We start from the raw sequence: 92,970 nt of genomic DNA on the forward strand, positions 1-92,970 counted from the left end.
TTGCGCGCCCCAGCGGGAGCAAGCTCCCTCGCCACGGGAATTGGGCGCGGCGCGGGTTAAGGGAATGCCTCGAATCAGTGTCAGTCTCAAGAGCAAATCGGTTGATCGACCGGAATGCTTTTGTGGCGAGGGAGCTTGCTCCCGCTGGGTCGCGAAGCGGCCCCCTTCGATTTCAGATATCAACCCAGGCGTCTGCTTCGCAGCCGAGCGGGAACAAGCTCCCTCGCCACCAAGGGCAAAGTCGTCTGGAGGTGAACCGTTTTAGCCGGCTGTCCCAAGGCCCAGGTCAACGAGCCCCATAACGGTATCTGGCAATAAAAAAAGCTCCCTTTTCGGGCGAATTCCGGTATAGTGCGCGCCGGCCTTTAGCCGGGCCGCGTCAAGGTAGCGCAATTCCCCGAAGTCAGCTTCGGTTGCATGTCCGCACAACGGATGCTTCCACGACGTTCTTTTTCATTCATTCGTTTTCGCAAATCCCCGCCGACAAAGCAGCCAGGGCGACTCTTGAGTCTCAACACGGCATGCGCAGCTTTGGAGCATGGGTCTTTGCGGATGCACTTAGAGGCAGACCCATGACCCAGGAAACCGGCGGCTTCGCCGCTTTTAATCTCAACCCGAACATTCTTGCTGCCGTCACTGCGACCGGCTACGAAGAACCTTCGGCGATTCAGCAGCAATCGATCCCGATCATCATGGCCGGTCACGACATGATTGGCCAGGCGCAAACCGGTACGGGTAAAACCGCTGCGTTCGCCCTGCCGATCCTGCATCGCATCGATCCTGCCAAGCGCGAACCGCAAGCCCTGATCCTGGCGCCAACTCGTGAGTTGGCGCTGCAAGTAGCAACCGCTTTCGAAACCTATTCCAAGCAGATGCCTGGCGTTACTGTTGTGGCCGTTTATGGCGGTGCCCCGATGGGCCCACAACTGAAAGCCATCCGTAATGGCGCGCAGATCGTTGTCGCCACTCCGGGTCGTCTGTGCGATCACCTGCGTCGTGACGAAAAAGTCCTGGCCACCGTGAACCACCTGGTTCTCGACGAAGCCGACGAAATGCTCAAGCTGGGTTTCATGGATGACCTGGAAGTCATCTTCAAGGCCCTGCCAGCGACCCGCCAGACTGTATTGTTCTCGGCCACCCTGCCGCAATCGATCCGTGCCATTGCCGAGCGCCACCTGCGCGATCCGCAACATGTGAAGATCCAGACCAAGACCCAGACCGTCACCGCGATCGAACAGGCTCACCTGCTGGTTCACGCCGACCAGAAGACTTCCGCCGTTCTCAGCTTGCTGGAAGTGGAAGACTTCGACGCCCTGATCATGTTCGTGCGTACCAAGCAAGCGACCCTGGACCTGGCCAGCGCCCTGGAAGCCAAAGGCTACAAAGCCGCAGCGCTGAACGGTGACATTGCCCAGAACCAGCGTGAGCGCGTGATCGACTCCCTCAAGGATGGCCGCCTGGACATCGTTGTGGCGACCGACGTTGCTGCCCGTGGCCTGGACGTTCCGCGCATCACCCACGTATTCAACGTGGACATGCCGTACGATCCGGAATCCTACGTTCACCGTATCGGCCGTACTGGCCGTGCTGGTCGCGAAGGCCGTGCGCTGCTGCTGGTCACCCCGCGTGAGCGTCGCATGCTGCAAGTGATCGAGCGTGTAACTGGCCAGAAGGTAGCTGAAGTTCGCCTGCCGGACGCCCAGGCCGTTCTCGATGCCCGCATCAAGAAACTGACCAACAGCCTGTCGCCACTGGTGGCTGACGCCGAATCGACCCACGGTGATCTGCTCGATCGCCTGACCGCCGACATCGGTTGCAGCCCGCGCGCCCTGGCCGCTGCACTGCTGCGCAAGGCCACCAATGGCCAAGCGCTGAACCTGGCTGCGATCGAGAAGGAGCGTCCCCTGGTGCCGAACAACGCACCGCGTGGCGATCGTCCTGAGCGCACCGGTGATCGTCCGGACCGTGGTGATCGCGAGCGTCGTGCTCCGATTCCGCTGGCCGAAGGCCGTGCCCGCTGCCGTACCGCGTTGGGTGCCCGTGACGGCATCGCCGCCAAGAACCTGCTGGGTGCCATCCTCAACGAAGGCGGCCTGGCTCGCGAAGCGATCGGTCGCATCCAGGTGCGTGACAGCTTCAGCCTGGTGGAACTGCCGGAAGATGGTCTGGAGAAGTTGCTGACCAAGCTCAAAGACACTCGTGTGGCTGGCAAGCAGCTCAAGCTGCGTCGCTATCGCGAAGATTGATCGGCTCTTGGGCTGATTGATCGAGCATGAAAAATCCCCGACTGGTTCGGGGATTTTTTATGCCTGTCGTTTGGTGTGCCGTCAGGGGGAGGCCAATCAGTCAATCGAACCGATAGATGTCCATCCCCAGCGCCCCCATCGTGAACCCCGCATGGACAATGCTGAACTTGCCCCCCGCCCCTCGGGCAAAATACAGCGGCAGCAAGTGCTCATCGCTGGGGTGGCTGCGCACGGCGTTCGGCGCCTGGCGACGGTAATCATGCAGCGCGGCCTCGTCGTCGGCCGCCAGCTTCTCAACCATCCAGTCGCAAAAGGCCTTGGCCCAGGGCTCAATGTTGTCGGGGCCGGCGTTCCAGTCCAGGTCGCGCAGGTTATGGGTGATACTGCCGGAACCGATCAGCAAGATGCCTTGCTGACGCAGGCTCGCCAGGGCCTGGCCGACCTGTGTCTGCAACATTGGTCCCTGGCGGCTGGGCAGGGAAACCTGCACCACCGGGATGTCGGCTTCTGGGTACATCAAAGACAATGGCACCCAGACGCCATGGTCGGACGGCCGTTGAGGGTCGAGGCGTGCCGGCAGGTTCGCGGTGTTGAGCACGGCTGCGACTTGCGTCGCCAGTTGAGGATCGCCAGGCGCGGGGTACTGCACCTCATACAAGGCTGGTGGAAACCCGCCGAAGTCGTGCCAGGTGCGCGGCTGCGGATTGGCGCTGACCAGCAATTCGTTGCTTTCCCAGTGGGCGGACACAATGACGATGGCCTTGGGCTTGGGCAATTGAGCGGCCAGGCGAGCCAATGCCGGACCGCTGTCGCCGGGCTCTAGGGCGAGCATCGGTGAGCCATGGGAGATAAACAGGCTGGGCAGCATGAAGGGGCTCCTGAGCGTTAAGATGTGATCATCTTCCGTCAGGTCAATGATCTAAATCTAATATAAGTTTTAGCCCGTTTTTATCGAATTTCTTGGAGTGAATCATGGAGCCCGAGTTTTGGCACAAGCGCTGGTCATCGAACCAGATTGGTTTTCACTTACCGGAGGTGAACCCGTACCTGCAACGGTTCTGGCCGCAACTGGGCCTGGCCCAGGGCAGTCGGGTGCTGGTGCCATTGTGTGGCAAAAGCCTGGATCTGCTGTGGTTTGCCCATCAGGGGTACTCGGTGCTGGGCGTGGAGTTATCGGAAAAAGCCGCCAATGATTTTTTTCTTGAACATCGGCTTGAGCCGAGCGTGAGTGAAGAGGGTGTGTTCAAGGTCTTCCGTGCCGGGGGCATCGAAATCCGCTGTGGTGATTTCTTTGCCTTGAGTGCTGCAGATGTGGCCGATTGCACGGCGTTGTACGACCGCGCTGCGTTGATTGCCTTGCCAGTGGCGATGCGAGAGCGGTATGCGGCGTATTTGCAGAAAATCATGCCGGCGTGCGTGGGATTGTTGATTGCGCTGGATTACAACCAGGATGAAATGCCTGGCCCGCCTTTCTCCGTGGGCAATGATGAGGTGCTGAGATTGCTGGGTAATGCCTGGCGACTGGAGGTCTTGCAGGAGCAGGATGTGCTGGGGGAGAGCTGGAAGTTCTTGCAGGCTGGGGTGAAGCGGCTGGATGAGCGGGTGTATCGGATTTCCAATCGTTGACGGATGAATCTATGGCGAGGGAGCCCCCTGCTCTTGTGGCGAGGGAGCTTGCTCCCGCTGGGCTGCGCAGCAGCCCCCTCTCAAGCTCACTCAATTAACCTGATCCACCGTGTCGCCGGGTTCTAGGGGCGCTTCGCGCCCGAGCGGGAGCAAGCTCCCTCGCCACAGATTCCCCGGCTGTCAGCCGCGACGACGCAGTGCGTCGATACGCTCTTCCAGCGGCGGGTGGCTCATGAACATGCGAGCCAGGCCCTGCTTGATGCCACCGTTGATGCCAAAGGCATTCAGGGTGTCGGGCATGTGCACCGGCAAGCCTTGCTCGGCGCGCAGGCGCTGCAGGGCGCCGATCATGGCGCTGGTGCCGGCCAGGCGTGCACCGGCGTCGTCGGCGCGGAACTCGCGTTTGCGCGAGAACCACATGACGATGGCGCTGGCGAGGATGCCCAGTACCAGCTCGGCGAAGATGGTTGCCACGTAGTAGGCGATACCCTGGCCTTCTTCGTTCTTGAAAATCACCTTGTCGACGAAATTGCCGATGATGCGGGCAAAGAACATCACGAAGGTGTTCACCACGCCCTGGATTAGCGCCAGGGTCACCATGTCGCCGTTGGCGACGTGGCCGATCTCGTGGGCCAGCACGGCCTTGACTTCATCCGGGGAAAACCGCTCGAGCAAACCCTGGCTGACGGCGACCAGTGCGTCGTTCTTGTTCCAGCCGGTGGCGAAGGCGTTGGCCTCGTAGGCTGGGAAAATCCCGACTTCCGGCATCTTGATGCCGGCTTCGCGGGACAGCTGCTCGACGGTTTGCAGCAGCCATTGTTCGTGACGCGTGCGCGGCTGGCTGATGATCTGGGTGCTGGTGCTCATCTTCGCCATCCACTTGGAGATGAACAGCGAGAACAGGGAACCGGCGAAACCGAACACCGCACAGAAAATCAGCAGCTGATTGAGGTTGAGATCAACCCCGTTGGCCGCCATGAACCCGTTGAAGCCGAAGAGGCTCAGGGTGATGCTGGCAATCAGCACGACCGCCAGGTTAGTGGCCAAGAACAGCAGGATGCGCATCATGGTTGTGAAAATCTCCTCGTGCTAAAGATGTAGCGTTATGCGGGGTATATAAGGTGCCGCCGCAGGCTATTCAACTCGCCGACTATTTCAAACTGTGTCCTACACGCGTCCTAAATGTTTGAAAGACTTTTCTGAAAGTGACCAGGGAAAAGAAATGCGCTGCCTGCCCCCCGTGAACGTTGAGCCCAGATGCATGTTGACCGTCCAATCCCCAGTGTAGAAGGCCCGACGGAGTCGGCGGAACGGATATGTTGCTGAATCAAACAGCGTGCGAGGTGAGGACGCCTCGCACGCTGCCTGGCTTACTGACGGTAGGACTTGAGGAAGTTGCCGATCCGGCCAATGGCCTGGTCGAGGTCATCGACCCGTGGCAGGGTCACGACGCGGAAGTGATCCGGCCACGGCCAGTTGAACGCCGTGCCCTGGACCACCAGCAGCTTCTCGGACAGCAGCAGGTCGAGGACGAATTTTTCATCGTTGTGGATCGGGCAGACCTTCGGGTCGATCCGCGGGAAGGCATACAGCGCGCCCATCGGCTTGACACAACTGACGCCGGGAATGTCGTTGAGCAGTTCCCAGGTTCGATTGCGCTGTTCCAGCAGCCGGCCCTGGGGCAGGACCAGGTCGTTGATGCTCTGGTAGCCGCCCAGCGCCGTCTGGATCGCATGCTGGCTCGGCACGTTGGCACACAGGCGCATGTTGGCCAGCATGTCGATGCCTTCGATGTAGCTCTGGGCGTGATGCTTGGGACCGGAAATAACAACCCAGCCTGATCGGAAACCCGCTACCCGATAGGATTTGGACAGGCCGTTGAAGGTCAGGCACAGCAGGTCCGGTGCCAGGGATGCCGTGCAGATGTGCACGGCGTCGTCGTAGAGGATCTTGTCGTAGATCTCGTCGGAAAACACCACCAGGTTGTGTTGGCGGGCCAGTTCCAGCATGCCCAGCAGCACTTCCCTGGAATACACCGCGCCGGTCGGATTGTTCGGGTTGATGATCACCAGTGCCTTGGTATTGGGCGTGATCTTGGCCTTGATGTCCGCCAGGTCGGGAAACCAGTTGGCCTGTTCGTCGCACAGGTAATGCACCGGATTGCCACCGGACAGGCTCACGGCAGCGGTCCACAGCGGATAGTCCGGCGCCGGCACCAGCACTTCGTCGCCATTGTTGAGCAGGGCCTGCATGGACATCACGATCAGCTCGGACACGCCGTTACCCAGGTAGATGTCCTCGATGCCGACACCTTCGACCTGCTTCTGCTGGTAGTACTGCATCACGGCCTTGCGGGCGCTGAACAGGCCCTTGGAGTCGCTGTAGCCCTGGGCGGTCGGCAGGTTGCGGATGACGTCCTGGAGGATTTCATCGGGCGCTTCGAAACCAAAAGGGGCCGGGTTACCGATGTTCAGCTTGAGGATGCGATGGCCTTCCTCTTCCAGGCGTTTGGCGTGCTTGAGCACCGGGCCGCGAATGTCGTAGCAGACGTTGGCGAGCTTGTTCGATTTGCTGACCTGCATGGCGATGTGTTCCCGAAAATGAACGATCCAGGCGGCGTATGAACCACCGTACTGGGAATCCTGCGTCTGTGCCCAGGCCTGACGCGGTATAGGCGTCACAATCCGTTTGAATGCGCATGACGTGACTGCCAGACTGGCGTCTGACGAGGCGCAATCATACGTGCCGCCCGATCTGCGGAAAAGCGTCGGATCGGGCTTTTTCAATTGCCGAGGTAGGACGATGGAAAAGTTGGAAAAAACCCTTGAAGAATGGCACTCCATGCTCGACCCGGAGCAGTACAACGTCTGTCGGCTGAAGGGCACCGAACGGCCATTCTCCGGTAAGTACAACGCCACCAAGACCGAGGGCGTGTACCACTGCATCTGCTGCAACGAGCCGTTGTTCGATTCGCAGACCAAATTCGATTCGGGCTGTGGCTGGCCAAGTTTCTACGCGCCGATCGAAGGCAGCGCGGTGGTGGAGGTGCGGGACGTCAGCCACGGCATGATTCGCACCGAGGTGGTCTGCGCCAAATGCGATGCCCACCTGGGCCACGTCTTCCCCGACGGCCCGCCGCCCACGGGTTTGCGGTACTGCATCAACTCGGTGTGCCTGGATCTCGTACCCCGTTAGGGATTGCTCACAATCCCCTGTGGCGAGGGAGCTTGCTCCCGCTGGGCGGCGCAGCCGCCCCAATAGGGGATGACGCGGTCTTGCAGGAAAATCGCACCAGCCGGGTTTACGACGGCTGCGCCGCCGAGCGGGAGCAAGCTCCCTCGCCACAAGAGCCTGTGGGCTCCACAGACCATGGGTTCGGATAATTAAATTGCACACAATTGAATCGCTCGCTATCTTCACCACCTGTCCTATTCGTTTTGGAGCCTTGCCATGAGCGACAATCTGCTGAGCATCCCGTGCACCACCATCAAGGGGGAGCAAAAGACCCTCGCCGATTTCGCCGGCAAGGCTGTGCTGGTGGTCAACACGGCCAGCCAGTGCGGGTTCACTCCGCAATACAAGGGGCTTGAGGCGTTGTGGCAGACCTACAAGGACCAGGGCCTGGTGGTGTTGGGCTTTCCCTGCAATCAGTTTGGCAAGCAGGAGCCGGGCGACGAGGGGGCAATTACCGAATTCTGCGAGTTGAACTTCGGTGTGAGTTTTCCGCTGTTCAAGAAAATCGAGGTCAACGGCGCCAACGCCCATCCCCTGTTCGTCCAGCTTAAACAGCGGGCGCCCGGGGTGCTGGGGTCCAAAGGCATCAAGTGGAATTTCACCAAGTTCCTGATCGGCAGGGACGGCCAAGTGGTCAAGCGTTTTGCCCCGACCACCAAGCCCCAGGACCTGACCAGTGAGATCGAAGCGCTGCTCAAATGAATGACCTGTCAGTCGATTCCCTGAAGCTCGACAGCCAGTTGTGCTTCAAGCTGTACGCTGCTTCGCGTGCAGTGATCCGTGGCTACAAGCCAATGCTCGATCAACTCGGCCTGACCTATCCGCAATACCTGGCGATGCTGGTGCTCTGGGAATGGCAGGACACGGCCCCGGCACAGCCGACGGTCAAGGCGCTGGGTGAGCGTTTGCTACTGGATTCCGGGACGCTGACGCCGCTGCTCAAGCGCCTGGAGCAGCTGGACCTGGTCCAGCGCCAGCGTTCGGCCCGGGACGAGCGGGAGGTGCACTTGAGCCTGACGATTGCCGGACGAGCCTTGCGTGAACAGGTCGGCCCGCTCAAGGCCCGCCTGTTGTGCGACAGCGGTATCGACCTGGACCGCCTCGCAACATTGCGAGACGGTCTCGATCACCTGTTGGGCCAGATCAAAGCGCTGACGTAGTCGGCACCCACTGGTCCAGCACTGCCGCCAGTTCTTCGCGGCGGAACGGCTTGGACAGGTAATCGTTCATGCCGGCCGCACGGCAGCGCTCACGTTCCTCGGGCATTGCGTTGGCCGTCAGGGCGACAATCGGCAGGTCCGACCAGCGCCCGCTTTGGCGGATCTGTCGACTGGCTTCGTAGCCATCCATTACCGGCATGTTGCAGTCCATCAACACCAGGTCGAACACCCGCTGTTCCAGTTGACTCAGGGCTTCGGCGCCGTGGGCTGCGACGGTGACTTCGCAGCCCAGTTTTACCAACATCCCCTTGGCCACCAGTTGGTTGACCGGGTTGTCCTCCACCAGCAGCACCCGTCCACGCCTGGACGGCGCCAGGGTTTCGATCTGTGCGTCATCAATGACGGTCGCCTCGCTTTGCATGGCGCGCCGCAGAATCTGGTACAGCGCAAGGCGCGCCAGCGGCCGAGCCTGTTGTATCAGCGGGGCGAGGGCGGCGGCTTCTTCGCTGGGCATGAAGCTGCCATAGGCGGTCACCAGCAGGATCGGTGCGTCAAAGGTTGGCCGCAGGTTGAACAGGCATTCCGGGCAGTCGGTGATCAGCATGTCAGGCTTGAGCCCCAGCAACCCGTCGTCGATGGAGCGCTGCACATAATCCAGGCCCCACCCCGGCAACAGCATGCCCAGCAACTCGGCCAGGCCGCTGCTGCTGGCGGTGATGGCGACGACGTTGCCGCGCAACGGTTCGACCGGCGTTGCCGGGAGATGGCAAGGCAGGGGCAGGTCGGCACAGAACTGACTGCCGAAGCCAGCTTCGGAACTGATGGTCAACCGGCCCTGCATGGCTTCACAGAGGTTGTAGGTCAGTGCCAGGCCCAGCCCGGTGCCACCGAACTGGCGGGTAATCCCGGCGCCGGCCTGGGTGAACGGTTGCAGGATTCTCGCCTGGGCTTCCTGGGGGATACCGATGCCCGTGTCGCAGACCTCGATGCGCACGCCGCCTTCGTAATGACTCAACTTCACGTCGACCCGGCCGAAGCGCGTGAATTTCAGGGCATTGGACAGCAGGTTGCTGACGATCTGACGCACCCGGGTCGGATCGCCGAGTACCTGCGCCGGGAACTGCGGTTTGATCAGGCAGGCCAGTTCGACACTCGGGGCCGCGTTCTGAGAAAGCAGGTTGGCGGTATCCTCCACCAGGGAGCCGAGGTCGAACGGGATGCGTTCGAGTTCCAGTTGACCGGCGTCGAATTTCGACAGGTCGAGGATATCGTTGAGCAGTTCGACCAATACCTTGCCCGAGTCATGGGCAATCGATAGCTGTTGCTGTTGTTCGGCCGTCAGGGGGCCGTCCAGGGACAGGGCGATCATTCCCAGCAGGCCGTTGAGCGGTGTGCGGATCTCGTGGCTCATGTTGGCGAGGAACGCAGAGCGGGCCTCGGCCATGTCCAGGGCCGTGCGCCGGGCCACTTCCAGTTCCTCGTTGGACTGGCTGAGGCGGGCGTTGCTGGCCTTGAGTTCGGCGGTGCGTGCCGAGACGATGTTCTCCAATTGCGCGAGGTATTCGGTGAGGCGATTTTCGGCCGTGCGCCGCTGCTGGATTTCGGTGGAGATATTTTCGAACTGCTGGTTGGCGACGGAAACCAGTACGCCGATTTCATCGGACTGGTGGCCGGCAGGGCATTCCAGGTGATTCTGTTCGTTGCTGCTCGGGTCGCGGCTGCTCAGTTCGCGGATGACCCGCACCAGGGGCTTGGTCAGCATCACGTAGAACAGTGCCAGCAGCAGGCCAGTCAGGATCAGGCTGCGGGCGAAGCCGTTGAGCAGGGTGACCTCGGCACGGCGCAGGAAACGACTGCCGAACGCATAGGTGTCGACGTCCAGTCGCAGCATGCCCAGGGATTCGTTGGGCAAGTGATCCAGGTAGAGCCGATCCTCGAACTGACGCTGGGCGCCGAACAGAAAGTCGCTGATGAACCGGTAGCTGCTTTGCAGCTCGGGCCGCTTGACGCTGGCGAGCACGGTATTGTTGTTGTCGATCAGCTCGGCCCCAATGATGGCCGGTGAGCGCAACAGGCCCATGGACAGCTCCTGGGCGAGCTCGGCGTCGATGTTGTAGGCGATGCGCGAGGCCGGGTTGTGGCTGATTTCCAGCAGCGAGAGGATTTCACGGTTGATCGACGCGTCTTCGCTGGCATAATCGATGCCGATCTGCATCAGACTGAGCAAGGTGCCCAACACGAAGCCCACCAGGACGGTCAGGCGGGCCTGCTTGTAGGAAAGCCGTTGGGTGAATCTGATGTCCATTGAGTGATGAACCACTTACGTTTCCCTTCGCCGGTCAAGCATAGCTGATCATCTCTGAGTACCGGTGCAGCCGGTGTGTATTGTGTGAAGTAGACCCGCCATTGGATACGACGTTTCGTAGCTCGAGCGCCATCATTACTGTGAACCTGTCCGAGGAGAAGACGTGGACTCGCGATTGAATGCTTTTCTTGAGCGTGCCGATGCCGTGCTGGCCCGGATCGAGCCTTTGCTGCCGGCGCCCCGGCCCACCATCGATTGGACCCAGACCCTGGCCGCCCGCTGGCAGCGTGACGGCCGTAGCGGCTACCTGCTGCCGCTGCAGGTCAGCCTCGACATGCGCCTGTCGGACCTGATCGGCGTGGACCGCCAGGTCGAACAACTGGGCCGCAACACCCGGCAGTTCATCGATGGCATGCCTGCCAACCATGCCTTGCTCTGGGGCTCGCGTGGCACCGGCAAGTCGTCCCTGGTACGCGCCCTGTTGGCTGAACATGCCCCGCATGGCCTGCGCTTGATCGAGATCGAACGCGATCACCTGGCCGATCTGCCTCGGGTGGTGGAGCAGGTTGCGAAACTGCCCCAGCGCTTCGTGTTGTTCTGCGATGACTTGTCGTTCGAGTCCGGTGAAGGCGATTACCGCGTGCTCAAGAGCGTGTTGGATGGTTCCCTGGAGCAGGCGCCGGACAACGTGTTGCTGTATGCCACTTCCAACCGTCGTCACCTGGTGCCGGAGAAGGAAAGCGACAACGAGAACTGGAAACGGGTCGACGGCGAACTTCATCCCAGCGAAGCGGTAGAGGACAAGATCGCCTTGTCCGACCGCTTTGGCCTGTGGCTGTCGTTTTATCCGTTTACCCAGGAGCATTTCCTTAACGTGGTGGAGCACTGGATCGGCGAATTGGCAGCCAAGGCCGGGCTGGCCTGGCAGCGCGACGAAGCGCTGGATGTACTGGCGGTGCGCTGGGCAACCGGTCGCGGCAATCGCAACGGACGTTGCGCCTATCAGTTTGCCCGCTATTGGGTAGGCCTGAAATTGTTGGAGCACAAGGCATGATCGATTTGAAGGGCACCGGAGTCGGCCTTGACGGCTACGCGTTGTTATCGGCACAGCTGGAATCCTTGCTGGCCGATGAGCGTGACTTCATCGCCAACGCCGCGCAGTTCTCGGCTTTCCTGTCCAGTCAGCTGGACGACCTGAACTGGGCCGGTTTTTACCTCAATCGCAACGAAGAGCTGGTCCTGGGACCGTTCCAGGGCCAGATCGCCTGCGTGCGGATCCCCTTTGGCCGCGGCGTGTGCGGTACGGCGGCGGCGACCCGGCAGACCCAGCGCGTCGAAGACGTCCATGCCTTCGCCGGGCACATCGCCTGCGACAGCGCGTCGAACAGCGAACTGGTGGTGCCGCTGGTCAAGGACGGGCGCCTGATCGGCGTGCTCGACCTGGACAGTCCGAAACTGGCGCGTTTTACCGAGCATGATCAAGCCGGCATCGAGCAGTTGGCCGCGATATTCCTGCGCCTGACGGATTGCTGATCATACCTTCAACCCTGCCTTGACCAGCAGGCCGTGGGGATCGATTTCGTCGATCTGGTGCGGGTCGAGGAACTGGTTGGCGTAGCTCAGGTAGATCTTTTCATCGATGAACAACCCGAACAGCTCGGGATCGATATGGGCGTCACGGCACATGGTGGCCATGATGCCCAGGGCCTCGCTCAGTTTCTTCGCTTTCTTGTAGGGGCGGTCGGCTGCCGTCAGCGCTTCGAAAATGTCGGCAATGGCCATCATGCGCGCCGGCAGGCTCATCTCTTCGCGTTTGAGACGCTTGGGATAACCGCTGCCATCCATCTTCTCGTGATGACCGCCAGCGATCTCCGCCACGTTGTCCAAGTGGCTGGGAAAGGGTAACTGGCTGAGCATCAGGATCGTCTGCACCATGTGATGGTTAATGACGTAGCGCTCCTCGCGGGTTAGCGTGCCTCGCGTGATGCTCAGGTTGTAGAGCTCGCCGCGGTTGTATTTCCAGGCCGGTACGTCGAGCTGGAAGCCCCACGGATTTTCCGCCGGGATCAGTTCGGCTTGGTGGTGTTCGAGCAGGTGCTCGGGCTTGTCTGCCAACAGTGGCTCAGTGACCGGTAGTGTCGGCTTGGGCGCGCGGGCCTGGCGCCGGTTTTCTTCCCAGGAAACCCCCAGGCGATCATCGAGGGTCCGGGTCCACGGGCGTTGCGCGATGTGTCGCAGGCGCTGCAGATCGGCTTCGGCCATGGCTTCGGAGCCCAGGTTGCAGCGGGCGACGAAAGCAAAGTCGTCATCCAGTGCCGTCAATGTCGCGTCGCGCTGTTGCGCCAGGGATGACGGCTCGCCGCCGCTTGCCACGGCCTGCCAATAATCGACCCAGGCGTCGCGCTTGAGCACCTCGAAGCGGGTGCGTATCTCGTGGATCCGGTCGTTCAGGGTTTCCAGCTTGGTGGCCTTGTCGACCACATATTCGGGGGTGGTGACCTTGCCGCAATCGTGCAGCCAGGCGGCGATGTGCAGGGCTTCCCATTCGTCCTCGGTGGGCCGATAGGTTTCGAATGCCGGTACCTGGCTGGCAGCAGCCGCCTGGGCGAGCATCAGGGTCAGGACCGGCACCCGCTGGCAATGGCCGCCCGTGTAGGGACTCTTGGCATCGATCGCGCCGGCCAGCAATTGGATGAAGGCGTCCAGCAACTGCTTTTGCCTGGCTTGCAGGCGCTGACCCTCGATGCTCACGGCGGCGGCACCGGACACGGCCTGCAGGAAGGCGATGCGGTCGGGCTGCAGTTTTTCCAGGTCGGCTTCGGTGCCGCTGTCGGTGATCAGCAGTACCAGGACGCCGACGGTTTCCTGGTGCCGATTGCGAAGGCGAATACCGATCAGATGGACGCGCGGCGAGTCCAGCTCCCGCAGGACGCTCTGCAGATCGGCCGCCTGTTCGAAGCCCAGGGAGGCCACGAGGTTGTCCGAGGTGGCCAATTGCTGGAGCCATTGCGGGCTGTCGCCAGCCTGGAGCTCATGACTGCGTAACTTGAAGGCCTCGAGATCCCTGGGTGTTCCATTGATGACCAGCCCATACGGCTTGACCCGGTTCTCGTCGTTCTCGCGCAAGTAGATCAGGCCTGCCTGGGCCTGGCCGATTTTTACGGTTTCAAACAACACCCGTTCCAGCAACGGGGCGAAGCGGGTTTCGGCGCGCAGGCTGGCGGTGATTTCAAAGAAACTCGCCAGGGTCTCTTTCATGCGCGCCATCGACACGCTCAACTGATCGACTTCCAGCACCGGGGAGCGACGGGACACGGGGTAGTTGAAGTCAAAGCTGCGAATGGCATCGGCCTCCTGCACCAGTTCGCGCAAAGGCTTGACCAGGATCCTGGACGTCAGCCAACCCAGGGGCAGGCACAGCAGCAGCGTGGCGAGGGTGATGAGTGCGCCTTGCCAGCGCATGCGATAGGCATTGTCCAGCAGCTCATCTTCAGGGACCAGCAGCGCCAGTTCCAGGCCCTGGGGCCCGCCTTCCTGCATGTGGCTGCGAGAAACGATCCACTGGCGTCCGTCCGCTTCCAGGCGCGTGGCATCGGTGTTGTCGTCGAGCGCAGCGGCGATGGCCGGGCTGAGGTCTCGGGCCTTGATCAGGCGTGCCGACTGGGCATCGGCGAGCAGCCGGCTGTTGTCGGGATAACCCACTGCGTTGCCCTTGGGATCGAGCAGGACGACTTCGGTGCCGGTGGTCACCTTGTGTTTGGCCAGGGTCTGGGACAGGGCCGCCAGGGTCAGGTCGGCGCCGATGACAGCCTGCTCGCCACTGCGCAGGGCGAGGGTGGTGCCGACGTTATGGGTGGAGAAAAAAACGTAGGGCTCGGTGGTGATCTGCTCGGTGTTGCCGACGGCGCTGCGAAACCAGCCGCGGCTGCGGGGGTCGTAGGTTTCGTCGACAATGTCCCGGCGCCCGATGAGCGTCAGCGTCTCGTCGTAGAACAGCGACTGTGAGTGAACCGGGCCTTGCTCGGTTGCCCGCTCGACGGTCCAGACTTGGTAGACCGCCTCGGCCGGTGCCTGCAGGGCGACTTTCAGGACCGCGGTGCGCAATGGCCGGACCATCATGAAGTTGCCCTGATGATCGCCCAGGTACAACGATGCCAGGTTCGGGTTGTCCCGCAGTGCCTGGCTGAAGGGCACGAGCAGGGCCAGGCGTTGCGCCATCTGGGGAGTGCGCGTCGCCGGGTAGTCGGCCAACAGCCTCAACAGGTGGCGGATGGGTTCGTAGGTGTCGTACAGATCCAGGCGCACATCCTGTTCAATACGGTTGAACAGTTTCTCACTGCTGGACAGGATGATTTGCGTGGTTTGCCGGTAATTGAAAATCCCCAGCACCACCCCGGTCAGCAACAGAAGCAGGGTAAACATCACGCTGATGTGAACGTGCAGGGGGAACCGGCGTTTTTCCGGACGCGGTGCGCTGGGCATTGCAGTCACTCCAAGTGTCAGGGGGCGTTCTCGATGGTGTTCCCGCGTGCAGGGAAACCGATCGAGAACCCCCAGGTACGCACTGCTGAGCGAATAGCATAGTAAACGCTGGATTATTTTGCCTTGGCGATCTCCGTTTCGAGGGCCCGCTCCAGTTCGCTCATGGCTCGGTCGAGGGCGTCGATGCAATCGCTGATTCGCCTGGGCGCTTGCGCCTGGTGACAAGCGTGTTCCAGCGCCTCGCACCGCTGGATCAGTGAGGTCGCCTGGACGATGCGGGCGACGCCTTTTATCTTGTGCGCTATTTCGGCCAGTGCTGACCGGTTTGCGCTGTGGGCGACGCCGAGCAACTCCTGGCGGTCCGAGCGGCTGCTGCTGAGCAATTCGGCCAGCAGCCGCCGGTTGGACGACGGGTCGCCGCCGGTCAACGCCTGCAGGCTTTGTATGCTGAAAACTGCCGGGCAACTGACGGGTTTGACTGCCTTGATCCATTGGCTCAAGGCGCTCAGGCTGATTGGCTTGAACAGGCAGTCGTCCATCCCTGCGTCCTGGCAGCGTTGTTTTTCCTCCGGTTGGGCATTGGCAGTGAACCCCAGTAGGGTGCAGGGCGGTCGTTGCTGCTCGGATTCATCGCGACGAATCGACCGGGCCAGTTCGTAGCCGCTCATGATCGGCATGTTGCAATCGGCGATGACCAGATCGAAGTGGTTCTTTTGCCAGACCTCAAGCCCGTGGGCACCATCATGGGCGACCTGGTAGTGATGGCCCAGGTATTCCAATTGCTGCGACATCAGCAGGCGGTTGGCGGGATGATCGTCCACGATCAGGACGTTCAGGGGGGCTTGGGCCGTTTCGATGACCGGTTCAGGTGGGGGGCGAACCGGCGCCGTCGCCAGGACAGTCAACTGCAGGCAGACCTGGACCTGGGTGCCGGTGCCGGGTTGGCTGTTCATGTGCAGGCTGCCGCCCATCATCCGGCACAGGTTACGACTGATCACCAGCCCCAACCCCGCACCGTTGCGGGCCATCCGGCTGGTGTTATCGACCTGGGCAAACGGCTCGAACAAACGTTGCAGGTCCGCCGGAGCAATACCGATGCCGCTGTCGTTGACCTCCAGGTGCATTTGCAGGACGTCGTCCCGGTCGGTTGGAGACAGCCGGACCTTGATCACTACCTGGCCCTGCTCGGTAAATTTGAGGGCATTGCTGATCAGGTTCGACAGCACCTGTTTGAACCGCAACGGGTCCATCAACACGTCAGGGCTGCCCTTGGCGGCGTCGAACTGCAGGGACAACGCCAGGTTTTTCTGCCGGGCCACGCCCTCGAATACCCGAATGACCGATTGCAGCAAGGCCCTGAGATTGACGCGTTCGGGGGCCAGGCTCAGATGACCGGATTCGATACGGGCGATGTCCAGAATATCGCCTATCAGTTCGAGCATGCCGGAGGCCGATTCGTACGCGACTTCGATGGTCGAACGGTCCACACGGCCCTTGTCGGCCTGTTTCAGGGCCAGCTCAAGCATGCCGATCACCGCGTTCATGGGGGTGCGGATTTCATGGCTCATGGTTGCCAGGAAGGTGCTTTTGGCGCGGTTCGCGTCATCGGCCCGTTGCTTGGACGCGCGCAGTTCCTCGAACAGCTGGCGCCGCTCACTGATGTCGATCCAGCCGCCGATGATGCCTTGCACTTCGGCGGCGGAGTTTCGGTAGGGGAGGATCCAGTGATAGATCGTCAGTTGCCTGTCCCCGATGTGCAGGGGCCGGTCGACGATCAGGGCGGTGCCTTCGGCCATGACGCGTTGGTAGTCCGCCTGGTACTCCTGCGCTTCGAAGGCGTTGCTCATGGATCCTGGCATCAGGCTCTTGCCGATGACGTCCTCGCGTTTGACGTCGAACGTTTGCAGGTAGCTGTCGTTGCAGCTTTGCAGGATGCCGTTGCGATCCCTCACGTAGATGGGATGGGGGGTGCCGTTGAGCAGTGAATGCATGAATTCGAGTTGATCATTGAGGGCCAGTTCCGCCCGTTGGCGTTGCCTGATCTGGCGCTGCATGTAGGCGTTCCACGCCAGGGAAAACAGCAACAACAGGCCAACGCCCACGACGACCTGGAGGAACAGGCGGTTGTAGGCGCGCCAGGTGTGTTCCGAGGGCGAGACGTAACCGCGCCAGCGGTTGTTGATGACGCCCAGTTCGTCAGGGTCGATGCTGGTCAGGGCCTTGTCGAGGATGGCGTTCAACTCTGTGGCGTTTTTTGCCGTGGCCAGCGCGAACATGGCCTGTTGGGTGCCCACCGTGCTGCTGATTTGCAACCTGTCGCGCCACGCATAGGAGGAGATGAAGTAGTTGGCCATCACCTGCGAGTTCACGCTGCCGTCGACCTGGCCATGGGCAAGCATTTCCACGGCGCGCAAGGGGCCGTCCGTTTCGATGATTTGAAGGTTCGGGTACTGGCTGCGTAGCCATCCGATGACCGGATTGCCTTTGGCGATTGCCAGGCTGGCGTGGCCTAACTGATCGAGTGTCGTGGGCGTGTCGGACTGTTTGCGGGTCAGCAGGACGAACGAGCTATCGACGTAGGGGCGGCTGAACTTCAACTGGAGTTGTCGTTCACTGCTGGGCAAAAGTGCGGCGATCATGTCGGCTTGATCGTTGAGGACCGCAGCAATCATTTCGCTGTCGTTCTGGCGGCGCTGGATGTCCAGGCGCAGGCCGGTGCGCAGCCGGATCAGTTCCAGCAGGTCGGCACTGATGCCGCGAAAGTCCCCATCCGCATCGAAGAAGGTGAAAGGCGCGGAGGTTTCGTTCACCACCACCCGGACCACCGGATGCCCCGCCAGCCAGCGTTGCTCACGGTCGGTCAGTTGTATCCTGTGGTCCGTGAGATACAGGTCGCTGCCTGCACTCCAGCGCTTGGAGATGGCGGCTTGCTCGGCAATGGAAACCTGGCTCAGCGTAGCGTTGATGACTTCCAGCAAGCGGGTGTCGCTACGCCGTACGGCGAAACCGAACCCATGGGATTCGTGTTTGCCGAAGCTGGCCATGCGGATATTGCTCAAGTAGCCCTTGTTGATCATGTAGTGGGTGGAAAGGGTATCGCCGAGAAATACATCGGCCTGACCGAAGGCGACGGCATTGATGGCGTTCTGGTAGGACGGGTAGGTGGTAATGAGTGCCTTGGGGTAGAGTTTTTCAATTTCCCGTAGCGGCAGGTAGTGATAAACCATGCTCAGCCGCAACCCCTCGAGATCGTCAGTCAGGGATCGGCTTTCATTCGTTCGGGTGACGAGAACGGGTTGGTCCACTGCGTACGGCGTCGACAGCACAATGTCGGGGTTGCGCGCCTCGAAACCGTTGGCGGTGCCAAGCATATCGATTTGCCCGTCCTTGAGTGCGGCCATGGCCGCCTCGCGGGAATCGAAGCGCAGGACTGTTATGGGCAGGTCGATGGCCTTGGCGATGATGTCGGCGTAATCAGCCGTCAGGCCTTCGTAGTCGCGTCCGCTGGTGGAAAGATCGAAGGGCGGGTAATCCGGGGCGGAAGTTCCCAGGACCAGCGCTTGCCGATCCTGTAGCCAGGCGCGGTGAACATCATCCAGCTTGACCTCGGTATGGGCCATGGACGAGCGGCCCAGCAGGGTATATTGCTCGGGCGCATTCGCTGCCGCCGTGAGCATTCCTGTATAAAACGCTGCGCTGATCAGCAGGAGACATTCGGTTATGCGTCTGAGCATCCTGTTTTTCTCACACCAGCGCGTTGCGCTTCGCCATTTCAATCAGATCGACCAACGACTTGACCTTGAGCTTCTGCATCAGCCGTTTCTTATAAGTACTGACGGTCTTATTGCTTAGAAACATTCCTTTGGCTATTTCCTTGTTGGTACGACCCTGGGCAAATAGTTGCAGCACCATCAGTTCCCGATCATTGACACTTTTGAAAAGGTCCAGCTCGATACTGCGTGGGTCATCCGGGCGTACCGGATTCAGCGCCTGACTGGGAAAGTAGTTATAGCCGGACAATACTGCTTTGATTGCGCTGACAAGTTCGCTGAGGTCTTCCTGTTTACAAACGTAACCAGAGGCGCCGGACTGCATGCATCGAATGCCGAAGAGCGTCGGCGACTGGGCCGTGAGCACCAGCGTCTTGAGCGGAGTGGTCATGGCGTTGAAGCGCGAGAGGATTTCCAGCCCGTCGAGTTTGGGAATGCTGATGTCCAGGATAACCAAGTCTGGCATGCATTCGCGCACCATTTGCATCGCATCGACGCCGTTGTCAGTTTCTCCCACGACCTTATAGCCCTCATGCTCCAGAAGCATGCGAACAGCGAGGCGGATGACCGGATGGTCGTCGACAATGAAAACGGAGTTCATGAATAAATTACCCTGCGAACTTGAATAAAGCGCGCACCTTAGCCCACTTACAACCAGGGCCGTACGAAGAGACGGGCATGCAACTTCAATTTCAGAAGTTTCCTACAAAAAAAGAGGCAAGATATTACGATGTAATCGGTTTTTTAGTAGGTGGATGGCAAAAAGAGATGGGAGGAGTTGGCAGTGTGTGAAGGGATATTTCTTTGATTGTGTTGGTTGTGCAAACAAAGGAAGCGTTTTTAATCGAGGTGTGTAAGCCATACATTATTTATCTACTTCAAACTCCCTGTGGCACAGCGCTACAGAATTCACATTCACCGCCAATCCCCTGTGGGAGCGAGCAAGCTCGCTCCCACATTTTTTCGAGGTGCTGCAAAGGGTGCCTTTTATTGGCGTGTGCGGCCGGTCATTTCCTGGGCCATTTCGCTGGCGTAGCTGTCGGTCATGCCGGCAATGAAGTCGATCATTCGCAGGAACGCGCCATGCAAAGGGCCGTTGGGATCCGGCGCGTTGTTCCCCAGCAGGTCGAGAATGCGGCGATTCTTGAACGAAGGCGTGCGGCCCCCATGCTGTTCAAGGGCCGCTCCGCAAAATCCGTTGAGCAGGATTTCCAGCGTGGTGTAGGCGCCGATTTCATGCAGGGTCTTGCGCTTGTCCTGGAAAATTTTCCGGCGCGCCATGTCCTTGGCATTCAACACGCAGCGTTTTGCCGGGCCGTGCATATGCTCCACGAGATCTCCTGGCAATGTGCCGGCAAGCAAGGCTTCCTGCTGTTCGACAAAAGCCCGGGCGGCGGCGTTGGTCAGGTGTTCGATGGCCTTGCCTCGCAGGATCGCCAGTTTGCGTCGCCGCGAGTCCAGCGGCCCCAGCTGCCGGTAAGTGTCCGGAAGATCATCGCCCACCAGGTCCAGGAGCAGCGATTCCACCTGGGGGTATTCCAGGAGATCCATCTCCACGCCGTCCTCCAGGTCGATCAGCGCGTAGCAGATGTCATCGGCGGCTTCCATCAGGTACACCAAGGGATGCCGTGCCCAGCGTTGATCCTCGATCTGTGGCAAACCGAGTTTGTGGGCAATCTGCTCCAACAGTGGCAGTTCGCTCTGGTAGCAACCGAACTTGTGCTTCTTGTAGCCCAGCGAGTCCGCGTGGCGGGCAGTCCAGGGGTATTTCAAATAGGTGCCGAGGGTGGCATAGGTCAGCCGCGTTCCGCCGTCGAACTGATGGTATTCAAGTTGGGTGAGGACGCGGAATCCCTGGGCGTTACCTTCGAAGTTGAGGAAGTCGTTGCGCTCGGCTTCGCTCATTGCATCGAGCCAACCACGGCCGGCAGCCTGCTGGAACCAATAGCGGATAGCATCCTCGCCGGAGTGACCGAACGGCGGGTTGCCAATGTCGTGGGCCAGGCAGGCCGATTGCACTACCATGCCCAGGTCGCTTGGCTCGCACCAGTCAGGCAGGGCATTGCGGATGGTTTCCCCCACGCGCATGCCCAGGGAACGCCCGACGCAGCTGACTTCCAGAGAATGGGTCAGGCGCGTATGGATGTGGTCGTTGCTGGAGACCGGATGCACTTGCGTCTTGCGTCCGAGGCGGCGGAAGGCGCCGGAAAAGATGATGCGGTCGTGGTCCTTGTGGAAAGGACTGCGGCCCAGTTCTTGCGGACTGTGCAGCGGTTTTCCGAGGCGTTCGCGAGTCAGCAGGGTGTGCCAATCCAAGGCTGGGTGCTCCGTTTGATGGTGTCGTTGTCCTAGCTTCCCGGTTCGTGGGCTGCCCTGCAAGGCTTATAGGCCTGCACAGACTGGATACACAACCCTGTGTGGCGAGGGAGCTTGCTCCCGCTGGACTGCGAAGCAGGCCCATTTTTGTGAGTGCTTCGCACTCAAGCGGGAGCAAGCTCCCTCGCCACTGGGGCCTCAGGGTTTGCGCATATCTTTGGCCAGCTTGATCAACGGAAGCAATGTCGTTGCCAGGCGGATCAGGCCAGTCAAGCCACCGCCACCACCATTGCGGGTTCGTTTGCCGGTGATGAAACCGAGCAGGGACACCGCCGCCACCCCCCACAGTGGCGCGTGCTTGATGCCGAAGCCTTCGTGCCAGCTTTGCGTCAAGCCGCGTGCCCGGTGCAAGGGCTGCAGCAACTGGCGTGTTTCCTGGCGGATTTCCTGGCGGTGCATTTCCATGCGCAGACGCACCAGCGCCTTGCGCATTTCCTGTCGTGTCCGGGCTTGAGGAACATCAGGCAGGCTCATGGCAACAGGCGCTCCCGGTCATTGGCCAGTTCTTCGAGGGTGGCGTGGAAAGGAGAGGACTCGTCGTAGATCGCCGCCTTGAGCCGAAGCCCGCAGAACAGCGCCGCCAGCAGATAAAACAGGCACAGGCCGATAATGCCGGCCAGACGATAGGTGTCCCATACCAGGATCAGTACCAGCGCCGAAAGCCCGACCAACAGCAGCAGGCCGAACACCAACGCAAGGCCGGCGAACAGCAGGAGACTGACAGTGCGTGCCTTCTGTTCCTGCAGCTCCATGCCGAACAATTCGACGTGGCTATGCAGCAAGCCAAGGAACGCCGCGCCCAGGCGGCGTGCTGTAGTTTTTGTGCCCGCTTCGGACGAGCCGGATTCGTCGATACCCATCATCAGCGCCGTGTCGCCAGCAGACCAATCAGAAAGCCAACGCCTGCCGCAATGCCTACGGATTGCCAAGGGTTGGCCTGTACATATTCCTCGGTGGCGGCCACCGCAGCCTGGCCGCGTTCGCGCATGGAATCTTCCGTCAGCTTGAGCGTTTCGCGGGCGCGCAGGAGGGTTTCGTGAATCTGGCTGCGCAGTGCATCGGCTTGATCGCCGGCCAGCGTCGCGGTGTGATCGAGCAAGCGTTCCGTGTCGCTGACCAGCGTCTGGAAATCTTCCATCAGGGTTTCTTGAGCAGTCTTTGCCTGGGGTCTGGTCATCGGTGAATCTCCGTAAGTGACGTCTGAAACGTTCGAGTATGAGCCTTGCTGGAAGGTTCAGTACAAGTGACTGGTACAACTTTTGCTCAGGTTTTTGCCATGTACTGGTGCATCAGCCTGCGCCAGTGCGCTGAAGCTGGGCGAAAGCCCGAAAAACCTTAACCCAAATAATCAAAACCCGCGAAGCACCTCCAAGCGGGATTTCGTTTTGACCGTTCTTGCGCACCAAAGCGGTTCGTCGGCCTGCGTACGGCCAATGAGTCGTTTCAACTTGGTGCGCTCGCAAGGCTGGCGAACCGGTTTGGTGCTTTTTTCAACTTTTTCAGGTCTGCCCATACCATGGAAAATATGCAAAACGCCGTGGACGGTCTGGTCCACAGCTCCAACACGCTGTTCATCCTGCTCGGCGCGGTCATGGTCCTGGCCATGCATGCCGGCTTTGCGTTTCTTGAAGTGGGAACGGTCCGGCAAAAGAACCAGGTCAATGCGCTGTCGAAAATCCTCAGCGATTTCGCGGTCTCGACCCTGGCCTATTTCTTTATAGGCTATTGGATTGCCTACGGTGTGACCTTCCTGCAACCGGCGGCGGTGCTCAGCGCCGATCATGGCTATAGCCTGGTGAAGTTCTTCTTCCTGCTGACCTTTGCCGCTGCGATCCCGGCCATCATTTCCGGTGGTATTGCCGAACGTGCCCGGTTCGCACCGCAGTTGTGCGCCACGGTGCTGATCGTGGCGTTTGTCTATCCGTTTTTCGAGGGCATGATCTGGAACGGCAATTTTGGCCTGCAGGCCTGGCTGCAAGCCCGGTTCGGCGCCAGTTTCCATGACTTCGCCGGCTCCGTGGTGGTGCATGCCATGGGCGGCTGGCTGGCGTTGGCTGCCGTGCTCTTGCTCGGCCCGCGTAATGGCCGCTACCGGGACGGTCGCCTGGTGGCGTTTGCGCCTTCGAGCATTCCATTCCTGGCCTTGGGTTCGTGGATCCTGATTGTCGGCTGGTTCGGTTTCAACGTGATGAGTGCCCAGACCTTGCCCGGGGTGAGCGGGCTGGTGGCGGTCAATTCGTTGATGGCCATGGTGGGCGGTACCGTGGCGGCATTGATAGTCGGACGCAATGACCCGGGCTTCCTGCACAACGGCCCGCTGGCCGGTCTGGTGGCGGTCTGTGCCGGTTCCGACCTGATGCACCCGGTCGGTGCGCTGGTCACGGGGGCCATTGCCGGTGCCTTGTTTGTCTGGTGCTTCACCGCGGCCCAGGGCAAGTGGAAGATCGACGATGTGCTCGGCGTCTGGCCGCTGCATGGGCTGTGCGGTGTCTGGGGCGGCATTGCTTGTGGCGTCTTTGGCCAGAGCGCCCTGGGCGGCCTGGGTGGGGTCAGCCTGGTCAGCCAATTGATCGGCACGGCGCTGGGCGTTGTCGTCGCCCTGGCCGGCGGGTTTGCGGTCTATGGCATGATCCGGGTCGTGTTGGGGCTGCGCCTGACCCAGGAAGAAGAGTATTACGGCGCCGACCTGTCGATTCACAAGATCGGCGCGGTCAGCCAGGACTGAGCGTCGCGAGCGTCGCACTATGGCTCCTTGTCCTGGTTGCCGGGATAAAAGCCATGGAGCAGGCGGTAGCGGTCATGACGAACCTGGTCCACATGATGCCGGACCTGCTGCTCGGGCAGGCCGAGCATGATCAAGGCGTGGGAGGCCAGCATCAGGCTCGACTCCAGCAGTTCCGGGACCACTTCGCTGGCCCCGGCAGCCTGCAACTCGGCCAGTTGGCTGTCGTCACGGGTGCGCACCAGGATCGGTACCTGGTGATTGACCTGGCGGGCCGCCTTGAGCACGGTGATGGCAATGTCGGTCTTGTCCACCGCGATCACCAGCAGTCTGGCGCGGCTCAAGCCAACGGCCGCAAGCAGGTCACCTCGTCGCGAATCCCCGTAATGCACGCAGTTTTCCCCGACGGTGGCTTCCTGGATAATCACCGGGTCGTCATCCAGGGCGACGAACGCCTGGCCTTCGCGACGCAGGAACCGCCCGATGGATTGACCGACGCGCCCGTAGCCGCAAATGACCACATGGCCCGACAAGCCGGCGTTGAGTGCGCTGATCTGGTCCAGTTGCGCCTCTTCGTTGGGTTTGCGATGCAGGCGCGCGGCGATGCGTGGCGCCGCACGCAGTAACAGGGGAGTCAGTAGCATCGAGCAGAAGGTCGCGGCCAGCAGCAGGCCGCTGATGTCGGCGGGCATGAGGCGGTTCTGCTGCATGAGGGCCATCAGGGCGAAGCAGAATTCACCGCCCTGGGCCAGCGCCAGGCCACTGCGCCAGGCGGTTTCAACGTCGCTGCCGCGCCATTTCACCAAGATGGCGACCACACAGCCCTTGATGAGCATCAGGCCGATGGTCAATCCCAGGATCAACAAGCCGTCGTCGAGGAACAACTGCAGGTCGATCAGCATGCCGATGCTGACGAAGAACAGCCCCAGCAGGATATCTCGGAACGGACGTATGTCGGCTTCGATCTGGTGCCGGTAGTGGCTCTCCCCCAGCAGCATGCCCGCCAGGAACGCTCCCAGGGCTGGCGACAAACCGAGCAGGTGGGTCAGCCATGCCGTCAGCAACACGATCACCAGGGCCAGCAGCACGAACAGTTCCGCGGACCGGGACGCCGCCACCTCATGGAACAGCCGGGGCAACAACAGTCGGCTAGCCAGCAGCAGACCACCGAACAGAACCAGGGTCTTGCCCAAGGTCAAGGGCAGTGCCCAGTACCATGGATGGTCGCTACTGCCGGCGAATACCGGCACCAGGGTCAACAACAGTACCGCGACAACGTCCTGGAACAACAACACTCCGATGGCGTTCTGGCCATGGCTGCTGAAGATTTCTCCCAGGCTGGTCAACTCCTTGCTGACGATGGCGGTGGAGGACAAGGCAAGTCCTGCGCCGAGCAACAACGCGGCGATCACAGGGGCGCCGGCCAACGCCAGCAATCCCGCCAGGACCGCCCCTGAGCACAGCACCTGCAGGCTGCCGAGGCCGAACACGACCCGACGCAGTTCGAGCATTTTCGACAGGGAAAACTCGAGCCCCAACGAGAACAGCAGGAACACCACCCCGAGCTCGGCCAGGTCTGGCAGTTCTTCGCTGTCGTTGACCCAGTCCAGCGCGGTAGGCCCGACCGCCAGCCCGACGCAGAGATAACCCAACACGGGTGGCAGGCGCAGCCGCCTGAACAAGGCGATGACCACCAGGGACGAAGCAAGGATGATCAGCAGGTTGGCAAACAAGGGGAACTCCGTTTCAAGGCTACAACGCACAGCGTAGAGGGGAAAATGCGACAAGCGTCGCTGGAAAAGCATTGACGCTCAGTGATTTGCATCAGCGTTTTACCGAAACACCTTGAAGCGAGCCAGCGACTCGACGGTTTCCCGGGGCGGGCCTAGAATGACCGTCTATCTTTTTTGGGTCTACCCGCCATGCTTCCTGAATGCCAGTTGTTCGGCACCCTGGGGTGTCATCTTTGCGAAGTAGCCGAAGCTGAACTGATGCCTCTCGTCGAACATGGATTGTTGGTGGAACTGGTGGACATTTCAGAACGCGAAGCCTGGGTGGATAGTTATGGGCTGCGTATTCCCGTGCTGCGCAGGCTGGATACCGGTGCCGAGCTGGACTGGCCCTTCGAGGCCGAACAGATCGTGAAGTTTCTCGGTTGAGCAGTTCATCTGTCAGTTCCTGATACTGCGGTTGGCGAAAGTATCGTGCTTCGGTTACTGTATGTGCATACAGTTATCTGGAGTGCATCCCCTTGGTCAATGTCGAACAACTGAAAAGCAGCGTGAACAGGATGTCCGCGGACGTTGTGCGCGAGGCAGTCCTGGAACTGCGCCTGGATGGCTTGGTTACCGAAGGCAAGACGCCCTTCAACAAACTGCATTTCAACACCTGTTTCGCCGAGATTGAAGCGTTGTTCCAGCGTGCCGGCTATCACAAACAGCTGGATGTGGTGGGTTACCAGGGCCTGTTGTACGCGTTGTACGATCCAGGTCGCTGGGAGGCGGTGGAAGTGCTGCGCTGGTTGAAGGAATTCACCGAAGCTGCGGCAAAATCGACGTCGGTCACCACGTGAGCAATCATTGCTGGGCTGGCCTGTGCGACTGTCGGATAATACTGCCTCGCAAAAATGCCTAAGAGTTTTCAATGTCCGGTTCATCGTTTTCCGCCGCTCATCATCAGGCCAGTACGCTGTACCTGCCGCCCGGTTCCTGGCAGACGGTGCTGGAGTGCCTGTGCGAGCATTTCAGCGCCATCAGTCGCGAGCAGTGGCTGGACCGGATCGCTCGGGGTCGGGTATTGGACGGGGAGGGCAAGGCCATCCAGGTCGACCTGCCATACCGTGAAGGCCTGCGCATCCACTACTTCCGTGAAGTGCCCGACGAGAAGCCGATCCCGGTGGTGGAGTCGATCCTGTATGCCGACGAGCACTTGGTGGTGGCAGACAAACCGCATTTTCTGCCTGTCACTCCGGCGGGCGAATACGTCGAGCAAACCTTGTTGCGACGGCTGATCCGGCGCCTGGACAACCCGCATCTGGTGCCCTTGCACCGCATCGACCGGCACACGGCCGGGCTGGTGTTGTTCTCGGCCAACCCGAACACCCGCTCGGCGTATCAGTCGTTATTCCCGACGCGACAGATCGAAAAACGCTACCAGGCCATTGCCCGCGCATTGCCTGGGCTGACCTTTCCCCGGGTGCATAGAAGCCGGATGATCGATGGTGAGCCGTTCTTTCGGATGCAGGAAGGACCGGGCGAGCCCAATACCGAAACGGCCATCGAAGTGCTGGAAAGGAACGGCGAGTTGTGGCGCTATGGCTTGTATCCGGTCACGGGCAAGAAACACCAGTTGCGGGTTCACATGAATGCCCTTGGGGCGGGGATCTGCAATGATCCGTTTTATCCTGATGTGCTTCGGGATGTTGAGGATGATTACTCGAATCCTTTGAAGCTGCTGGCTCAAGGGGTGCGTTTTGTTGATCCGGTTACTGGCCTGAAACGTGTGTTTGAGAGCGACATTACGTTGCAGTGGTAGTCAGTGAACCCAGCTCCAAGGCGGTGAGTGGATTTGATTTTCCGTTTGGGGCATGGTGTGTATATCCGTTGCTGCGGTAACGGCTGCTTATGGTTCCGTCCTGACGGCGGGTCACTTTTGGAAGAAGAGCGCCAAAAGTAACCAAAAGCGCTTTGCCCCACCACTTGGTGCCTCGCCTAGGCTCGGCATGCCTGAACGAAGGCATTGCTTCGTGGGCCGGGGCCATCCATGGCCCAGCACGGCTATCCCGGCATCCATGCCGGGATGCCCATTGCGCAATGCCTGCGTTCGGCCAGCGTGGCTTAACAGGGCGTTCAGATCAAAATCCAAAGCAAGAGCAAGAGCAAGAGCAAGAGCAAGAGCAAGAGCGGGACACATGCCAGCATCTTCGGGGCTGAGCCACCGCTATCGCGAGCAAGCTCGCTCCCACAGGAGAAACGCGGTCCCACCTAAACCAGGTCGGCTATCAGGCCGCCTCGTGGTGGACGTTGATCTCGGGCGCCCCATTAACCACGCTGGCCGAACGCAGGCATTGCGCAGTGGGCACCTCGGCATGGATGCCGAGGTAGCCGCGCTGGGCCATGGATGGCCCTTCGCGGCGGCCCACGGAGCAATGCCGGAGTGAGGGCACACCGAGCCTAAGCGAGGTGCCGAGTGGTGGGGCAGGAGCGCTTTGGTTACTTTCGCGCTTTTTGTACGGACCGGACACGCTTTTCGAAAGTGACCCGCCGTCAGGGCGGAACCCTAAGTGGCCGTTACCGCAGCAACGGATATACACCCAAAACCAAGCCCAAAAAAAACGGCGCTCCCCTCTTCAGGAAGCGCCGTTTTTTCTAGCGACTTAGGGTAGCAGCGTTACAGATTACAAATCCTTAACGGTACGAACCTGATCCTTGTTCACGCGAGTCTGCTTGCCATCCAGTTGCTCGAATTCGTAGAAGCCGCTTTCTTCATCGTAATGAGGGGTATCGACGGCCTGGATTTCGCGACCGTCATTCAAGGTGATCACTGTTGGCGAAGCGCACCCGGCAAGGGTGGCGAGGCCCAGAGCGAGCATGAACGTGGCGAGGGTCCGTTGTGTCATGGTGTTTCTCCGAAATGGATTCTTCAAGTTACTGACCTTCAGACGTATACATTGCGCGCAAGTTCCTGGCTAGTGTCAATCTGACACGCCTTTATGTCGGGCCAGTAACTCCGGGGTGTTCAGATTGGCCAGCCGCGGGTCGTCGGCAGGGCATTGCAAGGCAACGGCGTGCAACGCGCGCATAACCCGACCGGGGCTGCGTTCGCCGTCGCTCCAGGCTTTTTCGAAGCTCGCTGCCAGGGCCAACGGGATGACACACAGCAGCGGTTCCCAATGCTCGCCGTGCCGCACCATCAATGGCTGACCAGGGTGCTGGCTGGCCGTCCTGCGCATGTTGTCGAGCAGGCCTGCGTCGATCTGCGGCACGTCGCACGGTAGCACCAGCAAATACGGATGCTTCGCAGCCTTGAGGCCTGCCCGGATACCTGCCAGCGGCCCGGGAAAGTCGCCTTCCTCGTCATGCACCAACTGATCGGCATACGGTGCATAACGTTGCGCATTACGGTTGCAGGAAATGATCAGGTCATCGCTCAGGGCGCGGGTCTGGCGATGGATATGGGCAATCAGCGGTTCGCCTTGCCACTGCACCAGGCCTTTGTCCTGACCGCCCATGCGTTGCCCGCGGCCACCCGCCAAGAGCAGAATAGAGCAGGATGGCAGCGGCGTAATCGAGGTCATGGCGTGTCTCCGCACGGGCGCAAAAATGAAGCGCTGTGATATAACACCGGGCTGTTTCCTTCACAACTGGACGAGCCTATGAAAGCCAAGGCTGATGTACCTTTCGTGCCGCTCAATATCGCGGTGCTGACTGTCAGTGATACTCGTACCCTGGAAACCGATACGTCCGGGCAGGTCTTCGTCGATCGGCTCACGGCGGCCGGCCACAACCTGGCGCAGCGGGTCCTGCTCAAAGATGATTTGTACAAGATCCGTGCGCAAGTCGCGACCTGGATTGCCGAAGACGTGGTGCAGGTGGTGCTGATCACCGGCGGCACCGGTTTCACTGGGCGTGACAGCACGCCGGAAGCCGTCACGTGCCTGCTGGACAAGCAGGTCGATGGCTTTGGCGAGTTGTTTCGACAGATATCCGTGGCTGACATCGGCACTTCCACCGTGCAGTCCCGCGCGCTGGCAGGCCTGGCCAATGGCACGCTGGTGTGTTGCCTGCCGGGTTCGACCAACGCGGTGCGTACCGGATGGGATGGCATCCTGGCCGAACAGCTGGATGTGCGGCATCGGCCGTGCAACTTCGTGGCTCATTTGAAACAGGCAGCGCCTTGTGAATCCCGTGGGTAAACCGGGCAAGGCCGGGGCCTTGATGGCTGTTGAGGTCGCGTTGGAGCGACTGCTCGAGATGGCGGCGGCCACGCCGATTGTCCAGCGCGAGCATTTGCCTTTGGCCGCGGCGCTAGGGCGAGTGCTCGCCGAGGATCTGGTGTCGACCCTTGATTTGCCGCCATGGCCCAACAGCGCCATGGACGGCTATGCCTTGCGGTTGGCTGACTGGAGCGGCGAGCCGTTGACGGTCAGCCAGCGGATTTTTGCCGGGCAGGCCCCGGAGCCGCTGGCGGTTGGCACGTGTGCGCGGATCTTCACCGGGGCGCCAGTCCCTGCTGGCGCCGATTGCGTCGAGATGCAGGAAAATGCCGTGGTTGAAGACGACCAGCGGGTGCGGTTTACCGAGCCCATGGTCAGCGGGCAGAACATTCGCCCCCAGGGACAGGAGACCACCGTCGGCGACCAGGTGCTTTCTGCCGGTACGCGCCTGGGGCCGATCGAGCTGGGGCTGGCAGCCTCCTTGGGCTGTGCCTCGCTGGAAGTGGTGCGCAAAGTTCGCGTCGCAGTCCTGTCCACGGGGGATGAGCTGGTCGAACCCGGTCAGGCGTTGGGCCCGGGCCAGATCTATAACAGCAACCGCGTGCTGCTGTGTGGCTGGCTGCAATGCATGGGTTGTGAAGTGATTGACGCGGGTATCCTGCCTGACGATTTATCGGCCACCCGCGAGCGCCTGGCACAGTTGTCTGATGTCGATCTGATCCTGTCCACCGGTGGAGTATCGGTGGGGGAGGCGGATTTCCTGGGAGTCGCCTTGCGCGAGGACGGCGAGCTGGCGCTATGGAAACTCGCCATCAAGCCGGGTAAGCCGCTGACGTTCGGGCATTACCGTGGCGTGCCGGTCATAGGCCTGCCTGGAAACCCTGCCTCGACCCTCGTGACTTTCGCACTGCTGGCACGGCCCTACCTGCTAAGACGCCAGGGCGTTAAGTCGGTGGCGCCGCTCATGTTCAAGGTGCCGGCCGGTTTCGCCTGGCCGAAGGCTGGCAGTCGACGAGAATACTTGCGAGGCCGCATGGAGAATGGTCGAGCGATCATCTACCGGAATCAAAGCTCGGGTGTCCTTCGCAGCGCCGCCTGGGCCGAAGGGTTGGTCGAAGTGCTCGAGGGACGGACGCTGGTGGAGGGCGATGAGGTGGGTTTCATTCCCTTGAGCGAAGTCCTGGGTTAGCACCGTGGCAGGTGTCCTGCGGCCCGAGCCGGATCCTCGGGCCTTCACGCCTCTCACCTTCATCGTGTGAGCAGCATCACCACCTGATCGAATCGATTGTTCGCAATCCAGCCCAGCAGACCGAGCACCACCGCTGCAGCGCCAGCCGAATAGGCCAGCCTGTGGCGGATCACCTTTACGTCGGTGCGAATTTCATCCATGTCTTTGCGGATGTATTTGAGGTGGGTTTCCAGTTCAACGACGCGCGGTTCCAAATCAATTCCTCCAACGGGATTACTGCAACTTTTGCATGCGTTCTGAGTATTGGCCCGCCCGCTTCCAAGGGGCGCGCGCTGCTGGGGCAACAGCTTGTATTCACGGTTATGCATGGGACGGTTCATCCCCTTGGCCATAACTGTTCAAACGACTGATCCGGCCCCAGCGGGCCGTGACGTATCCATCCATGGGTAAGTGCTTCCTTGTGTGAAGAGGGTTTTAGCGTTCCAGCAAAACAGAAGGCCAAGGTGTCTCAATACCGCTAGAGGGTCAATTGAGCTGATTCGCCAGATCGTGTAAGAAAACTCTTCGAATCAAGACGTCCCGGTCGAACGAGCTGCCCTGCGGGTTTTTCCCGGGGGCAAGCCTTCCTGCTTTTTTAATAAATTGAGATGTTTCGGGCTTTTTCGCTCGAATGAGCGGTCCCATTTCCTGAACCTTCCAATGACGGAGACAACGATGAGCAAAGGCAAGGCGCTGTTGATTTTGCATGGCAAGCAAGCGCTCAACGAAGAGGTTCGCACGGCAGTGATGCTCAAGCGCGAGCAGGGCTGGGACCTGGCGGTACGGTTGACCTGGGAGGCCGGTGATGCCCAACGATGCGTCGATGAGGCGCTGGAGGCCGGTTATACGCGACTGATCGCCGGCGGCGGTGATGGGACCTTGCGTGATATCGCCGAAGCGATCGTCCTCCATGCGAGTGAAGCCAGCCTGGTACTGCTGCCGCTGGGCACTGCCAACGATTTCGCCCGGGCGGCTGGCGTTCCGTTGGAGCCTGCGCAGGCCCTGGATTTGCTCGACGTTGCGCCGCAGGCCGTGGATGTGGGGGACGTCTGCGGTCGGATTTTCCTGAACATGGCCACCGGCGGTTTTGGCAGCCAGGTGACGGCGAACACTTCCGAGGATCTCAAGAAAGTCCTGGGAGGCGCGGCCTACCTGTTCACCGGCCTGTCACGATTCAGTGAGCTGAGTGCCGCCTATGGTGAGTTGCAGGGCCCCGATTTCCACTGGCAAGGCGATTTGCTCGCGCTGGGCATCGGCAATGGCCGTCAGGCGGGGGGTGGCCACGTGCTGTGCCCGCAGGCGTTGGCCGATGATGGGTTGCTGGACATCAGCATCTTGCCGGCGCCGCAGGAGGTGGTCAGTACGTTGAAGGACTTGCTGGCGGGTGGCCTGGGCATCGACAACATGTTTGTCCGCGCGCGCTTGCCATGGGTGGAGATCAAGGTCGCGCAAGGCCTGGATATCAATCTCGATGGCGAGCCGTTGCAGGTAGACGCCCTGCGTTTCACTGTCCGCCCAAAAGCACTGCACGTGCACCTGCCGTCCGATTCGCCGCTGTTGGGTGGCGCGACGGCGCTCAATCGTCCAGGCTGATGATCTGTTCGCGAACCGCGAACAGCACAAGGCCGGCCACGTCATGGATCTGCAGGCGCTTCATGATTTGCGCCCGGTGGGTTTCCACGGTCTTGATGCTCAGGTTCAGGCCGTTGGCTATTTCCCGGGTGGACTTGCCGCGCACGATCAGGCGCAGTATTTCCAGCTGGCGTGCCGTCAGGTTATGAGTCCGGGCGGGGTCCGACTGATGCTTCTGGACGCGGGTCAGCGCCTGGTTGATCACGGTATGGGCGATGGCCGGGCTCAGGTAGCGTTCGTTGTTGCGCAGCGCCTCCAAGGCGTGTTTCAGCTCATTGGCGGTGGTGTCCTTGAGCAAATAGCCATGGGCTCCGGATTCCAGCGCCTGCATGATCAGCGCCGGATCCGTATGCATGGACAGGATCAGCACCTTGCTGTGGGGGCGCACCCGCTTGAGCTGTTGCAGGGCGTCCAGGCCGCAGGTGTCCTTCATGGAAATGTCCAGCAGCACGATATCGGGGTTCAACCGTTCGACCAGTTCGACCAATCGCGTGCCATCGCTGGCTTCACCAATGACGGCATAGCCCGGGATATCCATGACCAGCGCGCGCACGCCGGCCCTGATCAGGGAGTGGTCATCGACCAGGAGCAAATTACAAATCAAAGGAGAACCTTATTCTTACTGGCTCGTTCCAGGGCTCGCGGCGCCCAGGGAAAGCGTGCTTCGATGTGCGTGCCCTTGCCGGCCTCGCTGATGACCTTGAGGGTGCCGCCCAACTGTTCGACCCGCTCCGACATGCCGGCCATGCCCCGTTGGCCTTCGCGAGCGGGGTGGGTGGCCGGGACAAAACCCTGGCCATCGTCGCTGATCAGCAGGCTCAGGCCGTCAGGCAGGCGTTGCAAGCGTACCAGCAGATTCGTCGCCCGGGCATGACGCAAGATGTTGGTGACCGCTTCCTGGGTGATCCGGAACACCGCGACCGACATTTCCTCCGGGATGCCTGCCATGCGCTGTTGGCAATCGAGGCTCCACTTCACCGGGGCATTGGCCAGCGTCTTGAGCAGGTGCGCCCGCAGGCTGGCTTCCAGTCCGAGGCTGGCCAGTTGCCGGGGGTTGAGGATCGCCGATACGTCGCGAACCTTGTTGAGGGTTTCGTCCAGGGTCTCGCAGAGTAGCGCGCATTGGCCTTGCAATTCTTCCGGCATCCGCCGCTTGAGCCATTCGCCTTGCAGCTTCGCTGCGGTCAGCAACTGGCCAATGTCGTCGTGCAATTCGCGGCTGAGGCGATGGCGCTCGTTTTCCTGGACCTCAAGCAACCGGTCGGCCAGTTCCTGAGGCTGGAACTTGATGGATTTGCGTGACAATCGATGGTGGATCGCTACACAGGTCATGGCCGCGACATTCAGTACCAGCAGGCTCAACGGCACCGTGTAGGCGAACAGGTAGGCCAGCAGGCAGCCGAGGGTCGAGCAGATACACAATAATAATGTGAAGCGACGGGCGTTTTCTCGGGAGGGAGGCCAGGTGATGAATGACTTGAGGCTGGCGTACATAGCGGATGGAGCCAATGAATGTTCGCTGCGGGCTGGCCGGTCAGCGCATCTGACAGGCCCGGTCGGGTAAACGTTTCAGGTCGAGGGCTGCTTCGGTCGGCGGCTTTTACGGCGCTGTCTTGAAGTGGCTGACGCGCGAGATAGTACCACTTCACCTATCGTTGGTCGCGCTCGGCATGGCGCGGTGAGCGCTACGCACCAGGCACGCAGCACTGAGCCGGCATCGTCGCCTCAGGCTTGTTTCTGGGGGTAGGGTACCAAGGCCAGCGGACGTGGCGCTGCCGATGCCTGGCCAGGGCTCTGGCCTACCTGGAAAGCGAATGCCTCGATCAACGAGATCTGTTCGCTGCTGTCCAGGCCCAACTGGCCAGTGGTGTGATCGACCAGTTCCAATTGCCAGGCCATCAGGGTTAAACAATCTTTCAGGGCGTCCAAGGCCTGGTCATGCAACTCCATGTGGTTTTGCGCGTGACTGAGCAAACCATGGATATGCAGTGAAAACTCCGAAACGGCTTCCAACGCCAAGGCATTGGCCTTGTTCGACAGTTTCAGCAAGGTGCTGAGCATGCAATCGATGGCATCCTTGTCGTTGTTGATCAATTGCAGATGGCTCAGGCATTCCTCCGACTTGGCCAGCAGCGTCTCGGCTTCGATCAGAAGCTCGGGAAGACGCTGACTCCAGTTCCTGCGATCGTTCGGCATGCTTATCTCCACAACATCATGTCAGGCGAAAGGAAACCGCTGATGGCGAACGGCTGGATCTCAAGGTCGACCGCGGTCGGACGCACGGCGACACATCCCTGCCGTTTAGCGAAAGTGAATTCGCAAACAATTGCACGGGTGGGATCGGCCGAAGGACTGGAGGTCCGATGTCCTGTGGTCGCGCACAAAAGCCTGACTCCGTTCAGCAATGAGAATGGCGTCACATTAATGGCTATTGGATACCGGGAATATCAGGTTGGACCTGATTGTGCCTAGGGGAATCCCTTAGGCAGGGGAACTTTGCACACAAGCGAGGGTCGCGCGGCAGGGAAAAATCGCAGATGAAATCATGAAGCCAGTAAAGCATGATGTTAATGTGACATCAATGCCCCGCGCTTGTATTTTATCCGGGGGTCAAGATTCGGTTCGTCCAGCCGATATCTCATTCATTGGATTCATCCGAACAAGCCCAGGAGTCATCAATGGCCGGCATTCTCGACACAGTAGATCAACGAACCCAACTGGTGGGTGAGAATCGCCTGGAAATTCTCATGTTTCGCTTGGCGGGTCGACAGTTGTTCGCCATTAACGTGTTCAAGGTCCAGGAAGTGCTGCAGTTGCCGAAGCTGACCCTGATGCCGCAGCGTCACGCGTTCGTGTGCGGCGTGGTCAATCTGCGCGGCCAGACGTTGCCGGTGATCGACCTGTCCCAGGCCATTGGCATGCGTCCTTTGGTGCCGGGCCCCAACAGCACCATTATCGTGACTGAATACAACCGCTCGGTTCAGGCATTCCTGGTGGGCGGCGTCGACCGCATCGTCAACATGAACTGGGAAGCCATCCTGCCACCGCCGACCAGCGCTGGCCGTGAGCACTACCTGACGGCCATCAGCAAGGTGGACGATCAGTTGGTGGAAATCATCGACGTGGAAAAAGTCCTGGCCGAAATCGTGCCGTACAACGCCAAGGTCTCCCGGGACAAGCTTGAGGACCCGGTGCTGGAGCGCGCCCGTGGTCGCGAAGTGTTGCTGGTGGACGACTCCAACGTCGCGCTCTCGCAACTGCGCGATACCCTGGGGCAACTGGGCGTGAAAATGCACATCGCCAGCGACGGCCTCAAAGCCCTGAACATGCTCAAGGCCTGGGCCGATACCGGCGAGGTGATGACCGATAAATTGCTGATGATCTTCACTGACGCGGAAATGCCCGAAATGGACGGCTACCGGCTGACCACCGAGATCCGCAACGACCCGCGCTTGCGTGGGCTCTATGTCGTACTGCACACCTCGCTGTCCGGCAGCTTCAACGATTCGATGGTCAAGAAGGTCGGTTGCGACAACTTCCTCTCCAAATTCCAGCCGGACAAGCTGGTCGATGTGGTGCGCCAGCGGCTGATGCTCAACTGAAACCGATGGTGGTTTGCTTCAATGGCCGGCTCGTATAAGGTGGCTTTTTTTCGCCACCAGGGAGTTGACCATGTTGCGGCTGAGCGCGCTGTATCGGTATCCGTTGAAGTCCGGCAAGGGCGAGCCCTTGCAAGGGATCGGCCTGGACAAGCTCGGGCTGGACGGTGACCGGCGCTGGATGCTGGTGGATGAGGGCACGGGGCGTTTCCTGACCCAGCGAGCCGTGGCGAAGATGAGCCAGCTCTCAGCCTTGTGGAACGAATCGGGCGGCCTGACGCTCAGCGCGCCGGGCCATGGCGCCATCGACGTGCCGCTGCCGCCAGTGGTGGAGGAACAGCGGCGCGGGGTGATTATCTGGCGTGATACCTTGCGTGTGCCGGATGCCGGTGACGAGGCCGCGGCCTGGGTCAGCGAATTCATCGGCAATCCTACCCGCCTGGTGCATGTGCCGGTGGATCTGGCGCGTACCACCGCCGCCGGTTATGGCAAGGATGACGATAAGGTTGCCTTCGCCGATGGTTTTCCCCTGCTGCTGATTGGCCAGGCGTCCTTGCAGGACTTGTCGAGTCGGGTCGGTCGTTCGCTGGAAATGTTGCGCTTTCGCCCCAACCTGGTGGTCGAGGGCAGCGAGGCGTTTGCCGAGGACGGCTGGAAGCGCATTCGTATCGGCGAGGTTGAGTTCCGGCTGGTCAAGCCATGCTCACGTTGCATCATGACCACGGTCGATCCGCAAACCGGCGAACGCGATCCGAATCGCGAACCCTTTGCCACCTTGCAGCAGTACCGCTCGACACCGGACGGTGCGATGTTCGGTCAGAATCTGGTCAACGACAGCAACGGTCGGCTTGAAGTTGGCATGCCGGTTGAAGTGCTTGAATAAAAGGATCCGTAAACAAAAATGCCCGTGTCATTGGACACGGGCATTTTTGTTTATCAGGCAACAGTTTTTCTAGCTTTTGTGGCGAGGGAGCTTGCTCCCGCTGGACGCGCTAGCGTCCCCGGCCAAGAGGGGCTGCTTCACGCCCAGCGGGAGCAAGCTCCCTCGCCACAGGGGTAACTGTGCTCCCCGCTTTGTAATGCGCCGAATCAGCCGCGATATTCACACAGGTAAGCGGTGTCGACGGCCACTTTGAGCTGGAATTTGCTGTTGGCCGGAACATTGAACTGGCTGCCGGCTTCGAAGGTTTCCCAGTCCGTGCTGTCAGGCAGCTTCACGGTCAGGGCGCCGGAGACCACGTGCATGATTTCCCGTTGGGCCGTGCCGAACTCATATTCGCCCGGTGCCATGACGCCGATGGTCGCAGGGCCTTCGGCAGTGCCAAAAGCGATCGACTTGACGGTGCCGTCGAAGTACTCGTTGACTTTAAACATGGGCGATTCCTCGAAAAAGGGGCTGAAAAAGGCCGGCCAGTATGCACAAGGCCGCAACATTCGTCATCTGCCGCGCTGGGAGGTGGATGCCGCTCAACCCGGAAGCACCAGGGGCAACAACCGTGCGGTATTGCGGGCATCTTCCAGCGCTCGGTGCTGTTGACCGCAGAATTGCAGGCCCGCCAGTTGCAGCGCGCCATTGAGCCCCAGCGGTCGCTCCAGTCGACGGGCCTTGGCGAAGCGTTGCTTGAGGTTCATGTGCGGCACCTGGCCGAGGACACTGTGCAATTGCTGGTGCTGCCATTCCTGAAGCAGTTGCTTGCGGTCGTAATCGCCCCAACTGACCCAGCTTTCCAGCTTCGACTGATACGGCGCCAGCCAGCGCTCGAACACCGGCCAGACCTCGGTCAAGGGTGCGGCACTGTCGATATTGGCCTGGGTGATGTGGGTCAGTTCGCGACAGAAGGGCGTCAGCAGCGGTCGCCTCAGGGGCCGCACGAAGCGCTGGAAATGATCCACTTCGCGGCCGTCACGATTCACCAGCGTGGCGCCGATTTCGATAATTTCCATTTCGGTTACCGGCCAGCCACCTTCATCGGTGGTGGCCTCCAGATCAATCACCAGCCAGTGAGGCATTGCAGGGTTCCCGGTATCGGCGTGCTGATGGGTTTGAGCGTAGTCAAACCCTCGGCATCCGACTAGTGGGCCCTTTCAACGCGCAACAAAACCTGGCGTTTTTTCACCTGGTCACCCCGCGCGACCTGCAATTGCCTGACCACGCCGTCGACGCCGGCCTTGAGTGGGTGCTCCATTTTCATGGCCTCAAGCACCATGAGCAACTGGCCTTGGTGCACGGTGCTGCCTTCGCGGACCCGCAGCTCGACAATGGCGCCGTCCATTGGCGCCTTGAGCGTGCCGTCGCTGACGCTGGTCTTGGCGGCGATGGGGGCCAGGGTCCGATCTTGCAGGTGCAGGCCGCCAGGGCAGGTGAACAGCCAGAGATCGTTGCCATCGAGGCGCCACGCATGCCGCCGGCGAATCCCATCGATCACCAGCGTTGCGCCATGAGGGGCAGCGTCGAGCAACCTCAGTTCGATCAAGCGCCCGGCACTGCGGATGTTGAATGTGCCGTCGGCTTCGGCCACCAGGCTCAGCGTCCAGTCGTGCTCCCCGACACCGATCCGGTAATGCAGCGCCACGCCGATGCTGTTGCGCCATCCGCCCAGGCCCTGAGCATGCCGTGCCTGCGAGGCCTGATAAAACGCCGCCGTGGCGATGGCGAGTTGTTCGGCAGAGGGCTCAAGGGGCCGGAGCACCGCATGATCGGTAAAGTGTTGCCCGATGAATCCGTTGCCGAAGTCACCGTCGATGAACCGCGGATGTGCCAGCAACCCGGTGAGCAGCCGCTGGTTGCTCTGGACGCCAAGCAGGACGCAATCTTCCACCGCTCGCAACAATTTGCGTCGGGCCTCCTCGCGAGTGGCGCCGTGGACGATGAGCTTGCCCAGCATCGAGTCGTAAAACGGGGTGATGGCTTGGCCCTCCAGCAGGCCATGGTCGATTCGCACGCCGTCCTGCGTGGGCGGCTCCCAACCGATCAGCCGCCCGGTCTGGGGCAGAAAATCCGCCGCCGGGTCCTCGGCGTACAGCCGCACCTGCATAGCATGGCCGCTTAGCGTCACCTGCTCCTGGCGCAGGGGCAGCGACCGGCCGGCGGCGACGTCCAATTGCCAGGCCACCAGATCCAGGCCGGTGATCAGCTCGGTGACCGGGTGTTCGACCTGCAGGCGCGTGTTCATCTCCAGGAAGTAAAACCGACCGTCCGCAGCGAGCAGGAACTCCACGGTCCCGGCCCCGACATAATTCACTGCGCGTGCGGCCTTGAGTGCCGCGTCACCCATGGCCTGGCGCAGGTCGGTGGTCATGACCGGGCAGGGCGCTTCCTCGATGACTTTCTGGTGGCGCCGCTGGATCGAGCAGTCCCGTTCGCCCAGGTGGATCAGCTGACCGTGATGGTCGCCGAAGATCTGCACTTCCACATGCCGCGGATCGATCAACGCCTGTTCGAGGATCAACTCGTCGCTGCCAAAACCGTGCAGGGCCTCCGAGCGCGCGCCGCGCAACTGCTCCAGCAGGTCCTCGGCCCGCTGGACCAGGCGCATGCCTCGGCCTCCGCCGCCGGCGCTGGCCTTGATCATCAACGGGTAGCCGATACGCCCGGCTTCGCGCTGCAGCGTGTCGTCGTCCTGGGCGGCGCCCTGGTAACCGGCGATGCAGGGAACGCCGGCTTCAATCATGGCGATTTTTGCCCGGCGCTTGCTGCCCATCAGGTCGATGGCCTCGGGGCTGGGGCCGATGAACACGATGTCGGCCGCTTCGCAGGCCTTGGCGAACCCGGCATTTTCCGAAAGGAAGCCGTAGCCGGGATGGATCGCATCGGCTCCGCAGCGCCGGGCTGCATCGAGAATGGCCGAGGGGTTGAGGTAGGACTGCTGCGCCGCGGCTGGGCCGATCAACACCGCTTCATCGGCCATGCGCACATGCAGCGCGTCGGCGTCAGCCGCGCTGAACACCGCTACCGTGCGATAACCCAGGGCTTGGGCGGTGCGCTGGATGCGACAGGCGATTTCGCCGCGGTTGGCGATGAGGATTTTGCTGAAGGCGGGCATGGGTTCATTCCTGGCGTCTTGCGGTGTCTGTATGGGCCTCATCGCGAGCAAGCTTTGCTCCCACAGGCGAATGCACTCACTGGGCATTGTGGGAGCAAAGCGTGCTCGCGATGGCGCTCTGGCAGGTGATGCGCTCAGTTTTTCTTTCCCGGCAAAATCCCCATGAGTTTGCAGATGATGCCCAGCATGATCTCGTCCGCACCGGCACCGATGGACACCAGCCGCACGTCGCGATAGGCCCGGGCGACCGGGTTGTCCCACATGAAGCCCATGCCGCCCCAATATTGCAGGCAACTGTCGGTGGTTTCCCGGGCCAGGCGCCCGGCCTTGAGCTTGGCCATCGACGCCAGTCGCGTGACGTCCTGGCCGTTGATGTACTGCTCGGTGGCCTGGTAGACCAGCGCCCGCAGGCATTCGATCTCGCTGGCCAGTTCCGCCAGGCGAAAGTGGATCACCTGGTTGTCGATCAGGGGCGCGCCGAAGGTCTTGCGTTCCTTGCAGTACTCGATGGTGCTGTCGATGCAATGCTCCAGGCCCTTGAGCATGTTGGCCGCGCCGAACAGGCGTTCTTCCTGGAATTGCAGCATCTGCATCATGAACCCGGCGCCCTCCTGGCCGATGCGATTGCGTTGTGGCACCCGCACGTCGTCGAAAAACACCTGGGCGGTTTCCGAGCTGCGCATGCCGAGTTTGTCCAGGTGCTGGCCAAGGCTGATGCCGGGGCTGTGCATCGGCACCATGATCAGCGACTTGTTGACGTGGGGCTTGTCGTCCGAGGTATTCGCCAACAGGCAGATGAAGTCAGCGCTTGGCGCATTGGTGATCCACATCTTGCTGCCATTGATGACGTAGTCGTCGCCGTCCTTGCGCGCGGTGGTCTTGAGGCCGGCGACGTCGGAGCCAGCGCCCACCTCCGAGACGCCGATGCAGCCCACCTGTTCGCCGCGGATGGCCGGGCGCAGGAAGGCTTCACGCAACTCATCGGAGCCGAAGCGGGCCAGGGCCGGGGTACACATGTCGGTCTGCACGCCGATGGACATGGGCACGCCGCCGCAATGAATGGTGCCGAATTCCTCGGCCGCGACGATCGAATAGCTGTAGTCCAGGCCCATGCCGCCGAAGGCCGCTGGTTTGGAAATGCCCAGCAGGCCCAGCTCGCCGGCCTTGCGGAAAACCTCATGGATGGGAAAACGCCCGGCTTTCTCCCATTCGTCGACGTAAGGGTTGATGTCATGCTCGACAAACTGGCGAACGGTGCGCCGCAGTGCTTCGTGTTCCTGGGTGAAGATCATTTTCAGTGTTCTCCTGTGAGCCGTGGAGCGTCCTCAGAAACGGGCCACGCCGAAGCTGTTGGCTTGCAGTGGCCGCTGCTCGGCCTCGTGACAGATGTCCAGCAGGTAGCCCAGCAAAGTGCGCGTGTCGCGCGGATCGATGAGCCCGTCGTCCCACAGGCTGGCGCTGCCGTAGAGGGCGGTGGACTGGCTGTCGAGTTTCTGCGCGGTGGTTTGTTCGAGCAGGTCCAGCGCCTTCGGGTCGGGGAGCAGGCCGTTCTTGATCTGCGTGGCCTCGGTGACCATGCGCAGGACCTTGCCGGCCTGGGCACCGCCCATCACCGCCGTATGGCTGTTGGGCCAGGCGAAGATGAAGCGTGGGTCCAGCCCACGGCCGCACATGGCGTAATTGCCGGCGCCGTAGGAGCCGCCCACCACGACGGTCAGCTTGGGCACTCGGGCATTGGCCACGGCCTGGATCATCTTGGCGCCGTGCTTGATCACCCCTTGTCGCTCCGACTCGGTGCCGACCATGAACCCGGTGGTGTTGTGCAAAAACAGCAACGGCGTGCGGCTCTGGTCGCACAATTGGATGAACTGGGCGGCCTTGCTGGCGCCTTGCGGCGTGATGGGGCCGTTGTTGCCGATCAGGCCGCAGGCATGGCCGCGAATGTGCAGGTGACCGCAAATCGTCTGGGCGTCGAACTCGCTTTTGAAGGCCAGGAAATTCGAGCCGTCGGCGATGCGGGCGATGATTTCCTGCACGTCATAGGGTTTCTTCGGGTCGTCGGGGACCAGTCCCAATAATTCGTCGGCAGGGTAGAGCGGTTCCGGCCAGCTCCGTTCGGGCTGCGGTGGCAGTTGTGCATTCCAGGGCAGCAGGCTGAGAATCTCCCGGGCCAGGCGCACACCGTCGGCGTCGTTCTCCGCCAGGTATTCGGCGGTGCCCGCCACCTGCGCATGCATCTGTGCACCGCCCAATTCCTCCTCGCTGGCCACTTCGCCGGTCGCGGCCTTGAGTAACGGCGGCCCGGCCAGGAACAAGCGCGCCTTGTCGCGCACCACCACCACGTAATCCGACAACCCTGGCTGATAAGCCCCGCCTGCGGTGGCCGAGCCATGCACCACGGTGATCTGTGGCAGGCCCATGGCCGACATGCGTGCCTGGTTGGCGAAGCAGCGTGCGCCTTCGACGAATATCTGCGCGGCGTAATTGAGATTGGCGCCGCCACTTTCGGCGAGGGTGATGACCGGCAGTTTGTTTTCCATGGCGATCTGTTGCAGGCGCAGGGTCTTGTACAAGCCGCTGGGGGAAATCGTGCCGCCCTTGATTGCGCTGTTGTTGGCCACCACCAGCACCCGCACCCCGGACACGTAGCCGATCCCGGCGATCAGGCCGCCGCCGGCCTGGCTACCGTCCTTGTCGTCATGGAGTTTGTAGCCGGCCAGGCTCGCCAATTCGAGGAACGGCGCGCCAGGGTCCAGCAGCAGGTTCAGGCGCTGGCGCGGCATCAGTTGGCCGCGCTGGTCGAACTTGTCCTGGGCCTGGGCGGCTTTCTCCAGCACGGCCTGTTCGAGCTGGCGCAGCTGTTCGACACCGGCCAGCATCGCCGCGTGGTTGCGCGTGAAGTCAGCGCAGTGCGGGTCAAGGTGCGATTCGATGACTGGCATGCAGATTCCTCTTGCTCGAACGGATTAGCGCAAAACCCTGTGGCGAGGGAGCTTGCTCCCGCTCGATTGCGCAGCAATCGCAAAAATCGGGGTCGCTGCGCAACCCAGCGGGAGCAAGCTCCCTCGCCACACAAAAGCTGCTGGGCATGTGCTTGACCGAGCGGCACGGGTCATGGCGACTCTCCCTGGCCGACCCGGTCGGCAATATGCTGCGGCACCGGTATCTGGATCTCCAGCAACTGTTGGGCGAACGCCTTGCCCTGGGGATCGATGCGCAGACTGGCGACACCGCCCCCGCCGAGGGCGTTTTCCAGCAGGAAATTCAAGCTGTGGGTGCCCGGCAGGTACCAGCGTTCGACCCGGCCCAGCAGCGGGTCGAGCACGTGGCTCATCCAATCGACCAGCACCTCCGGGGTCAGCGCCTCGGCGATCCAGGGCAGGTATTCGGGGTCCCGGGCGATCACGCCGATGTTGCTGTGGTTGCCCTTGTCGCCGGAGCGCGCCACCGCCAGTTTGACCAACCGCACGCTGGAATCGGTCCGGCCTTGGGGTTTGGGCAGGTCCGGGGCGACGGGCAGATCGATGGTGTGCAGCGGTTTGAAAGCGGGCAGGGGACAAGGGTGACGCTGGCCGTCGAGTTCAATCTCGAGCCGGCAGGTGGCCTTGTCGATCAGGAACGAGAACAGGCGAATCAACGGTGACACCGTCGGCCGGCCACCGACCAGCCCTGTCAGCCCTGGCACCATGCCGGTGGCGGCTTGGGCGATTTCCCTGGAAAACAGCACCAGCGGCTGTTTCTCCGGGTGCCGAACCGCCAGCTTGATCACCACCTCACGACTGTCCCGGCGCTGACTGTGCTGGCCGTAAGTGGCTTCGCTGCCCAGCAGTTCGATGTTCACTTCGCTGTAGGGCGACCAGCCTCGTTGGCTGAAAATCTGTGAGGTCTTGGCGACGATTGCCTGGCTGACGCGTTCGGCCTTGGCCACCGCATCAATGCCGGCGATCAGGCAGGTGGCGGTGCAGCGCCAGCCGTCCGGCCAGGTGGCGCTGACCTTGTATTGATCGGTGGGCGGCAAGCCCTTGGCACCGTGGACGCGCACGGCGTGCTTGCCTTGCTGGATCAACCTGACCTGGCTGAAATCACAGATCACGTCCGGCAATAGATAGCCTTGCGGGTCGCCGATTTCGTAGAGCAACTGCTCGCCGACGGTCAATGGCGTGACCAATCCGCCGCTGCCTTCGGCTTTGGTGACCGTGAATTGGCCGTCGGCGCTGACCTCGACGATGGGAAAGCCGATGTGCTCGTAATCCGGCACTTGCTGCCAGTCGGTGAAGTTGCCGCCCGTGCACTGGGCGCCGCACTCGATCAGGTGCCCGGCCAGTGCGGCCTGGGCCAATCGGTCGTAATCGTCCCAGGCCCAGTCGAATTCATGCACCAGGGCGGCGCTGACCACGGCGCTGTCCACCACGCGACCGGTGATCACCACATCGGCCCCCAGGCGCAACGCCTCGACGATGCCGGGCGCGCCGAGGTAGGCGTTGATGGACACGCACGCGCAGGGCAGGGGTTCGCCACTGAACATTTCGCGAATGTCTTGGGCGGCGAGCCGTTCGAATTGCGGTTGCAGGTCATCGCCCAGCAGCACGGCGATCTTCAACGGCACGCCCCGCTGGTCGCAGGCCGCTTGCAGGGCCTTCGCACAGGCCCGGGGATTGACCCCGCCGGCGTTGCTGATGACACGGATCCCGTTGTCATGCAAACGCTGTAGCAACGGTGTGAGGACCTCGATGAAGTCCGTGGCGTAGCCGCTCGAAGCATCCTTCAGCCGCGCCCCGGCCATGATCGACATCGTCACCTCGGCCAGGTAGTCGAACACCAGGTAATCCAGCGCCCCGCCCTCGACCAGTTGCGCCGCCGCAGTACAGGTATCGCCCCAGAAGGCGCTGGCACAACCGATACGGATCGTTTTGGGCATGGCGTCCCCTCCGGCAAAGGTGGTTCGAGACTACCAAGCAAGCGCTTGGTTTGTAAACGACCGCTGGTTCTTCTGGCCGAGCGCTTGCTTGGTTGCCTCGGTCAGCTTAAATTGCCCGCGCCACTGATGGTTTGGTGTGCAATTGCTCGCGCGTTGGTTGATCGACTGTAGGAGAGAATGGGTGGACGAGCAAAAAGCCCTGGGCGTGATGCGGGAGCTGGTCGACAACGGGCAACTGACCGACCCGGACAGTGCGCGCGGCAAACTGCTCCAGACCGCCGCCCACCTGTTTCGCAACAAAGGCTTCGAGCGCACCACGGTGCGTGACCTGGCCAGTGCCGTGGGTATTCAGTCGGGCAGCATTTTTCACCATTTCAAGAGCAAGGACGACATCCTGCGGGCGGTGATGGAAGAAACCATCCGCTACAACACCGCATTGATGCGCGCTGCCCTGGCCGAGGCCGACAACGTGCGCGAGCGGGTGCTGGCGCTGATTCGCTGCGAATTGCAGTCGATCATGGGCGGCACTGGCGAGGCCATGGCGGTGCTGGTCTATGAATGGCGTTCGTTATCGCAGGAAGGGCAGCGGCACGTGCTGGCCCTGCGTGATATTTATGAAGACTTGTGGCTCGAGGTCCTGGGCCAGGCCAAGGAGGCCGGGTATATTCGCGGTGACGTGTTCATTACCCGGCGGTTCCTCACGGGAGCGTTGTCCTGGACCACCACCTGGTTTCGCGCCGAAGGCAGCCTGAGCCTCGATGAGCTGGCCGAGCAAGCCCTGATCCTGGTGCTTGAAGAAAAACAATAATCGAGCAATACCTTAAATGACCGTGCGTGGCTGGCTAAGTGACTGAAACCGCCTAGCTTGATTGTTATTGATGGGGACTTTTGGGGAGTGGGTTATCTTGACGTTTTCGCCGATGGGGATGACCTCGCGTCTGGTGCTGGCTGCTCTGGCCGTTTGTCTGGCGTTGCCGACCGAGGCAGCGCAACTGGTACGGATCGGTGCGGCGCATTTTCCGCCTTATACCGTTCGTCCTGAGAACGGCGCCGACACCGGCCTGCTGCCGCAAATGGTGGAGGCCTTGAACCAGGCGCAAACCGACTATCAGTTCGTGCTGGTGCCGACATCGATCCCGCGTCGCTTCAATGATTTCAAGCAGGGCCGGGTCGACATGGCGATTTTCGAGAATCCCGAATGGGGTTGGCAGGATGTGCCGCACACGTCGGTGGACATGGGCCTGGAAGATGCGGAAGTCTTCGTCGCCCAGCGCCAGCCGGAGCGCCAGCAAAGTTATTTTGCCGACCTCAGGGGCAAGCGCCTGGCGTTGTTTAGCGGTTATCACTACGCCTTTGCCGAATTCAACGCCGACCCCAAGTTTCTCGCCGGTCAATACAACGCCACGCTGACGTATTCCCACGACAGCAATCTGCTGATGGTCTTGCGCGGGCGCGCGGATATCGCCCTGGTGACCCGTTCGTACCTCAACGATTACGTGTTGCGCAATCCCGAAGTCGGCCCGCAATTGCTGGTGTCTGAACGCATCGACCAGATTTACCACCATTACGCGCTGATTCGGCCACAGGCGCCCATTTCCAGTGAAGCGTTCGCACAGTTGCTGCAAACGCTGCGGGATAACGGTCAGATGCTGAAGATTTTCCAGCCCTATCAGATCCAGCTGGTCTCCACGCATTCCCACTGAGGGCGACACTAAATTTCCCGCCCCGGCTCACGTCACACGTTGACTACCGACGAATACGCGAGCCGCTCCCATGTCCAACCTCAACCACCCGACGACGTTGCCCTTGCCCGGCGGCCGTCGCCTCGGCGCCGATGAAACCGAACGCCACCTGAGCCTGATGCTCGAAGGTGCGCCGCTGATCCGGCTGCGCCTTGCGCGCGGTCCCGAGTTGCACGTGCACTTGCAGGAGATCAACGACCGCCCGGTGGGCCCGGCGCTATGGGCGGCCTGCTATTGGCTGTTTGCTCGCCATCCCGACTGCCAGCGCTTGACCTGGCACCTCGACGAGCGCCCCGGCGAAGCCTTGCTCAGCGGTTTGTTGACGGCCACTGAGCGTGCCGGTGAGTACTTTTGCGAGCGCACAATGTTCTGGCAATTACCGCAGCCTTGGCTGGGGGAGTCGTTCAACGGCAGTTACCCGCAACAGATGGTCATCACCGATGGCCGCCGCCATCCACGTCGGCCCATCAAACCCCGTGGCGAAGTGTATCGGCGTTTCGATGCGCGGCTGGGGGCCTGGGTGTCCTTGCGCACCCTGGAAATCGAGCAGGACTTGGAACGTTTCAACCGCTGGCAGAACAGCCCGCGGGTGGCGAGCTTCTGGCAGGAGGAGGGCAGCCTGGAACAGCATCGCCAGTACCTGGGCAAGCTGCAGGCCGATCCCCGGGTCTTGACCTTGATCGGCTGTTTCGATGACCAGCCGTTCGCTTATTTCGAAGCCTATTGGGCCAAGGAAGATCGGATCGCGCCGTTCTATGACGCCGGCAACTATGATCGCGGCATCCACATGTTGGTGGGTGAAGAGCAGCACCGAGGGCCGCACAAGGTGGCCAGTTGGCTGTCGGCGCTGGTGCATTACCTGTTCCTGGACGATCCGCGCACCCAGCGCGTGGTCGCCGAGCCCCGGGCCGACAATGCCCGGATGATCGGGCACCTGCACAACCAGTGTTTCCACTGTGAAAAGGAATTTGATTTCCCTCACAAACGCGCGGCGCTGATGATCCTGGGGCGTGAGCGGTTTTTTGATCGGTGTGGGTTGATGTAAGGGTAGGGGCGGTCATCAGGCCGCCATCGCGGGCAAGCTCGCTCCCACAGGGATTTGTGGTGAACACCAACGTTGTGAACACCCAAATCCCTTGTGGGAGCGAGCTTGCTCGCGATGGGGCCAGCAAAGCCACTGCAAAATCACCGCCGGGCGAAGGTATCCCCGCGAACCCCCGACACCTTGCGGCAATGCACCAGGGCATCGCGGATCATGAAGTTCACCAGGGTCGGCGAGACCCCCAGTTCCTTGGCGATGTCCTTCTGTGGCACGCCATGCAGGCGATACATCTCGAAGGCATAGCGGGTGCGGCTGGGCAGTTCGGTCAGCGCGTCGGCGATGTGTTCCAGCGTGGAAAAGTTGATATGGGAGGTTTCTGGCGAAGCACCCTGGATCACCACGTTCAACCCTTCCTCTTCCGGCCCCGAGTATTTCTGTTCCAGCGCCTGCTTGCGGTAGTGGTCGATCGCCAGGTTGCGCACGATCTGGAACAGATAGCTGAGCTGCGCCTTGAACGAGGAGGTGATCTGGGGCGCCGATTGCAGCCGGAAAAATGCGTCCTGCACCACGTCCTCCGCGCGGGATCGGCAGCCGGTAATGCGTGCCGCGATCTTGACCAGGATCAATCGGTTGTCCACGAATGCCTGGAGTAACGGTGAGTCGCACCTGCTTGTGGATACTTGTTCCGTCATGGAATTCACCTTGCTGCAAAAAGTTAGCAGGACGTCCGGATGCCGGACCCGTCCTACACATCGAGCGCCAAATTAGGCTTAATGATAATGATTGTCAATTGAGAAGAAGAATTATTGATGCAATAAAGTCCAGCCTCGGCACCGCGACCCATTGCCGCGGTGCCTGGCAGCTGGCTGCTTCGCAGCAGGCCTCGGTGAGTCGGCTGCCCGACTAATTATTTGCCGCGGTTATCCGTTCCATGGGGGACAACTTGCAAGCCGAATTCAGGCAGGAAACCCCCATGACCGACGCGTTCGAACTCCCCAGCACCCTGGCTCATGCCCTCCAGCGCCGCGCCGCGTTGACGCCGGACCGGGTGGCCCTGCGCTTCCTTGCCGACACCCCCGGGCAGGGTGTGGTGTTGAGTTATCGCGACCTGGACTTGCGTGCCCGGACCATCGCCGCCGCTTTGCAGGCCGAGGCCGCGCTGGGTGATCGCGCCGTGCTGCTGTTCCCCAGCGGCCCTGACTACGTCGCGGCGTTCTTTGGTTGCCTCTATGCCGGGGTGATTGCCGTGCCGGCCTATCCGCCGGAGTCCACCCGTCGCCATCATCAAGAGCGCTTGCTGTCGATCATTGCCGACGCCGAACCGCGCCTGTTGCTCACCCGCAGTGATCTGCGCGAGCCGTTGCAAGCCATCGAATCGGCGCCGCCGGTGTTGTGTGTCGATACCCTCGACCCGTCCCGCGCCGGGCAATGGCGGATGCCGACGCTGCAGGACGATGACATTGCCTTCCTGCAATACACCTCCGGCTCCACCGCGTTGCCCAAGGGCGTGCAGGTCAGCCATGGCAACCTGGTGGCCAACGAGTTGCTGATCCGCCATGGCTTTGGCATCGACCTGAACCCTGATGACGTCATCGTCAGTTGGCTACCGCTGTACCACGACATGGGCTTGATCGGCGGTTTGCTGCAGCCGGTGTTCAGCGGCGTCCCGTGTGTACTGATGTCGCCGGCCTACTTCCTGGCCCGCCCCCTGCGTTGGCTCGAAGCGATCAGCGAATACGGCGGCACCATCAGCGGTGGCCCGGACTTCGCCTATCGGCTGTGCAGCGAACGGGTCAGTGACTCGGCCCTGCAGCGTCTCGACCTGAGCGGCTGGCGCGTGGCCTATTCCGGTTCCGAGCCGATCCGCCTCGACACCCTGGAACGTTTTGCCGAGAAGTTCGCCTCGTGCGGTTTCACGCCGGACAATTTCATGGCCTCCTACGGCCTGGCCGAAGCGACCCTGTTCGTCGCCGGCACGCCACGCCGCCACGGCATTCCTTCGCTGCGGGTGGATGATGCGGCACTGGCGCAAAACCGAGCCGAGCCGGGGCAGGGCAGTGCGGTGATGAGTTGCGGTGTCAGTCAGCCCGGGCACGCGGTGCTGATCGTCGAGCCCGCTACGGCGCAGCCGTTGGCCGACAATCAGGTCGGTGAAGTCTGGGCTGCCGGCCCGAGCATCGCCCTGGGCTATTGGCGCAACCCCGAAGCCAGCGCCAAGACCTTTGTCCAGCACGATGGCCGGACCTGGCTGCGTACCGGCGACCTGGGTTTCCTGCGCGACGGCGAGCTGTTCATCACCGGTCGCCTGAAAGACCTGCTGATCGTGCGCGGGCATAACCTCTATCCCCAGGACATCGAGCAAGCCATCGAGCGCGAAGTGGAGGTGGTGCGCAAGGGCCGGGTGGCGGCGTTCGCGGTCAACGATGGCGGCGAGGAAGGCATCGGCATCGCCGCGGAAATCAGCCGCAGCGTGCAGAAAATCCTGCCGCCCGAAGCCTTGATCAAAGCCATTCGCCAAGCCGTGGCCGAGGCCTGCCAGCAAGCCCCGAGCGTGGTGGTGCTGCTCAATCCCGGCGCGTTGCCCAAGACCTCCAGCGGCAAGTTGCAGCGCTCGGCGTGTCGCAGTCGATTGGCCGACGGCAGCTTGGACAGTTATGCACAGTTCCCGTCAGCCGAGATAGAAGGCGCTGACGAGTCTGCGCCGTCCTCCGAGCTGCAAACGCTCATCGGCCAAATCTGGCGGGAGCAGCTGCAGGTCGAACAAATCCAGGCTGACGATCACTTCTTCCTGTTGGGCGGTAATTCCATCGCCGCCACCCAGGTGATCGCACGACTACGGGAAATCCTGGGGCTGGAACTGAACCTGCGCCTGCTGTTCGAAGCCCCGACCCTGGCCGCGTTCGCCGAAGCGGTGGCGAACCAGCAACAGGACGGCGGCCAGCCTCAAGGAGCGATCAGCGCATGGTCGCGGGACGAAGCGTTGCCGCAATCCCTGGCCCAGAACCGTTTGTGGATTACCTGGCGGCTCGATCCGACGAGCCATGCCTACAATATTCCCGGCGCCTTGCACCTGCGCGGCGGGCTGGACGAAGACGCGTTGCGCACCAGTTTCCAGCAACTGATCGAGCGTCATGAGTCCCTGCGCACGCGGTTCCTGGAGCGCGATGGCGTGGCGCTGCAACAGATCGATCCAGCAGGGGAATTCAAGCTGCATGTCATCGACCTCGGCGACCTGCCTGCCGACTCGCGCGAAGCCCGGGCGCGGCAGGTTCGAGAAGACGAAGCGGCCACGCCGTTCGATCTGGAGAAAGGGCCGCTGCTGCGGGTCAGCCTGTTGCGCCTCGACGAGGATGATCACCAACTGCTGGTGACGTTGCACCACATCATCGCCGACGGCTGGTCGATGAGTGTCTTGATCGAAGAATTCTCCCGCTTGTACGCCGCCGCGTCCCAAGGCCAGGTTGCTGAACTGGCGCCATTGTCCTTGCAATACGCCGACTACGGCAGTTGGCAACGCCAATGGCTCGCCCAGGGCGAGGCCGAGCGCCAACTGAGCTACTGGACGCAGCAACTGGGCGCTGAACAATCGGCCCTGGTGCTGGGCACGGATCACCCACGCAGCGCGCAACGCCAGCGCAGCGCCGCGCGGCACAGCCTGCGCCTGGACAAGGACCTCGGCGAGGCCCTGCGCCACGTGGCCCAGGCCCATGACGCGACGCCGTTCATGCTGTTGCTAGCAGCCTTCCAGGCGCTGTTGCAGCGTTACACCGGGCAATCCGACATTCGCATCGGCGTGCCCAACGCCAACCGTCCGCGCCTGGAAACCCAGGGGCTGATCGGCTTCTTCATCAACACCCAGGTGCTGCGCGGGCAGGTCGATTCCCGTCAACCGTTCGCCGCGCTGCTGGCCCAGGCCCGGGAAGCCACGCTCGGGGCCCAGGCCCACCAGGACTTGCCATTCGAACAACTGCTCGAAGCGTTTCCCGAGGCGCGCGAGCAAGGCCTGTTCCAAGTGATGTTCAACCACCAGCAGCGTGACCTGAGTGCCTTGCGCCGTCTGCCGGGGCTGCTGGCCGAGGAGTTGCCGTGGCATAGCCGCGAAGCCAAGTTCGACCTGCAATTGCACAGCGAAGAAGATCGCAACGGCCGCTTGACCCTGTCGTTCGACTACGCCGACGAACTGTTCGAGGCGGCGACCATCGAGCGCTTGGCAACGCATTACTGCAATCTGTTGCGGGCGGTCTGTGCCGATCCGCAGCAAGCCATCGGCGATGTACCGTTATTGACCTCCGATGAACACAGCCAACAGCAGCAGTGGAGCGCGGCCCCATGCGCGCCGGCCAGCCAATGGCTGCCGGAGCTGTTGAACGAGCAGGCCCGCAGCACGCCGCAACGGATCGCCCTGCGCTGGGACGGTGGTCAACTCGATTATGCCGAGCTGCACGCCCAGGCCAATCGCCTGGCCCACTACCTGCGGGACAAGGGCGTGGGCCCGGACGTGTGCGTGGCGATTGCCGCCGAGCGTTCGCCGCAGTTGCTCATCGGTGTGCTGGCCATCATCAAGGCCGGCGGTGCCTATGTGCCGCTGGATGCGGACTACCCGACCGAACGCCTGGCCTACATGCTCGACGACAGCGGCGTCGACCTGCTGCTGACCCAGACCGCGTTGCTGGAGCGTTTACCCGCCTGCGACGGCGTCAGTGTCATCGCCATGGACGCCCTGCACCTGGAACAATGGCCGAGCAACCCGCCGGGCCTGCACCTGCACGGCGACCACCTGGCCTACGTGATCTACACCTCCGGCTCCACCGGCCAGCCCAAGGGCGTCGGCAATACCCACGCGGCTTTGGCCGAGCGCCTGCAATGGATGCAAGCGACCTACGGGCTGGATGCCACCGATGTGCTGATGCAAAAGGCCCCCATCAGTTTCGACGTGTCGGTCTGGGAGTGCTTCTGGCCGCTGATCACCGGCAGTCAACTGGTCCTGGCCGGCCCCGGCGAGCACCGTGACCCGCACCGCATCGCCCAGTTGGTGCAGCAGTTTGGCGTCACCACGCTGCACTTCGTACCGCCGCTGCTCAGCCTGTTTATCGAAGAGCCGCTGAGCGCCCGCTGCACCAGCCTGCGCCGGCTGTTCTCTGGTGGCGAGGCCTTGCCCGCCGAACTGCGCAACCGGGTGTTGGCGCAACTGCCGTCAGTGCAATTACACAACCGCTACGGCCCGACCGAAACCGCGATCAACGTCACCCATTGGCATTGCACCGAGGCCGATGCTGAGCGCTCGCCGATCGGCCGGCCCTTGGGCAACGTCCTGTGCCGGGTACTCGACAGCAACCTCAATCCCGTGCCGGCCGGCGTGCCAGGCGAGCTGTGCATTGGCGGCCTGGGCCTGGCCCGGGGTTACCTCGGGCGTCCGGGCCTGAGCGCCGAGCGTTTTGTTGCCGACCCATTGGGACAGGCCGGTGCGCGGTTATACCGTACCGGTGACCGTGCGCGTTGGAACGCCGACGGCGTGATCGAGTACCTTGGCCGCCTCGACCAGCAGGTCAAGCTGCGCGGTTTTCGGGTCGAGCCACAGGAAATCGAAGCGCGCCTGCTGGCCCAGGACGGCGTCGCCCAAGTGGCGGTGCTGGTGCGCGACACCTCGGCTGGCCCGCAGTTGATCGGCTATTACACCGCCCCGGATATCGCTCAGGACCAGGACGCGTTGAACATTCGACTCAGAACCGCCCTGGCCGCCGAACTGCCCGACTACATGGTGCCCACCCAACTGCTGCGCCTGGACGCTATGCCCCTGGGGCCGAGCGGCAAGCTCGACCGCCGCGCCTTGCCCGAACCGCAATGGCAGGTGCGCGAGCACGTCGAGCCGGCCAGCGTCCTCGAACAGCAAATCGCCGGCATCTGGCGCGAGGTGCTGGGCCTTGCGCGCATTGGCCTGCGGGACGATTTCTTTGCGCTCGGCGGTCATTCGCTGCTGGCGACCCAGATCATTTCCCGCACCCGCCAAACCTGCGATGTCGAACTGCCGCTGCGCACTTTGTTCGAGGCCAGTGAGCTGGGGGCCTTCGCCGAACAGGTGCGCTTGATCCAGGCCAGCGGCCAGGCCAACCGCCAGCCACCGATCGAGAAGGTTGACCGCAGCCAACCGGTGCCGCTGTCCTACTCCCAGCAGCGCATGTGGTTCCTCTGGCAGATGGAGCCGGACAGCCCGGCCTACAACGTCGGTGGCATGGCGCGCCTGCGCGGGGTGCTGGATGTCGGGCGCTTCGAGGCGGCCTTGCAGGCGTTGATCCTGCGCCACGAAACCCTGCGCACCACGTTCCCGAGCGTTGACGGCGTGGCCCACCAGCAGGTGCACGGCGAGACGGGCCTGCGCATGGACTGGAAGGACTTCTCGATGCTGGCCTTTGATGTCCGCGAACAGCGGGTGCAGCAACTGGCCGACAGCGAGGCGCACCAGCCCTTCGACCTGGAAACCGGGCCGCTGCTGCGGGCCTGTCTGGTCAAGACCGCCGAGCATGAGCATTACTTTGTGCTGACGCTGCACCACATCGTCACCGAAGGCTGGGCGATGGACATTTTTGCCCGTGAACTGAGCGCGCTGTACGAAGCCTTTATCGACGATCGCGAATCGCCCCTGGAACCCTTGCCGGTGCAGTACCTGGACTACAGCGTCTGGCAGCGTCAGTGGTTGGAGTCCGGCGAGCGTCAACGGCAGTTGGACTACTGGACCGCGCAACTGGGCCGCGAACATCCGCTGCTGGAGCTGCCCGGCGATCGCCCGCGTCCGTCGGTGCAAAGCCATCGCGGTGAACTGTTCCGTTTCGACCTCAGCGATGATTTGGCGGCGCGGGTCCGCGCCTTCAACGCGCAACAGGGCCTTACCCTGTTCATGACCATGACCGCCGCCCTGGCCGTGTTGCTCTACCGCTACAGCGGTCAGACCGACTTGCGCATCGGCGCGCCGGTGGCGAACCGCATCCGCCCGGAAAGCGAAGGGCTGATCGGTGCGTTCCTCAACACCCAAGTGTTGCGTTGCGAGCTTGACGGGCAGATGTCGGTGGGCGAGCTGTTCGAACAGGTGCGCCACACCGTCATCGAAGGCCAGTCCCACCAGGATTTGCCATTCGATCATCTGGTGGAAGCCCTGCAACCGCCGCGCAGTGCGGCTTACAACCCGCTGTTCCAGGTGATGTGCAACGTGCAGCGCTGGGAGTTCCAGCAGAGCCGCACGTTGGCCGGCATGACGGTGGAATACTTGGTCAACGACGCCCGGGCCACCAAGTTCGACCTCAACCTGGAAGTCACCGACCTGGACCAACGCCTGGGTTGCTGCCTGACCTACAGCACCGACCTGTTCGACGAACCGCGCATCGCGCGCATGGCCGGGCACTGGCGCAATCTGCTGGAAGCGTTGCTGGACGATCCGGCCCGACGCCTGAGCGAACTGCCGTTGCTGGACACCCGCGAGCAGCAACAACTGCTCGACAGCCTGGGCGTCGAGCCCGGTGAGCATCGCCTGGATCGATGCCTCCATGAGTTGTTCGACGAACAGGCGCGGATGCGTCCCGATGCGCCGGTCCTGACTTTTGCCGGGCAGACCCTGACGTATGCGCAACTGAACAGCAGCGCCAATCGTCTGGCCTGGATGCTGCGCGAGCGAGGCGTCGGGCCGCAGGTGCGGGTGGGCCTGGCCCTGGAGCGTTCGCTGGAAATGGTCATTGGCCTGCTGGCGATTCTCAAAGCCGGCGGTGCCTATGTGCCGCTGGATCCGGAATACCCGCTGGATCGCCTGCACTACATGATCGAAGACAGTGGCATCAGCCTGTTGCTCAGCGACCGGGCGATGCTCCAGGCCCTCGGTGCATTGCCCGACGGCGTGGGCTGCTGGTGCCTGGAAGATGATTCGCCGGCCTTGGCGCAGTACCCGGATCACGCGCTGCCGCTGATCAACCTGCCGCAACACCAGGCCTACCTGATCTACACCTCCGGCTCCACCGGCAAGCCCAAGGGCGTGGTGGTGTCCCATGGTGAAATCGCCATGCATTGCCAGGCAGTGATCCAGCGTTTCGGCATGCGCCCGGACGATTGCGAGCTGCATTTCTATTCCATCAACTTCGATGCGGCCACTGAACGTCTGCTGGTGCCATTGCTCAGTGGCGCCCACGTGGTGCTGCGGGCCCAGGGCCAATGGGACGCCGAGGAAATCTGCGGGCTGATTCGCCAGCATCGCATCAACATTCTTGGCTTCACCCCCAGCTACGGCAGCCAGCTGGCGCAGTGGCTGGCGACCCAGGGACAGACCCTGCCGGTGCGCATGTGCATCACCGGTGGCGAAGCCCTGACGGGCGAGCATTTGCAGCGCATTCGCGCGGCGTTCAACCCGAGCCTGTTCTTCAATGCCTATGGTCCGACCGAAACCGTGGTCATGCCGTTGGCAAGCCTGGCTCCGGAGCGCCTGGAAGAGGGCGCGGCCAGTGTGCCGATTGGCAGCGTGATTGGCGCCCGCATGGCGTACATCCTCGACGCCGACCTGGCGTTGGTGCCGCCAGGCGCCACGGGTGAGTTGTATGTGGGCGGCGCCGGTCTGGCCCAGGGTTATCACCAGCGTCCGGGGATGACCGCCGAGCGTTTCGTCGCCGACCCGTTCGCCACCGATGGTGGACGCCTGTATCGCACCGGCGATCTGGTGCGCCAGCGTGCCGATGGGCTGGTGGAGTACCTGGGACGGATCGACCATCAGGTGAAAATCCGCGGCTTCCGCATCGAGCTGGGGGAAATCGAAACCCGTTTGCTGGAACATGACGCGGTGCGCGAGGCCGTGGTACTGGCCCTCGACACGCCGGGGGGCAAGCAACTGGCCGGCTATCTGGTGAGCGACGTCGCCAGCCAGGACGACGGGCGACAAGCGGCCCTGCGCGACGCCTTGAAAAACCACCTCAAGGCCCAGTTGCCGGACTACATGGTGCCCACGCACCTGATCCTGCTGGCGAGCATGCCGCTGACCGCCAACGGCAAGCTCGACCGCCGCGCCTTGCCGATGCCCGATCCCGAACTCAATCGCCAACACTACGTGGCGCCGAGCAATGCCCTGGAACAGACCTTGGTGGCGATCTGGTGCGACGTGCTGAACGTGACGCAGGTGGGCCTCAACGATAATTTCTTCGAGCTGGGCGGCGATTCGATCCTGTCCATCCAGGTGGTCAGCCGCGCTCGGCAGCAGGGCATTCATTTCACCCCCCGGGACTTGTTCCAGCACCAGACCGTGCAGACTTTGGCCGCGGTTGCCACGCGCAGCCAGCAGGTGCTTGCCGAGCAGGGCCTGTTGCAGGGTGAGTCCGGGTTGACGCCGATCCAGCACTGGTTCTTCGAGCGCCCGATTCCCAACCGGCATCACTGGAACCAGGCACTGGTGCTGGAGCCGACTACGGCCCTGGCGCCGCAACCGCTGGAACAGGCACTGCGCAGCCTCCTCCAGCACCATGATGCCTTGCGCCTGGGCTTCGACGAAAGCACCGGGCACTGGCGGGCCGAGCACCAGCCGTTGTCTGACGCGGCGCTGTTGCGGCACGTGTCCGTGGACACCGCGCAGGATTGCGAAGCGCTGTTTGCCGAGACGCAGAGCCGTTTCAATCTGGCCACCGGGCCATTGCTGCGCGCAGTGCTGGCGCAGTTCCCCGACGGCCAGCAACGGTTGCTGATCGTCATCCATCACCTGGTGGTCGACGGTGTGTCGTGGCGGGTGTTGATGGACGATTTGCAAACCGTCTACCGCCCGCTCGCCATCGGGCAGGCGGCGCAATTGTCAGCCAAGACCAGCCCAATGCGGGACTGGGCCGCGCGCTTGCAGGCTTACGCCGGCAGCGAATCTCTGCGCGAAGAACTGGCGTGGTGGCGAGCACAGTTGAGCGGCACGCAGGTGCCGCTGCCGTGCGCGAATCCCGAGGGCGGGCTCCTGGAACGTCATGCTGAAACCGTCAGCGTGCGCCTGGACGCCGAGCGCACCCGGCAACTGTTGCAACAGGCGCCGAGCGCCTACCGCACCCAAGTCAACGACCTGCTGCTTACCGCCCTGGCCCGTGTGCTGTGCCGCTGGAGCGGCCATGCCTCGGCCCTGGTCCAGCTTGAAGGCCACGGCCGCGAAGCGCTGTTCGACGACATTGACCTCACCCGCACCGTCGGCTGGTTCACCAGTGTCTATCCCGTGCGCCTGAGCCCAGCGGCCGAAGACTTCGGAGCGTCTATCAAGGCCATCAAGGAACAATTGCGCGCAGTGCCCCACAAGGGCCTCGGCCATGGCGTATTGCGCTACCTGGCCGACGCCGCGACTCGCCAGACGATGGCCAACCTGCCGCATGCGGCGATCACCTTCAACTACCTGGGCCAGCTCGACCAGACCTTGGGTCATGATGCGCTGTTCCAGCCGCTGGAGGCGCCGTTGGGGGCGATCCACGATCCCGATGCGCCGCTGCCCAATGAGCTGAGTATCGACAGCCAGGTCAGCGGTGGCGAGTTGGTGCTGCGCTGGACGTTCAGCCGCGAACGGCATGATCGTCAGGCCATCGCGACCCTGGCCGATGCCTACCTCGATGAGTTGCAACGCCTGATCGAGCACTGCCTGACAGACGAGGCGGGCGGCCTGACACCATCGGACTTCCCCTTGGCGAAGCTGACCCAGGGCCAGCTCGACAGCCTGCCGGTGCCGGCCGCGCAGATCGAAGACGTCTACCCGCTGACGCCGATGCAGGAAGGCATGCTTCTGCACACCTTGCTGGAACCGGGCACGGGCCTGTACTACATGCAGGATCGCTACCGCATCAACAGCGAACTGGACCCGCAGCGTTTTGCCCAGGCCTGGCAGGCGGTTATCGCCCGTCACGAAGCCTTGCGCGCGTCGTTCTGCTGGAACGTTGGCGAAGACATGCTGCAAATTATCCACCGGCCCGGCAGCACGCCGGTGGATTATCTCGACTGGTCCGAGGTGCCCGAAGACGCCCAGGAAACCAAGCTCCAGGCACTGCTCAAGAACGAGCGAGAGGCCGGTTTCGATCTGTTGAACCAGGCGCCATTCCATCTGCGGCTGATTCGGGTCGGCGCGGCACGCTACTGGTTCATGATGAGTAACCACCACATTCTCATCGATGCCTGGTGCCGTTCGCTGCTGATGGACGACTTCTTCGAGATCTACACCGCCCTGGGTGAAAACCGCGAACCGCAGTTGACCGTGCCGCCGCGCTATCGCGACTACATCGGCTGGTTGCAGCGCCAGAGCCTGGCCGCAGCCCGCCAGTGGTGGCAGCACAACCTGCAAGGCTTCGAGCGGACCACGCCGATTCCTGGCGACCGGCCGTTCCTGCGCGAGCACGCCGGTGACAGCGGCGGCATGATCGTCGGCGACTGCTACACCCGTCTCGATGCCCGGGACGGCGCACGGCTGCGGGAACTGGCCCAGGCCCATCAACTGACGGTCAACACGTTTGCCCAGGCGGCGTGGGCCCTGGTCCTGCGGCGGGTCAGCGGCGACCGCGACGTGCTGTTCGGCGTCACCGTGGCCGGGCGCCCGGTAGAGCTGCCGCAGATGCAACGCACTGTGGGGCTGTTCATCAATAGCATCGCCTTGCGCGTGCAGATGCCCGAGGACCATCAGCGTTGCAGCGTGCGTCAATGGCTCAGCGATTTGCTGGATCACAACATGCAACTGCGCGAATACGAATACCTGCCGCTGGTGAACATCCAGGAGGCCAGCGAACTGCCCAAGGGCCAGCCGCTGTTCGACAGTTTGTTCGTGTTCGAGAATGCGCCCGTGGAGGTCTCGGTGCTGGACCGCGCCCAAAGCCTCAACGCCACTTCGGACTCGGGCCGCACCCACACCAACTTCCCGCTGACGGCGGTCTGCTACCCGGGCGATGACCTGGGGCTGCACCTTTCGTACGACCAGCGCTACTTCGATGAAGCCACCGTCCAGGGCTTGCTGAGTGAGTTCAAGCGGCTGCTGCTGGCGCTGATGGAGGGCTTGCACGGTGACATGAGCGAGTTGCCGCTGATCGGTGCCCAAGAGCAGGATTTCCTGATTGAAGGCTGCAACCAGAGCGAACATGCCTATCCGTTGGAACAGAGCTACGTCGAGCTGTTCGAGGCGCGGGTCGCGGCTCATCCCCACCGCCCTGCGGTCAGTTGCCTGGACACGAGCTACAGCTACGCCGAGCTGAATGCACGCAGCAACCGCCTCGGCCACGCCCTGATCGCTGCCGGTGTCGGCCTGGATCAGCCCGTAGCGCTGCTGGCCGAACGGGATGCCGAGCTGCTGGGTATGATCATCGGCAGCTTCAAGGCCGGTGCCGGCTACCTGCCGCTGGATCCCGGCCTGCCGAGCCAGCGCCTGGGCCGTATCATCGAATTGAGTCGCACGCCGTTACTGGTTTGCACCCAGGCCTGCCAGGCCCAGGCGCAGGCGTTGCTGGACGAGTTCGCCTGCTCCGGACGACCGAAGTTGCTGGTGTGGGAAGCCGTCCAGGCCAGCGCTCTTTCGCTGGAAAACCCAGGGGTCTACAGCGGGCCGGATAACCTCGCCTACGTGATCTACACCTCCGGTTCCACCGGCCTGCCCAAAGGCGTTATGGTGGCGCAGCGAGGGATGCTCAATAACCAACTGAGCAAAGTGCCGTACCTGGCGCTGAGCGAGGTGGATGTGATTGCCCAGACGGCGTCCCAGAGCTTCGATATTTCGGTCTGGCAGTTCCTGGCCGCGCCGTTGTTCGGTGCCCGGGTCGACATCGTGCCCAACGCCATTGCCCACGACCCGCAAGGGCTGCTGGAGCATGTGCAGCAGCAGGGCATCACCGTGCTGGAAAGCGTGCCGTCGCTGATCCAGGGCATGCTTGCCCAGGAACGCATCGGTCTGGACGGCTTGCGCTGGATGCTGCCCACCGGCGAAGCGATGCCGCCGGAACTGGCCCACCAGTGGTTGTTGCGTTACCCGGACATCGGTCTGGTCAACGCCTACGGCCCGGCGGAATGTTCCGACGACGTGGCGTTCTTCCGGGTGGACCTGGCCTCGACCCGTGGTACGTATCTGCCGATTGGCACCCCCACCGACAACAATCGTCTGTACCTGCTCGACGGCGCGCTGGACCTGGTGCCGCTGGGCGCGGTGGGTGAGTTGTGCGTGGCGGGCACCGGGGTCGGGCGTGGTTATGTCAGCGATCCCCTGCGTACCGCCCCAGTGTTCGTGCCGAATCCGTTCGGCGCGCCGGGGGAGCGGCTGTACCGTACCGGCGACTTGGCGCGGCGGCGCAGCGATGGGGTGTTGGAGTACGTCGGGCGCATCGACCATCAGGTGAAGATCCGCGGCTACCGCATCGAGCTGGGTGAAATCGAGGCGCGCTTGCATGAACAGCCGGAAGTGCGTGATGGGGCGGTGGGTGTGCAGGAGGGCGTCAATGGCAAGCATCTGGTGGGCTATCTTGTTGCCACCGACTCGGCGCTCAAACCTGCCGAACGCCTGGAACGCATCAAGCAGCGCCTGCGGGCCGAATTGCCGGAATACATGGTGCCGCTGCACTGGCTGTGGCTCGAGCGCCTGCCGCTCAACGCCAACGGCAAGCTCGACCGCAAGGCCTTGCCGGCCCTGGAGATCGGCCAGTTGCAAAGCCAGGACTACCAGGCCCCCGGCAATGAACTGGAGCAGACCCTGGCAGACATCTGGGCCCAGGTGCTGAAAGTCGAGCGGGTGGGGGTGCGGGACAACTTCTTCGAACTGGGTGGGCATTCCTTGCTGGCGACGCAAATCGCCTCACGGGTGCAAAAGGCCCTGCAACGCAACGTACCGCTGCGGGCGATGTTCGAATGCAGCACGGTGCAGGAACTGGCCGACTACATCGATGGGCTGGCGGCCAGCGAGATCACCGAGGAGAAGGTAGATCGGTTGAATGATTTGATGGCGGAGTTGGAAGGCATGTAGTTTTGCGGCGTCTATGAAGACCTCATCGCGAGCGAGCTCGCTCCCACAGTGGTTTGTGTACGACGCGAATCTTCTGTGCGAGCTTGCTTGCGATGACTTTATTTTTTGCAACATTCTTCCGGTTTACTGAAAAAGGTCACGCCGGAAGCAAATGCGCCAATCTTCTGGAGGCTGTCATTGACCGCATCCAGCAAACCGAACTGTTCCGGGGTCTGGGAGTTGTCATACGCGGCCAGAATCGCCTCGAAGAATTGCAGTTTTCCCTTGGCTCGCTGGCCGGACGGTTTGTCCGTGTTGGCAGCCTTGGGCTTCAGGAGATCAACTTGCTCTTGGGCGAACGCTTGAAGCTCAGCTTTAGTCATGAGGATTCTCCATCCGCTGTCGTTCCGAGTGTCCAAGCTATCGCCGGCGCTGCGGCAAATCTACTGTCAGACTTTACAGGTCCGTTCAGGTAGGGATAGCTGTGGCGATTGACGATTGGCCGTTTATCGGGTCAGGCTGCCGGGGCTTTGCACATTCAGACAAGGAGTTTCTCGATGCCAATTGCAATGATCGACGGACAACCCCTTTACTACCTGGACCAGGGTCAGGGCCCGGTGGTGCTGCTGGGCGGCAGCTATCTATGGGACCACGCCATGTGGGCGCCGCAGATCGAGGTGTTGTCCAGGCATTACCGGGTGATCGCTCCGGACCTTTGGGGCCATGGCCAGTCGGGGCAAATGCCGGAGGGCATGAGTTCACTGAACGATCTGGCCCGCCAGATGATGGAGCTGCTGGATGACTTGAGCATCGACTGCTTCCACCTGGTGGGGCTTTCGGTGGGCGGGATGTGGGGGACGCGGCTGGCGCTGGCGGCGCCCACGCGGATCCAGTCGCTGGTGCTGATGGACACTTACGTGGGCGTCGAGCCAGAACAGACCCGTCAGTACTACTTTTCACTGTTCGACAAGATCGAAGCCAGCGGCAGCATTCCCGAGCCGTTGCTGGACATTGTCGTGCCGATCTTCTTCCGACCGGGTATCGACCCGCAATCGGCGCTCTGCCAGCAGTTTCGCGCCACATTGGCCGCGCTGCCAAGCGATCGCCTACGCGCCAGCATCGTACCGCTGGGGCGGATCATTTTCGGTCGGGACGACATCCTGCCGCGCCTGCATGCGCTGGATGCCAAGGGCACAGTGGTGATGTGCGGCGACCAGGACAAACCGCGTCCGCCGTCCGAGTCGCTGGAAATGGCCGAACTGATCGGTTGCCCCCATGTGTCGATTCCGGAGGCGGGGCATATTTCCAATCTGGAGAATCCGGAATTCGTGACCGGGGCGTTGCTGAAGGTCTTGCGCAGCTGATCCACCGCATCGCGAGCAGATTGGCTTCACAGGGGATTCGCTGGTGTACGTCGATGGTGCATCCAGCCTGCCCACCGGTGGCGAGGGAGCTTGCTCCCGCTGGGCTGCGCAGCAGCCCCAACCATTTGCCTGACACACCGAGTCGGCAGGTCCCAGGGCCGCTTCGCGCCCCAGCGGGAGCAAGCTCCCTCGCCACGGGGGGTGTCGATGGCCGAGCTTAGTGATTCCGGACGCGGGGCACATCTCCAACCTGGAGAATCCGCCGTTCGTGATCGCTGCATTGCTTGAGTTCTTGCACCACTGATCCACTGTCATCACAAGCAGGCTGGCTTCACAGGGGATTCGCTGGTGTACGTCGATGGTGCATCCAGCCTGCCCACCTGTGGCGAGGGAGCTTGCTCCCGCTGGGCTGCGTAGCAGCCCCAACCATTTGCCTGACACACCGAGTCGGCAGGTCCCAGGGCCGCTTCGCGCCCCAGCGGGAGCAAGCTCCCTCGCCACGGGGTGTCGATGGGCAGATGCGTGCACGCCCCCCAAAAAAAGGTTTTCAGTGGTTGTCGGTCACTTCGGCCCGAGAATCTTCACCAGCTTGTCCGGCGACGGCGCGCCTTGCTGCTGTTGCAGCTCGCCTTTGTCATCCAGATAGAAAATCGCCGGGGTGGCGGACAGTTCCAGTTCGTCCATCAACTGCTGGTTGGCGTCCAGTTTTGCCTGGATGGCCGGCGGTATGTCTTTGAGCGGTTTGAGCGGGCTGCCCTTGCCGGCCTTTTCATGCTCGGCCAGGGCTTTTTCCGGGTCCTTGGCCGCCAGCAAGGCGGCGGATTTACCTGGGCTGTCTTCGCGGATGATGCCCACCATGATGTGGCGCAACTGCACCTTGCCGGCCTTGATCCAGGGCCGAGCCTGTTCCCAGAACATGTTGCAGTACGGGCAGTTCGGGTCGCTGAACAGGTACACCGTGCGCGGTGCGTCCTTGTTGCCGTCGGCGATCCAGTTGCTGCCCTCCATCTTCGCCCAGATGGCCTTGGCCATCGGTGCATAAACCAGTTTTTGCAGTGGCTCGGCGCTCAGGTCCTTGCCGTCGGCGTCGTACAGGTTGCCCAGCAGGACGTGCTGCCCATCCGGGGTCAGGTACAGCGCCATGCCACGGTTCTGGTATTGCGCCGCGTAACCGCGCAAGCCGTCCGGCGCGTCGAAGGTGCCGATGATTTTCGCGCCCTTGGCTTCGATCTTCTTGATCGCTGCAGGCAATTCTTCGGCCTGGAGCAGCGGGGCCTGCGACAGTGCGGTGGCGACGGCCAGGGTCAGCAGGTGGCGGAGGCGGGGCATGGCGTTTTCCTTGTGGCGGAGTGAGGCGTTGTGGACGAGTCCGGCGTTTCGAAGTTTTCCAGGGCGCGAGCCAGGCTCGCTTCCGACAATTCCCCCAGGTGGCTGCCCAGCAGGCGGCCATCGGCGCTGTAGAACAGGGTGGTCGGCAGGGCCATGGAGCCGACAGCCTGGCCGAGGCGGCCGCTGCCATCGAACAATACGTTGTCCAGGCTCAGGCCTTGGGTGGCGAGGTAGGTGCTGACGCTTTGCATGCTTTCGGCCTGATTGACGAACAGGAAGGTCAGGTCCGGACGCTGTTGCTGGGCTTCTTCGAGCACCGGCATTTCACGCCGGCAGGGCGGGCACCAGGTGGCCCATAGATTGATCACCAGGGGGCCGCCCTGGTAATCGGTGAGTTTCACGGTCTCGCCGTCGGCGGTGCGCAGGGTGATGTCTGGCAGCCGGGTGCCTTGTTCATAAATCGTCAACGACAGGGTCGCCACCAGCCAGAACAGCAAGCCGCTGCCGACTCCGAAGCCCAATGGTCGGCGCAGGGGCGGACGGCGCCGTGCCCACAACAAGGCGGCAATCAGCAGCGCCACGATGCCCGGCCAGGCCAGGAAGCCACCGTCGCGCAGGTCGACGATCTGCCACGGGTCGTCCCGGTAATGTTGCCAATAGGCGACGACGAAGCCGATCCGTGCGGCCAGCAGGCCCAGTAGAAACAGCACGAACAGTACCGACTCGGGGTTTTCGCCCCCGCGCTTGGCCACCCGCCAGCCCACGAAGGTCGCCAGCGCCAGGGCGCTGATGAGCAACAGGTGGTTGAGGGCGATGGCAAAGGTGCCCAAGGTGAACGTCAGCATCAGCGCGCGTCCCGGGTGAGGTTCCAGCGCTCCAGGAACGCCTTGGCGTCGACTTCCCCGGTGATCCGCTGGCTGCGGCGTTCTTCACCGTCGGCGCCGATCCACAGCAGGCTCGGCGGCCCCGGCACTTGGTAACGGCCCAGCAGTTCCCGGCTGGCGGGGCTGTCGGCGGTGACGTCCAGGCGCAGCAGACGCACACCGTTCAGGGCGTCGAGCACTTCGCTGCGACCGAAGACCTGTTTTTCCATGATCTTGCAGGACACGCACCAGTCGGCGTAGTAGTCCAGCAGCACCCACTGGCCCTGGGCCTTGGCGGCGTCCAGTTCCCGTTGCAGGGCGGCGGGCTCGCTGACCGTGACGAACGCATCGTGGGCGCTGACGGTCGCGCGGCCCTCGGTGCCGGCGTAGACCTTCAGGGGCTGGAAGAAATCATCGCTGCCGCCCGCGGCGCCAATTACCAGCAGGCTGCCCCACAGGCCGAACAGCAACGAAGCGCTGCCGCAGACATAGGCGATGCGGCCGAACCCTTCGGTCTGGCGCCAGGCGCTATAGGCGGCGATCAACAACAGCACGCCCCACAGGCCGACCCACAACGAACCGTCGATGATCGGGCGAATCATCAGCAACGCGGTGCCCAGGAACAGGAAGCCGAACACGCCCTTGAGCAGGTTCATCCAGGCGCCGGGCTTGGGCAGGAAGCGGTTGCCCACGGTCACCAACAGCAACAGTGGCAGGCCCATGCCGATGCCCATGGTGAACAGGATCAGCCCGCCGTGCAGCGCATTGCCGCTCTGGGCGATGTACAGCAGCGCGCCGGCCAGCGGCGCGGTCATGCACGGGCCCACCAACAGGCCGGACAGCGCCCCGAGGATCCCGGCACCCACCAGGCTGCCGCCGCGGCGCTGGCGCCCGGCGTTTTCCAGGCGGTCACGCAGGGCGGCCGGCAATTGCAATTCGAAGAAGCCGAACATGGGCAGCGCCAGCAACACGAATACCGCCGCGAAGCTGCCCAGCAGCCACGGTTGTTGCAGCAGCGCCTGGAGGTTGGCGCCCAGCAGCGCGGCGAGCACGCCCATGGCGGCGTACACCAGGGCCATGCTGATCACGTAGCTGCCGGCCAAGGCCAGGCCGCGTCTCGGCCCGGCGCCGCTGCCCACCACCAGCCCGGCCAGGATCGGCAGCATCGGCAGCGAACAGGGGGTGAACGCCAGCAGTAGGCCCAAGCCGAAGAACACCAGCAGGCTCCAGCCCAAGGCCCGTTGTTGCAGGCCGCTGGCCAGGGCCTGGTCCGGCGCCTCGCCGCTGGCCGCCACCGATGCGCTGCCACCCAGGTCGACCACTTGGGTCTGGGGTGGATAGCACAGGCCGGCGTCGGCGCAGCCCTGGAAGCCGACCTTGATCTTGCCCGTGGCACCGGCCGGAATCTTCAGCTCCAGCGCCTGGCGATAGACCTGCTGGTCGCCGAAAAACTCGTCGCTGTGGGCTTCACCCTCCGGCAGCTTGGGTTTTTGCGCCTCGGCCAGGCCATCGAACTTGAGCCGCTGCTGATACAAGTAGTACCCATCGGCGATCTGCCAGAACAGCTGGGTTTCACCGGAGTCCAGGCGTTCGGAGGTAAACACGAACGCCTTTTCCACCGGCAGGAAATCGGGTTTGGTTTCGAAGGGATTGGCGGCCTGGGCCAGGCCCGAGATCAGGAACAGCCACAGCAAAAACAATCGACGCATGGATAAAGCCTTAGAACGAAGCAAGTGGAAAACACAATGGCGGCTGGCGATTAACCGTCGATTAACCCGGCGACGACCGGCAGGCAGCAATGATCGCCCATGTTGGCCGTACTCGTCGCATAATGTCGGCTTAATCGGCCGGCGGCCTAATGTACCTTTTTCCACGGGGCTTACCATGCGCGTACTGGTCTGCGAAGACGATGAGTTGATTGCCAGCGGGATCGTTGCCGGCCTTACGGCGCAGGGCCTGACTGTCGAGCACGTCGCCACCGCATCGGCGGCGCGGGCGATGGTCGGGGTGGCGGAATTCGACGTCATGGTGCTGGATCTGGGATTGCCCGACGAGGACGGTCTCAAGCTGCTCAGGCAACTGCGTCAGCAGGGGATGCAGACGCCGGTGCTGATCCTCACTGCCCGAGACTCGGTAACCGACCGGGTCGACGGCTTGCAGGCCGGCGCCGATGATTACCTGCTCAAGCCCTTCGACCTGCGCGAGCTTGCGGCGCGCCTGCACACGTTGCTGCGGCGCGTGGCGGGGCGCAGCGTCAACCTGATCGAGCACGGTCGCCTGACCTACGACCCCAGCAGTCGGGAAACCACCCTGGACGGCCAGCCGGTGGATCTGTCCCGGCGCGAGCAATCGCTGTTGCAGGCGCTGCTGCACAGTCGCGGCCGGGTGCTGTCCACCGAACAACTCAAGGACAGCGTCTACGGCTTCAACGACGAATTGGAAAGCAACGCCCTCAACGTCCATATCCATCACCTGCGGCGCAAGTTGGGCAACGGGATTGTCGAGACTGTGCGCGGCCTGGGCTATCGCCTGGGGCCGGCCGAAGGTGGAGAGCCCTCCAAGTGATGAGCCTGCGACTGCGCCTGAGCCTGACCCTCGGCGCGGCTTTCGCCCTGATCTGGGCCCTGGCCGCGGCGTGGATGCTCAGTGACCTGCGCAACCAGATGATGTTCTCCCTCGACCAGCGCCTGGTGGCCTCGGCGCGGATGGTCGCCGGGTTGCTGGAACAGATGCCGCCGCTGCCCAGCAAGGGCGACGGCACGCATTTGAGTTCCGAGCAATTGAGCATTCCTGGCGGCATGGCCTGTCAGGTCAGCTCCTTGCGCGGCGAGATTCTGGCCCGCAGCCACGGCACCCCAGAGCAAACCCTGGAAGCCGAGAAAATGGGCTTCCACGACCAGATGATCGATGGCGCGCCTTGGCGCAGCTTCACCCTGGCCCGGGGTGACTTGCGCATCACCACCGCCGACCGCCAGATCGAACGCGAAGCCCTGAACATGTCGATACTGCTGGCCGCCTCGGTGCCGGTGGGCGTGGCATTGCTCGGTTGCCTGTGCCTGTTGTGGCTGGGCATCGGCCAGGGCCTGGCACCACTCAATCGCATGCGCGATGCGCTGATGCGGCGTAGCGCCGATTCCCTGGAGCCCTTGCAGATCCATCCACTGCCCAGCGAATTGCGACCGCTGCTGGAGACCCAGAACCAGCTGTTCCAGCGTATCGGCAAGACCATCGAGCGCGAGCGACGGCTGACCGGCGACGCTGCCCACGAGCTGCGCAGCCCGCTGACCGCCATCAAGACGCACCTGCAAGTGGCGCGCATGACCGAGGGCGCCGCCCGCGACCAATCCCTGGCCCGGGCCGAGGAGGGCACCGACCGCATGCATCGCACGCTCGAACAGTTGCTGCTGCTGGCGCGGGTAGAAGGTAGCCTGTCGTTCGACGATGGCGTGCAATGCAACGCCGAGCAGGTCGCCCGGCTGGCGGTCCAGGATGCCGCCAGCAGTGATTCCCGGCGGATCAGGCTGCACGTATCCCCAGGGTTGTCCGATGCACCGGTGCAGATGCCGGCGGTTCTCTCCATCGCCGCCTTGCGCAACCTGCTGGATAATGCCCTGCGCCATACTCCGGACGATACCGAGGTGGAGCTGAGTCTGGAGATGGTCGGCCAGCGCGTGCGCTTCCAGGTCCGCGACCACGGCCCCGGCATCGCCGCCGACGACATCCAACACCTGACCCAGCGCTTCTGGCGCAACGGCCAGAGCACCGGCTGCGGGCTGGGGCTGGCGATCGTCCAGGCCATCGTCCAGCGTTGCGGTTGCGGCCTGCATTTCGACACGCGCCCGGATGGGCTGCGGGTCGAGTTGACGGTGCCGGTGCAGCAGCCCCTGCTCAAGTGAGTGGTTCCGTGGCGAGGGAGCTTGCTCCCGCTGGGCTGCGCAGCAGCCCCAGAACCAGGGGACGCGGTGAGTCTGACGGTTCCGGGCGACGGATTTGGGCCCGCTTCGCGGTCCAGCGGGAGCAAGCTCCCTCGCCACAATGATCCAGGCAACCCCCAAGAACATGGACAATCCCCAGGCAATGCGCGGTATCGAGACACGATTGCGCGGCCCGAGAGTAAATCCATGCCGCGCTGATGCGTTTCCTCAACAGGAAACCTGCATGTGCGCCCGACCGGATACGCACCTGTGCGGTGTGCCATTTGGGTCGCTACTTACAGTGGATTGCGGGGGTCGAGAGATGTCAGTCGCCAACAGCCTTATCGAAGCACAGCCGGCACGGGTCAGCCCTGCGCCGGTCGAGACGCTCTACCAGTTCAATGAGTCGCCGCTGCTGGCCCGCCAGAGTCGGCAGGAGTCCAATGCCCGCAGCTACCCACGGCGGATTCCCTTGGCCCTCAAGCGTGCCAAGGGGTTGTATGTCGAGGACGTCGAGGGTCGCACCTTCATCGACTGCCTGGCCGGCGCCGGCACCTTGGCGCTGGGGCATAACCATCCGGTGGTGATCGAGGCGATCCAGCAGGTGCTGGCCGATGAGCTGCCGTTGCATACCCTGGACTTGACCACGCCGGTCAAGGACCGTTTCGTCCAGGACCTGTTCGGCTTGTTGCCGGCGGCGCTTGCCGCCGAGGCGAAGATCCAGTTCTGCGGCCCCACCGGTACCGACGCGGTGGAAGCCGCCCTCAAGCTGGTGCGCACCGCCACCGGCCGCAGCACCGTGCTGTCGTTCCAGGGTGGTTATCACGGCATGAGCCAAGGGGCGTTGAGCCTGATGGGCAGCCTGGGGCCGAAGAAACCCTTGGGCGCCTTGCTCAGCAATGGCGTGCAATTCATGCCGTACCCCTACGATTACCGCTGCCCGTTCGGGCTGGGCGGTGTGGCGGGCGTCAAGGCCAACCTGCATTACCTGGAAAACCTGCTGAATGACCCCGAGGCTGGCGTGCAATTGCCGGCAGCCGTCATCGTCGAAGTGGTGCAGGGCGAGGGCGGGGTGATTCCCGCTGATCTGGACTGGCTACGCGGTTTGCGGCGGATCACCGAGCAGGCGGGGGTGGCGTTGATCGTCGACGAAATCCAGAGCGGCTTTGGCCGTACCGGCAAGATGTTTGCGTTCGAGCACGCCGGGATCATCCCGGACGTGGTCGTGCTGTCCAAGGCCATCGGTGGCAGCCTGCCGCTGGCGGTGGTGGTTTATCGCGACTGGCTCGACACCTGGCTGCCGGGTGCTCACGCCGGCACCTTCCGTGGCAATCAGATGGCCATGGCCGCCGGTTCCGCGGTGATGCGCTATCTGCAGGAACACGCCTTGCCGGCCCACGCCGCCGCCATGGGCGAACGCCTGAGCGAGCACCTGCACATCCTGCAGCGGGACTTCCCGCAACTGGGCGATATCCGCGGTCGCGGGTTGATGCTCGGTGTTGAACTGGTTGACCCGTCGGGTAAGCCCGACGCCCTGGGCCATCCGCCGGTGCACGCACAACTGGCGCCACGGCTGCAACGCGAATGCCTCAAGCGCGGGCTGATCCTGGAGCTGGGTGGCCGGCAGGGCGGCGTGGTGCGGTTCCTGCCACCGCTGATCATCACAAAGGCAGAAATCGACCGGGTCGCCGAGATTTTCGGGCGAGCCTTGAAGGCAGCCGTGGCCGACAGCTAATTTTTCCCCGGCCCCGTACGTTCCTTTCATATCCTGGCTGCGCATGTGACGCAGCGAACCTCGAGCAAAGATGGAGAGACACCCATGACTTCAGTATTCGACCGCGAGGACATCGTCTTTCAGGTCGTGGTCAACCACGAAGAACAATATTCGATCTGGCCAGACTACAAGGCGATTCCCGAAGGCTGGCGTACCGTCGGCAAAAGCGGGTTCAAGAAGGAATGCCTGGCCTACATCGAAGAAGTCTGGACCGACATGCGCCCGCTGAGCCTGCGCAAGAAGATGGAAGAGCAGGCGGCTGCGGCCCACTAAATGTAGAGCTTGTGGCAGCAAGAAAGCTTTCCACAGGAAGGCTGCGGGAGAATACAAATCTTGCAGCCACATCAGAACCCCTGTGGGAGCGAGCTTGCTCGCGATAGCGGTGGATCGGCAACATCAATGCCGGCTGACACTCCGCAATCGCGAGCAAGCTCGCTCCCACAAAGGCCGGCGTTACCCGCTATTGCTCGATCAAAAAATCAATCAACGCCCTCGCCGCCGCCGGCAATTGCCGATGGGGCGGGTAGATGATTGAAAAGGGTCGGCTGCGCCCGCCAAAGTCCTCCAGCAAAGCCACCAATTCCCCGCGCTCGATTCGCTCCCGGACAATGAACTCATAGGTCTGGCAGATCCCCATCCCGGCCTGTGCCAGGGACACGATACCCAATACATCATCGGACACTTGCACATTGCCCGCCGGCAGCCATTCCCGGTCTTCATGATTGTCGCGAAACAGCCAGGGTGCGATGCGTCCGCTGCTGGGCATTACGAAAGGCAGGCAGGCGTGGGCAGCCAGTTCATCGACGTGCCGGGGCGTTCCGGCGCGCTCCAGGTAATGCGGCGCGGCCACCAGGCACAGGCGAGCGTCTTCGAGCTTGCGACCGACCAGGCCGCTGTCCGGCAGCGGCCCAAGGCGGATCGCCAGGTCATACCCCTCGGCCACCAGATCGACGTTGCGGTTGGTGATACTCAACTCGACCCGAACTTGCGGGTAAGCCTCGGCGAAACGCGACAGCAGCGAGGGCAGGCGGTAATGACCGTAGGTGGTCGGCACGCTCAAGCGCACGCGACCGGTCAAGACACCGTCCTGGCCCTGGATTCGCCGCTCGGCGTCGTCAATCAGGGCAAAGGCCGAGCGTGACTGTTCCAGGTACAACGTGCCGGCGTCGGTGAGGTTCAGCCGCCGCGTGGTGCGTCGCAGCAGCTGTACGCCGAGCCGGGCTTCGAGGCGGGAGATGGCCCGGCTCAATACCGAAGGCGTGGTCCCCAGTGCCACGGCACCGGCGCTGAGGGTGCCTTTTTCCACGACCGTGACGAAGGCTTCCACGTCGGCCAGATAATCGAATCGGCGTGCCATTGTTGCCTCCAGGGGCCAAGTGATGTTCCGGCGCGCCAGTTTATCGCCGGTCAGGGCATCAATACAGTAAGCGCATCTTTTATCGAAACATCCTGGAGTCATCATGAAAAAGCTCACGACCTTGGCAACGTCTGTCGTTCTGGCGGGTATTGGCGTCGCGGCCCATGCCGATAACGTGCTGGTGGTCCTGTCGGATTCCGATCATCTGGATCTGAACAATGGCAAGGTCTTCTCCACCGGGTTTTACCTCAACGAATTGCTGCAGCCGGTGAAGCTGTTGCTCGATGCCGGTCACCACGTGACGTTCGCCACCCCGGAGGGCAAGGCGCCGACGCTGGACCGGTCCTCGGTGGACAAGATGTACTTCAATAATGACCCGGCGGAGTTGGAGCGTTACCAGGCGTTGCTGGCTCAACTGAATATCACTTCGGCCAAGGACTCACCGGTGATCAGCCTGGCCCGTGTCGAGCAGATCGGTCTGGAACAGTTCGATGCCCTGTACATTCCCGGCGGGCATGCGCCCATGCAGGATTTGCTCACGAGCGCACCGCTGGGGCGGGTGTTGACGCATTTCCATGACAAGGGCAAGACCACCGCGCTGGTCTGCCACGGCCCGATCGCGTTGCTGTCGACCTTGCCTGATGCCAAGGGCTTCGTCGGTCGGTTGGCCAGCAAAGGCCAGGCCTCGCCCCCGTCCGACTGGATCTACAAGGGGTACAACATGACGGTGATCAGCAACCAGGAGGAAGAACTCGCCAAGGGGTTGCTGGGCGGCGGGACCATGAAATTCTATCCACAGACTGCGCTGGAGCAGGCGGGCGGGCGCTACAGCAGCAATGCCGCGCCATGGACGTCCCATGTGGTGAAGGATCGGGAACTGATTACCGGCCAGAACCCGGCGTCGGCGCTGGAGGTGGGGCAGGCGTTGCTCAAGCGGTTGAAACCATAGGCCGGAAGGCTTCCTATCCCTTGTGTGCGAGCTTGCTCGCGATTGCGGTGGGTCAGCAAGATCAATGTTGGCTGACACTCCGTCATCGCGAGCAAGCTCGCTCCCACAGGCTTTCCGGCACGCCGTCTGGTTATTTGAACCGCCGCTCCACCCCTTTCTCCACCAGGATCTTCGCCGAAATCTCTTCCACGGAAAAATGTGTGGAATTGATGTGCGGAATATTCTCCCGCCGGAACAGGTTTTCCACCTCGCGCACTTCGAACTCGCACTGGGCATAGCTCGAATAGCGGCTGTTGGGCTTGCGCTCGTTGCGGATCGCGGTGAGGCGGTCCGGGTCGATGGTCAGGCCGAACAGCTTGTGCTGGTGGGCGCGCAGGGCGCTGGGCAGTTGCAGGCGCTCCATGTCGTCTTCGGTCAGCGGATAGTTGGCGGCACGGATGCCGAACTGCATCGCCATGTACAGGCACGTCGGCGTCTTACCACAGCGCGACACCCCCACTAGGATCAGGTCGGCCTTGTCGTAATAATGCGTGCGGGCCCCGTCATCGTTGTCCAGCGCGAAGTTGACCGCCTCGATCCGCTCCATGTAGTTGGAGTTGTGGCCAATGGAGTGGGACTTGCCGACCGAGTAGGAGGAATGCTCGCTCAGTTCCTGTTCCAGGGGCGCCAGGAACGTGGAAAAAATGTCGATCATGAAACCATTGGACGTTGCGAGAATCTCACGGATGTCCTGATTGACGATGGTATCGAAGATAATCGGGCGGAAACCGTCGGTTTCGGCGGCTTTATTGATTTGCTGTACCATGGCCCGCGCCTTGTCGACGTTGTCGATGTACGGCCGTATGAACTTGGCGAAGGTAATGTTTTCGAACTGTGCCAACAGGCTTTGGCCTAGCGTTTCGGCCGTAATGCCGGTGCCGTCGGAGATAAAGAAAGCAGATCGTTTCATTTGCGCCTTGGGCCTTAAGCTAGTGAGCTAGTGACGATTCTTGGATATGATAGGCGCGATTTGCTGGCCGCCAGTGGTCCGCATTCTCACTTATTTTCCAGGTCCAGGCCATATCGCCGGTCATCGCTCCCCTGGGGCCACCGGTGCCTTGAGCTTTTCCAACACAGTTAGTGGAGAGATCACCTTGGTAGAGTACGTAGTTTCCCTCGATAAGCTCGGCGTCCATGATGTGGAGCATGTGGGGGGCAAGAACGCATCCCTGGGCGAGATGATCAGCAACCTCGCCGGTGCCGGTGTATCGGTACCAGGTGGCTTCGCCACGACCGCCCAGGCTTATCGTGATTTCCTGGAACTGAGCGGCCTGAACAAGCAGATTCACGATGCGCTCGATGCCCTGGACGTCGATGACGTCAATGCCCTGGCCAAGACTGGCGCCCAGATCCGCCAATGGATCATGGAAGCCGAGTTCCCCGAAAAACTGAACGCCGAGATCCGCACCGCTTTCGCCAAGCTGTCCGAAGGCAATCCCGACATCGCCGTCGCCGTGCGTTCCTCGGCCACCGCCGAAGACCTGCCGGATGCCTCCTTCGCCGGCCAGCAGGAAACCTTCCTGAACATCCGTGGCGTGGAAAACGTCATCCGTGCTGCCAAGGAAGTCTTCGCCTCCCTTTTCAACGACCGTGCCATTTCCTACCGCGTGCACCAGGGCTTCGACCACAAGCTGGTTGCCCTGTCCGCCGGTGTGCAGCGCATGGTCCGCTCCGAAACCGGCACCGCCGGCGTGATGTTCACCCTCGACACCGAGTCGGGCTTCCGTGACGTGGTGTTCATCACCGGCGCCTACGGCCTGGGTGAAACCGTCGTGCAGGGCGCGGTGAACCCCGATGAGTTCTACGTCCACAAAGGCACGCTGCAAGCCGGTCGCCCGGCCATCCTGCGTCGCAACCTGGGCAGCAAGGCCATCAAGATGATCTACGGCGACGAAGCCAAGGCCGGTCGTTCGGTGAAGACCGTCGACGTGGACAAGGCCGAGCGCGCGCGTTTCTGCCTGAGCGATGCCGAAGTCAGCGAGCTGGCCAAGCAGGCGATGATCATCGAGCAGCACTACAAGTGCCCGATGGACATCGAATGGGCCAAGGACGGTGACGACGGCAAGCTGTACATCGTGCAGGCCCGTCCGGAAACCGTGAAGAGCCGCACCCAGGCCAACGTCATGGAGCGCTACCTGCTCAAGGAAACCGGCACCGTGCTGGTGGAAGGCCGTGCCATCGGCCAGCGCATCGGCGCCGGCAAGGTACGGATCATCAACGACGTCTCGGAGATGGACAAGGTCCAGGCCGGCGACGTACTGGTCTCCGACATGACCGACCCGGACTGGGAACCGGTGATGAAGCGCGCCAGCGCCATCGTCACCAACCGTGGCGGGCGCACCTGCCACGCGGCGATCATCGCCCGTGAACTGGGTATCCCGGCCGTGGTGGGTTGCGGCAACGCCACCCAACTGCTCAAGGACGGCCAGGGCGTGACCGTTTCCTGCGCCGAAGGCGATACCGGTTACATCTTCGAAGGCGAACTGGGCTTCGACATCAAGAAGAACTCCGTCGATGCCATGCCGGACCTGCCGTTCAAGATCATGATGAACGTCGGCAACCCGGATCGCGCCTTTGACTTCGCGCAACTGCCGAACGCTGGCGTGGGCCTGGCCCGCCTGGAGTTCATCATCAACCGCATGATCGGCGTGCACCCCAAGGCACTGCTGAACTACGACGGGCTGCCGCAGGACATCAAGGACAGCGTCGACAAGCGCATTGCCGGTTACAACGATCCGGTCGGTTTCTACGTCGAGAAGCTGGTGGAAGGCATCAGCACCCTGGCGGCGGCGTTCTGGCCGAAAAAGGTCATCGTGCGCCTGTCGGACTTCAAGTCCAATGAATACGCCAACCTGATCGGCGGCAAGCTCTACGAGCCGGAAGAAGAGAACCCGATGCTGGGCTTCCGTGGTGCTTCGCGCTACATCAGCGAATCGTTCCGCGACTGCTTCGAGCTCGAATGCCGCGCCCTCAAGCGTGTGCGCAACGAAATGGGCCTGACCAACGTCGAGATCATGGTGCCGTTCGTCCGGACCCTGGGCGAAGCGAGCCAGGTCGTCGATCTGCTGGCCGAAAACGGCCTGGCCCGAGGCGACAACGGTCTGCGCGTGATCATGATGTGCGAGCTGCCATCCAACGCGATCCTGGCGGAAGAATTCCTTGAGTTCTTCGACGGGTTCTCCATCGGTTCCAACGACCTGACCCAGCTCACCCTGGGCCTGGACCGCGATTCCGGGATCATCGCGCACCTGTTCGACGAGCGGAATCCGGCGGTCAAGAAGCTGCTGGCCAACGCCATTGCCGCCTGCAACAAGGCCGGCAAGTACATCGGCATCTGCGGCCAGGGCCCTTCGGACCACCCGGACCTGGCCAAGTGGCTGATGGAGCAGGGCATCGAAAGCGTTTCGTTGAACCCGGACTCCGTGTTGGAAACCTGGTTCTTCCTGGCTGAGGGTCAGGCAGCGGTCTGATCGAGTGAAGGGGCGGTCAACGGTAATACTGTTTACAGGTTGGTGAAGTTCATTGTGGCGAGGGAGCTTGCTCCCGTTGGACTGCGTAGCAGTCCCTTTCTTGTGAGCGCTTCGCACTCAAGCGGGAGCAAGCTCCCTCGCCACGGTTTCACTTATCCTCTTCAATGAGCAGCGTTACAGTTACACGACCCCTTTTTGATTGAAGTAGGGCGGGCTCCTGACAGATGCCGCCCTTTTTTGTGCAAGAGCATTATGCAAAGCAGCAGCAACCTCTTTCCTGTCGCCCTGATCAGCGCCGAGCGGCGCGGTGATCTGAGCGAAGACGTCTATCGTTTGAAACCCGGCAACAGCCCGGACGCCAGCGTCGAACTGGCCGTCACCCGGCTGGGCATGGCCGACGCCGGCGAAACCCGCGGGGTCCCGGTGATCCTGTTGCACGGCAGTTTTTCCAATCGGCGCTTCTGGTATTCCCCCAAGGGCCTGGGCCTGGGCGCGTACCTGACACGCCTGGGGTTCGATGTCTGGATCCCCGAGATGCGCGGCCATGGGTTGTCCCAGCGCAACCAGGGTTATCGCAACAATCGCGTGGCCGACTACGCCCGCTACGACTTGCCGGCCATTGGCGCCTTCGTGCGTGAGCAGAGCGGGCAAGTGCCTCACTGGATCGGTCATTCCCTGGGGGGCATCACCCTGGCGGCCGCCTTGGGCGGCCATTACCTGGGCAAGCCGGCGGTGGCTTCGGCGGCGTTTTTTGGTACCCAGGTCAGCCGTACCTACTGGCCGCTGAAGATTCCGCCAGTGGAGTGGAGCGGTCGCTTCATTCTCAGGCGTTTTGCCCAATTGTCCGGTTCAAGGCTCAAGCGCGGCCCCGAGGACGAGCCCATCGGCCTGGCCCTGGAAAGCATGCGCTGGTACGGCCTGTTCGGACGTTTCGGCGATGCCGAGAAGAACTGGTGGGCCGGGTTGGCCGATGTCCAGTTACCGGTGTTGGCCGTGAGTGCCGCAGGCGATCACCAGGACCCGACCTGGGCGTGCCGCAAACTCTTCGATCAGATCGGTTCCGAGCACAAGCAGTTTGTCTGCCTGGGCCGGGGACAGGGGTTCACCGAAGACTTTGGTCACGTCGAGATGCTGGTGAGCAAGGCCGCGCATCTTGAAGTCTGGCCGCTGGTGGTGCGTTGGCTCAAGGATCAGCAGGCCCCTTTGCTGGCGGAACAGCCCCAGTTGGCCGAGGCGGTTTGAGGCGAAGGCTCTGACAAGGGCATTTCGCTCTGGTCGGCTTGCGGCTAAGATATGACGCTTCAAGCGGTTCCAGTCACAAACGGTTGCTCATTCAGTCCGACGTTCCAGCCTTTCAGGAGTTGTTCGATGAACCATTACCTCACGCCCGACCTGTGCGACGCCTACCCGGAACTGGTGCAGGTGTTGGAGCCGATGTTCAGCAATTTCGGCGGCCGCGATTCCTTCGGCGGCGAAATCGTGACCATCAAGTGCTTCGAGGACAACTCGCGGGTCAAGGAGCAGGTTGAACTCAAGGGCAACGGCAAGGTGCTGGTGGTCGATGGCGGCGGTTCCCTGCGTCGGGCGCTGCTGGGGGACATGCTGGCGGAAAAAGCCGCGAAAAACGGCTGGGAAGGGCTGGTGGTCTACGGTTGCATCCGCGACGTCGACATCATTGCCCAGACGGACCTCGGGGTCCAGGCCCTGGCCAGTCACCCGATGAAGACCGACCGGCGCGGCGTTGGCGAACTCAATGTGCCGGTGACCTTTGCCGGCGTGACGTTTCGTCCGGGCGAGTATGTCTATGCGGACAATAACGGCGTTATCGTCTCGCCAAGCCCGCTGAAAATGCCTGAATGAAGCAGTACAGCCATAAGGGATGAGGATGTTCGAGGAAGAAAACGCGCAGTGGGGGCTGGTGCATGCCCTGGTGCTGGACGGTAAAGGCGGCGCGCGTTCCATAGCCCGGACCGAACTCGACGATTTGCAGTTGCAGGCCCATGAAAGCCTGTGGCTGCACTGGGATCGCAGTCATCCGCAAACCCACACCTGGTTGCGCAAATCCAGTGGCCTGAGCGAGTTCAACTGCGACCTGCTGCTCGAAGAAAACACCCGGCCGCGGCTGTTGTCGTTGCCCAATGCCGAGCTGCTGCTGTTCCTGCGGGGGATCAATCTCAATCCGGGCGCCGAACCTGAAGATATGGTGTCGGTACGGATCTTTGCGTCCGCCCAGCGGGTGATCTCCCTGCGCCTGCGTCCGTTGCGCGCCACCGATGAGCTACTGGCGCAACTGGCCGAGGGCAAGGGCCCGAAGACGGCGTCCGAACTCATCCTCTACATGGCGCAATACCTCACCAACAAGGTGCAGGACCTGGTCACCTGCCTCTCCGAAATCGTCGATGGCGAGGAAGAAAAACTCGATACCGACGAACGGTATACTCCCGAGCACGACGCCATTTTGCACATCCGTCGACGGGCTGCCGGGCTCAAGCGATTCCTGGCGCCACAGCGGGACATCTTCGGCCAGATGACGCGGCTCAAACTGCCATGGTTTTGCGACGATGACGGCGACTACTGGAACGAATTGAACAACAGCCTGACCCGTTACCTCGAGGAGCTGGAATTGACTCGAGAGCGCGTGGGGCTTGTGCTGGAGGCCGAAGACCGACGCCTTTCGGTGCGCATGAACCGCACCATGTACCGCTTCGGTATCATCACCGGGATTTTCCTGCCGATGAGTTTTCTCACCGGCCTTCTGGGTATCAACGTCGGCGGCATTCCGTTTTCCGAAAGCCCCTACGGTTTCATGGTCGCGTGCTTTCTGATGATCTGCGTGGCGCTGGGGCAGTGGTGGTTGTTCCGTCGTTTGCGCTGGGTGTGATGGGGTTTCATGTGACCCGACGAAATTTGATCGCGTCTTCCACAGACATCACGAGAGGTGCGTATGCACGATCCGTTTGAACAGTCTTTGCGCGACATGCTCAAGGCTTCGCCGTCCAGCCGGGACGACGATGCATGCCTGGGACGTGTACTGAAAACCGCCAACCGCCAGGTCGGCGCAGGCGATCTGTTCAGCCTGCTGGGCCGCTGGTTGCCCGCGCTGATGATTGCCCTGAATAACGGATCGGCCCATCTCTCGCCGGTTTCCCGCCGTAAACCTGTTACTCGCACCGCTGATAAGGCTGATTGAATATGGAACTTGATCTCTGGACCCAGAGCCTCGTCACGGCGATGACTGCGTTGTGGACCAAAGTAGCTAACTTCATCCCGAACCTCTTCGGCGCACTGGTGGTGCTGCTGTTGGGCTTTGTCGTGGCCAAGCTGCTGGATACGCTGCTGTCCAAGTTGCTCGCCAAGCTGGGCCTCGATCGCCTGATGGGCGGTACCGGCCTGACCAAGTTGCTGTCCCGTGGCGGCATCCAGGTACCGATCTCGACCCTGGTCGGCAAGATCGTGTACTGGTTTGTATTGTTGATTTTCCTGGTTTCCGCAGCAGAATCCCTTGGCCTTGAGCGAGTTTCGGCGACGCTCGATATGCTCGCATTGTATTTGCCGAAGGTTTTTGGTGCAGCGCTGGTGTTGCTGGTTGGCGTCCTGCTGGCGCAACTGGCCAATGGGCTGGTGCGCGGCGCGGCCGAGGGCGTTGGGCTGGACTACGCCGCTGGCGTAGGACGAATTGCCCAGGGCCTGGTGATCATCATCAGTATTTCGGTGGCGATCAGCCAGTTGGAGGTCAAGACAGACCTGCTCAACCACGTGATCGTGATCGTTTTGATTACCGTTGGTCTGGCGGTTGCGCTGGCAATGGGATTGGGGAGTCGTGAAATCGCCGGTCAGATACTGGCGGGAATCTATGTGCGTGAATTGTATGAGGTTGGGCAACAAGTGCGTGTAGGCGAGGTCGAAGGCCAGATCGAAGAGATTGGCACGGTGAAGACCACATTGCTGACCGAGGAGGGCGAGCTGGTGTCGCTTTCCAATCGGATCCTGCTGGAACAGCATGTGAGTAGCCGCTAACCCGGCAAATCCTGCTAATGTATGCCGCCGCAAAATGCCTGCTATCGCAGGCTGCGGCGCACATTGACCTAGACTGTCGGCCCGACTTGTTTTGAACAAACCCCAATCGCTATCTACGCGCTACGACCCCCGTGATCTCTCCGATGAGGAGTTGGTCGCGCGCGCGCATACCGAGCTGTTTCACGTAACGCGCGCCTATGAAGAATTGATGCGCCGTTACCAGAGAACATTATTTAACGTTTGTGCACGATATCTTGGGAACGATCGCGATGCTGATGATGTCTGTCAGGAGGTGATGTTGAAGGTGCTGTATGGCCTGAAGAACTTCGAGGGGAAATCGAAGTTCAAGACCTGGCTCTACAGCATCACCTACAACGAATGCATCACGCAGTATCGCAAGGAACGGCGAAAGCGTCGCTTGATGGACGCTTTGAGCCTGGATCCTCTGGAGGAAGCGTCGGAAGATAAGGCGCCCAAGCCCGAGGAGAAGGGGGGACTCGATCGCTGGCTGGTCTATGTGAACCCGATCGATCGGGAAATTCTGGTGCTACGATTTGTCGCAGAGCTGGAATTCCAGGAGATCGCAGACATAATGCATATGGGTTTGAGCGCGACAAAAATGCGTTACAAGCGCGCGCTCGACAAATTGCGTGAGAAATTTGCGGGCATTGCTGAAACTTAAGTTCGGCGCAAATATCTCTTACGTGTAGGCAAGTTCTGATAGACTTGCCGCCGAGTTGTCCCCCGGTTTGCGGGACTGCTTCACAATCACCAGATGGGGATTTAACGGATGAAACTGAAAAACACCTTGGGCTTTGCCATTGGTTCTTTGATTGCTGCCACTTCGTTCGGCGCTCTGGCACAAGGCCAAGGCGCAGTTGAAATCGAAGGCTTCGCCAAGAAAGAACAATTCGACAGCGCTCGTAACTTCAAGAACAACGGCAACCTGTTCGGCGGTTCGGTTGGTTACTTCCTGACCGACGACGTTGAACTGCGTCTGGCCTACGACGAAGTGCACAACGCCCGTACTGACGACGGCACCAACGTCAAAGGCGCCAACACCGCTCTGGACGCTCTGTACCACTTCAACAACCCAGGCGACATGCTGCGTCCTTACGTCTCTGCCGGTTTCTCCGACCAGAGCATCGACCAGAATGGCAGCAACGGTCGTAACCGTTCCACCTTCGCCAACGTTGGCGGCGGCGCCAAGCTGTACTTCACCGAGAACTTCTACGCCCGTGCCGGCGTTGAAGCTCAGTACAACATCGACCAGGGCGACACCGAGTGGGCTCCAAGCGTCGGTATCGGTGTGAACTTCGGTGGCGGCTCCAAGCCTGCTGCTGCTCCAGTTCCAGCTCCGGCTGAAGTCTGCTCCGACAGCGACAACGATGGCGTGTGCGACAACGTCGACAAGTGCCCTGACACCCCAGCCAACGTAACCGTTGACGCTGATGGCTGCCCAGCTGTTGCTGAAGTCGTACGTGTTGAGCTGGACGTGAAGTTCGACTTCGACAAGTCGGTTGTCAAGCCTAACAGCTACGGCGACATCAAGAACCTGGCTGACTTCATGAAGCAGTACCCATCCACCAGCACCACTGTTGAAGGTCACACTGACTCCGTCGGTCCTGACGCTTACAACCAGAAACTGTCTGAGCGTCGTGCAAAAGCCGTTCAACAAGTTCTGACCAACCAGTACGGTGTTGAATCGTCCCGCGTTCAGGCTGTTGGCTACGGCGAATCCCGCCCAGTTGCTGACAACGCCACTGAAGCTGGTCGTGCAGTTAACCGTCGCGTAGAAGCGCAGGTTGAAGCCCAAGCTAAGTAATTAGCCTGACGCTATAGAAAAGCCCGGCTTAGGCCGGGCTTTTCTTTGTCTGCGATTTGTGGGTCGCAGCTTGTGCCAGACAGAACAATACCTGTGGGAGCGGGCTTGCTCGCGATGGCGGCGTATCAGTCAACATCAATGATGCAGACCCACCGCTATCGCGAGCAGGCTCGCTCCCACAGGTTCGGTGTGGTTTGTTATAGCGCCGACGCCTGGACCCACGCAGGCTGCGATCCGGCGAGTTCAGCGGCCGCTGCCACCGCGCCAATCACCAGGATCGCCGGGCTCTTGAGTTGAAAGGCGTTCGCATCGGCTTCCATCGAGGCCAAGTCACTGCGGCAGTCACGTTGATGGGGCAGGGACGCATTTTCGATCATGGCGACAGGCGTGTTCGCCGCCAAGCCACCGGCCAGCAACTGTTCGCGGATCTCGCTCAGTTTCGCCACACCCATGTACACCACCAGCGTCGTGCCGCTTTGCGCCAAGGCTTGCCAGTTCAGGCTACTGCCGTCCTGGGTGTGTGCCGTCACCAGCGTCACGCCCCGGGCAACCCCGCGCAGGGTCAGTGGAATATCGCATTGGGTCGCCCCCGCGAGGCCGGCGGTGATGCCATTGACCATCTCCACTTCGACACCCTGCTCGCGCAGCCACTGTGCCTCTTCACCACCGCGGCCGAAGATGCAGGGGTCGCCGCCCTTGAGGCGCACCACGCATTTGCCCTGGCGGGCATAACGCAGCATCAATCGATGAATGAAGGCCTGGGGTGTGGAGCGGCACCCGCCGCGCTTGCCCACGGCAATGATGCGCGCATCGGGGCAATGTTCCAGCACCGCTGCGTTGACCAGATCGTCGATCAACACCACGTCGGCCTCGCGCAGGGCGCGCACGGCTTTGAGGGTCAGTAATTCAGGGTCACCAGGACCTGCACCCACCAGCCAGACTTTTGCGTTCATAGTGTTTTCCTCACGAGATAGCCGCCAGCGGTTGCGCAGTGGCAACCAGCAGGCGCTTGATTTCCGGTACGCAGGAGCCGCATTGCGTGCCACAGCCCAGCTCCTGTTTGAGCCCCTGCAAGTCCAGGCCACGTTCAATACCTGCGCAGATCGCACGCTGGCTGACGTTCATGCAGTTGCACAGCGTTTTGCTGCCACCCGTTGCTGCGCCGACATTGCCCGGCGGCGCGCTCAAAGGCGCCAGCAGCCAGCGCCGCAGTTGTTCATCGGCACGACCTTCCAGCCACAGGTTCTGCAACCAGTGTCGGGCCAGGGTTTCGCCGGCCAGGCGAATAGCGGTGATGCGGCCGTTTTCGATGCGCACCCGCTTACCGATGGAGCGACGCGGATCGTCATAGGCCAGCACCGGCCCATCAATCAGACCCAATTGTTCGTCGATGGCCTGGAGCAGTTGCGGTTCAGGGGCAACGGCGCTGGCGGCGCGAATCAGCAATGCGGGACGCTCACGGCCAGTCAGGCTCAGGCTGACGTAGGAAAACGCCTCGCACAGGGGGCGCAGGGCCTCCAGATGCTGTTGAACATCGCCTTCGATCAAGGCGAAAAGCTGCCAAGGCAGGTTCACCGCTTCCAGGCGCACACCGCTGTGCTTGAGTTCCGGTTGTTTCGACAAGGGATCGAAGGCGGGTTGCGTCAGGGTATTGACCCCGCCCTTGAGGAACCGGTCGCCCCAGTGCATGGGCAGGAACGCCTGGCCGGGACGCACGCTATCGTCGCTGTCCACGGCCACGATCACGCTGCCGCGACGACTCTTGAGGTTGACCAGGTCGCCCGCTTGCAGGCGATGGCGCTGCAGTTCGTCGGGATGCAGGCTCAGTACCGCTTCGTTCACATGACCAAACAACTGGGCGGCGGTGCCGGTGCGGCTCATGCCGTGCCATTGGTCGCGTAGCCGACCGGTGTTGAGGGTCAGCGGGTAGCGGGCGTCACGCAGTTCCTTGGCGGCGCGATACGGGTCGGCCACGAACCGGGCGCGGCCGCTGTCGGTGGGAAAAATCCCGTCCACGTACAAACGCGCCGTTCCGACGGTCGCGCCTTCCGGGAAGGGCCATTGCTGCGGACCGAGTTGATCGATCAACGCATGGCTGATGCCGGACAAGTCCAGGTCGCGACCCCGGGTCAGTTGCTTGTATTCATCGAACAGTTGGGCCGGGGTTTCAAAGGCGAACAGGCTGGGCTGGCCGGGCCGCAGGCGTTTCTCCAGGCGCTGTGCGAAATCCACCGTGATTGCCCAGTCCGGCCGTGCTTCACCCGGCGCGCCGATTGCCCGGCGGACGTGGGAAATGCGCCGTTCGGAGTTGGTCACCGAACCTTCTTTCTCGCCCCAGCTGGCCGCCGGCAGCAGCAGGTCGGCGAATGCGGCGGTTTCGGTGGTCCGGAACGCCTCCTGCAGGACCACGAACGGGCAGGCTTGCAGGGCTTCACGTACCGCGGTCTGGTCCGGCATCGATTGGGCGGGGTTGGTGCAGGCGATCCACAAGGCCTTGATCTTGCCGCTGCGAACCTGCTCGAACAATTCGATGGCGCTCAAGCCCGTGGTGGCGGGCAATTGCTCGACGCCCCAATAACGGGCGACTTCGGCGCGATGCTCCGGGTTGGCTGCTTCGCGATGACCTGGCAGCAGGTTCGACAGGCTGCCGGTTTCCCGTCCGCCCATGGCATTGGGCTGGCCAGTCAGAGAGAAAGGCCCCGCACCTGGCCGGCCGATTTGCCCGGTGGCCAGGTGCAAGTTGATCAAAGCGCTGTTCTTGGCGCTGCCGGCGGTGGACTGGTTCAAGCCCATGCACCACAGCGACAGGAAGCTTGGCGACGTGCCGACCCATTCGGCGCACTGATGCAGTTGTTCGACGCTGATGCCGCATAACTGGGCGACCATCGCCGGGGTGTAGTCGCGCACCAGGTTTTTCAGGTCCGCCAGGCCTTCGGTGTGGGCCTTGATGAAATCGCGGTTGACCCAGTCTTCCCACAGCAGCAGGTGCAAAATCCCATGGAACAGGGCGACATCGGTGCCGGGCAGGATCGCCAGGTGCAGGTCCGCCAGGTCGCAGGTGTCGGTGCGCCGGGGGTCGATGACGATGATTTTCATCTGTGGCCGGCGGGATTTGGCCTCTTCGAGGCGGCGAAACAGGATCGGGTGGGCGTAGGCCATGTTACTGCCGACGATCATCACGCAGTCGCTCAGCTCCAGGTCTTCATAGCTGCAGGGCGGGGCGTCGGCGCCGAGGCTGCGCTTGTAGCCCACCACGGCGGAGGACATGCACAGCCGCGAATTGCTGTCGATGTTATTGGTGCCCACCAATGCCCGGGCGAGCTTGTTGAAGGCATAGTAGTCCTCGGTCAGCAGTTGCCCGGAGATGTAGAACGCCACGCTGTCCGGGCCGTGCTCGGCGATGGTCTCGGCGAAGACGCTGGCGGCGTGATCCAGGGCGCTGTCCCAGTCGCTGCGGGCCCGGGCCAGGCCTTTGCCCAGGCGCAGTTCCGGGTAGTGGGCGCGAGCGGCGAGGTCGCCGGTCAGGTGCAGGGTGGAGCCCTTGCTGCACAGTTTGCCAAAGTTGGCCGGATGGGCGGGATCGCCACTGACGCCGAGGATGCGCTCGCCGTCATGCTCGATCAGGACGCCGCAACCGACCCCGCAATAACAGCAGGTCGAGGCAGTGATTTGGCGGTTCATCAGCTTGCGTCCCGCAGTGCCAACTGTACCCGACCGTTCTCGACCCGCGCCGAATGATGATGGGCGCAGCCCACATCCGGAGCCTGGGCCTGGCCGGTTTCCAAGTCGATCTGCCAATTGTGCAGCGGGCAGGCCACGCGTTTGCCATAGACCAAGCCTTGGGACAGCGGGCCACCCTTGTGCGGGCAACGGTCATCGAGGGCGAAGACTTCATCGTCGCTGGTCCGAAAAATCGCGATATCGCCTTTCGGGCCATTGATGATGCGCGAGCCGAGGATATTGATTTCTTCCAGTGCGCAGATATCCAGCCAGTTCATGCCGGCACCTCCAGGTTTTTCACGGGGATGACCTCGAACTCTTTCTTCAGCTGGGGTTGTTCCAGGCGCTGTTTCCAAGGGTCCTGTTCCAGCGACAGGGAAAACTTCAGGCGTTCATGGAGGGCTTTGCGCCGTTCCGGGTCCTCAAGCACGGCTTTCTTGATGTGCTCCATGCCGACCCGCTGCATGTAGTGCACGGTGCGTTCGAGGTAGAAGGCTTCTTCGCGGTACAGCTGCAGGAAGGCGCCGTTGTATTCGCGCACTTCTTCGGCGGTCTTGAGCTTGACGAAAAACTCGGCGACCTCGGTCTTGATCCCGCCGTTGCCACCGATGTACATCTCCCAGCCGGAGTCGACACCGATGATGCCGACGTCCTTGATGCCGGCTTCCGAGCAGTTGCGCGGGCAACCGGAAACGGCCAGCTTGACCTTGTGGGGCGACCACATGTTGAACAGGTCGTGCTCCAACTCGATACCCAGTTGGGTCGAGTTTTGCGTGCCAAAGCGGCAGAACTCGCTGCCCACGCAGGTTTTCACGGTGCGGATGGATTTGCCGTAGGCGTGGCCGGACGGCATGTCGAGGTCTTTCCACACGCCGGGCAGGTCCTGCTTCTTGATGCCCAGCAGGTCGATGCGCTGGCCGCCGGTGACCTTGACCATGGGCACGTTGTATTTGTCGGCCACGTCGGCGATGCGCCGCAGTTCCGAAGGATTGGTCACGCCGCCCCACATCCGCGGCACGACCGAGTAGGTGCCGTCTTTCTGGATGTTGGCGTGGGCACGTTCGTTGATCAGGCGCGACTGCGGGTCGTCCTGGGCTTCGCCGGGCCAGGTGGAGATCAAGTAGTAGTTCAGCGCCGGGCGGCAGGTGGCGCAGCCGTTCGGGGTCCGCCAGTTCAGGTAGCTCATGGCCCCGGCGATGGTCAGCAGGTGCTGGTCGCGGATTGCCTGGCGGATCTGGCCGTGGTTGAGGTCGCTGCAACCGCAGATGGCTTTTTCGCTTTTCGGTTTGACGTCCGCTGCGCCGCCGACGGTGTTGATCAGGATCTGCTCTACCAGGCCGGCGCAGGAACCGCAGGAGCTGGCGGCCTTGGTGTGTTTCTTCACGTCATCGACGCTGAACAGCCCGTGTTCCTGGATCGCCTTGACGATGGTGCCCTTGCACACGCCGTTGCAGCCGCAGACTTCGGCGCTGTCGGCCATGCTCATGGCTTTGTCCTGGCCTTGGTGACCGACGTCGCCCAAGGCGTTCTCGCCAAACATCAGGTGATCGCGGATCTCGCTGATGCCGTGGTTTTCCCGGATCTGGCGGAAGTACCAGCCGCCATCTGCGGTATCGCCGTACAGGCAGGCGCCGACCAGCACGTCATCCTTGATCACCAGCTTTTTGTAGACGCCGCCGATCGGGTCGGAAAGGGTGATGGTTTCGGTGCCTTCGCCGCCCATGAAGTCCCCGGCGGAGAACAGGTCGATACCGGTGACTTTGAGTTTGGTCGAGGTCACCGAGCCCTTGTAGGTGGCGAAGCCCAGTTGTGCGAGGTGGTTGGCGCAGACCTTGGCCTGTTCGAACAACGGCGCCACCAGGCCGTAAGCGGTGCCACGGTGGCTGGCGCATTCACCGATGGCGTAGATGCGCGGGTCGTAGGTTTGCATCGTGTCGTTGACCAGGATCCCGCGGTTGCAGGGGATGCCGGATTTTTCCGCCAATTCGGTATTGGGCCGGATGCCGGCGGCCATCACCACCAGGTCGGCGGGGATGATGTCGCCGTTCTTGAACTGCACCGAGCCGACCCGGCCATTGCCGGCGTCGTGCAAGGCCTGGGTCTGCTCGCTGAGGCGGAATTTCAAGCCACGGTTTTCCAGGGCGGTCTGCAGCAATTGGCCGCTGGTCTTGTCCAGTTGCCGTTCCAGCAGCCATTCGCCCAGGTGCACCACGGTCACGTCCATGCCCCGCAGCTTCAAGCCGTTGGCGGCTTCCAGGCCGAGCAGGCCGCCGCCGATGACCACGGCGTGCTTGTGAGTCTTGGCGGTGTCGATCATCGCCTGGGTGTCGGCGATGTCGCGGTAGCCGATCACGCCTTCCAGGGTGTTGCCGGGAATCGGCAGGATGAAGGGCGTGGAGCCGGTGGCGATCAGCAGGCGATCGTATTCGGCTTCGCTGCCGTCTTCGGCGATAACCCGGCGCTTGACCCGATCGATCTCAACCACCTTGCGGTTGAGCAGCAGCTTGATGTCGTTGTCCAGGTACCAGCTCAGGTCGTTGAGCACGATCTCTTCGAACGTCTGCTCACCGGCCAGCACCGGCGAGAGCAGGATGCGGTTGTAGTTGGTGTGTGGCTCGGCGCCGAACACTGTGATGTCGTACAGCTCGTTGCTCAGTTTGAGCAGTTCCTCGAGGGTTCGAACCCCGGCCATGCCGTTGCCGATCATTACCAGTTTGAGTTTTTTCATCAGGGTTCTCCGCAAGCTCAGGTCCGCTTTATCACGGTGATCGGACTGGCTCGGCAATTTTTACGAAAACAAAAAAAGGCGTCCCGCTAGCAAGCTAGCGAGGACGCCTTTGTCCTGGTCCCGTTCTCTCGGGAAGCACCGCCTTCATCGTTGGAGGCGTTGCTTTATGTATGGTGAGAGAGGTTATGCAGTGGTTGTGCCAAGTGGCTTGAAGGTGCGGATTTATTGAGCTGCGGGTTGGTTGAGCGGATTGGGGAGGGATTTATTGCACTGAATCAAAGCGTGTTGCCCGGTAATGGAGCGTTGTCGAGCGACGAGGCATTTTATGTGGCGAGGGAGCTTGCTCCCGCTGGGCTGCGCAGCAGCCCCCCCTCTCAAGCTCGCTCAATCAACCTGATCCACCGTGTCGCCGGGTTCTAGGGCCGCTGCGCGCCCCAGCGGGAGCAAGCTCCCTCGCCACGGTTGTTATGAGTGAAACACCAAAAACAGCAGCACAATGTTCACCACCAGGGACGCCAGCGCCAAGGTCCGCCAGACCTTCAGCGGCTCGCGCTCCAGCAGTGGCCGGGGCCTTACGTTCAAGCTGCGGCGTTCACCCTGCTCCAGCAGCAACAACCACTCTTCGGCGGTTTCAAAGCGTTGCTCCGGGTCTGCGGCGACGGCGCGTTCCAGGCTTTGCCCGAGCCATTCGGCCAAGTCCGGTCGATAGCGACTGGCACTGACCGGTACGCCAAAGCGCGGGCGTTGGAAGGCTTCGATTTCGCCGTAGGGATAATGCCCGGTCAGCAGGAAGTACAAGGTCACGCCGACCGAGTACAAGTCCTGTTGCGCCGTCGGTGCGGCGCCGCCGAAGGCTTCCGGGGCGATGTAGCTGGGGGTGCCGGGCAAGACGTTGGCCTGGTCCTCGGACAGGCCCGGGCAGTACGCCAGGCCGAAATCCAGCAAACGCAATTCCCCGTCATCCCCCAGGTGCAGGTTTTCCGGCTTGATGTCGCGGTGGTAGATCTGCCTTCGATGCAACAGGCCTACTGCCCGTACCAGCCGCTGCGCCAGGTCCAGCCACTGGGCCAGAGGCAGTGGCCCACCCTGGTTGAACAGCTCGGCGAGGGTCGCGCCCGGATATTCACGCATCACGTAGTACAAATGCTGACGCTGGGGAACGCCATGGACCTCGGGAAACTGCCGCCCGGCGACGCGCTTGAGAAACCACTCTTCCGAGAGCAACGCCTGCCCCGCGCGGCTATCGTCCCGTAGCTGCGCGGGCAGGGTTTTCAGTAGCCAAGGTTGGCCCTGACCATCGTGTACCCGGTAGAGCAACGATTGCTGGCTCTGGCCGAGCAGGCTTTCGATCTGCCAGCCCTCGAACACCTGGCCCGGTTTCAGCGCAGGCGGCAGGGGCCATTGCTGCAACTGGATCAGCGCATCGCCGATGCTCGCTTCGCCCACCGCGTCGACTCGCACCAGCAAGGCGCTGGCGTTGTCCTGGCTGCCGGCCAGGTGCGCGGCGTTGACCAGGGTCTGGGCGGCGACGTCCAGGTCCGGTTGATCCCGAAGAATGCCGGCAATGGCCGTGTCGCCCAGCACCGCCCAGACGCCATCACTGAGCAATACGAAGGTTTCGTCGATGCGCAGTTCGCCGTCAAGAAAGTCGAGGATCAGGTGTTGGTCCAGGCCCAGGGCACGCTTGAGCACATGCTGCATGCCCTGTTGTTCCCAGACGTGGTCTTCGCTGACCCGTTGCAGATGATCGGCGTGCCAGCGGTAGACCCGGCAATCGCCGACGTGGGCCAAGGTGAAGCGCCGGCCCCGCAGGACCAGGGCGCTGACGGTGGTGAGCAGCGGCTGTCCGCCACCGTTGGCTTGCAGCCAGCGATTCTGCGCCAACAGCAACCGGTCCAATGCCTGGGCCACGCCCCAGGTCTGTGGCGTGGAGTAGTAATCCAGGGCCAGGGCCTGCAAGGTCGAACGGGCGGCCAGCCCGCCATCGGCGCATTGGCTCACGCCGTCGGCGATGGCGAACAGGTATCCCTTGCTGGCGGCCAGGGCCGGGGCGGGGGTGACCAGGCGCAGGGCGTCCTGGTTTTCCTCCCGCGGGCCGATGGCACTGGCTTCGGCGAAACTCAGTTGCAGGCTCATGGGGGTTATTTATACCCGAGCCGCGGTGACGGCGGCCGAACCCCAAGTGGTTCTCCAGCGACGCTTGACGCCGTGCAGGCCGAACCAGGCCAGGACACCGAGGCTGGCGAACAACCACAGTGCCAGTTGATAGCTGCCGGTGCTCTGCTTGATCGCGCCCATGCCCGCCGCCAGGGCGAAGCCGCCGATGCCGCCGGCCATGCCGATCAGCCCGGTCATCACACCGATTTCGCGACGGAAGCGTTGTGGCACCAGTTGGAACACCGCGCCGTTGCCTGCACCGAGACCGAGCATGGTGCAAACGAACAGGGCCAGGGCCGCGTAGGAACTCGGCAGGTTGAAACCCACTGCGGCGATGCAGACGGCCGCGACGGTGTACATGCCCAGCAAGGTGCGGATGCCGCCGAAACGGTCCGCCAGGGCGCCGCCCAATGGACGCATCAGGCTGCCACCGAAGACGCAGGCGGCGGTGTAGTAGCCAGCGGTGACCGGGCTCAGGCCATATTGGTCGTTGAAGTAGCCGGGCAGGGCGCTGGCCAGGCCAATGAAACCACCGAAGGTCACGCTGTAGAAGAACATGAACCACCAGCTGTCACGGTCGCCCAAGGCCTTGAGGTAGTCGGCCATGGATTTGGCTTTCGGCCGCTCGGGAGCGTTCTTGGCCAGCCAGGCGAAGAGCACCAGGGTCAGCACCAGCGGGATCAGCGCGAAGCCGAACACGTTGCTCCAGCCGAATGCCACCGCCATCACCGGGGCGATCAACGCCGCCAGTACGGTGCCCGAGTTACCGGCACCGGCAATACCCATGGCCTTGCCCTGATGCTGTGGTGGATACCACTGGGACGCCAGCGGCAGGGCCACCGCGAACGATGCGCCGGCCACGCCCAGGAACAGGCCTAGCAACAACGCTTGCTCGTAGCTGTGGATGCCCAGTTTCCAGGCGCAGAACAGCGCACCGATCACAATCACCTGGCCCACCATGCCAGCAGTCTTCGGCGAAATCCGATCGGCCAGCAGGCCCATGAACAACCGCAGTACGGCGCCAGCCAGGATCGGCGTCGCGACCATCAGGCCGCGTTGCTGGGTGGTCAGGTGCAGGTCGGCAGAGATCTGTACCGCCAGTGGACCGAGCAGGTACCAGACCATGAAGCTCAGGTCGAAGTAGAGGAAGGCCGCGAACAGTGTCGGGGTATGGCCGGATTTCCAGAAGCTTGAATTCATCGCGCACCTCAGCTGTAAAAGTCTCGAGAAATGAGTCAGTGCTTTGAGCAGTGCGCCGTCTGTGGTCGCACCACCGGCCCCGAAGGGCCAAAACAAAAAAACGCCGCAACCCGGATTGCCAGAAAGGCAAGGAGGGTGTGCGACGTCTTTGTCGTAGGTGGGGCAACCGCCGTTGGTTACCTGTGGGATGACTTAAGCGAGATCTGTGCCAGGTCTGTCACGATCGTTCCTACGCTCTGCGTGGGAATGCCGCCAGGGACGCTCC

At 62.1% G+C, this 92,970-nt stretch carries 72 protein-coding genes; 34 read left to right on the forward strand and 38 right to left on the reverse strand.

Annotated features, from left to right (window positions below):
- Positions 1 to 572: 572 nt before the first annotated feature.
- A complete protein-coding gene (locus tag V7773_RS20190; protein ID WP_003199404.1) occupies positions 573 to 2,246 on the forward strand; it encodes a DEAD/DEAH box helicase in 1,674 nt (557 codons plus the stop codon).
- Positions 2,247 to 2,346: 100 nt separating this feature from the next.
- Here V7773_RS20190 and V7773_RS20195 read toward each other — a convergent pair whose 3' ends face one another.
- Positions 2,347 to 3,114 (reverse strand): DODA-type extradiol aromatic ring-opening family dioxygenase, encoded by a 768-nt coding sequence (locus tag V7773_RS20195; protein ID WP_336074721.1) that lies wholly within the window; start codon positions 3,112 to 3,114, stop codon positions 2,347 to 2,349.
- Between the two features lie 104 nt (positions 3,115 to 3,218).
- Between V7773_RS20195 and V7773_RS20200 the strand changes: the two genes are divergently transcribed.
- A complete protein-coding gene (locus V7773_RS20200) occupies positions 3,219 to 3,872 on the forward strand; it encodes a thiopurine S-methyltransferase (protein WP_336074723.1) in 654 nt (217 codons plus the stop codon).
- A 180-nt stretch (positions 3,873 to 4,052) separates the two neighbouring features.
- Here V7773_RS20200 and htpX read toward each other — a convergent pair whose 3' ends face one another.
- Together htpX and V7773_RS20210 are read right to left on the reverse strand one after the other, a co-directional pair.
- The gene (gene htpX / locus V7773_RS20205) at positions 4,053 to 4,940 is read right to left on the reverse strand and encodes a protease HtpX (protein WP_003199411.1); all 888 of its coding nucleotides are present in this window, start codon (positions 4,938 to 4,940) and stop codon (positions 4,053 to 4,055) included.
- A 302-nt stretch (positions 4,941 to 5,242) separates the two neighbouring features.
- The gene (locus V7773_RS20210) at positions 5,243 to 6,454 is read right to left on the reverse strand and encodes a pyridoxal phosphate-dependent aminotransferase (RefSeq protein WP_003199412.1); all 1,212 of its coding nucleotides are present in this window, start codon (positions 6,452 to 6,454) and stop codon (positions 5,243 to 5,245) included.
- A gap of 220 nt (positions 6,455 to 6,674) precedes the next feature.
- Between V7773_RS20210 and msrB the strand changes: the two genes are divergently transcribed.
- The 3 genes from msrB (at position 6,675) to V7773_RS20225 (ending at position 8,266) form a co-directional block, all read left to right on the forward strand.
- Positions 6,675 to 7,067, forward strand: a complete 393-nt coding sequence (gene msrB, locus V7773_RS20215; protein WP_336074727.1) for a peptide-methionine (R)-S-oxide reductase MsrB — start codon at positions 6,675 to 6,677, stop codon at positions 7,065 to 7,067.
- A gap of 255 nt (positions 7,068 to 7,322) precedes the next feature.
- A complete protein-coding gene (locus V7773_RS20220; RefSeq protein ID WP_063322308.1) occupies positions 7,323 to 7,808 on the forward strand; it encodes a glutathione peroxidase in 486 nt (161 codons plus the stop codon).
- On the forward strand, positions 7,805 to 8,266 hold the full coding sequence (locus tag V7773_RS20225) for a MarR family winged helix-turn-helix transcriptional regulator (protein WP_063322307.1): 462 nt from the start codon (positions 7,805 to 7,807) through the stop codon (positions 8,264 to 8,266). Before V7773_RS20220 ends, V7773_RS20225 begins: the two co-directional genes overlap by 4 nt.
- Here the strand turns inward: V7773_RS20225 and V7773_RS20230 are convergent.
- On the reverse strand, positions 8,250 to 10,571 hold the full coding sequence (locus V7773_RS20230; RefSeq protein ID WP_336074731.1) for a hybrid sensor histidine kinase/response regulator: 2,322 nt from the start codon (positions 10,569 to 10,571) through the stop codon (positions 8,250 to 8,252). The genes V7773_RS20225 and V7773_RS20230 overlap by 17 nt on opposite strands.
- A gap of 163 nt (positions 10,572 to 10,734) precedes the next feature.
- On the opposite strand from V7773_RS20230, the gene V7773_RS20235 reads away from it, so the two are divergent.
- Both V7773_RS20235 and V7773_RS20240 read left to right on the forward strand, forming a co-directional pair.
- Positions 10,735 to 11,625 carry an ATP-binding protein gene (locus V7773_RS20235; protein ID WP_003199422.1) on the forward strand — a complete coding sequence of 297 codons (891 nt, stop codon included), beginning with the start codon at positions 10,735 to 10,737 and terminating at the stop codon, positions 11,623 to 11,625.
- Positions 11,622 to 12,104, forward strand: a complete 483-nt coding sequence (locus V7773_RS20240) for a GAF domain-containing protein (protein WP_014337288.1) — start codon at positions 11,622 to 11,624, stop codon at positions 12,102 to 12,104. The genes V7773_RS20235 and V7773_RS20240 overlap by 4 nt, the downstream gene beginning before the upstream one ends.
- Here V7773_RS20240 and V7773_RS20245 read toward each other — a convergent pair whose 3' ends face one another.
- The 7 genes from V7773_RS20245 to V7773_RS20275 form a co-directional block, all read right to left on the reverse strand.
- Positions 12,105 to 15,053, reverse strand: coding sequence for an HD domain-containing phosphohydrolase (locus V7773_RS20245; RefSeq protein WP_336074734.1), 2,949 nt, complete (start codon positions 15,051 to 15,053; stop codon positions 12,105 to 12,107).
- A gap of 113 nt (positions 15,054 to 15,166) precedes the next feature.
- Positions 15,167 to 18,787: a transporter substrate-binding domain-containing protein gene (locus tag V7773_RS20250; protein ID WP_336074736.1), complete on the reverse strand. Its 3,621-nt coding sequence runs from the start codon at positions 18,785 to 18,787 to the stop codon at positions 15,167 to 15,169.
- Between the two features lie 10 nt (positions 18,788 to 18,797).
- Complete coding sequence (locus V7773_RS20255) at positions 18,798 to 19,424, reverse strand: response regulator transcription factor (RefSeq protein WP_003199430.1); 627 nt, start codon at positions 19,422 to 19,424, stop codon at positions 18,798 to 18,800.
- Positions 19,425 to 19,810: 386 nt separating this feature from the next.
- A complete protein-coding gene (locus tag V7773_RS20260) occupies positions 19,811 to 21,139 on the reverse strand; it encodes a deoxyguanosinetriphosphate triphosphohydrolase (protein ID WP_053183171.1) in 1,329 nt (442 codons plus the stop codon).
- A gap of 198 nt (positions 21,140 to 21,337) precedes the next feature.
- The gene (locus V7773_RS20265) at positions 21,338 to 21,673 is read right to left on the reverse strand and encodes a hypothetical protein (RefSeq protein ID WP_336074741.1); all 336 of its coding nucleotides are present in this window, start codon (positions 21,671 to 21,673) and stop codon (positions 21,338 to 21,340) included.
- Positions 21,670 to 22,059 carry a phage holin family protein gene (locus V7773_RS20270; RefSeq protein WP_063322302.1) on the reverse strand — a complete coding sequence of 130 codons (390 nt, stop codon included), beginning with the start codon at positions 22,057 to 22,059 and terminating at the stop codon, positions 21,670 to 21,672. Before V7773_RS20270 ends, V7773_RS20265 begins: the two co-directional genes overlap by 4 nt.
- Before the next feature lie 2 nt (positions 22,060 to 22,061).
- Positions 22,062 to 22,376 (reverse strand): DUF883 family protein, encoded by a 315-nt coding sequence (locus V7773_RS20275; RefSeq protein ID WP_063322301.1) that lies wholly within the window; start codon positions 22,374 to 22,376, stop codon positions 22,062 to 22,064.
- Positions 22,377 to 22,715: 339 nt separating this feature from the next.
- Here V7773_RS20275 and V7773_RS20280 point away from each other — a divergent pair, with 339 nt between their 5' ends.
- Complete coding sequence (locus V7773_RS20280) at positions 22,716 to 23,924, forward strand: ammonium transporter (protein WP_336074743.1); 1,209 nt, start codon at positions 22,716 to 22,718, stop codon at positions 23,922 to 23,924.
- Between the two features lie 17 nt (positions 23,925 to 23,941).
- On the opposite strand, the gene V7773_RS20285 is transcribed toward V7773_RS20280, so the two are convergent.
- On the reverse strand, positions 23,942 to 25,654 hold the full coding sequence (locus tag V7773_RS20285) for a cation:proton antiporter (protein ID WP_336074745.1): 1,713 nt from the start codon (positions 25,652 to 25,654) through the stop codon (positions 23,942 to 23,944).
- A gap of 189 nt (positions 25,655 to 25,843) precedes the next feature.
- Here V7773_RS20285 and V7773_RS20290 point away from each other — a divergent pair, with 189 nt between their 5' ends.
- The 3 genes from V7773_RS20290 to V7773_RS20300 all read left to right on the forward strand — a co-directional run bounded on the left by V7773_RS20290 (position 25,844) and on the right by V7773_RS20300 (position 27,455).
- The gene (locus tag V7773_RS20290; RefSeq protein ID WP_063322298.1) at positions 25,844 to 26,080 is read left to right on the forward strand and encodes a glutaredoxin family protein; all 237 of its coding nucleotides are present in this window, start codon (positions 25,844 to 25,846) and stop codon (positions 26,078 to 26,080) included.
- A 92-nt stretch (positions 26,081 to 26,172) separates the two neighbouring features.
- Positions 26,173 to 26,493, forward strand: coding sequence for a hypothetical protein (locus V7773_RS20295; RefSeq protein ID WP_063322297.1), 321 nt, complete (start codon positions 26,173 to 26,175; stop codon positions 26,491 to 26,493).
- Positions 26,494 to 26,564: 71 nt separating this feature from the next.
- Entirely contained in the window at positions 26,565 to 27,455 is an 891-nt protein-coding gene (locus V7773_RS20300; protein WP_336074747.1) for a pseudouridine synthase, read from the forward strand.
- 466 nt (positions 27,456 to 27,921) lie between these two features.
- Here V7773_RS20300 and V7773_RS20305 read toward each other — a convergent pair whose 3' ends face one another.
- From V7773_RS20305 to mobA, 3 genes are all read right to left on the reverse strand, one after another.
- A complete protein-coding gene (locus V7773_RS20305) occupies positions 27,922 to 28,086 on the reverse strand; it encodes a hypothetical protein (protein WP_218191455.1) in 165 nt (54 codons plus the stop codon).
- A gap of 231 nt (positions 28,087 to 28,317) precedes the next feature.
- Complete coding sequence (locus V7773_RS20310) at positions 28,318 to 28,539, reverse strand: YgdI/YgdR family lipoprotein (protein WP_003199454.1); 222 nt, start codon at positions 28,537 to 28,539, stop codon at positions 28,318 to 28,320.
- A gap of 75 nt (positions 28,540 to 28,614) precedes the next feature.
- Positions 28,615 to 29,217 (reverse strand): molybdenum cofactor guanylyltransferase MobA, encoded by a 603-nt coding sequence (gene mobA, locus V7773_RS20315; protein WP_336074750.1) that lies wholly within the window; start codon positions 29,215 to 29,217, stop codon positions 28,615 to 28,617.
- Positions 29,218 to 29,295: 78 nt separating this feature from the next.
- Between mobA and moaB the strand changes: the two genes are divergently transcribed.
- Positions 29,296 to 29,835 carry a molybdenum cofactor biosynthesis protein B gene (gene moaB, locus V7773_RS20320; protein ID WP_063322294.1) on the forward strand — a complete coding sequence of 180 codons (540 nt, stop codon included), beginning with the start codon at positions 29,296 to 29,298 and terminating at the stop codon, positions 29,833 to 29,835.
- A gap of 22 nt (positions 29,836 to 29,857) precedes the next feature.
- Positions 29,858 to 31,045 (forward strand): molybdopterin molybdotransferase MoeA, encoded by a 1,188-nt coding sequence (locus V7773_RS20325; protein ID WP_336074792.1) that lies wholly within the window; start codon positions 29,858 to 29,860, stop codon positions 31,043 to 31,045.
- A gap of 59 nt (positions 31,046 to 31,104) precedes the next feature.
- Here V7773_RS20325 and V7773_RS20330 read toward each other — a convergent pair whose 3' ends face one another.
- Positions 31,105 to 31,413: a hypothetical protein gene (locus tag V7773_RS20330; RefSeq protein WP_256571802.1), complete on the reverse strand. Its 309-nt coding sequence runs from the start codon at positions 31,411 to 31,413 to the stop codon at positions 31,105 to 31,107.
- Between the two features lie 346 nt (positions 31,414 to 31,759).
- On the opposite strand from V7773_RS20330, the gene yegS reads away from it, so the two are divergent.
- Positions 31,760 to 32,677 (forward strand): lipid kinase YegS, encoded by a 918-nt coding sequence (gene yegS, locus V7773_RS20335; RefSeq protein WP_336074752.1) that lies wholly within the window; start codon positions 31,760 to 31,762, stop codon positions 32,675 to 32,677.
- On the opposite strand, the gene V7773_RS20340 is transcribed toward yegS, so the two are convergent.
- From V7773_RS20340 to V7773_RS20350, 3 genes are all read right to left on the reverse strand, one after another.
- Positions 32,661 to 33,320 carry a response regulator gene (locus V7773_RS20340; RefSeq protein WP_063322291.1) on the reverse strand — a complete coding sequence of 220 codons (660 nt, stop codon included), beginning with the start codon at positions 33,318 to 33,320 and terminating at the stop codon, positions 32,661 to 32,663. The genes yegS and V7773_RS20340 overlap by 17 nt on opposite strands.
- On the reverse strand, positions 33,317 to 34,210 hold the full coding sequence (locus V7773_RS20345; protein ID WP_063322290.1) for a sensor histidine kinase: 894 nt from the start codon (positions 34,208 to 34,210) through the stop codon (positions 33,317 to 33,319). Before V7773_RS20345 ends, V7773_RS20340 begins: the two co-directional genes overlap by 4 nt.
- A gap of 231 nt (positions 34,211 to 34,441) precedes the next feature.
- Entirely contained in the window at positions 34,442 to 34,912 is a 471-nt protein-coding gene (locus tag V7773_RS20350) for a hypothetical protein (protein WP_336074753.1), read from the reverse strand.
- A gap of 482 nt (positions 34,913 to 35,394) precedes the next feature.
- On the opposite strand from V7773_RS20350, the gene V7773_RS20355 reads away from it, so the two are divergent.
- Positions 35,395 to 36,318: a chemotaxis protein CheV gene (locus tag V7773_RS20355; protein WP_336074754.1), complete on the forward strand. Its 924-nt coding sequence runs from the start codon at positions 35,395 to 35,397 to the stop codon at positions 36,316 to 36,318.
- Positions 36,319 to 36,388: 70 nt separating this feature from the next.
- Positions 36,389 to 37,198, forward strand: a complete 810-nt coding sequence (locus tag V7773_RS20360; RefSeq protein WP_336074756.1) for an MOSC domain-containing protein — start codon at positions 36,389 to 36,391, stop codon at positions 37,196 to 37,198.
- A 206-nt stretch (positions 37,199 to 37,404) separates the two neighbouring features.
- Here V7773_RS20360 and ppnP read toward each other — a convergent pair whose 3' ends face one another.
- The 6 genes from ppnP to V7773_RS20390 form a co-directional block, all read right to left on the reverse strand.
- The gene (gene ppnP / locus V7773_RS20365) at positions 37,405 to 37,689 is read right to left on the reverse strand and encodes a pyrimidine/purine nucleoside phosphorylase (protein ID WP_014337306.1); all 285 of its coding nucleotides are present in this window, start codon (positions 37,687 to 37,689) and stop codon (positions 37,405 to 37,407) included.
- Between the two features lie 93 nt (positions 37,690 to 37,782).
- The gene (locus V7773_RS20370; protein ID WP_063322286.1) at positions 37,783 to 38,325 is read right to left on the reverse strand and encodes an exonuclease domain-containing protein; all 543 of its coding nucleotides are present in this window, start codon (positions 38,323 to 38,325) and stop codon (positions 37,783 to 37,785) included.
- Between the two features lie 62 nt (positions 38,326 to 38,387).
- On the reverse strand, positions 38,388 to 40,358 hold the full coding sequence (locus tag V7773_RS20375; RefSeq protein WP_336074757.1) for an acetyl/propionyl/methylcrotonyl-CoA carboxylase subunit alpha: 1,971 nt from the start codon (positions 40,356 to 40,358) through the stop codon (positions 38,388 to 38,390).
- A gap of 134 nt (positions 40,359 to 40,492) precedes the next feature.
- A complete protein-coding gene (atuD, locus tag V7773_RS20380; RefSeq protein WP_092222970.1) occupies positions 40,493 to 41,650 on the reverse strand; it encodes a citronellyl-CoA dehydrogenase in 1,158 nt (385 codons plus the stop codon).
- Between the two features lie 33 nt (positions 41,651 to 41,683).
- Entirely contained in the window at positions 41,684 to 43,300 is a 1,617-nt protein-coding gene (atuC, locus tag V7773_RS20385; RefSeq protein WP_336074760.1) for a geranyl-CoA carboxylase subunit beta, read from the reverse strand.
- Between the two features lie 170 nt (positions 43,301 to 43,470).
- Positions 43,471 to 45,276, reverse strand: coding sequence for an acyclic terpene utilization AtuA family protein (locus V7773_RS20390; protein WP_336074762.1), 1,806 nt, complete (start codon positions 45,274 to 45,276; stop codon positions 43,471 to 43,473).
- Positions 45,277 to 45,457: 181 nt separating this feature from the next.
- Between V7773_RS20390 and V7773_RS20395 the strand changes: the two genes are divergently transcribed.
- The 3 genes from V7773_RS20395 (at position 45,458) to V7773_RS20405 (ending at position 48,063) form a co-directional block, all read left to right on the forward strand.
- Positions 45,458 to 46,084, forward strand: coding sequence for a TetR/AcrR family transcriptional regulator (locus tag V7773_RS20395; RefSeq protein ID WP_336074763.1), 627 nt, complete (start codon positions 45,458 to 45,460; stop codon positions 46,082 to 46,084).
- A 118-nt stretch (positions 46,085 to 46,202) separates the two neighbouring features.
- Positions 46,203 to 46,979 carry a substrate-binding periplasmic protein gene (locus tag V7773_RS20400; protein WP_336074794.1) on the forward strand — a complete coding sequence of 259 codons (777 nt, stop codon included), beginning with the start codon at positions 46,203 to 46,205 and terminating at the stop codon, positions 46,977 to 46,979.
- Positions 46,980 to 47,049: 70 nt separating this feature from the next.
- Positions 47,050 to 48,063 (forward strand): GNAT family N-acetyltransferase, encoded by a 1,014-nt coding sequence (locus V7773_RS20405; protein ID WP_092144774.1) that lies wholly within the window; start codon positions 47,050 to 47,052, stop codon positions 48,061 to 48,063.
- 140 nt (positions 48,064 to 48,203) lie between these two features.
- Here the strand turns inward: V7773_RS20405 and V7773_RS20410 are convergent, their stop codons facing one another.
- On the reverse strand, positions 48,204 to 48,752 hold the full coding sequence (locus V7773_RS20410; RefSeq protein ID WP_024619408.1) for an RNA polymerase factor sigma-70: 549 nt from the start codon (positions 48,750 to 48,752) through the stop codon (positions 48,204 to 48,206).
- Between the two features lie 281 nt (positions 48,753 to 49,033).
- Between V7773_RS20410 and V7773_RS20415 the strand changes: the two genes are divergently transcribed.
- Positions 49,034 to 62,020, forward strand: coding sequence for a non-ribosomal peptide synthetase (locus tag V7773_RS20415; protein ID WP_336074768.1), 12,987 nt, complete (start codon positions 49,034 to 49,036; stop codon positions 62,018 to 62,020).
- Positions 62,021 to 62,118: 98 nt separating this feature from the next.
- Here the strand turns inward: V7773_RS20415 and V7773_RS20420 are convergent, their stop codons facing one another.
- Positions 62,119 to 62,382 carry a hypothetical protein gene (locus V7773_RS20420; protein ID WP_092144770.1) on the reverse strand — a complete coding sequence of 88 codons (264 nt, stop codon included), beginning with the start codon at positions 62,380 to 62,382 and terminating at the stop codon, positions 62,119 to 62,121.
- Between the two features lie 174 nt (positions 62,383 to 62,556).
- Between V7773_RS20420 and V7773_RS20425 the strand changes: the two genes are divergently transcribed.
- Positions 62,557 to 63,363, forward strand: coding sequence for an alpha/beta fold hydrolase (locus V7773_RS20425; protein ID WP_336074769.1), 807 nt, complete (start codon positions 62,557 to 62,559; stop codon positions 63,361 to 63,363).
- 561 nt (positions 63,364 to 63,924) lie between these two features.
- Here the strand turns inward: V7773_RS20425 and dsbG are convergent.
- From dsbG to dsbD, 3 genes are read right to left on the reverse strand one after another with little or no spacing between them, the layout of a single operon-like run.
- The gene (gene dsbG, locus V7773_RS20430) at positions 63,925 to 64,692 is read right to left on the reverse strand and encodes a thiol:disulfide interchange protein DsbG (RefSeq protein ID WP_336074770.1); all 768 of its coding nucleotides are present in this window, start codon (positions 64,690 to 64,692) and stop codon (positions 63,925 to 63,927) included.
- The gene (locus V7773_RS20435) at positions 64,668 to 65,537 is read right to left on the reverse strand and encodes a TlpA family protein disulfide reductase (protein ID WP_092463312.1); all 870 of its coding nucleotides are present in this window, start codon (positions 65,535 to 65,537) and stop codon (positions 64,668 to 64,670) included. The genes dsbG and V7773_RS20435 overlap by 25 nt, the downstream gene beginning before the upstream one ends.
- The gene (gene dsbD, locus V7773_RS20440; protein WP_336074772.1) at positions 65,537 to 67,264 is read right to left on the reverse strand and encodes a protein-disulfide reductase DsbD; all 1,728 of its coding nucleotides are present in this window, start codon (positions 67,262 to 67,264) and stop codon (positions 65,537 to 65,539) included. The genes V7773_RS20435 and dsbD overlap by 1 nt, the downstream gene beginning before the upstream one ends.
- A 175-nt stretch (positions 67,265 to 67,439) precedes the next feature.
- Here dsbD and V7773_RS20445 point away from each other — a divergent pair, with 175 nt between their 5' ends.
- From V7773_RS20445 to V7773_RS20460, 4 genes are all read left to right on the forward strand, one after another.
- A complete protein-coding gene (locus V7773_RS20445) occupies positions 67,440 to 68,120 on the forward strand; it encodes a response regulator (protein ID WP_063322273.1) in 681 nt (226 codons plus the stop codon).
- Positions 68,117 to 69,451, forward strand: a complete 1,335-nt coding sequence (locus V7773_RS20450; protein WP_336074773.1) for an ATP-binding protein — start codon at positions 68,117 to 68,119, stop codon at positions 69,449 to 69,451. Before V7773_RS20445 ends, V7773_RS20450 begins: the two co-directional genes overlap by 4 nt.
- A 340-nt stretch (positions 69,452 to 69,791) precedes the next feature.
- A complete protein-coding gene (locus V7773_RS20455; protein WP_336074774.1) occupies positions 69,792 to 71,204 on the forward strand; it encodes an aspartate aminotransferase family protein in 1,413 nt (470 codons plus the stop codon).
- Positions 71,205 to 71,288: 84 nt separating this feature from the next.
- The gene (locus tag V7773_RS20460) at positions 71,289 to 71,516 is read left to right on the forward strand and encodes an MbtH family protein (RefSeq protein ID WP_123414505.1); all 228 of its coding nucleotides are present in this window, start codon (positions 71,289 to 71,291) and stop codon (positions 71,514 to 71,516) included.
- Positions 71,517 to 71,703: 187 nt separating this feature from the next.
- On the opposite strand, the gene V7773_RS20465 is transcribed toward V7773_RS20460, so the two are convergent.
- A complete protein-coding gene (locus V7773_RS20465; protein ID WP_336074776.1) occupies positions 71,704 to 72,600 on the reverse strand; it encodes a LysR family transcriptional regulator in 897 nt (298 codons plus the stop codon).
- Between the two features lie 103 nt (positions 72,601 to 72,703).
- On the opposite strand from V7773_RS20465, the gene V7773_RS20470 reads away from it, so the two are divergent.
- Positions 72,704 to 73,549 carry a type 1 glutamine amidotransferase domain-containing protein gene (locus tag V7773_RS20470; RefSeq protein ID WP_336074777.1) on the forward strand — a complete coding sequence of 282 codons (846 nt, stop codon included), beginning with the start codon at positions 72,704 to 72,706 and terminating at the stop codon, positions 73,547 to 73,549.
- Between the two features lie 130 nt (positions 73,550 to 73,679).
- Here V7773_RS20470 and ppsR read toward each other — a convergent pair whose 3' ends face one another.
- Positions 73,680 to 74,498 carry a posphoenolpyruvate synthetase regulatory kinase/phosphorylase PpsR gene (ppsR, locus tag V7773_RS20475; protein ID WP_014337326.1) on the reverse strand — a complete coding sequence of 273 codons (819 nt, stop codon included), beginning with the start codon at positions 74,496 to 74,498 and terminating at the stop codon, positions 73,680 to 73,682.
- Positions 74,499 to 74,682: 184 nt separating this feature from the next.
- Between ppsR and ppsA the strand changes: the two genes are divergently transcribed.
- From ppsA to V7773_RS20515, 8 genes are all read left to right on the forward strand, one after another.
- Positions 74,683 to 77,058, forward strand: a complete 2,376-nt coding sequence (gene ppsA, locus V7773_RS20480; protein ID WP_092345842.1) for a phosphoenolpyruvate synthase — start codon at positions 74,683 to 74,685, stop codon at positions 77,056 to 77,058.
- Positions 77,059 to 77,310: 252 nt separating this feature from the next.
- Positions 77,311 to 78,300 (forward strand): alpha/beta fold hydrolase, encoded by a 990-nt coding sequence (locus tag V7773_RS20485; RefSeq protein ID WP_336074780.1) that lies wholly within the window; start codon positions 77,311 to 77,313, stop codon positions 78,298 to 78,300.
- A 126-nt stretch (positions 78,301 to 78,426) separates the two neighbouring features.
- Positions 78,427 to 78,918 carry a ribonuclease E activity regulator RraA gene (gene rraA / locus V7773_RS20490; RefSeq protein ID WP_003199517.1) on the forward strand — a complete coding sequence of 164 codons (492 nt, stop codon included), beginning with the start codon at positions 78,427 to 78,429 and terminating at the stop codon, positions 78,916 to 78,918.
- 25 nt (positions 78,919 to 78,943) lie between these two features.
- Positions 78,944 to 79,939, forward strand: a complete 996-nt coding sequence (locus tag V7773_RS20495) for a zinc transporter ZntB (protein ID WP_336074782.1) — start codon at positions 78,944 to 78,946, stop codon at positions 79,937 to 79,939.
- Between the two features lie 63 nt (positions 79,940 to 80,002).
- Entirely contained in the window at positions 80,003 to 80,248 is a 246-nt protein-coding gene (locus V7773_RS20500; protein WP_003199521.1) for a hypothetical protein, read from the forward strand.
- A 2-nt stretch (positions 80,249 to 80,250) separates the two neighbouring features.
- The gene (locus tag V7773_RS20505; protein ID WP_003199523.1) at positions 80,251 to 81,075 is read left to right on the forward strand and encodes a mechanosensitive ion channel family protein; all 825 of its coding nucleotides are present in this window, start codon (positions 80,251 to 80,253) and stop codon (positions 81,073 to 81,075) included.
- A 91-nt stretch (positions 81,076 to 81,166) separates the two neighbouring features.
- A complete protein-coding gene (gene sigX, locus V7773_RS20510) occupies positions 81,167 to 81,757 on the forward strand; it encodes an RNA polymerase sigma factor SigX (RefSeq protein ID WP_003183614.1) in 591 nt (196 codons plus the stop codon).
- 108 nt (positions 81,758 to 81,865) lie between these two features.
- Complete coding sequence (locus V7773_RS20515) at positions 81,866 to 82,900, forward strand: OmpA family protein (RefSeq protein ID WP_063322264.1); 1,035 nt, start codon at positions 81,866 to 81,868, stop codon at positions 82,898 to 82,900.
- A gap of 197 nt (positions 82,901 to 83,097) precedes the next feature.
- Here the strand turns inward: V7773_RS20515 and cobA are convergent, their stop codons facing one another.
- The 6 genes from cobA to V7773_RS20545 all read right to left on the reverse strand — a co-directional run bounded on the left by cobA (position 83,098) and on the right by V7773_RS20545 (position 92,705).
- Positions 83,098 to 83,853 carry a uroporphyrinogen-III C-methyltransferase gene (gene cobA, locus V7773_RS20520; RefSeq protein WP_063322263.1) on the reverse strand — a complete coding sequence of 252 codons (756 nt, stop codon included), beginning with the start codon at positions 83,851 to 83,853 and terminating at the stop codon, positions 83,098 to 83,100.
- A 10-nt stretch (positions 83,854 to 83,863) separates the two neighbouring features.
- On the reverse strand, positions 83,864 to 86,581 hold the full coding sequence (locus tag V7773_RS20525; protein ID WP_336074786.1) for a nitrate reductase: 2,718 nt from the start codon (positions 86,579 to 86,581) through the stop codon (positions 83,864 to 83,866).
- Positions 86,581 to 86,898 (reverse strand): nitrite reductase small subunit NirD, encoded by a 318-nt coding sequence (gene nirD, locus V7773_RS20530; RefSeq protein WP_014337336.1) that lies wholly within the window; start codon positions 86,896 to 86,898, stop codon positions 86,581 to 86,583. The genes V7773_RS20525 and nirD overlap by 1 nt, the downstream gene beginning before the upstream one ends.
- On the reverse strand, positions 86,895 to 89,348 hold the full coding sequence (gene nirB / locus V7773_RS20535; protein ID WP_336074788.1) for a nitrite reductase large subunit NirB: 2,454 nt from the start codon (positions 89,346 to 89,348) through the stop codon (positions 86,895 to 86,897). Before nirB ends, nirD begins: the two co-directional genes overlap by 4 nt.
- A gap of 465 nt (positions 89,349 to 89,813) precedes the next feature.
- On the reverse strand, positions 89,814 to 91,484 hold the full coding sequence (locus tag V7773_RS20540) for a bifunctional protein-serine/threonine kinase/phosphatase (RefSeq protein ID WP_336074790.1): 1,671 nt from the start codon (positions 91,482 to 91,484) through the stop codon (positions 89,814 to 89,816).
- Between the two features lie 9 nt (positions 91,485 to 91,493).
- Entirely contained in the window at positions 91,494 to 92,705 is a 1,212-nt protein-coding gene (locus V7773_RS20545) for a nitrate/nitrite transporter (protein ID WP_039589025.1), read from the reverse strand.
- Between the last annotated feature and the right edge of the window lie 265 nt (positions 92,706 to 92,970).

The organism is Pseudomonas sp. 3JA, assembly GCF_036961705.1.
Taxonomy (GTDB): domain Bacteria; phylum Pseudomonadota; class Gammaproteobacteria; order Pseudomonadales; family Pseudomonadaceae; genus Aquipseudomonas; species Aquipseudomonas fluorescens_Q.

Excerpts from the sequence above, each read along its gene's own strand:
- V7773_RS20190 (WP_003199404.1), top strand. The coding sequence starts at position 573 with ATGACCCAGGAAACCGGCGGCTTCGCCGCTTTTAATCTCAACCCGAAC.
- V7773_RS20195 (WP_336074721.1), bottom strand. The coding sequence starts at position 3,114 with ATGCTGCCCAGCCTGTTTATCTCCCATGGCTCACCGATGCTCGCCCTA.
- V7773_RS20200 (WP_336074723.1), top strand. The coding sequence starts at position 3,219 with ATGGAGCCCGAGTTTTGGCACAAGCGCTGGTCATCGAACCAGATTGGT.
- htpX (WP_003199411.1), bottom strand. The coding sequence starts at position 4,940 with ATGATGCGCATCCTGCTGTTCTTGGCCACTAACCTGGCGGTCGTGCTG.
- V7773_RS20210 (WP_003199412.1), bottom strand. The coding sequence starts at position 6,454 with ATGCAGGTCAGCAAATCGAACAAGCTCGCCAACGTCTGCTACGACATT.
- msrB (WP_336074727.1), top strand. The coding sequence starts at position 6,675 with ATGGAAAAGTTGGAAAAAACCCTTGAAGAATGGCACTCCATGCTCGAC.
- V7773_RS20220 (WP_063322308.1), top strand. The coding sequence starts at position 7,323 with ATGAGCGACAATCTGCTGAGCATCCCGTGCACCACCATCAAGGGGGAG.
- V7773_RS20225 (WP_063322307.1), top strand. The coding sequence starts at position 7,805 with ATGAATGACCTGTCAGTCGATTCCCTGAAGCTCGACAGCCAGTTGTGC.
- V7773_RS20230 (WP_336074731.1), bottom strand. The coding sequence starts at position 10,571 with ATGGACATCAGATTCACCCAACGGCTTTCCTACAAGCAGGCCCGCCTG.
- V7773_RS20240 (WP_014337288.1), top strand. The coding sequence starts at position 11,622 with ATGATCGATTTGAAGGGCACCGGAGTCGGCCTTGACGGCTACGCGTTG.
- V7773_RS20245 (WP_336074734.1), bottom strand. The coding sequence starts at position 15,053 with ATGCCCAGCGCACCGCGTCCGGAAAAACGCCGGTTCCCCCTGCACGTT.
- V7773_RS20250 (WP_336074736.1), bottom strand. The coding sequence starts at position 18,787 with ATGCTCAGACGCATAACCGAATGTCTCCTGCTGATCAGCGCAGCGTTT.
- V7773_RS20255 (WP_003199430.1), bottom strand. The coding sequence starts at position 19,424 with ATGAACTCCGTTTTCATTGTCGACGACCATCCGGTCATCCGCCTCGCT.
- V7773_RS20265 (WP_336074741.1), bottom strand. The coding sequence starts at position 21,673 with ATGAGCCTGCCTGATGTTCCTCAAGCCCGGACACGACAGGAAATGCGC.
- V7773_RS20270 (WP_063322302.1), bottom strand. The coding sequence starts at position 22,059 with ATGGGTATCGACGAATCCGGCTCGTCCGAAGCGGGCACAAAAACTACA.
- V7773_RS20275 (WP_063322301.1), bottom strand. The coding sequence starts at position 22,376 with ATGACCAGACCCCAGGCAAAGACTGCTCAAGAAACCCTGATGGAAGAT.
- V7773_RS20280 (WP_336074743.1), top strand. The coding sequence starts at position 22,716 with ATGGAAAATATGCAAAACGCCGTGGACGGTCTGGTCCACAGCTCCAAC.
- V7773_RS20290 (WP_063322298.1), top strand. The coding sequence starts at position 25,844 with ATGCTTCCTGAATGCCAGTTGTTCGGCACCCTGGGGTGTCATCTTTGC.
- V7773_RS20300 (WP_336074747.1), top strand. The coding sequence starts at position 26,565 with ATGTCCGGTTCATCGTTTTCCGCCGCTCATCATCAGGCCAGTACGCTG.
- V7773_RS20310 (WP_003199454.1), bottom strand. The coding sequence starts at position 28,539 with ATGACACAACGGACCCTCGCCACGTTCATGCTCGCTCTGGGCCTCGCC.
- mobA (WP_336074750.1), bottom strand. The coding sequence starts at position 29,217 with ATGACCTCGATTACGCCGCTGCCATCCTGCTCTATTCTGCTCTTGGCG.
- moaB (WP_063322294.1), top strand. The coding sequence starts at position 29,296 with ATGAAAGCCAAGGCTGATGTACCTTTCGTGCCGCTCAATATCGCGGTG.
- V7773_RS20325 (WP_336074792.1), top strand. The coding sequence starts at position 29,858 with ATGGCTGTTGAGGTCGCGTTGGAGCGACTGCTCGAGATGGCGGCGGCC.
- V7773_RS20330 (WP_256571802.1), bottom strand. The coding sequence starts at position 31,413 with ATGCATAACCGTGAATACAAGCTGTTGCCCCAGCAGCGCGCGCCCCTT.
- yegS (WP_336074752.1), top strand. The coding sequence starts at position 31,760 with ATGAGCAAAGGCAAGGCGCTGTTGATTTTGCATGGCAAGCAAGCGCTC.
- V7773_RS20345 (WP_063322290.1), bottom strand. The coding sequence starts at position 34,210 with ATGTACGCCAGCCTCAAGTCATTCATCACCTGGCCTCCCTCCCGAGAA.
- V7773_RS20350 (WP_336074753.1), bottom strand. The coding sequence starts at position 34,912 with ATGCCGAACGATCGCAGGAACTGGAGTCAGCGTCTTCCCGAGCTTCTG.
- V7773_RS20355 (WP_336074754.1), top strand. The coding sequence starts at position 35,395 with ATGGCCGGCATTCTCGACACAGTAGATCAACGAACCCAACTGGTGGGT.
- V7773_RS20360 (WP_336074756.1), top strand. The coding sequence starts at position 36,389 with ATGTTGCGGCTGAGCGCGCTGTATCGGTATCCGTTGAAGTCCGGCAAG.
- ppnP (WP_014337306.1), bottom strand. The coding sequence starts at position 37,689 with ATGTTTAAAGTCAACGAGTACTTCGACGGCACCGTCAAGTCGATCGCT.
- V7773_RS20370 (WP_063322286.1), bottom strand. The coding sequence starts at position 38,325 with ATGCCTCACTGGCTGGTGATTGATCTGGAGGCCACCACCGATGAAGGT.
- V7773_RS20375 (WP_336074757.1), bottom strand. The coding sequence starts at position 40,358 with ATGCCCGCCTTCAGCAAAATCCTCATCGCCAACCGCGGCGAAATCGCC.
- atuD (WP_092222970.1), bottom strand. The coding sequence starts at position 41,650 with ATGATCTTCACCCAGGAACACGAAGCACTGCGGCGCACCGTTCGCCAG.
- atuC (WP_336074760.1), bottom strand. The coding sequence starts at position 43,300 with ATGCCAGTCATCGAATCGCACCTTGACCCGCACTGCGCTGACTTCACG.
- V7773_RS20390 (WP_336074762.1), bottom strand. The coding sequence starts at position 45,276 with ATGCCCAAAACGATCCGTATCGGTTGTGCCAGCGCCTTCTGGGGCGAT.
- V7773_RS20400 (WP_336074794.1), top strand. The coding sequence starts at position 46,203 with ATGACCTCGCGTCTGGTGCTGGCTGCTCTGGCCGTTTGTCTGGCGTTG.
- V7773_RS20405 (WP_092144774.1), top strand. The coding sequence starts at position 47,050 with ATGTCCAACCTCAACCACCCGACGACGTTGCCCTTGCCCGGCGGCCGT.
- V7773_RS20410 (WP_024619408.1), bottom strand. The coding sequence starts at position 48,752 with ATGACGGAACAAGTATCCACAAGCAGGTGCGACTCACCGTTACTCCAG.
- V7773_RS20415 (WP_336074768.1), top strand. The coding sequence starts at position 49,034 with ATGACCGACGCGTTCGAACTCCCCAGCACCCTGGCTCATGCCCTCCAG.
- V7773_RS20420 (WP_092144770.1), bottom strand. The coding sequence starts at position 62,382 with ATGACTAAAGCTGAGCTTCAAGCGTTCGCCCAAGAGCAAGTTGATCTC.
- V7773_RS20425 (WP_336074769.1), top strand. The coding sequence starts at position 62,557 with ATGCCAATTGCAATGATCGACGGACAACCCCTTTACTACCTGGACCAG.
- dsbG (WP_336074770.1), bottom strand. The coding sequence starts at position 64,692 with ATGCCCCGCCTCCGCCACCTGCTGACCCTGGCCGTCGCCACCGCACTG.
- V7773_RS20435 (WP_092463312.1), bottom strand. The coding sequence starts at position 65,537 with ATGCTGACGTTCACCTTGGGCACCTTTGCCATCGCCCTCAACCACCTG.
- dsbD (WP_336074772.1), bottom strand. The coding sequence starts at position 67,264 with ATGCGTCGATTGTTTTTGCTGTGGCTGTTCCTGATCTCGGGCCTGGCC.
- V7773_RS20445 (WP_063322273.1), top strand. The coding sequence starts at position 67,440 with ATGCGCGTACTGGTCTGCGAAGACGATGAGTTGATTGCCAGCGGGATC.
- V7773_RS20455 (WP_336074774.1), top strand. The coding sequence starts at position 69,792 with ATGTCAGTCGCCAACAGCCTTATCGAAGCACAGCCGGCACGGGTCAGC.
- V7773_RS20460 (WP_123414505.1), top strand. The coding sequence starts at position 71,289 with ATGACTTCAGTATTCGACCGCGAGGACATCGTCTTTCAGGTCGTGGTC.
- V7773_RS20465 (WP_336074776.1), bottom strand. The coding sequence starts at position 72,600 with ATGGCACGCCGATTCGATTATCTGGCCGACGTGGAAGCCTTCGTCACG.
- V7773_RS20470 (WP_336074777.1), top strand. The coding sequence starts at position 72,704 with ATGAAAAAGCTCACGACCTTGGCAACGTCTGTCGTTCTGGCGGGTATT.
- ppsR (WP_014337326.1), bottom strand. The coding sequence starts at position 74,498 with ATGAAACGATCTGCTTTCTTTATCTCCGACGGCACCGGCATTACGGCC.
- V7773_RS20485 (WP_336074780.1), top strand. The coding sequence starts at position 77,311 with ATGCAAAGCAGCAGCAACCTCTTTCCTGTCGCCCTGATCAGCGCCGAG.
- rraA (WP_003199517.1), top strand. The coding sequence starts at position 78,427 with ATGAACCATTACCTCACGCCCGACCTGTGCGACGCCTACCCGGAACTG.
- V7773_RS20495 (WP_336074782.1), top strand. The coding sequence starts at position 78,944 with ATGTTCGAGGAAGAAAACGCGCAGTGGGGGCTGGTGCATGCCCTGGTG.
- V7773_RS20500 (WP_003199521.1), top strand. The coding sequence starts at position 80,003 with ATGCACGATCCGTTTGAACAGTCTTTGCGCGACATGCTCAAGGCTTCG.
- V7773_RS20505 (WP_003199523.1), top strand. The coding sequence starts at position 80,251 with ATGGAACTTGATCTCTGGACCCAGAGCCTCGTCACGGCGATGACTGCG.
- V7773_RS20515 (WP_063322264.1), top strand. The coding sequence starts at position 81,866 with ATGAAACTGAAAAACACCTTGGGCTTTGCCATTGGTTCTTTGATTGCT.
- cobA (WP_063322263.1), bottom strand. The coding sequence starts at position 83,853 with ATGAACGCAAAAGTCTGGCTGGTGGGTGCAGGTCCTGGTGACCCTGAA.
- V7773_RS20525 (WP_336074786.1), bottom strand. The coding sequence starts at position 86,581 with ATGAACCGCCAAATCACTGCCTCGACCTGCTGTTATTGCGGGGTCGGT.
- nirD (WP_014337336.1), bottom strand. The coding sequence starts at position 86,898 with ATGAACTGGCTGGATATCTGCGCACTGGAAGAAATCAATATCCTCGGC.
- nirB (WP_336074788.1), bottom strand. The coding sequence starts at position 89,348 with ATGAAAAAACTCAAACTGGTAATGATCGGCAACGGCATGGCCGGGGTT.
- V7773_RS20540 (WP_336074790.1), bottom strand. The coding sequence starts at position 91,484 with ATGAGCCTGCAACTGAGTTTCGCCGAAGCCAGTGCCATCGGCCCGCGG.
- V7773_RS20545 (WP_039589025.1), bottom strand. The coding sequence starts at position 92,705 with ATGAATTCAAGCTTCTGGAAATCCGGCCATACCCCGACACTGTTCGCG.